The organism is Janthinobacterium paucivorans (genome assembly GCF_051380805.1).
Taxonomy (GTDB): Bacteria; Pseudomonadota; Gammaproteobacteria; order Burkholderiales; family Burkholderiaceae_D; genus Janthinobacterium; species Janthinobacterium lividum_D.
Genome location: NZ_JBNYXR010000006.1, coordinates 1 through 110,296, shown reverse-complemented (window position 1 = coordinate 110,296; position 110,296 = coordinate 1). Strand labels below are relative to the sequence as shown.

Below are 110,296 nucleotides of genomic sequence, written 5' to 3'. Positions count from 1 at the left end.
AGCTGGTGGTCTGCGCGCCATGCTACTGGGCGCCATCGACGTCAAGCATCACGGGAGGCATCGTTGCGCCCATCACCCACAGCCGGACGGCGCCGCCAGCATTCAGCACGGCCAGTTCCTCAACGCTCGGGCGCCAGTACGACACCACTGCAGGTAGATCGCCGACGTGCGTGCGCGTGATAGGCAGCGCGCCACATGGCAGTTCGCCTTGGTCCCAGCCCGCTGGCGCGCCAAGCACGCCGTTGTTTGATGGGTGTTGAATTTTCTGCATGACTGCCTTCGTTATGTCACCGCCCGCGCGAGCCGGGCCGCGATGCTTTGCGGAGGAGGCGGCTAGCCTTGGTTCGTCGGTGAGCTGCGCCCGTTTTTTGAGCCTGCCACTGGAGAGCGCTGGCAGTCGCAAGTGTCAGGTGTATGGGATGCCGCCACGCCGGGCGTGCTTCATCATGGCCTGGTGCGCGGCCTCGGTGCGTTCACACATCCAGGCATCGAAGCCGATCGCTTCCGCGCAAAGCCAAGATCCATTCTTCACGATCCGTACTGCGCCCTTGAGCACTTCGGCGGCAATCCCATCGCCAGCCAGATAAATATTGCCCAACTCGTTCAGCCTGGCGCGCGTTACCTCGCCCGCAATGTCATCAGCAGCGATGACGCGACCAACGAGCACGCCATCCAGGTAGATGTTGGCGCCCATGTAGTCAGAGCGGTAGTCGGGGCTGGTCTTGTTAGCGGAGATTCGCATATCGTTTCCTTTAGGCGGTGAATGCGTGCAGCGCTGGCTTAGCCATTGCCCACAGCCACGGCCAAGCCAGCAGCACGAGCGCGACGATGGCGCCGCCAATCAAGGCGCCTGCCAAGACCATGGCGATAATAATCCTGCGGAAGTCGATATCTGGAAGCATCAGTGCACCTGTGAAGGGTTGCCATCGAATGCCAGGGTCGCCTGGACCTTGGCCTTGATTGCGGCGTCCTCAAGCTCCAGCGCCGCGATCTCTGTCTTGCGCCGCTGTAGTTCGGCGCCATGGTACGAGCCAGCCTCGATTGATTCGCGGTTCTTAATGTCGAACTGTGCGATCAGGCGGTTGTTTTCGTCTCGCTCGCGCATCTGCTCAGCCAGCCAATTGAACGCCGCAATGAAGCGCAGCTGCCATGCCAGCGCAGCAGCGCCGTCAAAGCGCATGGCCAACAGTGCGAAGCCATCCTTACTGATGGTGAACTGTCGGCGGGCGCGGCCACGACGGTCAGTCTCGTGGAATTCCCGGAACATCTCACCGCTAAAGCAAAATTCCTGGGAATTCATCGCCGCGATGATGCGGTCGATAGAGGCAAGCACGTTGCTGTGCGTGCGGCCGAAGCGCTCGGCAATCCGGCGCGACGTGGTGCAACCCTCGCCGCCGTCAAGCATGACCAGCTCGCGGTACAGCGCGATTGCGCCTGTCGATGTATTTGTTTGCATGATGCCGCCCTTCGTCAGTGGTCGTCGTTGAAATGGGTGCGCAGAAGCAGGGACGAGCTGCTTTCGGCTTGCAAACCTATCTGCGCATGGAAAAGAAAAGCCGCCAGCGCAGTGATGCGGCAGGCGGCGAAACCCGGCGTACCGGGCAAGGAGAACTGGAGCGGGTGACGGGAATCGAACCCGCGTGGAAAGCTTGGAAGGCTTCCGCTCTACCATTGAGCTACGCCTGCGAAATCTGGTTGCCAGTTGCAGCGTCTGGCGTCGGTTTGGCGCGCAGCCAAACGGCGGCGCCCGACTGATTGCCCTGATTGTTTGCTGGATGGCTACTTCACTGGGCACCTCCTTTTCAGGCCTGCGGCGGCATGATCGCGCGCGCATCCAGCCATTTCAGTTTCGTTCTTCGCTCTCAGCCTGGATCTGGCGCTCAGCAGCGATCAAGTTCCAGCCCAACTCCCTGCGAATTTCGTCAGGCGTAGGCGGCGGGTCTTCGGAGTGCGTGCGCCGCTCCAGGTACTCGCGTACCTTTTGTGGCGATGGATGTGTGGTATCGGTCACGGCGTCCTCGAAAAGTGAATCGCCAATGCAAAAAGCCACCGCGAGGGTGGCTTTCATTTGCTCCCGCGCTATCTGCGTGGTGAGCTATCTACGAATTTCAGGGCGAGCAGGTCCGGCGCTGGGTCCGGGTACTGTCGCGAGTTCCAGCTATCGGTGGCGCGATGCGCACATTACGATTTCCGGAAGAATTTTCTTGAAACTGTACGCACATTATACAGCCCAAATACTGTTTGTAAACACAGTCCGCAAAATTTTTACATCGTGACGCAGAGCTTGATGGCCTGATCTTCAGTAAAGCCCTCACGCAACAAGGCAAGATACTTCGCGCGCGACTCCTTCGCCTTCCAAGCAATAATCTCGATTTGCATCGGCCAGTTGTCGAGCAAATCGGCAAGTGACCGCCGCATTGCGCGCGCCACCTCCACGCGCTTCCTTTCGGCCTGATCGTCCTGGGCGCTCATAACTCACCGCCACGCAACAACCCGCCCGCCCGGCCTGAATGGCTGTCGTAAATGGCAGTCAGCTCGCTCACCATATCCTTGACCCGCTCCAGCTCCAGACCTGCCGCGCCGTGGATCGAAGCTGCACCAGATCCATTGCAACTCGCGCAGATGCCATGGCCCAGCAGCGCCTTGACGCCAGTACCGCTACACACCTTGCACTTGCTGTCGAGCCAGTAAGCCAGCGACTTCTCAGCCACGCGCCGGTAAAGCACCTGCGCCGCATCCGCATCCCATGCCGTGTTCACAGGCAGCCAACGGCGCGACTGTCCGCGCTTGATGACCTCGGCCGTCCAGATGCGTAGCAGTTGCGCCAGGTTCTGGTGATTGCCCTCGAACATGCGGTTGAGCGTGCCGTCAGCGTACTTCACGCGGCACAGTAAGGCCCCGATATCGCCAGCCAAAGCCGCAGCGGCCAGTGGGTCCGTCTGATGATGCAGGGCATCATCAAGCAGGTTGGTCGATCCGATTGAAGCGATGTAGCGGTCAGCAAAGCCCATGTATGCCTTTCAGTTGTTGGCCAATGTTAACACCCATTTTTAGTTTCAAATAGCCCTGTCCTGGATGATTTCTCATACCCTCAATACCCCTGTTTTATTGAACTCGCGGATCGCCGCCAGTGAAGCCTTGGAAATGTCGTAATTCGACACGCTGCGCAGGAAAACCATCGTTTTGCCGATGCCGTCACGCAGCACGCGCATTTCGTCGCCGTTGACGCCGAAGGTGCCGGTGCGTTGGGCGCGCGCCTGGATCTCGGCAACCGCTTCGACCATTGCCTGTGCCACCGGCAGGATGGCGTGGCCATCTGGCGCAATGCGGCGGGCCATGTCGGCGTTGCTCAGGAGGTCGTAGACGTGTCGCTCTTGGAAGTGGCCCTTGCCCATCGCTTCGCTGGCCTGGAATCCGGGCATTTCGAAGGCAATGTCTTTACGCAGGCCTGGCGGCAGCACGGCTGGCTTCGGGGTGTAGCGCTTGCGGGGCTTTTTGTTGGCGCTCATGCGGCACCGCCGATCTCGATGCGCACCGCGCCAGGCTTGGCGCCATACTCGCGCCGCAGCGTGACCGGATCGAACCGGACATCGTTGACGCCCAGGGCGTCGGCCACGCCGTCCAGCGATGGCTTCAGCGCCGCCAGCAGGTTATCGCGGTCGCGCGCACGGCGGTCCGGCTGGATGAACGTGATGGTCAGGGTGATGGCGCCGTCGCTGACTGTCTGGCCTTGCATCGCGTTTTTAGTGAGCAGCGCGGCACCGTCGCGCGCCTGCTTGCGCAGCGCCGATGTCGCGGCCCAGTGCAGGCCCTTGCTGCGGTTCGGATTCAGCTTGGCGCTTGGCCATGGCAAGGTGACTGCGATCATTGGCAAGCCTCCAGCGCACTGATAATTGCTCGCACGATGGCGACACGCGCCGCCGCATCGGCTGTCGCGTGGCCGGCGATCGCCTCAAATGCCGCGCCCTTTTCGTAATCGCGTGCCGTCGCCACCGCGTCAATCCCAGTGAAGCCGACGCTCATCTTGAACTGCCCGATCATCGGGCCGGCCGCCGCCCAGTCGCCCAGCCAGTCCGGTACCAGCGCCTGGCCGCGACTTGCGGCGGCGCCGGCCGGCGGCGTGCCGACCAGAGCGCCACCCACCTCGACAATGTTGGTCCAGCCAAGCAACTCGGCCAGGCGTTTGTTTGCTGCGATTATGTTTTCTTGGTTTTTCATTTAAAGCCTTTTAAGCCGTTTTTTTTGATGGGTACGTCACTTCGTAGCGGCCATGGCCCTTGCGCAGTGCGGCGGTGCCTCTGGCAAATCCTGAGCGGCATTCGCAGCCTGGACGCTCGGGCGTTTCCCCCTGTGCGACTCCCAATCGAAGACCACCAGCCTGCCGCCGCCCTCGCGCAATCGGTCGAATGCGCGCGCTCCCAGGAACTGCTCCAGGCCGGCCGCGTCGAGGTTGCTGATGACGATGGTCGGGCGCGCTGCCTCGTAGCGTCCGTTGATGATCTCGAACAGGATCAGCTTTTCCGTGTCGCTGCCGTGCTGCACGCCCACCTCGTCGAGGATCAGCAGATCAGGGTCGACCAGGTCGCGAATGGCCTGGGCCTCGGTGCGCCCGGCGCCTTTGCCGTAGGTTTCCTTGACGGAGCGCACCGCGCGCATCACCGACGTGAAGACCGCCTGGCGCCCTTGCGCCATGATGTGGTGGGCAATGCCCACGGCCAGGTGGGTCTTGCCGGTGCCGACATCGCCAGCGAAGATCAGGCATGCGCCAGTGGCCCGGGCGTCTTCGAAGTTCTCGGCGTACCGGGTGGCCACGGCCAGCGCACGCTCGGCGCCAGGGCAATCCGGCCGGTACGATTCGAGGCGGCGATCAGTGAAGCGCTCGGGAATGGCGGCACGGCCGAGCTTGGCGCTCCATTCGCGCGCCTTGAGCTCCTGGCGCCATTCGGCGCGCTGCTCGGCCTCGCGTACCTGGTCCTCGACGTTCATGCAATCCGGGCACGCGGACCAGGCGCCGCGAATCAGCATTGCCGTGTACTCGCCGTGCATCGGGCACCGCTCGATCTGCGCGCTGGCGTAGCGCTTCTTGCCTTCAAAAGGTGCCATCTGCCCCAACGCCCTTGTGGTAATCCTGCTTGCCAAAGTTTCCATGCTGTGCCGTCTTTCCGCCCAAAGGCGTTCGTTTCATCGTCAGTTGATCCCACTTCTCGCGCAACTTTGCCGGCGAGAGGATGTTCGAGCACCAGAACGCGTCTCCCTGGGCCCATTGGAAAAGTTCGCAGATTTCCGCGTGGGTGCGCTTGTCCCGCTCGCGCAGCAGACGCACATCATCGGCCCAGCCCTCGAAGTTCGGCTGCTTTGCAGCGGCATTGTTCGCCAGCACCCGGCCGAACAGCCAACGGGCGCACTTCTCGTCGTCAGCGCTGTGCTTGCGCTTCTCCCTGACTTCCTTGATATCGACCACAGGCACCGTTGGAATCGCCGCGTCGGGGATTTTCTCCGACAAGGTTTTATATATTGGTGATTGGGTATTGGGTATTGGTGTTTGGGTAGCCGTTGCAGGCGTTGCAGGTGCCGTTACAGGTGGCGTTTCAGGTTTCGAGCTTTTCGGGGACTGCAACGCACCCGCCATCGCTCGGAGTTCCTTGATTCCGATATTCCAGGCAGCGTGCTGCCCAGCTGCCGTAAGCTGCGCAAACAGGGCTGCACGCTCGTCTCTATGCCGCCTCATGCGTGTTTCCTCGTTCGCTTTCTTTGCTTCTCGCTCTGGCTCGCCGGCCTGGAATGCGAAGATAATTTCGTCGCAGGTTTTGTGGTGCCAGCCATCGGCAGCGAGAGAAAAAAACTCTTTGAGAACGACGTCAACCGCTTTTTTTTCTTCGCGGCTGCGTGCGCGGACGACACGTTTTATTTCCTCAGCGTCCGGATCGAGTGGCAATTCCTTGTCGAGGTAGCGTCGAATCATGCGGCAATAGATCCCGTCCTCGCAGGCGGATAGGTGCGAGGTATTCTTGTCGTAGTCGCCAATATGGTGCTCGAAGTAGTTCAAGGTCGGGCCTCCATAAACAGTGATTCTTGAATCGGTGCCGTCTTGCGGTTCCAGAAAGTGAGCGCCTGGTGCGACTCGATCCGCTCGCGCATGATTGCCGCCCTCGCCTCCTTGGTTGGCGGCGTGTAGGTGCCGCGCCAGGCCGAATCGATACCCACGTTTTGCCCGATGTTCGTGCTGTCGGCACTGGCGAACGGGAAGCGCGAGAAGATAGCTGGGTCGAGCATACGCAGGCCGTGCAGCTTGCAGGCAGGCCTGCCAGATTTATCGCAGATGACATCCATAGCCTGCGCCATGCGCGTCCACCAAGCCGGTGTACCGATCTGCGCAAACTCGCCCGAACTGCCAAGGCAGATGCGCGGCCATTCGTTGACGAGGCAGTCCAGGCGGCCCAGCGATTCGTGCAAGTGCCATACCGGCGCGCCGACATGCGGCGCCGACGTGCGCCATGGCCACTCGGCCAGCAGCGCGTCGTTGGCCGCCTCGTCGCCGTCGATGACGTCCGGAATTACCGCGAAATCGAAATTCGGGTAGCGGTGCAACTCGCCCACCCATTCGTAGAATAACGACCAGTCAGTGATGGGCTGGCCGCTGCGCCAGGCCGAGAACGCCCCGTTGTCGACGGCGAACGACTGCGCCACTTCCAGGGCGATGGTCAGTTGGTCTGGATGGCGGAAGGAAACGAAGGCATGCCCGCCGCTGACGGCGCGCACGGCGGCCGTGGCCGGTGTAATTGGTAGCCCGTGATAATGGATCATGGGCGAGCCTCCTGCGCACGCGCGCCGAACAGCGCAGCCACCAACGGATCGCCGACGGCGCCCGCCTTGCGGATCCAGTACTTGCTGCGCCAGCGCGCCTTCATCGAGTCCCAGCGGCCGTCCTGCTTGGCCTTGGCCTCGAAGCGCAGGCGAACCTGGCGCTTGGTCAGGTGCTGCAGTTTGCATGGCGCGTCCGGCAGATCACCCACGGCATACACCGCCATAGCGGCGCCGGCGCGCGGGTGCGGTTTCCAGCTGACGATGTAAATTTTGCGCCCGGCGTGCAGCAGGCGAACCCACCGCAACACGGCTGCCTGGCTGACTCCTGACTTGATAACGATCTCGGCCTTGGTGCCGGGCATGGCGCCAAGCACGAATTCACTGAAATTTGCGCGCGTCACTTTGCATTCTCCTCGTCCATCAGTTCCATATCGAACAACGTGGGCATGCTGACTTCGCGCTCCATGGCTTGGCAGTAGTGCACCTGGTCGGTGAAATATGCCGGGTTCAGTTCGCTGCCGGCGCCGCGGCGGCCCAGCTTCATCGCGCGCACGGGCACGGTACCCAGACCACAGAACGGGTCGTAGATCACCTCGCCCGGGTTGCTGTAGCGGCCGATCAGCCGGTCAACGATATCGATCTGGAACGGGCAAACATGCTTTTCGACCGCGCGCGCCGACTGCTCGCCGTTCAGGGTGCGCATACGCACGATGTCGTGCCACACGGCCGGGTCGGCGCTGCCAGGCGCCAGGCTGAGGTAATCAGCAGGCAGTGCCTTGCCGGCCAGCAGCGCCTCGCCGACCGCGACGTGGTACTCGTAGTTATAGACGTTGTCCAACGACATGCTGGTGAACAGCTTCGCCAACTTGCCCGGGCCGAAGCTGGCCAGCTCGGCCGCACCCAGCAGGCGGTCGCCGCTCGAGCGCCAGAACGCATGCGCGTCGACCTGCCAGCGTGCCACGCTGTAACCGGTACCGGGAATCGGTGCAGCCTTGCGGTCGAAGGGGATGCGATCGCCTGCATCGTCCTGGCACATCGGCTTGGCCTTGGTGACTGGCGTGTCGGCATAGCCGCGTGAGCGGTCCGTCTGTGGCTTGTGGAACAGCAAAATGTATTCAGGCGAGCCGACGCCCATCTTCGTGCCGTCCTTACACACCTCGGAATAGCCCAGGCGGTAGGTCTGGTTGTTTTCGCGCACGACGTCAGTCACGACCGTGATCATGCCCATGTAGTCGAAGCCATGCTTGATGCCGTGGAACAGCGCCTCGGCATGAAACGGGCTGACGGTGGGCACGCCGGCGCCGGTCACGTTGCCGAAATTAATGCGGTCTTTGACGTGGCAAGCGTAGATGCGGCCCGGCTGCAGGATGCGCAACAATTCAGGCGTCAGGAAATCCATCTGCGCCCAGAAGTGGTCATTGTCCTGGGTATGGCCGAAATCGTTATAGCTAGGCGTGTATTCGTAATGGTTGGCGAACGGGACGCTGGTGATGATCATGCCGACCGAGTTTTCCGGCTGCTGCATGGCTTCGAGCACGCAATCGTTATTTGCCACCGAAAAGCGCTCACCGGCTACCACGGCGCGCTCGACGCCAATGGTGCGCGCCAGCGAATCCTGCATCGACAGCTGGTCCAGGCCGTAGGCGCGGATGATTTGCCCCATCTTGGCCTGCATTTCGTCGTGGCGGCGCCATTTCTCCATAAGGTCGGCCAGCACTTTGCGCTCGACTTCCGTGTGGATGATGTCGATCCGGACCGCGTGCGGCTGCTGGAAGCGCTGGACCCGGTGAATAGCCTGGATGAAATCGTTAAATTTGAAGCCAATGCCGGCGAAAATCTCACGGTGGCAATGCACCTGGAAGTTGCAGCCGCTGCCGGCAATGATCGGCTTGGTCGACAGGTCCTTGATCTTGCCGTCGCTGAAATCAGCGATGCGCTGTTCGCGCTGGTCCAGGTCCTGCGTGCCCCACACGCTCACCACGCCCGGCATAGCTGCCTGAATGGCATGGCGCTCGTCCTCGAGGTCGTGCCAGATCAGGAAGTGATCTTCAGGATCTGCAGCCATGATCTCGGCAACCTTGGCGACGCGCGCGGCCATGCTATCGCGCTTCTCGCCTGCGGCGGCCGACAGCCCCATGGCTACGTTCGGGATCAGCAGGCCCTGGCCGTTCTTTTCGGCGCCGGCCGTGCTGTAATTGCTTGGCACCTCGTGAAAGCGCACGTCCAACGCGGGCAGATCATAGCCCTCGTCCGAGTGGCCCAGGTCGCTCGGGCGCTGGATGAAAACAGCCCAGCTGGCCACCCACAGCCAGAATTCCTGCTCTTTATGCGGATAAAGGGTTAGATTGCCGGCCTTCTCGCTGTCGCGCTGGAAGAAGCGCGTCAGGGCCTGGCCCGTATCCATCACGCCCAGGTAGCCGGCATAGTGGATCAGCTCCTTAAAGCGGTTCGGGCTCGGCGTGGCCGTGTAGACAAATTTAAACTCGACGCCATCGAACATCGGCAAGAATTCCTGGTACGTCTTGCTGCCGTAGCTGCGCAGTACGCTGGCCTCGTCCAGTCCGGACGCCTGCCACTTCGTCACGTCGACCTTGGCTTCACGGACCGATTCGTAGTTCGTCATGTAGATCGTGGCCGGATCATCGATTTCCGCATCGGTGCGAATGAAGCGCAGGTCGACCGCCTGATCGCCAGTGAAGCGCTTCGCCACCTCGCGCGAGAACTCCTGACGCACGCCCAGCGGCGCGACGATGCCGCGAATGCCGCCCGGCCGGTGGATGCCGATCTGGCGCATCACTTCCAGGTTGGTACTGGTCTTGTGCAGGCCGAACGAGGCGAAGATGGCGCGCTGGCCGCCGGCGAGCGCCCAACGCACGATGTCACGGGTATGCGGCTTCAGTCCAGGATGGATATCGGCCAGCGGCACGTCGAAGCCCTTGCGCTGGGCCAGCTTGATCTTTGCGTGCAGGAATTCGCTGTACGCAACTTCTTTCAGGTGTTTTTGCTCTTGTGGGCTAAATGCGCTCATGCTTTCTCCGTAATATTTTGCGTGGTGGCCGCCGCCGCAGCGGCTGGCCGTTTTTTGTTCAAGGCATGCGCGCACACCGCCATCAGCTCCGCCTGGGTGCCGTAGCGCCGCTCAAAGCGAGCCTTCCAGGGGTGAATGGCCAGCATCGTCTTGTCTTCTCCGGTGCCATCCTGGTGGTGACCGGCGCAAAGTGGCAACACGAGCTGGTGGCAGCCAGGCTTCGTACGGCCATCGACGTGGTGGATGCTGACGTGCGGATTGAAGTTGCCATCCTTCATGCAGGCGATGCAGCCAAGCGCCGCCAGGCGAGTCCACATCAGCTTTTCGGCGGCGGTGACGGCGAGTTCCTTTGATTTCAGCTTCGCCTTCTTTGCCGGCGCCGTGCGCTGGTGCGACTGCACGGAGAGCATGCCGGTGCTGGCTGCTGGTGATTGGCGCTTGAATGGCGTGCGCGCCAGGGGCTTGCCGGGCTTCATGGGGGTGCGCTTCATACGATCGCCCCCTCGCCTGCCATCACGCCAGTGATTTGCTCAAGCGTCTGCCTGCCATGTTTTTTGCTTGGCATCATCATCACTTGGCCGGTGCTGCGCTCTAGTTCGATATACCGCCGATAAAGGTCAGGGTTCAGGCGCGCAGCCGTCGTCAAGTCAGCCTTGTTACTCATGATGCAAAAACAACACGAGAAGCGCGACATGCCTGCGGCATAAACCCAGTGCGGCGACTGGCCGGCGGCCGCGATGTGGGCAAATACATCGCCAGTGGTCCAGTCGTGGATCGGCAGCCAGTCGTACCACTCGCGGCCAGCCTTGCTATTGCCCTCGTGCCGCTTGAATGGCGTCAATTTGGAGCGCCCCGGCGATTCCTCGGCGCGCATGCCCATGCAGTTGACGACCAAGCCCCACGCTTCGATGCCGTCCGCCTTGCGTTCGCGCGTGACGGCGCGAACGGTGCGCTCGATCGGCCCGCGCTTCAGGTCGCTCGTGCACTGGCGCTGCGATGGCGATGGGAACATGCCACGTTCCTCGATCATCTGCAGCAGGCCTCGCCGGGAACTGCAGACGTGCAGTGGCTCGCCGGCGGTCGTCGCCTTGATGTGATCAACCGCGCCTGGCCATTCGACTTCACCCAGATCGGCGTGCACGATGACGCGCTGCGCAGCCGGCACCAGGTCGCGCAGCATCAGGTACATGGCCTGGCTATCCTTGCCACCACTGTGATTAATCACGAAGACTGCGCCGCGTGCGATTAAGTTGATGATTTGCTCGGGCAGCTGCGCGATGCCGGCCGCGAATAATTCGGACTGGTTCATTGTCAATCCTCCATCGCGCGCTTGATGCCAGCACTATCGAGACCGGCAGCCTTGCAGCCCAGGCGGGTGGCGTGGAAGTAGGCCTGCGTTTCGCTTTCGTGGCCGACAATGGCCAGGCCGGCATCGACCAGGCGCTGCATCGCTTCCCGCGCAGTACCAGAAATGTTGGCGCAGTAGTAATTACGCAAACCCCAGTGATATTTCCGGCGTTCCGGCACGGCGCCCAGCATGTGCTGCAGCTTGGCGAAGTCGCCAGGCGTGATGGCGTCACGGATGGCGGCCAGCGCGCAGGCGGCGCATTTGCCGTGCTGGTCCAGCTGCTTGGCGGTACTGGCCTTGCCGCAGGCGCAGCGCTTGCGGATTAGCGAAAAGTCTGGCGCGACCTGGTTGGCCAGGTGCTGGCGTTCCACGCGGGAGAGGTCGTACATCATGCGAACCTCGCAATCTCACGCTCATGCGCGAAGTTGGCGACAATCAGCGCTTTAGCCATGGGCGGGCACACCGAATTGCCGCACATGCGCACCTGAGCGCTCTTCGTCAGTTTCAGGCCCTGCGCTGGGTCGTCGCCGATGATGTAGTCGTCAGGGAAGCCCTGGGCCCGGAATAGTTCGCGCGGCTGCAGCATGCGCAGGCCGATATCCACGATCTGGTAATCCTGGCCGTGGATCGTCACCAGGCCGAAGCGGTCACGGCTCGTGACGGTGGCCAGGGGCCCGTTGATCTCGGGCGCTTGGTCCGTGCCGTAGTAGCTCAGCAGGAACGCACGCACCTCGGCGTGGTGCTGGCCGCCGGCGCTGACCGTGCCCAGCGGCTCGTCGGTACCAGCCGCCGTGCTGGTGCCGCGCAGCTTGATCATGTTGCTCGTAACCAGCGCGGACTTGCCGCCCCCTCCAGCCGTGACCGTGCCTAGCGGCGCATCAGCGGCGTGGCCGACGCTGGCGCCCATGTCACGCTGGATATGCGCCGACACCACGCTGAAGTGCCCGCCCTTGACCTGGGCGCAGATGGTGCGCAGCGGCTCGTCGGCCGGCATCACGCGCTGATTGCTCGCGTTGGCGTGCTCGGTTAAGAATGCCGTTACTAGGCTGTGGTGATCGCATGCGGTGACCGTGCCGATAGGATCGGCTAGGTCGGACCCCACGACGCCCGTGTAATGTTTGGCCAGGAACGCTGTGGCCACCGCCTTGTTGCCGCTGGCCGTCACGGTACCCAGTGGGGCCTCGACGTCATGCGCCCCGGTGCCCCAGCGCTTTACACCGCCGGGCGATACCTCACCATGGGCGGCATCGACCAGCACGGCAGATACCAGCGCATGCTTGCTCTCGCCGACGACTGTGCCCAGCGGCTTTTCAATATCAAGCGCACGCGGCTCCTGCGCCGCGCGCACCAGCATGACGTTTTCCTCCTCCCCGCAGCGCGGGCATTCGGCGGGCGCCAATCCGCCGACGCAGGTAGCGTGCTGGTCGTGAAATTTGTCACCACAAGCCTTGCAGTGGTACAGCGCCGGCCGCTCGCCATATCCAGTCTGCACCAGCGTGGCCACGCCCAGCGCCTTCTCGCCGCGGTGCGCGCCGGTGATAGTGCGGAACGGCTCACCTATCGATTCCGTGCGGTCGCCGCCCTGGTGCGTTACCGGGACGATGGTCGGCGCGCAGAAATAGCTGTCGTTGCACGCCAGCAGCGTGCCGAACGGCCTGGCAGTTGGGCGCGGCTCGTCAGCGCGTGCTGGGCCGCCGGCGCCGACGATGAACGGATCGTCCGCGTCGACGACGTAGCGCATGATGCCCTTGGCGATGCGGCGCAGCGTGGCCGGTGCCAGCGGCTTGTCGCGCTCGAAGATCGACGGGCAAGGCAGGCTGAAGTCGATACACTCGGCCGCCGTGCGGTACGGCAGCAGCTTGCCGGCGCGCACACCGATGCTGCCAGGCGCACCATGCGTAGGCTCTGGCCATTTGATGGCAATACCGTCACGGCGCGCCACTAGGAAGAAACGCTTGCGAATGGTGGGCGTGTTGTGGTCGCAGCCGCGCATTTCGCGGAACTCGACCGCATAGCCCTGCGCACGCAGTTGGCGAATGAAGCTATCGAAGGTCTTGCCCTTCTTGGCCGGGTCCGGTTTGGCGCTGCCGTCGGCTTCGACCAGCAGCGGTCCCCACGTTTTGAATTCCTCGACGTTTTCTAGCATGATCACGCGCGGCTTGCACTTGGCTGCCCAGCGCAGCGCCACCCAGGCCAGGCCACGGATGCGTTTTTCGACCGGCTTGCCACCCTTGGCCTTGCTGAAATGCTTACAGTCAGGCGACAACCAGACCAGGCCCACTGGTCGGTTTCCCGTCACCTTGATCGGGTCGACGTCCCACACGCTCTCGCACAGGTGCGTGGTGTGCGGATGGTTCGCCGCGTGCATGGCCAGAGCTTCGGGGTCATGGTTGATGGCGATGTCGACCGGACGACCGAATGCCTGCTCCAGGCCGGTGCTGGTCCCGCCGCCGCCGGCGAAGTTGTCGATGATGAGCTCATTGCCCAAGTCGAGGGATAATGTGAAGGAATCGCGCTTCATGGACGCACCTCCGCGCCAGCTGGGCCGAAAAACGCCGCTACCAGTGGATCGCGCGTCGGCGTCCCGCACCAGGCGCGCACCGAGTAAGGCACATCGTCACCCATGATGTGCAAGTGGCGGCCGGGCACCTCCGGCTTGCGGTCCTTGACCGCTGGCGGTACGGTGCTGCGCTGCGCCGCAACTCTCGGCTCCGACAGTGTGGCGATGAAAGCGTCCACGACGCCCTGGTCGTCGCTCAGTTGGAATGACGGCTTGCCGATGTAGCTCGCTGTGCCGCCGATGTAGCGCGCCAGCTCGATCACGCCGGCGTTGCGCAGGGTCTTGACGTACTTGCGCGCACCGGAATGTGAGAATCCGAGGAAGAAGCAGACCTCATCCACTATCATTTCTCGCGTCGCGAACTCAGCGATCAGTGCTTTCGTCTGCTTGACGCGGCGCTCGGTAGCTGTGGTGCGCCGCTTAGCCGGGGCTGGCGCGACTGGGCGCGACTGGGGGATTGCGGCCAGGATTTCGGCGGCCAAGTCGGCTTTGGCGGAATTGCGGATGGCGCTCATTGGCTCACCGCCTTCCGGCAAGCATTGTCCAGGCGGCGCTTGATGTTGTAGGCAGCGCGCTTTGCGGCTAGGTAGGCGGCGTATTCGATGGCGGTTGCGGCCTTTAATTCCTCGCCATCCGGGCCATTGATGTTGATATGACCCTCGCCGCACTCGTAGTCGCGGATCGCGTCATGGTATTGATGCTTAGCCATATCGACGGCATTGATGGCTCGGCTGTGATCGATCGCAAGCTGGCCGATGGCGAGCAGCGCTACGAGGGCTTGCACGTCTACCGACGAAGCAGGTGCTTTTGAATTTGGACGGACATTCATGATTCAGCACCCCCGATTTTTGCATACTTCCGTACCAGGAAGACCTGGCCAGCGCCGGTCACCATGGCGGTGAACGTCGGATGCTCGACGCCCTTGCTATCCTTGTACGGGCTTCCCTCGATGACGGTGAAATAGCCCTTGTCGATGTATTTCTGATACGGCATGCGGCTGCCCTCGATCAGAATATGATCCTCGCGCAGGCGCCTGAAAAGCTTGGTGCGCCCGATGCCGATCATCTTGCCTACCTTGTCGATGTGGCACACGCCATCGATGGCGCGGATTGTTTCAGCAAACAAAACCTTCGGCGCGTCACCGGCGATTTTGGCTGCTTGTTCTTCGATGATTTCGGCCTGCTCTGCGGCCAAACGTAGCGCGGCGCTGAAAGTTGTAGGCGTTTTGATGGCTGGCACCGCGATGACCGCTTCCAGCTCCATCCAGCGATCAACGATGCGGCCAGTGAACTCGGGCGACAGGCGCGCAACCAGGACGAGGGAATCGCGCTTGGTCAGCTGGTGCATTGGATACTCGCGGCCGCCAATTGTTGCGCGGTACTGGCATTCCACAGATTGTGTTATGCCCTGCGCGGCCAAGTCGCGGGCCGTGCGCAGCACCTGGTCATGACGTTTGCTGGTCAGCGCCGCAATTTCGACGCTGGTCATCAGCAAACCGCCTGGTGGTATAATCATTTCCATCGTGTTTCCTCACGTAAAGTTTTACAGAAGCCAGCCTGCCAGCTGGCTTTTTTCATTTCTGGCCTTGCAGTTCCTGCAGCATCGAGCTGTAGTGCGTCAGCGCGCGGACGTGGCCGGGGTCCGGGTCGTGCGGTCGGACGTAGTTCGGGTCCGGATCGAACTGCTTGTGCACTTGGCCGGCCTGATTGGCCTGCGCCAGCACGCCGCCTTCCGCCTGCATCGTCGTCCGGGTCAAACTGCCACCTCTGGCGCGGCTGGCATGGCGATAGCCTTGAGCTCGCGGATTGCGATATCGCTGACTTCATGCGCGCGGATCAGCATCGTGGCGCCGATATCCAGGCGGCCGTGGCGAATCTTGCTGATGACCGGCGGCGCGACTTCGAGCGCGCGCGACAGCGCCGCATCAGTCTTCAGGCCCAGCTTCGCCATGACGGCGTTGAGCAGTTTGTTGTTGCCGCTGGCGTTATCGAGCGAGCGATTTGTTTGGCTCATGTCATATTCCTAATTGATGGTGATTAAAATGGCCGTTTCCGGCCGTGCGATGCTGTAGCTGTCGAGTGCCGGTTCGTTATGGCGGCTTGAGAGTCTTTTCAATCGCTTCGCTCAACTCGTTGCCTGCTACCCAGTGCGCCCTGTCCAGCTGCGCTTTCTCTTGCGGCGACGATCCATTCCTTGCCGCAAGAGCCTTCGCCTTTCTTGTTTCATCCCACCGCCGCGCCCGCTGGATGATCTTTTCCTCATCTGCGGTCACGGTCATGGGTCACTTCCGTGTTGTGGCTGCATCAGCCCTCCTGCGTTTTCAGGTTTAGTCGACCATGCCGGTCGGCTTCGAGCGCACCACGCGAAACCCTTTAAAACAACGCCGATCGGTGCGGCGACACGCCGTGATTAATCTGCGGGCCCGGAAAGTGGGTCTTGCGCGGGCCCTTGACGGGTCTTTGAATAATCACGATGGGCCGTATATCCTTTGTCTTATCGATGCCAGGCCACGGGATAGCAAGATCGCGCAGCACCTTGCTTTGCGGGATATCGGCGGCCAGGCACTTGGCGGCAAACGAAACGTATTCATCGGCGTTGAAGCGGGTTTTCACTACGATATCGCGGGTAGTTTTCATAATTTTTCCTATTGGTCGGGTTACAGGACTTCGGTGGTGTGGGTGCTACAACAAAATGGCGAGAGATTCCAGCATGTTAAATTGTCAATTCCACTCAACAACTTACGAAGAAATCCCCCATGGACGAAAATCAATACGCAGCTTCTTTATTTATCGAGAACAAAAAATCAATCCCTTGGCCGCCCGGCGTCCCGCTTCCGGTAGTTGGCGACTTGGTGCTGATCGAGCACGATGGCGAGACGTATTCACTGAAAGTGGAATCTCGGCTCTTTGCCGTGGTGCCGGACGAAGATGGCGAAATGAAGGCGCTCATCACGATCAGGGCAATATCTCAACCAGTGGCGCGACCTGGACGTGCTTCGGTCCATCCACTGAAAATTTGATTGCAGGCGAGCGCGGGCCGACGGCGTTGACCAGGTATGCGCAAGCGCCAGGGCGAAGTGAAATGGTGGCGATGAGCTTGCCGTCTTTTTCTTCGCACTCGAAAACTGGATCGAATGGGCTGGAATCTGCCGGCGTGGCGGGCGCAATGCGTATCGGCGCAGCATCACAGTACGCGGCGGCGCTTACCCAGGCGGTATCGCCCTGCTTGCCCAGCACTTCGAGCAACGCCGTGTGCTTGCGCAGCTCGGCCAGGATCAGGGCTGGCGTGTCGTCGGCGACCAGGGTGCTGGCGACGAATTCAGCGCAGGAACTTCCGCCGCCCGTCAGCGGCCCAGCGTCAGGCAATGCGCTCACGGCATTGGCAGCGGTGTTGTGCAGTTCCAGCAGCGCCGGAAGGTCAGTCGTTGCGCAGCGCGTCATGGCGGCAGCAGTAAGTGCGCTCAGTGCGGTGGAAATTGCTTGTTTGTTATTCATTTTTACGCTTTCAAAGGGTTGACATGGGCTTGCGAGACAAAATCGCTTTGCTGCTTTGGCGGGATGTAGACGGCTACCAACCGGAACTGGGTTGCCAGGGTAATCACCGCAACGTCTCCCTGCTCACGCGCTTTCGCTATGCGCGAAGCTGGTTTGCCGAGGGCTGGATCGCCAACTGGAAGTGGTGGATCACGACGATCCTCGCCACTTGCGCCGTTGCCGCCGCCATCGTGCCGCTGTACTTGAACGTCACCAAATCCGGTGAGCAAGTGGATGGTCGTGGCGGGGAACTGCTGCTTAAGTGCGTCGAGGAGCGCAAATGCATCGTCCGAATCGAGCCGATCCCGCAGCGAAACGACAAGATCATCCCCAGCGCAGACGGCAATGGGCGCGATCACCAGCGGGCGCCGGAACAATGAGGGCAGCCAGCTCATGCCTTCCCCTGCGCGTCGATGCCGACAGCAGCGTGATCTGGCACGGTGTCAAAGATGCGGTTCGTCGCGGGAGGCTGGCGGCTGGCACGGCCTTCTTCGGGGGTGAGGTTGGCGGCGCGGCGTGTATTTGCGCGGGAAGGCGATTCGTCCTTAGATTTCGATTTTCGGATCGCATCAAGCGAGGCGAATACTTTAGGGCGCGCCAGCCGCAAGAACATCAAGCGTGATTTAGGAATCCCGCCATCCGCAGTTCTCCACTGCGAAACCGCAGCGTCGCTTACGTCGCACAGTTCAGCAACTACCGATGTCCCGCCTATGGCATCAATGATCTCGTCAGGCGTAAGTTGTTTTTCCATTTCCCTATTTTAAGCGCGCTTAAATTTAAGCGCAAGCAAAATTTTCACGCTTAACATGATCTGTATTAAGGTTGCTTAATGAACTGGAATAGAAGACTGACGCAGGCTCGTACTGCAAAAAATATTAAGAAAAGTGACTTTGCGAAGATGGTCGGCGTGTCTGCGCCCACAATTACCCAATGGGAATCGGGCGCAACACAAGAAATCAAGGGCGACAACCTGGTCAAGGTGTGCGCGATTTTGGATGTCGCCCCCGGATGGATACTGTACGGGAAGGGCGAAATGAGCGCCCATGGCAGCGGAGATATATCGACCGTGACAGCTTTCCATCCAGACGACCCCCAGGGCGATGACGTGGTTCTAATCCCGGAATCGCGGATCGAATTTGCCGCAGGCAATGGCCGCACGGCCATGTATGAGTTGATCGAAGATCAGGAGCCGGCCAGCTACCGCCTCTCCTGGTTTCAAAAGTATGGCATCAGACCCGATCGCGTGCGCCGCTTCCGCGTTTCCGGCGAAAGCATGGAGCCGATGCTATTTGACCGCGATACCATCCTTGTCAATACGGATGAGACGACCATCATAGACGGAAAAATGTACGCCATTCGATATGGCGACGAGTTGCGCGTGAAGTATCTTTTCCGAAAACTAGATGGCACGCTGACACTGCGCAGCGTCAACCCACTATTCAAGGATGAGGAAGTGCCGCCACAGCTAGTGCATGAGCACATTGCAGTGATTGGCCGGGTGCGCGACCGCAGCGGAACAGGTGGCCTGTGATCGAGTGGTGACTATTCGTTAGATTTCATGTTGGCAATATTGCTACAATGGCGTGGCGCAACGGCACGCATCCTTGCCGATATCTCAGGCTACAAAAAATGAAAAAACTTATCGCGCTTTGCGCAACATCGGCATTGGTGGCCGGATGCGGTGGTGGCGGATCATCACCCGAACCCGCTCCAGCTCCAGCTCCAGCTCCAGCTCCAGCGCAGCTAGCAGCATACGTCGGGGTGTGGCAATCTGGCTGCGATGTTCGTGAGCGCGAAACGGCGACATTCACGCTCGGCACAAATGGATCGCTGGAGATATCAACGAAGACCGAGTATTTCTCATTGGCTGGCTGCACGGGAACCATCCTTGGTACCGAGACATTGAGTGCGAATTTCACCGCATCGCACGCAGGCACGGTAGATGCATCAGTTCAACTGTCCGCAAACAGCGCGCCAACCACAATTAAGGTTGACAAGGTAAATTCTTCGGCGCCTTCCCTCTCGATGCAGATCGTTGGGCCCGGCGTCGTGCGCACAATAAAAGACGGCAAGCCTCAGTGGTGCATAGATTTTGGTGGCGGTTCCAGCACTTGCATTATGGATAGCGGTACGCAGCCTGCAAAAACCGCATCTGGCGGGTTGTACCTCCAAGGGAATCAGCTTTTTTCACTGGACCCGAGTGGATCGTCATTTGCTGTAGATCGAATTTACACGAAAAAATAGCATCAAAGGCATGCATTGCTTGCCCCGCTCGACAGCGCCCAGGCGTCTGCGGAATCCTGCTCCCACTGCAAAGGCAAGCTAATGGGGATTGCGTCGCCGACGTCGGGCGTGCGGCTGGTGAGGTAGTCATCCCGTTGGATGTCCGCGACACAAGCCCCTCTTTTTTTGGTGAATGCGCATTTTTTCATAAGGGATCGAAATGACAGACAATTCGGACGGTAAAGGCGTTGCACGGGCGGCAATTGAAGAAATGCGTCGCATGCTATCTGGTGACGTAAGCTCAACCCCAAAACCCGCCGATGAAGATGACTGCGATCCACGCGCAGACCAAGAGCAAGTAATGGCTATGGAGAAAACCTCCGAATCAGTCGAGGATCTTCTTTCCGCTCTTGAGAGCGCAGCCCTTCGACTTGACGACGGTACCGAATATTGGAGCGCTCGCCAACTTCAGTCGCTGCTTGGTTACGGCAGCTCGTGGCAAAATTTCCAGAAGGTTATCGACAAGGCCCAGATTGCATGCCACCAAAGCGATCATATAATCCGCGACCATTTTAATGACGTCATTAAAATGGTCGACATTGGCTCAGGGGCAGAGCGCACTACGAAAGATGTCCAGGTCACGAGGTATGGCGCATACCTAATAGCCCAAAATGGAGACTCAAGAAAGCGGCCGGTCGCGTTTGCGCAAACATATTTTGCCACTCAGGCGCGCCGTCAAGAATTGCAGGATGAGGGTAATGCCTACTGCGCGGAGGTTGCGGAAGATCAAAAACGTCTAATGTTGCGCGATGAAATGCGCGAGCACAACAAGCAATTAGCTGATGCAGCAAAAGATGCTGGCGTTGAAAAGCCGATCGAATATGCTATTTTTCAAAACCACGGGTACCAGGGACTTTATGGCGGCCTTGATAGAGCCGGCATCCAGAAGAAAAAGGGGCTAGAAGGTTCTGCCAATATTCTCGACCATATGGGCAGCACAGAGCTAGCCGCTAATCTATTCCGAGCAACGCAAACAGAAGACAAGCTCCGCAGGGAAAGTATAAAAGGAAAAAATAATGCCAACAGCGTTCACTTCGAAGTTGGGCAGAAAGTTCGTAAAACAATTGCTGAAATTGGCGGAGTCATGCCCGAGCACTTAGAGGCTGCAGAAGATCTTGTGAAGGTTGGGCGCCGACTGGAGAGTGCGTCCGCCACTGGAAACAAAATCAAAAAAATTAAGTAGACTCACCCGCCCCGAGCGGGCTTTTTTACGCCTGGCACTAGGTGCGCCCCGTTTTTGCGCACAGCCCGGCCAGCGTCGCCAAATCGGCCAGGCAGTAATTTACGTGAGAATGCTCACGCCTAGGTCGCTGAAGCCGAGTTCCAGCTGGGTATCGCCGGACAACTCTCGCTTGCTTACGTGTAGTCGCTCCCAGTCTTCCTGCGTGTCGGTTCCGGTATTGATGCGCAGCGCCTGCGGCAGTACGCGCGCGGCCTGCCCTTTTTTCATCGAACGGTAGTTTGCCGATCCGGCCGCCGCATTGATCGCGGCGTAGGTTTGTGGATAGAAAATACCGGTGCGGGTGAAAACATGATGAGCCACCTCCAGCAGGGGCAGGCGATCACGCACAGTGGTCAGCTCCTCTGCGCTACCCTCATCTAGTGGCTCGCCGCGCAGCAAGCGATCGATCTGCTCGTCGCACCAGATGGCAAAATCCATGTCCAGCCATTGGGAGAAGCGCACGGCGAGCTTTGGGTGCAGCCACGTACCAGCAATGCCGGATTTTCTGGTATTGCCGCCGCGACTCGTCTTTACAAACCGGGATTCTCCCGGTTTGTAGTGGCGCTCCAGCGCAGCCAGGTAACGCATCGTCTCTGGAAGGCGCAACCACTCGTAGCATTCCCGGTCATAGCACTTCGCGGCAGCGGTGGCGTTAAACCAACCATCATCTTGAAAAGTAAATTCGACGCCGTTGTAATCTGCTGTGACAACGGCGGTGACGCCACTGATGCGCGCCGCGTGGCACCCTGCCGCCTCAGCAAGCAGTTCTTCGGATACACGATCATTCATCTTATCTCCTTGGTGGGTATGTGCGACCCTCTTAAAGAAGGTCGCAAATCTTTGAGGGCCAGCCCCGATACCTTGTAGGGCTCACACGCTCGCCGAAGAAATATACAACATCCCGGTGCGGCGCTGCACTCGCTTACAATTTAGCGGTACGGCAATGCAAGGTTGCGCGCTCCTACTCCCATGGTGGCCGGCCAGCAGGCCCAGGCGCCGCACGATCCGCCGCAGTCGCAGTCGCGCGCCCATCTCGCAGCCTGAAGCCAGGGAACGCCAGCGTCGATACCGGGCGCGGCGCTGGCGCAACCACCTCGACCGCCTTCGCCGCCCTGGTGCGCACCACTGACCCGGCCACGCCAGTCCCAGCATCCAGCCCACGCAGCGCACGCGCGGCCGCCGCCGAACTGCCGCCAGCATTGGCGCGCAGCTGCTTGATCATCGCGGGCGTGATTTCCGTCTGGCCGTAGTGCCTCGGCCAGCCAGCCGTCAGTGGATACGGCACGCCGAACGCCTCAGCCTCGATCCGTGTCAGCGCCTTGCAGTTGCCGCGGGCGGCCAAGTATTCGGATAACTTCATTTTCATCCTGATAGATTTGGCTATATTTCAACCTGTTAATTTTTATACAATGAAGCGCGCACTGTTGCTTCCCGGCTCCGGGCGCGCCCATTAACTAAAAAAGGAAATTTCATGGCCATTGACCGCGTATTGCAAAATGAACTACTAACATACCTATCAGAGACGTACCCGAAGATGACGATCATGGGCGAATGGGTCGGAAGGAACCCGGACGCCTCGCCAAATCTGCATTACCTGTATGAGCACGGATTAATCGATGGGTCCTACTCCCAGGAAATAGGTGGATCAAAAACTTTCTTTCAGGCCAAAATCACATCGGCAGGATTGGATTTTCTTGCCGATGACGGTGGACTGACCGCAATCCTGGGCGTGGTGACGGTCAAGCTTCACGATGAGACGATCCGCGACTTGATTGCGACGCGAATTCAGGATTCAAACTTGCCGCCAGAAGAAAAGACTGGATTGTTGCATCAGCTTCGAGAGCTGCGCGGCGAATCCATAAAACACCTGACAATGAAACTATTGGATGTGGGCGCGGAGAATCTGCCGAAATTAATTCAGATAATTCAAACGTCCCTGTAGTCACGTCCAGGATCGTCTCGTCAGCCCCTGTGCAGCGCACATACCGCGCGTAACCAATCGGATCTGCGGCACCTTGGTGGCCCAATGCGAGCCAGAACTCGATCAGATCGGTTTGCATCAGCAGATACGATTCGGTCGAGCCAGGGAATGCACGGCTGGACATCGCCACCAGCCCAATCGGCCGCATTGCGGGCGCAAGATTTGCCGCATTGCCATCCCCGCCAGCCGGCGATTTTTTTTGCCCCAGCGGGGTCGATTTATTTTCCACTATGTTTTCCTCTATAAAAGGTACTCAAAAATCATTATCTTGCTCTTGAAGTAAGCTTTTGATCTGACCTTAAAGCTACTGTTTTGAAGTACATGCCCTTAGAGACTCGGTTCCTGAGCGGCACTCTCCCAGTAGCCAAGCGATAAAGCCTGGCTTCCGTGAAAGTGCAACATGCCCCTCTTCGACTTCGGACACTTACACGTAGGACAGACTTTGACCGTTTCCGGTCCCCAGCTCGGCTCTCTCCACTATCACTCACCGTGCCGCCTGCTGCCTTCTTGCGGCCCTTCCACTACGCCCGTTTCGCGTTGATACCCTGGGTACTGCGTAGCGTTCGCCGGCTCCATCTGATCTGGACTTGCGCAACCCGGCGAGATTTGGTCCGGGCATCCGGTCGCTTTTGAGGCGACGAAAGAATTGTAGCACTATTTTTTAAGCGCACTTAAAAAAGTTCTTGCGCTTAAATTTAAGTTGGCTTAATATAACTCCATCGAAAGCAAACACAGGAGTACGACATGTCCCCAGCAGAGCTCGCAGCACTAGAAGCGGTCCTGATCGCCGCTGGCGAACAGATCCCGGCAATCACAGTCCCAGCGCGCGGCTGATCGCAGTCCCATCCACTCACCAGGAAACGCAAATGTCCAATACCAAATTCGAGCTGCTGAAAAACGACACCAAGAACCATTTCGGCCGCACGCTGTACCGCATCAAGGCGCTCGTCGCTATCGGCTCGCTGGTTGCTGCTGGCGACCTGGGCGGCTACGTTGAAGTCGAGGCCAATGTGTCGGTCTCCGGCGATGCGTGGGTCCACGGCAATGCGCGGGTCTCCGGCAATGCGCGGGTCCACGGCAATGCGCAGGTCCACGGCAATGCGCGGGTCTCCGGCGATGCGCAGGTCTACGGCAATGCGCAGGTCTACGGCAATGCGCAGGTCCACGGCAATGCGCGGGTCTCCGGCAATGCGCAGGTCTACGGCAATGCGCAGGTCCACGGCAATGCGCAGGTCCACGGCAATGCGCGGGTCTCCGGCAATGCGCAGGTCTACGGCGATGCTGCGCTGGTCTGGTTCTCTCGCGTCGGCAGTGAACGCGGCACTCTGACCGTCTGCCGCGCCAAAACTGGCCTATTCGTGTCTCGCGGTTGTTTTTCCGGTACGGATATCGAATTCATCCAGGCTGTCGATGCGCACCATGGCGCCGACTCCAAAATCGGCCGCGAATATCGCCTGCTGATCGAGGTGGCGCGTTCACGCATTGATGTGGATGCTGAAATAGCCGAGCCTGAGCCTGTCGCGGAAGCAGTCTGAGCCATGAACATCACCCCACAAGTCCGCGCCCTGCTGCCGCTGCACTGCGCCAACCATCGTTACATCGCCAGCACGGATGACGCCACGGTCGCGGAAATCCACTCAGGCTCCATCGGCAACAGCGCTGCGAGCGAACTGGAGGTACTGATCGTCACCGCAGTGAATTCGCATGAGGCGCTAGTAGCGGCACTGTCAACCATGGTCGCAGCGAACGCAACGGGCGAAGAGGTTTCGCTTGACGAGTTCCGTGCCGCTACCGAAGCGCTAGCACTGGCAGCACGGCCATGAGCGCCCGTGACCACGACGCCGCCGAGCTGCGCGAAGAAATGATCCTCAGGCTGGCGGCCGAGAAATACGAAGCCGCTCGCAACATCGTGCTGACTGGCAGCACTGGCGCCAACGGCATCGCAAACACGTTGCTCGAACGACTGGCAGCACCTGGCGCCATGAATTTTCTGGCGCGCACCGCCCTGGCCTGTGATTCAGCCACTGCTGGCAACACGCTACGGGAATTTGTCGCCGGCACGATCTACGCCGATGCGCTGGTCATTGCTGCACGGGAAATCGACGTCGCTGCAAGGTTGGTGCAAGACGATCCTGAGAACTGCCAGGCCAAGACCCGCGCGCAAGCCGTGGCGCTGGAGAAATTGCAAGTTTGAGCGGTTGCCCGCGCCGTAGTTCAAGGCGGGACGGGGCTGGCAGCCAGAAAAACTGCCCGATGGCACAGAGTGGCCCGATTGATCTTCGTGAGGATCTGGAAGCCGGGGAAGACCGGCACCAACAAAGCAATGGCCGGAACTGGCCGAGTTCGATTCTCGGCAGGGGCGCCAGATCATAACCAGAGGAGCAGGACATGAGCTACACCATCACCATCCGCACCGCCAGCACGGTGCACAGCTTCACCGCCATCGGCAACCTCGCTGCGCTGATTGATGCCGCCTACGACGACGGCGCCCTGGGCGTTACGGCAATGGTGTCGCCATGATCGCCCTCTTCCACCGCCTGCTGGCCGCCCACAACCACTACCAGGCGCAGCACCAGCACCGCATGAACCAGATGCGCCTGGCCGGCGTGCGCCGCGAGCTGGCCGGCCTCGAAGAAATGCACAAGGAACTGCTTTATGCGGAGATTGATGCGCAGTTCGATCTGGCCGAATCCAGTGAGCGCGTGAAGCAACTGGGCCTCGCCCACCAGGAGGCGCAGTGGGCGTCATCAGTCAAGCCGTGATGGACGTAGCCAGCCAGGTTTTACGCAACTAGTATGCCGGCCACACCATCGTCTACGCCGTCCGCCTGGCGCTGTTGAAGGCGGAAATTTTGAAGTTGCACAACGCTGTATCGAAGTCGGCATAGTCCCGGCAGAAAGGTATCAAATGAACGCAGTCACCACCACCATCGAGGCGCATCAACTGCAATCGACCGCAGGCAAGCCGTCATTTTCTCTCGCGCCGCAGGACTTGGCGCAGGCAATCCAATTCGCCGACATGATGTCAAAGTCCAGCATCATCCCGAAAGATTTCATCGGCAACCCGGGCAATATCCTTGTTGCCGTGCAATGGGGCATGGAGTTGGGATTGCAGCCAATGCAGGCCATGCAGAACATCGCCGTCATCAACGGGCGCCCTTCGCTGTGGGGGGACGCCGTGATCGGCTTGGTGCGCTCTTCGCCGCTGTGCGAATACGTACTCGAAGAAACGATTGACGATAAGGCGGTATGCCGCGTCAAGCGCCGTGGCGAGGACGAGCAGATTCGCATCTTCACCATCGATGACGCCAAGAAGGCCGGGCTGCACGGCAAGTCTGGACCATGGACGCAGTATCCAAAGCGAATGATGCAGATGCGCGCGCGCTCGTGGGCGCTGCGTGACGTGTTCCCTGATGTACTGCGTGGCATGCCGATTGCTGAAGAGATGATGGACGTGGAGGCGCGCGACATCAACCCGGCTCCGATGCGCCCTGTCCGCCAGAGCGCCGCGCAGATTGCGCAAAAGGCGATGGCGCCGGCCAGTGTGATGAGTGACGACGAAATGGCCGGCATGCTGGCCGATCTGGAATGCACTGCCGATAGTGGTCGCGAAGCGCTGGAGAAAGCTTGGCACGGCATGAGCGACGATGTTCGCCGCCAAATCAAGCCGCACATGACGGCACTCGGCAAGCGCGCTGACGCCCTCGCCTCAAAAAAGGAGGCTGACCATGCTTGATCGTCAATCAGACCAAGGTAGCGCCGAATGGCTGCGCCAGCGCGCCGGATGCGCAACAGCGTCTTGCTTTGCTGACATTCTGGCCGTCAGCAAGAAGGATGGCAAGCCACTTAAAGCGCGCGAAGATTATTTGATGCGCCTCGTGGTCGAGCGAATTACTGGCGAGCCGGTCGAGAGCGCAAGCAGCTTTGCCATGTCGTGGGGTACTGACGCTGAGCCATATGCGCGTGCCGAATATGAAATCGTCACCGGGAATATCGTCACCGAGGTCGGTTTCGCACTTCATCCAAAGCATAACTGGATCGGTGCGTCATCGGATGGCTTGGCCGGCGTGCGCGGCGGAGTTGAAATCAAATGCCCGCACAACAGCGCGATCCACCTGCAAACGTGGGCTGAGGGCATGCCAGACCACCATATAGCCCAGGTTCAGGGCCAAATGTGGGTGCTGGATCTTGATTGGATTGATTTTTGCAGCTACGACCCACGCATGCAAAACGGTGGCGAGCACCTGAAGCTGTACTGCAAGCGGATTATGCGCGACCAGACCTATATCGATGACCTCGAAAAAAAGGTGCTGGCATTCCTCGCGGAAGTGCAGGTCAAAGTAAATGAATTTTTTGCCATGAAGGGGGTCGCATAACATGAACGCCACAAGTAAAAACGAAGTCGCCATGCTGGCGCAAATGTCCAGCCTGCCGCCAGCGCAGCGCGCGGCGATTGTCCTGTCCAGCGACAAGAGCCGCGTCGAACTGGCTGCATTGGTACGAAAATCGGCCAGCATCCTCACTGTAACGAACATCGACGGCCGCAAGGAAGCGCACGCCGCTGTCATGTTGCTCACGAATACCCGCACGACAATCCGCGCTACCGGCAAGACTGCCCGCGAAGATTCCACTGCGTTCAGCAAGGCAGTCATCGCTGAAGAGGATGTTCTGGTTGCCATAATCGAACCAGAAGAGGCACGTCTACGCAATCTGCGCGACGGATTCGACGCCATCGAAAAGGCCCGCAAGGCTGCCGAGTTGGCGGCGGAAATGGCGCGCACGACCAAGATCACGGATGCGCTGGAGGCTATCCGCGAGTACGGCGCCGACGCGGCATTCATCGACAAAACGGCGGCAGCCACGCAGGCGTCGATCAACAGTCTCGAAGCGATGCAAATCACCGACACCATTTACCAGGAGCGACTGGCCGAAGCAGTCGAACTGAAAGCCATCACGCTGGCGCAGATGCTCGACATTCTGTCCGTTCGCGTCGCCGCAGAAGCCGCCGAAGTCCAGCGCCTAGCCGACATTGCCGCCGCCGACAAGCTCCGCACCGCGCAGGCCGAGGAAAACGCCCGTGTCGCTGCCGAGAACCAGCGTATCGCTGCCGAGAACGAGGTCGCCGCCCAGAAACTGGCCGCACAGCAAGTAGCACTGGAGCTGGCTGCGCGCCAACAGCGCGAACAGGCAGAGGCTGCAGCGAAGGCCGAGGAAGCGCGCCGTGCCGAAGTCGCCCGCCTAGAGCAGGTCGAGCGTGACCGCACCGCCGCCGAGGCCCAGGTCAAGATCGACGCGGAACTGGCCAAGCTCGAAGCCGCTCGCAAGGCCCTGACAGACGAGCAGGCTGCCGCCGAACAGCGCAAAGCCGATGCGCTGGCTGCCGAGCAGATGGCTGCCCGCGTGCTGGCCGACTATGCCGAAGCGCTGCTGATCGATCAAGAGTTTGATGTGTATGCCGAGGCGGCGCGCGCAGTAGAAGTTTCACCTGCGCCAAGCCGCCCAGTGCTAGCGCCAGACCTGCTCGATGCAGACGATGAACTGTATCCATCGGACGGCGACATCCTCGATGTGCTGTTGGAACAGTTCGGCCTGACGGCAGCCGAGGCCATCGAACGCCTGGCCAAGTTCGACTTTGCCGCTGAGTACGCTGCCCTGATCACCAAAGCAGCATAAACACCACCTCGCCCACCACCAGGAGAAACCAATGAATACAGCAGTCGCAGCACCACAAATCACCCTGCAAGCCATTCAATCCTCGCAGATTGCCGCCATCGGCCACTGCCCGGCGACCGAGACCCTGGCGGTGCAGTTCTTCCGCAAAGGCGCACCGGCCGACGTTTATCACTACGCCAACGTCACGGCCGCCGAGTATGCAGCCTTCGCCGGCGCCGAGTCCATCAGCAAGCACTTTTACGCGCACATCAAGCCGCATACCGACAAGCACCCGTACACGAACAAGGGCACGCCGGCCGTCGAGCTGGCGCCGGTCAAGCTGAGCAAGGAACTGCTGGCCGGCCTGCTGACGGGCCGCGAATACGGCCGCGAAATGGTCAAGGAAGAAGAGCAGCAGGCCAAGGCCGCCGGCCTGATCGTGATCTTTGGCGCCAGCGACGACCTGATGGAGTTCCGTGGCTTCGTGAACGACGAGCGCGAAGCCCCGACCATCGCGCTGATCGACGCCAAGGGCTTGCTGCCGCTCCGCGAGGATATCCAGCACGACGACGATGCACTCAAGGATTATTTCGCCCGGGCGCCGCAGGTGCGCGCCGTGGATGCCCTGTGGGCCAAGGAAGACGGCTACAGCTGGACTTACCGCACCGACGTGCCGCACGCCACGTTCGAAATCGTAGAAGACGGCGAGCCGTATTGCCGCGGCATCGTAATCGACGTGGCTGACCTGGGCGTGGCGCCATGAGCCTTACCATTGGGCGTATCAACCGGGCCGGCACCATCACCTTCGGCGATGCCACCTTGAGCATCTACGAGGAAGGGATTTCCGCAGCGCGCGCCGCTGGCGGCTACGCTGCTGAGAAAGCCTGGTGCCGCCAGTTCAAACGCGAGGTGTTCGCCCGCGTCTTGCAGACGTTGAACCGCCTGGGCTGGTCCTGCACTATGCCGGAAATCAGCGAGCGCGATATCAAGCACTACGGCGGCAACGTCGCACGCTGGTCCGCTGAGTCGAAGCGCTTGTGCCAGAAGGGGGAACTGTACGCTGATCTCGACGTTTCTGGCCGCTGCATCGGTTTGAAATTTTTCCAGAGCGTGAACGCACCCGATAGGCCGGACAATGGCGGTCGCTACCAAGGCGACAAGGAAAAGCACATGCCGTACGTGATGCGCCTTGAAATGGAGCGCGCGCGCCGTCGCATCCGCGACTACCTGCTGAACGTCTTTACCGGCTATGTGTTCAAACCATCGGACCCGAAGATCGGCATCAATGGCGCAACCGCGCTGGAGTACGCCAAGCATAGCCAACGCTCGAGCGGTCACTACGTCGAGCACCTTGGGCGCGCCTCGTTCAACAGCCCTGACAACGGCTTTACACGCGACGGCGTTGCCATCCTGGATGGGGCCAAGGTCTATGCGATCACCAGTGCTGGCCGCGTGATCTACGGGGCCGCGTACTACAGCCTGAATGGCCGCTGGATGGTCATTACCGGCACGCATGGCATTGAGTGGGCAGATCACCTGGATTTGTATGCCGCATGCCCGGGCGACCCACGCGTCAAGCGCAACGCATGGCAGCGGCGTAATCGCCTGGAAGGTGAACTGGCGAAGGCGATCAAGGCGATGAACTTTGAGCGGGCGGCCGTGCTGCGCGACATTCTGTTCCCAGGAAGGCCCGCCATATTCGCCATCTGGAACGCGCAGCACAGCCTGTATCACCGCGCCGGCACACGGGGCTACACCAGCGACCTTTCGGAGGCCGGCAAGTTCACGGTGGACGAAGTGCGCGGATGGGACTGCGCGCCGAACAAAGTGATTGCTCTCAGTGTCGAGGCGGTGCCGACATGAAGGCGCGCCGCGCTACCGGGGCACCGCCATGACGCGCCCAAAGTTCGAGCAACGCAAGTTGCTGCTGCGTGGCCAAGAGCAGGTCGACCGCGCAATCGCCCTGCTCCGCAACATCCCGCTCGACGCGGAGAAGCCGCTGGAGGTGCTGGTGCGCGAGGAAGTGAAGGCACGGAAGCCCGACCAGAACGCCCGCATGTGGGCCGGGCCGCTCAAGGACGTCGCCGAGCAATGCTGGAGCGACCAGCGCCAGTACAGCGTCGAAATCTGGCATGAGTACTTCAAGCAGCAGTTCCTGCCGGACGAATACGACCCGGAACTGTGCAAGGACGAAGCCTACCGTAAGTGGGACTTCGACCCGGGTGGCCAGCCGGTCCTGGTGGGCAGCAGCGCCGATCTCACGGTCAAGGGCTTTGCCCAGTACATGGAAAAAATACACGCGTTCGGCGGCCAGATGGGCGTCGAATTCCACGAAGCGCCGCAGCGCGGCTGAATTACAAGGATAACCATGTTCAAGAATTTACAGATTTATCGCCTCAACGACTTCGTCATGACTGCCGCCGCACTCGAACAAGCACTGGCGCCACAGAAGTTCGTTAGCACCACCAAAATGGATCTTCTCAGCCAAGGCTGGGACGCGCCACGCCAGAACGGCGGCCTCGTGCACGCCGTCGGCGGCCAGTTCCTGCTGCAGCTGAAAACCGAGAAAAAGCTGTTGCCATCGACCGTAATCAATCAGGTGGCCGCCGACCGGGCACTGGAAATGGAAGAAGTTCAAGGCTTCAAGCCCGGCAAGAAGGCCATGAAGGAGCTGAAGGAGCGCGTCACCGACGAGCTTCTGCCCCGCGCCTTCGCCATTCTCAGCACCACGGCCGTGTGGATCGACCCGATCAACGGCTGGCTGGTAGTGGACGCGGCCAGCCCGAGCAAGGCCGATGCCGTGGTCAAGATGCTGCTGAAATCAGTTGATAGGCTGCCGCTGGAAAGCCTGCGCGTGCAGCGATCACCGGTCGGCGCCATGACGGAATGGCTGCAAACGGACGAATCCCCGGCAGGCTTCACGGTCGACATGGACGCCGAATTGCGCGCCACGGGCGAGAGCAAGGCCGCCGTGCGCTATGTGCGCCACACTCTGGAGGTGGACGACGTGCGCCGCCACATCGCAGCCGGAAAGCAGTGCACGCGCCTGGCCATGACCTGGGGCGACAGGATCAGCTTCGTGCTGGACGAGTCGCTGGCCATCAAGTCGGTCAAGCCGCTGGATGTGATCGTAGAGCGAGAATCGGCCACCCAGAACGCCGACGAGCGCCTCGACAGCGATTTCGCGCTGATGACGGGCGAGCTGGCCAAGATGATGGCGGATCTGGTCGAAGTGCTGGGCGGCGAGGCCGAAACCGATGCGCGGCCGTCGATCCCTGCCGATGCAGCGCCGGCCAAAGGCAACGAGCCAGTGCGCGAGCAGCGCGTGGTAGTGGAATTGAACGGCCAAGCTCCCGGCACGGTGCCACCTGGCGACGGCAGCGCGAGCGATCCGCTGTACGAGCAGGCCGTCGAGGTCGTGCGCGCCCAGCAGCGGGCATCAATATCGCTGGTGCAGCGCCTCCTGCGCGTCGGCTACAACCGGGCGGCCGGGCTGATTGAGGCGATGGCGGCTGCCGGTGTGGTCAAGGGCACGCAGGGCATCTATACGGTTGCGGCTGTGGCAGGAGCGGCATCATGACCGACGACGACGAAGTACCGAACAGCGAGCGCAGCCCTGGCGCTGCACGCATAGCTGCCGCCCTGATCCTGATTTACGTGATCGCCAGCGTGGTTGGCGCCTGGTGGGCGGCATGAGTGGCCGCAAAACGGCGACGGCCGACACGCCGCGCGAGCTGGACCGGGCCATGTTACGCGTGATCGCCGAATTGGCAAAGCAATAACTAATGGCCCGCGCTTCGGGCCGCACATAGGAGAAGAGAATGGACCCAAGTAAAGAAATTGATATCATTACACGCGCCGCAGCGGCATTTGAGCGTGTTGGCAATGCAAGTGTTGCGCGTGAGTTGCGCAGCCTTCACGCCGCCGCGCCCCAAGTGGTAGAGGATGAACAGGCAGCATTTGAGTCGTATATTACTGACAACGGCGCGTGGCTTCGTGCTGCCGAGCGATCTGCCGACGGTAAGTACCGGCTAATGGCAACTGCTGTAGCGTGGAATACCTGGCGCGCTGCGACTGATTCTTTTGCCGCCCGAGCAGCCGTCCCGATGCAGGTGCAAGAGCTAGTTGCAGGAAAGCCATGCCCATATTGCGGAAGCACGGACGGCGCACACGACAAAGCCTACCCGCACCCCCGCGTCCCGGTTCAGCCCGTGGCCGTGCCTGACCCGCTGTATCAGGCAATGCACGATTTCCGCGACGACGTGTTGAGCGGCATCGACGGGCTGGACAACGACCAGATCAATGCCGTTCTGGGAACGTTCGACAACTACATGCTGGACGAACCCGCCGCCCCAGCAGCGCAGGGCGATGCCAAGGACGGAATCATCCGCGACCTGAATTCGATAGGCATGAAGTTTGCCGCTGCGCTTGTGGCCCTCCCGACCTTAACAAGCAAAAATATCGACTGGATCGACCGTGAAAATGTAATGCGCGAAGTCAACGATTGGCGAACTGAATGGGACAAGGTATCCGCCCGTCGCGCCGCTATTGCTGCCAAGGCGGCATCATGATGGATGTCCTGGCAATGCGTATCGGCTACACGGTCATGGCAATCTCAGGAATAACGGTTACGACGCTTGGTTTAATGGGTGCGGTTTACATCCTGAACAAGATGGGCTGGCGCGCCTGGGATCGCATGGCAAGCCTATACCGCGTCGAAAGCATGTCGTACTGGTTTCGTCGCATGCAGAAGGATGGCACTCATTCCTTGCGCAAGGCATACGAGGACAAATCAACCCCAGCGACCATGGGCGATAACAAGGAATGATATGGATGATACTGAATTGATCGGTGGCCAAGCGCCGTCGAGACACAACGCCATCGCCCCGCCAGTAGCTGCGGGGAGCGTGGATACATGCTCAGAAATGCGCGCCCTTTGCAGTGCCTGCGGTGGAACTGGCGATGTGCACAGCATAGACGGCGAGTGGCGCGGGCAATGCACTTGCGTCCATGCCTGGGAAATGCGCGCCGAGAAAGCCGAAGCCCGCGTGAAGGAACTGGAGGTGCGAATGCTGAGCTCCGCAAGCGGCCGTCAGACCATGCCGACCTGATCAAAACATTGAAATCAACTGAAAGCGAAAAATGAGCGATATGAGCGAAGTGAAAAAATTCATGCGGTTTGATGCCGTCAGTGAGACCGTCGGACTGAAACGGTCAGCGATCTATTCCCGCATCCGTGAAAAAACTTTCCCGGCGCCGATCAAGCTGGGGCCGCAAGTATCGGTCTGGGATTCAACAGAAATTGCGAAATGGCAAGAAAAATGCATCACAGATGCAGCAGCGGCGACATGCTCGACAGCAAAAAGGTGACGTGGGTAGAAGTGTGGGTAGGAAATGAAAAAATCCCCTAAGTCGTTGATTACTTAGGGGATTTTTATAAATACTGGCGGAAGCGGTGAGATTCGAACTCACGAACAGTTTAACCCGTCGCTAGTTTTCAAGACTAGTGCCTTCAACCACTCGGCCACGCTTCCAGTAGGCGCATTATACATAAAGGTCGGCGGCTTACCAATGGTTAGTGGCGGCGGCGGCCGATTTATACGAGCGGCAAGGGGCGGGGTCTGTGTATGCGCTGGCATCATGAACGGAAGCGCTACAAGCCCCAGTTTTCCCGCAGCGCTCTTTCAAACGCCAGCGCAGGTAGCGGACGCGAGAACAGATAGCCTTGCACTTCGTCGCAACCCGCACTCTTCAGGAAGGCCAGTTGTTCGGCCGTTTCCACGCCTTCTGCGATCACTTTGTGGTGCAGCTGCTGGGCGATGCTGATGATGGTGCTGGCGATGGCGCAGTCGCTGGCGTCGGTGGGGATGCCGGTGGTAAATGAGCGGTCGATCTTGAGCGTGTCGATGGGGAAGCGTTTCAAATAGGACAGGCTTGAGTAACCGGTGCCGAAGTCGTCCAGCGACAAGGCCACGCCCAGCGCCGTGATGCGGTCCATGATGCCGATTACGCGCTCGATGTTGTGCATCAGCGTGCTTTCCGTGATTTCCAGTTCCAGCCAGGCCGCCTCCAGGCCGTAGCGGGCCAGGGTGGCCGCTACTCTGGCGGGCAGCGCTGACGTGAATTCGCGTGCGGAGACGTTGACGGCCAGGCGGATCGGCGGCAGGCCCGCCAGTTTCCACGCTTGCGCCTGGGCGCAGGCCGCCTCCAGCACCCATTCACCCACCTGCACTACCAGGCCCGTCGATTCGGCCAGGGGAATAAACTCGGCGGGCGGGATCATGCCGTGCTGCGGGTGGAGCCAGCGCACCAGCGCTTCGGCGCCGATGATGCGACCGCTCGCCAGCGCGTATTTCGGCTGATAGTGCAGCAACAATTGCTGTTCTAATAAAGCCTGGCGCAAGCCTGTTTCCAGGCGCATGCGTGCCTGCATGCCCACATTCATGTCATGGCTGTAGAAGGCCACGCTTTCCGCTTCGCCGCCGCTGTCCTGCTTGGCGCGGTACATAGCGATGTCGGCCAGGCGCAGCAGGGTTTCCGCGTCTTGCCCGTCTTGCGGATACACGCTGATGCCGATGCTGGCGCCCACGCGCAAGTCGTGGCCTTCGATCAGGAACGCTTGCACCAGGGAAGCGAGCAGCTTTTGCGCCACCATGCTGGCTTCGAAATGCTGGCCGATGTCGAACAGGCCAACAGCGAACTCGTCTCCGCCCAGGCGCGCCACCAGGTCTTGCTCGCGCAACACCGTGCGGAAACGCACGGAGACCTGACGCAGCAGTTCATCGCCGATACGCCGGCCCAGGGTGTCGTTGATCAGCTTAAAGCGGTTCAAGTCGATGAACAGCACGCAGCCGAGCATCTTGCTGCGCTGCGCCACGGAGAGGGCCTGGTCGACCAGCTTGGCCAGCAAGGTGCGGTTGGGCAGGCTCGTCAGCGGGTCGTAGTAGGCCAGGTGATGCAGGCGCTCTTCAGCCAGTTTGCGTTCCGTGATGTCCGTCAGGTAGGCGATGAGTCCGATCGGCTTGTCGTCCATATCCTGCAATGGCGACAAGGACAGGCTGGCCCAGAAGATCTCGCCTGATTTTTTTCGGCGGCGCACCTCCATCAGGCGCCCGCCCTGCTCCAGGAAGGCGTCGTGGAACGCCGTATCTTCGTCGTCGTACAGGAACAAAATATTACGCCCCACGGCTTCCACCGAGGTGTAGCCAAACAGGCGTTCGGCGCCCTTGTTCCAGCTGGTGATGTAGCCGGTCAAGTCCATCGTCAGCACCGATTCGTGCAACTGGTCGAGGATTTGCGTCTGCTGCGCCAGCAAGGCTTCAACCTGCGCAAAGGCATGGGTCGAGCGTTGCGCCAGCGAATGCACCTGCAGCACGCCGGCCGTCAGCGAGGCCAGGCTGGCCAGTTGGCGCCGGTCAGCGTCGCCGTACAGGCTGCGTCCCGCAACGCGGTAATGGCCGAAGCAATGGCCATCGAAACTGATTTCCTGCAGCAAGGCCGGTGTATCGCACGAAGAAAGCGCGGGCAGTGCAGCGGCGTCCACGCTGGCCGCAGGCAGGAACTGTCCATGCGGGCTGGCCATCACGACGCTGGCGATACGCCCCAGCTCATCGACCAGCGCAGGGCCGCGCAAACGCATGACGGCATCGCACAGGGCGGCGCTGTCACCGAGGTAATCCGACACCGGCAGCAAGGTCATGCTAGAGGTTCCGGCTAACCTGGATGGCCCACTGGTAGGCCTGTAACAGGCTGCACCAATAGCTTGCTCCATCGATGTCGGCGCGGCGCAAGGCTTCGGGCGACGGCGTGGCGCTTTCAACCAGCGCCAGCAAGTTGCCCAGTTCGCCGTTGCGTTCCAGCAAGGCGGCGCTCACTTCAGGCGCCAGGTTCAGGCTCGGGATGATGGCTTGCATGGGCATGCCCAGCAAGACGTCGAGCAGGGAAAACACGCCTGCCATGAAGGCCAGGTCTTGCGCGTCGCGGTCACCGCCGCGCACTTGGCACAGCGCTTCCATCTGCGCCGCGCGCACGGCCGCCAGCGGCAGTAGCGCGTGGATCTTGCCATCGTCTTGCTGGCGCGCATACAACAGCAGTTGCAGCCAGCGCTGCAACTGGCGCCGGCCCAGCAAGCTGATAGCCTGGCTAAAGCTGGAAATCGGCGCCGTGAAACCGAAGGCGGCTGAATTAACCAGTTTCAATAAATGATAGCTGAGCGATGGGTCCTGCTTGAGCGGCACTTCCAGTTCGTGCGCGTCGGCATCGCGGGCCAGCAGGCCCAGCAGCGCCAGCACACGGCGTCGCGACGTCGCATCTTCCGGCGTGCTTTTCTGGCGCGCATGCTGCAAGGCATAGTCGCCGGCGAACCAGCTCACGCCGATTTCTTGCAACTCGGCAAGCTGTTCGGCGTCGACGATGTTGTAGGCCAGATGCGGTCCCGGCAGGGGCAGCAGCTGATGCAGGGCCGGACGGACGCCGGCCGCGTCAAAGCTCAGCGCGCGCGCGTCGATCTGCGCCGCCGCCACGGGACCGGCATCGGCGCCATCGAGAATGATGCGATAGCCAGCGTCGCGCCATTGCTGGCATTTTTTCTGGATCTGCTTGTCGCCGGCAAGATGCACTGGCAAGCGGAAAATGGTGCGTTGCGGCGCCAGTTGCGCCAGCACGGCCTCGTCCACGCCATGCGGGTCGAGCAAGGGAATGATGCAGTCGAGCGGTGCCAGGAAGGCATACGCATCAGCAGCGCCTAGCGCCGCCAGCAGTGGTGCCATCGAGGCCTGCGGTACATGCAAGGTGACAGCGACCCACTCGTTATGAGCATTGGACACTGCTTGCAATCCCACCAACGGAAACAGGTTTGATTCAGACGCTGACATCGGTATCTCAGTGTGGGTAGGGCGCCATAGTAAGTAAACTGAACAGCATAGGCATCCCTGGCCCGACAGGGGTGCCATTTCAACAGCGAGGGTCATTCTATCCGAATCTCACTCAAGAAACAGTTTAATTTTAGCAATATATATTCAAAAAAAACAGTTCGCCGGGAGACTAATCCTTGCAAGTCAAGCAATTCTCAGCTTGTCAGCCTGTCTTCTGCGTCATGCAGTTGTAACGTTGCGTGACACAGACCCGGCACCGCGCGCACCTTCTCAGGCACTGCCACCATGTGCATGCTCGACCGCATACTTGATCAATTCAGCCTGCCCCTCGATCCCCAGCTTGCGCTTGATATTGAGGCGGTGCGTCTCCACCGTGCGCACGCTCAAGTCCAGGTCGCGCGCGATCTGCTTGTTCGACTGGCCCGCCGCGATGTGCTGCAGCACTTGCTGTTCGCGCGTGGTGAGAAAGGAATCGTGCACTTGCGGGCGCGACAATTGCCGCGCCAGGCCAGCGCTGTAATAAATACCGCCGGACATCACCGTCTCGATGGCGAAGACGATATCTTTCCCTGGAGCATCTTTAAGCACATAGCCGCGCGCGCCGGCGGCGATGGCTTGCGACACATATTCGAGCTTGTCGTGCATGGACAAGATGAGCACGGCAATCTGCGGAAACGCCTGCTTGAACAGGGCGGTTGCTTCAATCCCATTCGTGCCGCGCATATTAATATCCATTAACACGAGGTCCACCTGATGCATGCGCGCCTGACTTAAGGCTTCGTCGGCGCCACCCGCTTCGGCCACCACGTCGAAATGCGCTACCGCCTCCAGGCGCGCGCGCAAGCCGTCGCGCACGAGGGGATGGTCGTCCACCAGCAGGATGTTGATCGTCTTGGTCATGATTGCGTATCTATCAGTGTGTGGATGGAAGACCGAGCCGCGCCAGCACCAGAGTGCCGGCCGGTGAAGAAGTGATGTGCAGGCTGCCGCCGATGGCTTCCATGCGTTCCGTCATGTTGCGCAGGCCGATGCCGCGCTGCGGGTGCAGGGCGATGCCATCGAAATCGAAGCCGCCGCCGTTATCCTCGATGCGCAACTCGACCGCCCTGCCCGCCTCGTGCAGGCTCACTTCCACGCCGCTGGCGTGGGCGTGGCGCTCACAATTCGTCAACGCTTCCTGGGCGATGCGGAACAACACGGTGTTGACCATGTCGGGCAAGCCCTCGCCCGCCGCCGCCGGACTGGCCGTGAAACTGGCTCGCACGCTGCTGCTGTCATTAAATTCATGCGCCAGGTGGTCGAGCGCGGCGGCCAGGCCCAGGTCGTCAAGAATGGCCGGGCGCAGGTTGTGCGAAATGCGCCGCACCTCGCCGAGCACCTTGTTCAGTTGATCGGCGGCCCGCTCGAAAGTGGCAGGCGCCTTTTCTTTCTGTTCAGCATTGCCGGCCAGGCGCGCGATGCCCGCCTCGATCTGTAGTTTGATGGACACCAGCCACTGGCTGATGCCGTCATGCAAGTCGCGCGACAGTCGCGCCCGCTCCTCCTCCTGGGACTCGACCACGCGCTGCGCCAGCACTTTCAGCTTCGCATCGGCCACGCGCAATTCGCGCAAATTGAGTACCAGACCGCAGGCGGCCACCACCAGTGAACCGAGGATGGCGATGGCGGCGATCAATTCCATGGTCGAGCGGATATTGCGCGACTGCTGGGCGTCGACCTTGGCCAGCGCCTGGTCCACGTCATCCATGTAGATGCCGGTACCCATCATCCAGCCCCATTCCGGCATCAATATCACATAGCCAAGCTTGGGCGCGGACTTGTTGGTCGACGGCTTGATCCAGTTGTAGCGCTCGAGGCCGCCGCCGCTGCGCGCCCGCCGCATCAGGCGCTGGATGGTCAGATTGCCGTCGGCGTCGCGCAATCGCCACAAATTTTGCCCCACCAGTTCGGGCTGACGCGGATGCATCAGCGAATTACCCTGCAAATCGTAGATGAAAAAATAACCATCGTCGCCATAGCTGAGGGCCGACAGGATGCGCTTGGCTTGCTCTTGCGTGGCGCCATCCTTGCGTCCCGACTCGACTAGCTGCGCGATGGAGTGACTGGCCAGGGTGACGTAATGCTTGAGTTCGGCTTCCTTGCTGGCCAGATAGGCCTGCTGGATGGTGGCGCGCTGCTGCTCGGCCAGGCTGATCGCCTGGTGTCGCACGGCAAACGCGATGGCACACAGCGCAAGAATGAGCGGCGTGATGGCCAGGAAGATGACTTTCTGTCTGAGTTTCATGGCCTTGCGCGCTCCGGCGGCGTGGATACGGGTGGGAATGTGTGATTTTACGTCGCCGGGCCGCGACCACCCTACGTAGTAATACTGAGCGCTACTGCGTAGTGGTGCGCTTGCGGCAATTATACGATTCCTGAATACTCGCCATAAGCTGTAAATACACCAAAAGTAACATCAAACTGGCGACGACCAGGAGCAGTACACCATCATCGCACGGCATAGCGCCCGTCAAATCTCTGGAGGAAGCATGAACCGCATTTTCAAACAGCTCGGCTGGGCAGCGCTTGCGCTAGCCGGCGCCGGGTCCCTGGGCGTCGTCGCCCTGCAACGTGGCGAGCCGATCAGCGCGATCTGGATCGTCATCGCCGCCGTCTGCGTCTACCTGATCGCCTATCGTTTCTACAGCCTGTTCATCGCCGACAAGGTGCTGGGGCTAGACGCGCGCCGCATGACGCCCGCTTTCAAGCACAACGATGGCCTCGACCATGTACCGACGAATAAATATGTGCTGTTCGGCCACCACTTCGCCGCGATTGCCGGCGCCGGCCCCCTGGTCGGCCCCGTGCTGGCAGCACAGATGGGCTATCTGCCTGGCATGCTGTGGATACTGGCCGGTGTCGTGTTTGCCGGCGCGGTACAGGATTTCATCGTGCTGTTCATTTCCATGCGCCGCGATGGCCGCTCGCTGGGCGACCTGATCAAGGCTGAACTGGGCGAAATTCCCGGCATGATCGCCTTGCTCGGCTGCTTCATGATCATGGTCATCATCCTGGCCGTGCTGGCCTTGATCGTGGTCAAGGCACTGACCGGCTCCCCATGGGGCAGCTTTACCGTGATGGCGACGATCCCCATAGCCCTGTTCATGGGCGTGTACTCGCGCTTCATCCGCGTGGGTCGCATCGGCGAAATTTCCATCATCGGCTTCGTGCTGCTGATGCTGGCCATCATCGGTGGCCAATATGTACAGGAACACGCCGTTCTCGGCCCGATGTTCACCTTCACGGGCACGGAACTGACGTGGATGCTGATCGGCTACGGCTTCATCGCTTCGGTGCTGCCCGTGTGGCTGCTGCTGGCGCCGCGCGACTACCTGTCGACGTTCCTGAAAATCGGCACGATTCTGGGCCTGGCCATCGGCATCATCGTCGTCGCGCCCTACCTGAAAATGCCGGCCATGACCAAGTTCATCGACGGTTCCGGCCCGGTCTGGTCAGGCAATCTGTTCCCCTTCCTGTTCATCACGATTGCCTGCGGTGCCGTTTCCGGCTTCCACGCGCTGATTTCCTCGGGCACCACGCCGAAGATGATTGAAAACGAAAGCCACGCCCGCTTCATCGGCTATGGCGCCATGCTGATGGAATCGTTCGTTGCCATCATGGCCCTGGTGGCCGCCTCGACCATTGAGCCGGGCATCTATTTCGCCATGAACAGCCCGGCCGCCCTGATCGGCACCACGGCCGAGTCCGCCGCACAGGCGATCTCGCAATGGGGCTTCTATGTGACGCCGGAAATGCTGACGCAAACGGCCAAGGACGTTGGCGAGCACAGCATCATTTCGCGCGCAGGCGGCGCACCGACCCTGGCGGTCGGCATGGCGCAAATCCTCTCGGGCGCCATCGGCGGCCAGGCCATGATGGCCTTCTGGTACCACTTCGCCATCCTGTTCGAGGCGCTGTTCATCCTGACGGCCGTCGATGCAGGCACGCGTGCGGGCCGCTTCATGCTGCAAGACTTGCTGGGCAGCTTCGTGCCAGCGCTGAAACAGACGGAAAACGTCATCGCCAACCTGCTGGCCACGGGCCTGTGCGTGGCGGCCTGGGGCTACTTCCTGTACCAGGGCGTGGTCGATCCATTGGGTGGCATCAACACCTTGTGGCCATTGTTCGGCATCGCCAACCAGATGCTGGCGGCCATCGCGCTGATCCTCGGCACCTGCGTGTTGTTCAAGATGAAAAAGGGCCAGTACGCCTGGGTGACCATCACGCCGACCATCTGGCTGCTGCTGTGCACGCTGACGGCAGGCTGGCACAAGATTTTCGACGCCAATCCGCGCGTGGGCTTCCTGGCGCATGCGAAGAAGTACTCGGCCGCGCTCGACCAAGGCACCTTGCTGGCGCCAGCCAAGTCGGTAGCGCAGATGCAGCAGATCATCTTCAACGATTACCTGGACGCCGGCCTGGCCGCCTTCTTCGTCATCGTCGTGATCAGCGTGCTGTTCTTCGGTATCCGCACCGTCATGAAGGCACGCGCCGACAGCAAGCCAAGCACCAGGGAAACACCGTTCCAGGCCATGCCCACGGTGCAATAATGATCGATGAGATCATCAAGGCTGGACGGTATCTGGGGCAAAGCATGCGGCTGATGTGCGGCTTGCCCGAGTACGACACCTACGTGGCGCACCGGGAAGTGACCCATCCCGGCGAGCCGATGATGACGTATGAAGAGTTCTTCCGCGAACGCCAGGAGGCGCGCTATGGCGGCGCCGGCAAACGCGGCGGTTGTTGTTAATACCGGGGTCAGACCCTTTGGGTCTGACCCCAGCTTTTCTCAGGGTTTGCCTGTAGCTTGGCGACAGGTTTGATTTCATACCCCAAAGCAGATACTGGGGTCAGACCCGAAGGGTCCGACCCCGACTATATTTAGTTCCCCTCCCCCCTCTTCCCTTAGACCCACATCAACATCGGGACATGTCTTCACGTCTATATTTTTCCAATAGGCATTAAAAAACAGTCAACAGGTCGACCGGAGAAGCGCCGCCACCATGTTCAATTTCCAACGCTCCAGCATCAGTCAGAAGCTGACCATGATCTCGGTGCTGTCGTCGGGCTGCGCGCTGCTGCTCGTGTTCGTGGCGTTTGCGCTGACGTCCGTACTCAGCCACAAGGACGATGAAGGCCAGCAGTTGCTGTCGCTGGCGCAGGTGATCGGTGCGGCCGGCGCGGCGCCATTGCTGGCGGGAACATCGGCGCAGCCACAGGCGCAACAAGTGCTGGCGGCGCTGGCGGCGCGCGAGGAAATTACCCAGGCGGCCCTGTTCGACCGGGACGGACGGCTATTCGCCTTGTACCGCTCGGCGCAGCATGAAAAGGAGCGGGGGGCACTGGCCATGGCGGAAGACCTGGACCCGGCACTGCTGGCCGACATCGCCGCGCAGACGGTCAAGCAGCCGGTCAAGCAGACGATCACGCAGGGCGGCGGCCCGACGCTGACCTCCGCCATGCGTCTGTACCGTCCCATCTACTGGCCAGGCGAGGCGCAACAGCTGATCGGCGCCGTGCTGATCGAGGCGGACTTGAAGCACATGTGGCGTAACATCGGGCGCCACGTGGGCGCCCTGGTCGGCGCCACCGTATTTGCCTTTTTGGTGGCCGTGTTCCTGGCGCGGCGCTTCAAGAGCGTGATTGCCGAGCCGATCACCAAGCTCATTGATACGGCGCAAAAAGTGTCGCGCAGCCAGACCTATAGCCACCGTATCGCGCACCAGCGCAGCGACGAGCTGGGCGTGCTGATCGACAGTTTCAACGATATGCTGGCGCAGATCGATAGCCGCGACAGCACCCTGGCCAATTATCGCGACCAGCTCGAGCGCCAGGTAAGCGTGCGCACGGCGCAGCTGGAAAAGGCCAAGGATGCGGCGGAGGCTGCCAGCCAGGCAAAAAGCGCCTTCCTCGCCACCATGAGCCATGAAATCCGCACGCCCATGAATGGCGTGCTGGGCATGACGGAACTGCTGCTGGCCAGCGCTTTGAGCCCGCAGCAGCGCCACTACACGAGCATGGTACAGCGCTCGGGGCAAAATTTGCTGGTGATCATCAACGACATCCTCGACTTTTCCAAGATCGAGGCGGGCAAGCTCAGCGTGGAGTACATCCGCTTCAATTTTCGCGAATTGCTCGATGACATAGAACACGTGTTCACACCGCAAGCGGAAGCGAAAAATATCAGCCTGGAATTCGATATCGCGTTTGATATCCCCATCGCCATTTGCGGCGACCCATACCGTTTGCGCCAAATCATTGTCAACCTGCTCGGTAACGCCATCAAGTTTACGGAAACGGGCAAGGTCACCGTGAAAGTGGCCGTATGCAGCGAAGATGCGCCTGGCGTGGGCTTGCGCTTCGAAGTGCACGACACGGGTATCGGCGTATCGAACGAGGCGCAGGCGCGCATCTTCGAATCGTTCTCGCAGGCGGACGGCTCGACCACGCGCAAGCACGGCGGCACGGGCCTGGGATTGACGATCTCGAAACAGCTGGTGGAACTGATGGGCGGCACTATCGGCGTTGATAATGCTTTAACGCAAGGATCAATCTTCTGGTTCGAAGTAAATTTCGATAAGCGGCGGGTCGACAGCGACGACCCGTCCTTTAACCTGAAAACCACGCGAGGATTACGCGCCTTGATCGTCGACCATACACCCGCCACGCGCGCCGTGCTGGAGCGGCAACTGGCCAGCTGGCACATCGTCAGCGACAGCGCCGACACGGCCAGCGACTGCCTGCGCAAGCTGCGCGCGGCAGCGCAGGCCGGCACGCCGTATGCCGTGGCCCTGCTCGACATGGAATTGCCGCGCACCAGCGGCCTGGCCCTAGCCGCCACCATCAAGAGCGACCCGCTGCTGGCCGAGCTCAAGCTTTTGCTGCTCAGCACGCAGCGCACGGCGGCCGATCCGGTGCAGCGGCGCGAGGCGGGCGTGGCTTTCCAGCTGATCAAGCCAGCCCGCGAATGCGACCTGTTCGACTGCATCGTCACGCCGCCGCGCGCCGGCGATAGCCTGCGCTTGGTGGCACCGCACGCAGCGCGCCCTGCAGTACGCCATCCCGGCCGGCGCCAGCGCCGCCGCGTACTGCTGGCCGAGGACAATCACGTCAACGTGGAAGTGGCGCTGGCCATGCTCGACAGCTTGGGTCTGGACGTGGTGTGCGCGCGTAACGGCGAAGAAGCCTTGCAGGCGGCGCAGGCCGAGGATTTCGATTTGATACTGATGGATTGCCAGATGCCCGTGATGGACGGCTTTGCCGCCACGGCGGAAATTCGCCGCCACGAACAGCAGTGCGGCCACGCGCGCGTGCTGCCCATCGTCGCCATCACGGCCAATGCACTGCAGGGCGACCGCGAAGCGTGCCTGGCGGCCGGCATGGACGATTACCTGAGCAAGCCTTTCACGCAGCAGGACCTGGGCCACACGATCGCCCGCTGGATCACCCTACCGCGCGCAGCCACCGTGCACCACAGCGAAGTGCCGCAGCCGCAAACGCCGCCAGTAGTGCCACCCGAGGTGACGCCGCCGGCCTCCCCGCCAGCGGGCCAGGCACTGAACCGGCAGGCGCTCGACAACATCCGCGCCCTGTCGCGCACCGATGGCGATGCCCTGCTTGAGCGGGTCATCCAGGCCTTCGTCGGCGAGACGCCGCGCCAATTGCACGCCATGCGCGCAGCGATTGCCGGCGCGGACGCGCAGGCGCTGCGCAAGGTGGCGCACAGCCTCAAGTCGGGCAGCGCCAACGTGGGCGCCGATGGCCTGTCGCAGTTGTGCAAGGAGATGGAAAAACTGGGCCACGCCGGCAGTACCGAGGGCGCGGCTATCCTGCTGCAGCAGATGCAGCAAGCCTTCCTGGCCGTCAGCGAATCGCTAAGCGCCATCCTCGTGAAGGAACACTGACATGACAGCGCACCTCTCCCACCCACGCGGCCTGGTGCTGGTCGCCGACGACGATCCCGTGATGCGATTGCTGATGCGCCAAATGCTCACGCAGGTGGGCCTGGACGTGATCGAGGCCGAAGACGGCGTGCAAGCCTTGGCCAGCTACAAACACAACGAGCCGGACCTGGTCATGCTCGACGTCGACATGCCGTGCCTCGATGGCTTTGCCGTGTGCCGCCAAATCCGGCTCCAGGCAGTCGGGGGTACGGTGCCCATCATCATGGTCACCGGCGGCGACGAACTGGAAGCGGTCACGCACGCCTATGAAGTGGGTGCCACGGATTTCATTTCCAAGCCCATCAACTGGCCCATTCTCGGACACCGCGTGCTATACGTGCTGCGCGCCAGCGACGCCATCGCCCGGCTGCGCATCGCCGACGCGCACAACCGCGCGGTGCTCGCTGCCATTCCCGACACCTTCTTTCGCCTGAACCGCGAAGGCTATTATCTCGACTATGAACAGGGCCACGAGGCCAGCGCGGGCTTTTCCATCAGTGACTGCGTGGGCAGCCATATCGGCGACGTGCTGCCGCCCGAAATTGCCGCGCGCCTGCTCGACCAGGCGCACGCCGTGCTGGCCACGCAGCACATCGGCTCGGTCGACTACACACTCACGCACGAAGACAGCACGCGCCATTTTGAAGCGCGCCTGGTCGCGACGGGGACCGACGAGGTGCTGGGCCTGGTGCGCGACATCAGCGAGCGCAAGCGCACCGAAGAGCAGATCCGTCGCCTCGCCTATTGCGACAGCCTGACGGGCATCCCCAACCGCCAAGCGTTCCTGGAAACGCTGGAACACGAGCTGCAGCGCTCGAAAGAGCACGACAAGAAATTCGCCGTCCTGTTCATGGACCTCGATGCCTTCAAGCGCATCAACGATACCCTGGGGCATGACGTGGGCGACCATTTGCTCAAGGTGGTGTCGGAGCGCCTGCATGAAACCATCCGCCCCAGCGATCTGGTGCTGCACGCCGAACACGAGTGTGTAGCCACCTTCGGCGCCAGCAACTTGGCGCGCCTGGGCGGCGACGAATTCACGATCTTGATTCCCGACCTCGAGCGGGTGGAAGATGCGCTGAACGTGGCGCACCGGGTCAAGGAAGCCATGCGCCGACCATTCATGATCGAGGGGCACGAGATTTTCGTCACGGCCAGCATCGGCATTTCGCTCTATCCGGAAGATGGCGAGGACTGCAACTCGCTGCTCAAATATGCGGACACGGCCATGTACCACGCGAAGAACTGCGGCAAGAACAATGCCAAGCTCTACAGCTCTTCACTGACGATGGAAATCATGAGCCACGTCAAGATGGAAGTCGGTTTGCGCAAGGCATTGCAAAACAACGAGCTGTATTTGCTGTACCAGCCGCAGATCGACGTGCCCAGCACGCAAATCGTCGGCGTGGAAGCACTGGTGCGCTGGCGCCATCCCGAACGGGGCATCATTTCACCCACGGAATTTATTCCGCTGGCCGAAGAGACAGGACTGATCGTCCCCATCGGCGAATGGGTGCTGCGCACGGCGTGCAACCAGGCCAAGGCCTGGCAAGGCGATGGCGGACGGGCCATCCGCATGGCCGTCAACCTGTCGGCAAAGCAATTCAAGGATGAGAACCTGATGCAGATTGTGCTCTCGGTCCTGGCCGACACGGGCCTGGACGCGCGCCTGCTGGAGCTGGAGCTGACGGAGGGCACCTTGATGGACGATGCGCGCGCCACCATGGCGACTCTGGAGCAGTTGCGCGGCATCGGCGTGTACCTGTCGATCGACGACTTCGGCACCGGCTACTCATCGATGAATTACCTGAAACGCTTCGACGTGCGAGCCTTAAAAATCGACAAGAGTTTTATCGCCGGCTTGCCGCAAGACACAGAAAACGCGGCCATCACGCGCGCCATCATCGCCATGGCGCATGGCTTGAAAATGGTGGTCGTGGCCGAAGGCGTGGAGACGGACGAACAACTGCTGATGCTCGAAGAGTACGGCTGCGACATGGCGCAAGGCTATTTCCTGGGCCATCCCTTGCCGCACGACACGATCACGGCCATGCTGGCCCGACAGACGGGCCAGTTGCTCAGCGACAAAACTAGAGTACTTCGAAGGCAAGGATTTGCGTGACTTGCTGCGCGTTAAAATTATCGTCAGAAATCATTATCAGACTGCGGTGGCCATTTTCCAGGCGCGGGCCCCAGCTGATGCCTTCGATATTGTCGATTTTCGCCAGGCCGATCTTTTCCAGGTCCAGCAGCAATCGTTTGCGCACCGGTACATACGTGGCACCCGCCAACGCCGGCATGGCCTCAATATCGGTGGCGCCCTGCGTTTCCATCGCGTAGATACGCACATGATTGGCATACACGCCCTCGGCGTTTTCCACGCCGGCCCGTTCCACCACCAGCAACTGATGGTCATTGACGGCAAGGATTTCCGACACGCCATTGTCCGCCTCGCGCCCCGGTGCGGGCCGCGAAGCGACCGGCTCAATCGGATACGCATACTGGGCCAGCACCTTGCCAGTGCGGTCCAGGCGCGTGATGCGCGTCACGGAACCGTGTTCGGGCGTGGCCGGCGGGCCATCCTGGTACAGGGCCGCTTCCATGCCCAGCCACAGGCTCTTGCCATCGGCGGAAAACGACAGCGCTTCAAAGCTCAGGTTGTTGCGCGATCCCGTTTTTTCCTTCGACACCTTGAACATGGCGGGCGTGGGCAAGGTGGCCAGATAACGCCCTTCGCTATCGGCATGGCGCACGAACGGGTGCAAGCCTACCTTGCGGTTGCCTTCGCTGGCGTACCACAGGCTGCCGTCCTGCGGATCGACGCGAATGCTTTCGATATCGGGCACCTGGTCGCCACTGTCGAGCTTGGCATGCGCCAGGTTCGGATAGCGACTGCCGTCGGGCTGCGTGAAGAAATGCACGCTGGCCAGGCTCACGCCGGTAAACGCCTTGCTGTCATAGGCCAGGGTGGCGCGGTAAAAGCGGGCGGGATTGATTTCCGAACGGTCATCGCTTTCTATCACCCAGTTATTCTTCACCGCATCATAATCGATGCCGGACAAGCCGCCCACCGTGGTGCCCTGGAATGCCTGTTTCAAGTCGATGCGCTGCTCGCCGATCAGGCGCAGGCCGGCAATCGGCGCCTCATGCGGGAAGCTGGCACAGGCGCTGAGAAGGATGGATACGGCTAGCGCGGGGATCAGGCGCGCGCGCAGGGCGAGGAGGGACGACTGCTTCACTAAATTCCTTTATTAAAACCAAAGGGCACAATCTGGGGTCGGACCCTTAGGGTCCGACCCCAGTCCTTGCGTGGGATCAAAATGATTTGCCAAGCTAAACCTACACCACCCCATCGGCCTTCAATCGCGCGATGGCGGCCGCGTCATAGCCGAGCGAGGCCAGCACTTCATCGTTGTGCTGGCCCAGGGTCGGCCCCAGCCATTGGGTCTTGCCCGGCGTGGCGGATAATTTCGGGCTGATGGCAGGCAGTTTGACGGGCGTGCCATCGGCAAAATGGTGTTGCTCGAACATATTGCGAGCGATAAATTGCGGATCGCTCAGCATATCGCGCACCGAGTAAATTTTACCCGATGGTACGTCTGCCGCCTTCAACACGGCCAGTGCGCTATCGATCGTGTGTGTGGCGCACCAGGCGCCGATGGCATCGTCGATCTCCTGCGTGCGCGCCACGCGGCCATCATTGCGCGCCAGTTGCGGGTCGCCCGCCATGTCGATGCGCCCCATGGCCAGCATCAAACGCTTGAAGATGGCGTCGCCATTGCCGGCAATCACAATGTTTTCGCCGTCGCCCGTCGTATAGGTATTCGAAGGCACGATGCCAGGCAAGGAACCACCGGTGCGCTCGCGCACCACGCCCGCCTGGTCGTATTCGGGCACCAGCGACTCCATCAGGTTGAACACCGATTCATACAGGGCCACGTCGACCATCTGTCCTTCGCCGTGCTCGCGTCCACCCGTCACATCGCGGTGGCGCAGCGCCATCATGGCGCCGATCACGCCGTGCAGGGCTGCCACCGAGTCGCCGATGGACACGCCGACGCGCACGGGCGGGCGGTCGGCAAAGCCGGACACATAGCGCAAGCCGCCCATGGATTCGCCGATGGCGCCGAAACCGGGCAAGTCCTTCATCGGTCCCGTCTGGCCAAAGCCGGACAGGCGCACCATGATCAGGGACGGTTTAACTTGCTTGAGCTGCGCATAGCCGAGATCCCACTTTTCGAGCACGCCGGGGCGGTAATTCTCGATGATGATGTCCGCTTCCAGGGCCAGCTGGCGGGCAATCGCGCGCCCTTGCGGCGTTTTCAGGTTCAGGGTCAGGCTTTTCTTGTTACGCGCTTGCACCGACCACCACAGCGAAGTGCCATCTTTCAGCACGCGCCAGGTACGGATGGGATCGCCACCATCGGGCGACTCGATCTTGATCACGTCGGCGCCGAATTCAGCGAGCATGCGGGCGCAGAAAGGCCCCGCGATCAGGGTGCCCAGTTCCAGCACTTTAATGCCCGCCAAAGGACCAGCCGACGTTTTCTCTTGCATGATTTAGGTTGCCCTGCGGTCAAGCATCGCGCGGGCAATCGTGCCCGCGTCAACGTATTCGAGTTCGCCGCCCACGGGCACGCCACGGGCCAAACGGCTCACGCGCAAGCCCCGCGCCTTGAGCATTTCGCTGATGTAGTGAGCCGTCGCTTCGCCTTCATTCGTGAAATTGGTGGCCAGCACCACTTCACCGACCACGCCATCGTTGGCGCGGCCCAGTAATTTTTCCAGGTGGATATCTTTCGGACCGATGCCGTCGAGTGGAGAGAGTCGCCCCATGAGGACGAAATACAAGCCCTTGTAGGTCAGTGTTTGCTCGATCATCAACTGGTCGGCAGGCGTTTCCACCACGCACAGCAAGCGCTTGTCGCGCTCTTCGTCGAGACAAGTCTCACACACTGCATGTTCGGTAAAGGTATTACACAGGCCACAGTGATGCACGGCATCGACGGCCTGGAACAGGGCGCGCGACAGCATGGCCGCGCCTTCCCTATCGTGCTGCAACAAATGAAATGCCATCCGCTGCGCCGACTTTGGGCCGACGCCGGGAAGGCGCCGCAGCGCCTCGGTCAAAAATTCAAGCGACTTGGACATGGATCAACCCTGCCCCGTGCCACAGATCGTGCGCATGCGGCGTGGCATCAGAATGGCATTTTGAAGCCGGCTGGCAAGTTCATGCCGCCAGTCAAGCCTGCCATTTTTTCCGCCGATGTCGCTTCTGCCTTGCGCACGGCGTCATTGAAGGCGGCAGCCACCAGGTCTTCCAGCATGTCCTTGTCGTCGGCCAGCAGCGACGGGTCGATGGAAACGCGCTTGACGTCGTTCTTGCACGTCATGACGATTTTCACGAGGCCGGCGCCGGACTGGCCTTCCACTTCCACCAGCGCCAGTTGATCCTGGGCCTTTTTCATGTTGTCTTGCATTGCTTGCGCCTGCTTCATCAGGCCAGCCAGTTGATTTTTCATCATAAGAATGCTCCGTTCAATTCAGTTTAGTAATAATCAATGCAGGGTCGGCGCGGCAGAGCCGGCCGGTGCAGGGGTAATCGTCCCCGGCACGACAAAAGCGTCGAATGCACGCTGCATGTCGAGCACGAAGGGGTCGCTCGCGATGGTTGCTTCCGCTTGCAGCTGGCACGCTTCGCGGTGGGCCTGCGCTTGCGCGCTGGCCGTGTACCAGACGGCGCCCAGTTCCGTATCGACGTTGACCTTGCGGTCAAAGCGCTCGCTCAGGGCTGCGGCCAGTTTTTCCACGTTGGCCTGACTGCGCCACGTGTCGATGGGCACGCGCAGACGGAACGTGGTGCTATGGCCATCGTGCAGGCACTCGATCAGCTCGGCTTGCACAGCCAGCTGCTGAGCCACGCCGCGCAGCGGCAGGACGGCGGCGACGGCGGGCCAGTTGCCGTCCCAGTCCAGCCCCGGCACGGGCGTAATCACATATGGCCCGCTGGGCGCAGCTTGCTTGGCAGCACGTTGCGGCATGACGACGGCGGGCTGCTCGGTGCTCTGCGCGGCTGGCGCCGAGACGGCGATAGAGGCGCTGTCGTCAGAAAATTCGGTAACCCACGGCGGCAAGTCGTCGTCGTCCGGCGCCGGGGCCTGCTGTGGCAGCGCAGCCTGGCGTGCCGACGGCGCAGAGGCAGGCGCGATCGCGCCAACTTGCACCACGACCACGGCTGGCGCATCGTCCCACGGCGCCAGCGCTTTCGCGGCGGCGGGCGGTGGCGGCGCTGCCTGGACCGGCGCGGCCGGAGCTGGCGTCAGTACCGTAGCCGCAGCGGCAGCGGCGACTTCGGGCGCCGCCGGCTTGGATACCGACGATGGCGCCGCTGGCGCGCTGCCCGGACGGCCTTTCGAGGCGGCACGCGCCGCTTCCAGCGCCGCATTGATGGCGGCACGCGCGGAACTGATAGGTGCGCCCGATGCAGCCGGTGCAGCCGCAGCCGAGGCTGCTGGCAGCGGCGCGGCCGGCACTGGCGACGGCGTGGCTAGGGGTGCCGGCGCAGGAGCACGTGCAGCAGCAGAGGCAACCACGCGTGGTGGCGGCGCTTCGCTGCGCGCCATGCTGGCGGCAGCGGCGGCGGCGACGGCGGGCGGTGTCACGGCAGCATGGCTGGCCACGCTGTTCATGGCGGCGCGGGCAGCGGGTGCAGAAGCTCCTGCTGCGGCGCGCGCGGCAGCGACGGCAGCGGGACGGTTGCCCGGCGCTGCCACAGGCGCTGCCGCCGGTACGCCATCGGCACCGCCTACGCCAGGCCGAAAGGCCAGCATGCGCAGCAAGGTCATGGTAAAGCCCGCGTATTCGTCAGGCGCCAAGCCCAGTTCATTGCGGCCATGCACGGCAATCTGGTAAAACAGTTGCACTTCTTCGGCGTCAAAAGCAGATGCCAGGCGCACGATGTCAGCGTATTCGGGCAAATCCTGCGGCAAGGCGGCGGGCACAGTTTGCGCCAGCGCAATGCGATGCAGCAAGGTGCCCAAATCTTGCAGGGCACCGTTGTAAGACAGGCTGCGCGCCGCCATCTCGTCGGCCACGGCCAGCAGGTCGGCGCCATCTTGCTGCGCCAGAGCGTCGAGCAAGCGCACCAGGTAGGACTGGTCGAGCGCGCCGAGCATGCCTTGCACGGCATCGAGCGTTACTGCGCCGGCCGCATAGGCGATAGCCTGGTCCGTCAGCGACAAGGCATCGCGCATGGAACCGTGTGCGCCCTGAGCCAGCAGGCGCAAGGCCGGCTGCTCGAAGGCGATGCCTTCCTGCCCCAGGATATTGTCCAGGTGGCTGATGATGTGGCCAGGCGGCATCTGCTTGAGGTTGAACTGCAGGCAGCGCGACAGCACGGTCACGGGAATTTTTTGCGGATCCGTCGTAGCCAGGATGAACTTGACGTGCTCGGGCGGCTCTTCCAGGGTTTTCAGCATGGAATTGAACGCATGGTTGGTCAGCATGTGCACCTCATCGATCATGTAGACCTTGAAGCGCGCATTGCTTGGCGCGTAGACCGCTTGTTCCAGCAGCTGCGCCATTTCGTCAACGCCGCGGTTGGACGCCGCATCCATCTCTATATAGTCGACAAAGCGTCCCGCATCAATTGCCGTGCACGCTACACACACGCCGCAAGGCTGGGCAGTGATGCCACCGCTACCATCGGGACCGATGCAATTGAGCGACTTGGCCAGGATGCGCGACAGGGTCGTCTTGCCGACGCCGCGCGTGCCCGTGAACAGGTAGGCATGGTGCAGGCGACCGCTGTGCAAGGCATGCGTGAGCGCGCGCACGACATGCTCCTGGCCGACGAGCGTCTCGAAATTCTTGGGGCGGTATTTACGGGCGAGGACTTGATAGGACATGCTGAGATTTTACCATGCGATTTTGCGGGTGATCCTGCGCGACGGGCGCAAGCCTCATGGCCGGGCCATACACTATGGCAAACGCGGCAAAGCAGCAATTGTATAACATGGCCCGTGAGAGACAGGGAAAACACGGCACGCTCGGCAATGCTGCGGCACTAGGGAAAAATGTCGCCGTAAAAACAAAAAAGCTGCCCATGGCAGCTAGCTTGATGATCTTCATACAACATTCCCGAAGGAGGCGAGCCTGATCTGCGGCACTCATGGTTAATAGCCGTGGCTGCTTCGTTCCCGACCTGACCAGGTTAGCCATGCCACGATGCGCAGGGGCCCGCCGGGGATAATTATAACCGACCTGCGCAAGATTGGGGAAGTCACACAAAACCAGCGTACCCCAAAAGGCAAAATCTGGGGTCGTACCCTGAGGGTACGACCCCAGCATCTGCTCTTGGGTTGGCTCTACAAGCCCAGCTCTTGCCAGATGCCATCCACCCTGGCCTTCACTTCCGGCGTCATGGCGATGGTCGTACCCCACTCGCGCGTCGTTTCGCCCGGCCATTTATTCGTCGCATCGATACCCATCTTGCTGCCCAGGCCGCTGACCGGCGAGGCAAAGTCCAGGTAATCGATGGGCGTATTATCGACCAGCGTCGTGTCGCGGATCGGGTCGACGCGCGTGGTGATGGCCCAGATGACCTCTTTCCAGTCGCGGATATTCACGTCTTCGTCGACCACCACGATGAACTTGGTATACATGAACTGGCGCAAGAAGCTCCACACGCCGAACATCACGCGCTTGGCGTGGCCCGCGTACTGCTTCTTGATCTGCACCACGGCCATGCGGTAGCTGCAGCCTTCGGGCGGCAGATAAAAGTCGGTGATTTCGCCAAACTGCTTTTGCAGCAGCGGCACGAATACTTCATTCAGGGCCAGGCCCAGTATGGCCGGCTCGTCCGGCGGCTTGCCCGTGTACGTGGAATGGTAAATCGGATCGCGGCGCATGGTGATGCGGTCGATGGTAAATACCGGGAAACTGTCCTGCTCATTATAGTAGCCGGTATGGTCGCCATACGGCCCTTCCAGCGCATGTTCATAGCCGCTCGGATGGTTTTCATCGGGATAGATGTGACCTTCGAGCACGATTTCGGCCGAAGCGGGCACACGCAATTCGCTGCCGATGGCTTTCACCAGCTCCGTACGGCTGCCGCGCAGCAAGCCGGCGAACTGGTATTCGGACAGGCTATCGGGCACCGGCGTCACGGCGCCTAATATAGTAGCGGGATCGGCACCGAGCGCGACAGCGATCGGATACGGCTTGCCCTTGTTTTGAATCGCATGCTCGCGGAAGTCCAGCGCCCCGCCGCGGTGCGCCAGCCAGCGCATGATGACCTTATTGCGTCCCAGCACTTGCTGGCGATAAATACCCAGGTTTTGCCGCTTCTTGTTCGGGCCCTTGGTGATCACCAGGCCCCAGGTGATCAGGGGAGCGATATCGCCAGGCCAGCAGTGCTGAATGGGCAGGCGCGCCAGGTCGACGTCATTGCCTTCCCAGACGATTTCCTGGCACTTCGCGCCGCGCAACTCTTTGGGCGACATATCCCACACGGATTTCACCAGCGAACCGAGGCCCAGCAAATCCTTGAAACCCTTCGGCGGTTCCGGCTCCTTCAGGCGCGCCAGCACATGGCCGATCTTGCGCAACTCGCTGACATCTTGCGCCCCCATGCCCAACGCCACGCGGCGGGTGGTGCCGAACAGATTGCCCAGCACCGGCATCGTGTGTCCCGTGGGATTATTGAACAGCAAGGCCGGTCCGCCCGCACGCAAGGTGCGGTCACACACCTCGGTCATCTCCAAAATCGGTGAAATAGGGGTCGAAATGGGCTTAAGCTCACCCATTTGTTGCAGCTGGGAAATAAAATCCCGCAAATCTGAATATTTCATGTGTTTTTAAATTTTTTTGACGTCGGACGCCGTTGCTGAAGGATAGATGCCAAGTAATTGATTTTATTGGCTTTTGGCACAATGCAAGACAATAAGTTAGACATAAAAGTAATAAAGAATCGATTCGTTAGTATTGACTTGATATAAAACGGCTTCTACAATTCGCCCAACTTGAAAGAGCACGCCGGCCCAGAGCTTGATTTTAGCGTTTCTCTTTCATTCACGGAGTCGGGGCTCCACATGACATTTTAAGGAGTGTTTTCAAAAGGCGTCTGCCTTACCCCCGGTAAAAGTTGTATTGCGACTGATCCAATACCAAGATGGGACGGATCAGCTCAAGCAAGCAATGACGGCGTTTCTCGCACGCATCCATACGCGGCGGTAACGATGTGATATTTCTGATGCACGGCATTGGCAGCACCCACGACACCGCGACCCTGCGGAGGGACTGCCTGTTGACGCGACATTTCGGGGAACTCTATGACTCATCGTAGCACTGAAGCAGCCTTGTCTGCTTCAACCATGGCTGGACAGCCAGCGTTGGCGCGTTTGCGCGCCCGCGCACAAGCCATTTCGGCACGCGGCGTATTAGCAACGGCGCAACACACACTGACAGTGTTCGGCATTTCCGCCCTGGCGCTGATCGCCCTGCTGATGTTCCGCCCCGACCTGGGCAAGCAACTGACGCACAGCCTGTTCCCGCTGCCGATGGCAGAAGCACAAGCTGTTGAAGCACCGGCGCTGTCGGCACTGATGGAAGCGCCTGCTTCCGTGCAAACGGCCGCCGCCAACGAGGCACCTTTGACCAAGGAAGAAAAAGCCTTGCTGGGCACGCAAAAGCAGCAGCAATGGGTTACCACCTGGCTTGCCAAGCGTTACCGCGTAGCCAACGATGCGACCAATATGCTCGTTTCGACGGCCTATCTGACGGCACGTGAAATCAAGCTCGACCCGTTGCTGATCCTGGCCGTGATGGCCGTCGAATCGGGCTTGAACCCATTCGCCGAAAGCCCCGTGGGCGCACAAGGCTTGATGCAAGTCATGTCAAAAGTACACCATGAACGCTTCCAGGAAATGGGTGGCGTGCAAGCAGCGCTGAATCCGGTCGCCAACATCCGCGTCGGCTCCTTGATCCTGAAAGACTACGTCACGCGTGGCGGCTCCGTCGAAGCGGGCTTAAAAACCTACGTGGGCGCCGCCAACTTCGCCACCGACTCGGGCTACGGCTCGCGCGTGCTGGCCGAATACCGTCGTCTGAAGCAAGTATCGAACGGCCAGCGCGTGCCGACCACCACGCCAGTGATGGCATCGAACACGCCAGCGCCAGCCAAGGCCACGCTGGCCGAAAGCGGCAGCATCAGCCTCAAGATGGCAACGCACAACGAGATCGCCGGCCTGTGACCCTTTAGAAGCCCTCACAGGGCTAGCAAAAATAGTCTCCAATAAAAAAGCCACCGCACGCAAAGTGCCGGTGGCTTTTTTATTGGCTGCGGCTATCACCGCAGAATCTGTGTCTCTATTACTTGCGCTTGTTGGCGTTGACTTCGTCCTCGCGCAATTTCACTGCCAGCTTGTCGAGCACGCCGTTCACATATTTGTGGCCGTCGATGCCGCCAAACGACTTGGCCAGCTCGACCGCTTCGTTGATGACGACGCGGTACGGGATTTCCATGTTGTTCTTCAGCTCGAAAGCGCCGATCAGCAAGATGCCGTGTTCGATGGGCGACAGTTCGGCGATATTGCGGTCGATCAAAGGAGCCATGCTGTCGCGCAGCGCCAGCGAATCCTTGATGGCGCCGTACAGCAGCACCGTGAAATGATCGCCATCGGCCTTGTCGAAGCCGTGCGCGGCGCGAATATTGTTGACGACGGTGGTCGCGTCTTCATTGTTCAGCAGCCACTGATACAAGCCCTGCAGCGCAAACTCGCGCGCGCGGTGACGCGGCGTGCGGTTTTTGCTGGGATTGGCGAGCAAATTTTTCTCAGTCATGATTGTTACCTGTTCTTAAGTACGTGTTCACTACAAATTCCGGCGAGACATTGCGGCGTGCTTTTAGGCAGCGCAGCCGCAATTAAAGCGTGCGTGAGAAGGATGTCAGGGCAAGGCGCGAAACCGAAGACAGTACGCAAGTACGGCGAGGCCTTGCAACGCAGCCATGGCATTCTTGTCACCCGCGCTTAATCTTCGTCGGATTCTTGCAACTCTTCTAGCGCTTGCGCCAAATTAGCCATTTCCACTGCCACGCGTGCCGCTTCGGCTCCCTTGACCAGCATGCGCACTTCCGCCTGCTCGTCGTTTTCGGTCGTCAACACTGCGTTGGCGATAGGAATGCCGTAATCGAGACCGATGCGCGTGATGCCCGCGCCCGATTCGTTCGATACCAGCTCGAAGTGATAGGTTTCACCGCGAATCACGGCGCCCAATGCGATCAGGGCATCGAATTGCTCGGTTTCTGCCATTTTTTGCAGAATCAGTGGGATTTCCAGGGCGCCCGGCACGGTCACGTGCAGGATATCTTCATCGGCCACGCCCAGCTTGCTCAACTCTTCCAGGCATGCCGACAGCAAGCCACCACCGACGATTTCATTGAATCGTGCCTGGACGATACCGACGCGCAAACCTTCGCCGGCAAAATTGGTTTCATAGGTTCCTACGGTCATCATATGCCTCTTTATAAGTGTTCAGCGGCGGCGCCGCGCGCCGGGCCGCTGAAGATTGTGTATCAATTACTTCTGCTCGCCAGGGCACTGAAAACCCGTCACTTCCAGGTCGAAACCGACCATCGACGGCATTTTGCGCGGGCTCGCCAGCAATTTCATCTTGCTCACGCCCAGGTCGCGCAAGATTTGCGCGCCGATGCCGTAGCTGCGCAAGTCCATGCTGGCGGCACGGCCTTTCGGCTTGGCTTGCGGCGTGTCGAGTGCAGCGAACTGCGCAAACAGTTCACTCGAGGTCTCGCCACAGTTCAGCAAGACCATCACGCCCCGCTCGGACTGCTTGATGGCAGCCATCGAGGCGGCCACCGTCCACGAGTGGGTGGTCGCTTCGTTTTCCAGCACATCGAGCAGCGAGACAGGCTGGTGCACGCGCACCAGCGCTTCCTGGTCGGATACCAGATCACCGTGCACGAGGGCCAGGTGGGCCGACGAGCTGGGCTTGTCACGGAAGGCGATCAAACGGAAATCGCCGTGCGCCGTGCGCAAGGTGCGCTCGGCAACGCGCTCGACCAGCGATTCCGTCTGGCTGCGGTAATGGATCAAGTCGGCAATCGTGCCGATTTTCAAGCCGTGCTGCTCGGCAAACACCAGCAAGTCTGGCAGGCGCGCCATGGTGCCGTCGTCCTTCATGATTTCGCAAATCACGGACGCGGGCGTCAGGCCGGCCATGGCAGTGAGGTCGCAACCGGCTTCCGTGTGGCCTGCGCGCATCAGCACGCCGCCTTTTTGGGCTTTCAGCGGGAAGATATGGCCAGGCTGGACGATATCGCTGGGCTGCGTGCCCTTGGCAACAGCCACCTCGATGGTCTTGGCGCGGTCGGCAGCGGAGATACCCGTCGTCACGCCTTCGGCCGCTTCGATCGAGACGGTAAAGTTGGTGCCATAGGCGGTGCCGTTGCGCGACGTCATCATCGACAGGTTCAGCTCGTCGCAACGCTCTTCCGTCAGGGTCAGGCACACCAGGCCACGCGCATGCGTGATCATGAAATTGATGGCTTCAGGCGTCACGAAATCGGCGGCAAGCACCAGATCGCCTTCATTTTCCCGGTCTTCTTCATCGACCAGTATCACCATGCGGCCCGCGCGCAATTCAGCGACGATCTCTTCGGTGCTGGAAATAGACATTATTCATCCTCTTAGGACGCCTGTCAAAACCTGCTGCGCGTGAGTACGGGCGGCCTGCGACGGGCAAAGTACCTTGGTACGCTTGCGCTTCTCAGCCACCTCTCCCTTGCGCTCGCCACGATTTTGCCTAGCGTTGTTAATGAAACTAAAAACTGCAACATGGAGCGCGAAGATTCCGCGAATTTGCAGGAATTTTCTTATAGTCTGCTATTTTAAAGGATTTAGCGCTTGCAGGCCTGAAATAAGACAGCTTTGCGGCATGCGCGCCGCAGCCTGCCCCACAAAGCGCCGATTGCCCGACCCGGCGCAGACAAAGGCGGCAAAACGCGCGCCGCCGGCCTTGCAAAGGACCCGGCATATTCGACTCAGCACATTCGGCTCGGCACATTGACTGCCGCTTCGCACCCCGTAGTTTGCGCCGCAGCAGGCGCTCCTTGCTCCTTTTTGCACCCCTTAGTTTGCATCGTAGCAGGCGCTCCTTATTACCGTGGAAGCAAGCCTGCTGCCCTAGATTTTAGGGACGGGCTTGACGGCTTCCACGGGGGCCACCGGGGCCACCAGCGGCAGGCGCGAGTCGCTGGCCGGCATTGGCCCATGCATCAAGCCAGGATTGAGGGCGGCATGGTTCACATGATACGCGGCGATGGCCGCAGCCACGGACGGGTCTTGCGCTGACGGCGGCGGCATGGCCATGCCCGCATTTTGCGCGGCCAGCTCTTGCGCTTGCGCATTTTTCTGGGCCAACTGCGCTTGCGCCGTCGCCTGGCCTGCATCGGCCTGCACTTGCGCTGCGCCTGCCAGCGCCGGGGCAGCACGCGCGACCTCCTCTTGCTGCGTCGGCAGCGCGACAAGCGTCAGATCGGCCTCGACATTGGTCGCCAGTAAAGCGCCCTGCTGCCGGGCCAGCGCGGCACCGGCCTGTGCCAGCACGTCCGTTCCCTGTTGCAGGGCGTCCAGCGTGGCATTGCTGTCGGCCGCATACGCGGCCTGCAACGTTGCTGCATTCACCTCTCCATTGCGCAAATCGATGCCGATGCGGGCCAAGCCCGCCTGCGCCAGCGCAGCCGTCGCATTCATCGTGCCATCGCCTGACAGCACATCGTAGCGCTGCGCCAGGCTGCCCGCCGTGTCGCCGGCCGTCGCCAGTTGGCTGGCATTGATCGTGCTCGTTTGCAGTTGGCTCAACGATGCCGTCAACTGCCGCGCCAGCGCCAGCAAGTCGTCATTGACATTGACGCGGGCATTGGCTGCCATGGCCTCGTCCGTGACGCCCTGCAAGGCCAGCAGTTGCCGGCGCGACAAGGCCACGCCGGACAGAAACTGGCCCAGCGCAGAGAGCTCGACCTGGGTCGATGGCAGCACGGCAAGCGTTGCTGGCGCGCCAGACCACGGCACAGGCGATGCTGGCGCCAGCGCCGCCGCCTCGCCCACGCGGGGCGTCGCCGGTATGGCATTAGGCACGCTTGCGCGCGAAATCGGGTCCATGCCTGGCCTCCACTACCCAAAGCTACATAGTATGCGCGTAGTGACGACAAGCGGCACACGCTAGGCCAGGCACCGCTGTATTGCTACACTCGATAGCTTCGCTGCATCACTACGCTTGGTAGCTGTGTTCGGTGCCGTGTTCAGCGCCAGCCTTGTCCAGCGACAGCATGCGCTCGACATAGCGGGCGATCAAGTCGATTTCCAGGTTGACCTTGCCACCGACCGTCATGTGTTTCAGGGTCGTCATGGCGATCGTGTGCGGAATCAGGTTGATCGAGAAGCGGCAGCCGTTGACGGCACCCGCGCCCAGGTCTTCCACGCGATTGACGGTCAGGGACACGCCATTGACGACGACAGAACCTTTGATGGCCAGGTATTTCGCCAAGGTGTGCGGCGCTTCGATGACCAGTTCCCACGATTCGCCCACGGCTTCAAATTTGCGCACGATGCCCAAGCCGTCGACGTGGCCCGATACCAGGTGGCCGCCCAGGCGCTCGGCCAGGGTCAGGGCTTTTTCCAGGTTCACTTCCGTGGCGGTATCGAGGCCCGCGGTGCAATTGAGGCTTTCACGCGAGACATCGACGGCAAAGCCCGTATCCGTTTTTTCCACCACCGTCATGCAAGCGCCATTGATGGCGATCGAATCGCCCAGGGCCACGTCGGCCAGCGGCAAGCCGCCCGCATGGATGCTCAAGCGCACGCCTGCATCGAGGCCGCCGTCGAGCGCTTGCACGGTTTCAATCTTGCCGATGGCGGCAACAATTCCTGTAAACATGGAGCTAACCTTAAAAAAGTATAAAAAAAATATCAATTGCGCTAGGCGAATCTAGCAAGGATACGCAAATCTTCGCCCACTTGCTGAACCTGGTGAAATTGCAAAGTACGTTGCTGTTTGAGATCCGTCAATGCGGGCAAGGCAAACATGCCTTGCGCATCGCCCAGCAAGGTGGGCGCCAGGTAGACCAGCAGTTCGTCCACGCAGCCTTCGCGGATCAGCGAGCCGTTCAGCCTGGCGCCGGCCTCGACGTGGACTTCATTGATTTGCCGGCGGCCCAGTTCCTGCATCAACGCGGCCAGGTCTACCTTGCCAGCCGCGTTCGGCAACAGAATGACTTCCGCGCCCAAGGCGCGCAGCTGCGCTTGCTTCTCGGGATGGGCGACAGCGGCCACGATCCACGTGCCGCCGCCGGCAAGGATGCGTGCATCAAGGCTGATGTCGAGCCGGCTGTCGACGACGATGCGGCGCGGCTGGCGCGGCGTTTCGACGGCGCGCACGTTCAATTGCGGATCGTCCGTCTTGAGCGTGCCGATGCCCGTCAGGATCGCGCAGGCGCGCGCACGCCACGCATGGCCGTCGGCGCGCGCTGCCGCCCCCGTGATCCACTGGCTTTGCCCATTGTGCAAGGCTGTCATGCCATCGAGGCTGGCCGCCGTTTTCATGCGCACCCACGGCTTGCCGCGCTGCATGCGCGAAAAGAAGCCGATGTTCATTTCATGTGCCTGCTCCGCCAGCACCCCGGTGGTGACGGCGATGCCGGCCGCTTCCAGCTTGGCCAGCCCCTGCCCCGCCACCAGCGGGTTCGGGTCCGTCATGGCGGCCACGACGCGCCCCAGCCCGGCGCGCACAAGCGCATCGGAACAAGGCGGCGTACGGCCATGGTGGTTGCACGGTTCCAGCGTGACATAGGCGGTGGCGCCGCGCACGTCGTTGCCGCGCGCCGCCGCATTGGCCAGCGCTTGCACCTCGGCATGATCGTGCCCGGCCGCCTGCGTCACGCCGGCACCGATCACCTGGCCATCCTTGACGATCACGCAGCCGATGCGGGGATTCGGCGAGGTCGTGTATAAACCGCGCGCCGCCCATTCCAGCGCCAGACGCATGCCATCGATATCGTTCAGTATTTCCACGGGCTTCTTTAATAGTGAGTAATGGGTAAGCAACAGGTATTTCGGGTGATCCAGGTGTTTCAGGTGATCCAGATGAGCCGGCTCAGGAACTGTCGGCCACGCCGCTGCAATTGACCGTTTGCTGCTGCGGGTCGCACACACGCACCCTGCCCAGCATATTGATTTTAATATGCCGCACCTGCTTTCCCAAAGTCAGGGTCAAGGTACCCCAGCGCGCTGCCAGGCTATTGCTCGCGCTGCAACTGCGCCCTGCGCCATTGTAGGCGATATAAAACGGCGCCGTGGCCGACGAAAACGCGAACTGGGCCGTGATGCCTGACGGCAACGGCCCCTGGCGCAACAGCAATTCGTCAGCACCGTCGAACACCAGATTGGCATTCTGGTCGACAAAGATCAGCCAGCCAGCGCCCCAGTCCGTGCCGCCGGCTCCGGCCGGCATCAACAGCACGCGCTGTCCGCGCGCCATCGCCTGCGCCCGCGTCAATTCGATAGCCGAGAACAAGTCCATGGCTGCCGCGCGCATTTGCTGGCGCGCCAGCAAATGCGGCAAGGCGGGCATGGCAGCGGCCGCCAACAACGCGGCAATCACCAGCACGGCCAGTAATTCGAGCAAGGTATGCCCGTTCCAGCGTGGCCGCCGCTGCGCGAGCATGAGCTAGGGCCAGCAATGGCTGGCGGGACCGCTGCTGCTGCGCTGACCCGTGCTGCGCAAGGAGAGGACGCCGCAATCGGCATCCTGAAACTGCGCATCGACCTTGACGGTGCCGGGCAGGGCCCGCAACAACACGCATTGCTTGATTGTTAAGCCGGGACAGGCAAGCGCCTCGATTTCATACGCGCTGCCAGCGGCGCCCCCTTCGCCGGACCACCATGGAAACGCTTGCACCTGCGGCGCCGGCAAGGCCGATGAAAAGGCCAGATAGTGATTATTTTGCGAATAATAACGTTCCTGCTGCTGCATCAGCCGCAGCAGGGCCGCCTGCCCCTGCACCCGCTTGGCGCGTACGACATGGCCGTGATAAGCGGGCACGGCCAGCGCCAGCAGCAGGCTCGTGATCGCCAGCGCGGCCAGCAGTTCGATCAGGCTAAAGCCGCAGATGCTGCCGCTATTTGCAACGGGCCTGTACCACCTTGCAAGCGCAGCCATGCGCCCTCCTCTCTCGCAAAAACGCCAGCCGCTGCGCTGGCGTCGCCCTCTGCGTCCGCTTTCAGCTCGTCAACGTCGACATGCCAAGCATGCCGGCCCTATTTTTTCTTCGCCGCCTGGTGCAATTCGCGCCAGTTCGCCACTTCTCGCCAGCTGAGGCGCCGCGCCGGCAACGGTGCGCTGAGGACCTTGATGCCCACCGCGCTGGCGGCAGCGGACAAGCCGGGCTGCAACACAAGCAGTTGCTTGCGTCCCTCGGCACGCCCTGCCGCCGTCACGGCGCCCACCGTGCTGCTCAGTTCCAATGCCAGCGGCGGCGCGCGCGCCAGGCCATCGAACAAACGCCCGGTCTGCGCGCCCGCCTGCACGATACCGGCGCTATCGGCGGCAAAGCCGCTCAGTACATCGAGCACATACAGGCGCGTGGCGGGCTTGGCACAAGGGTCGCGCCCAGGCAGGACGGTGTTGAACATCACCTTGCCGGCAGCGAGCACGGCACTGCTGATGCTGCGTTCGCCCGTCTGCGCAGGATTGAGAAAATCGAGGTACCAGCCGCGCATGGCGGCGCTGCCCGTATAACGGAGCTCGGCGCCGTCGATACGCACGCCGCCCACCGCCTCGCCCAAGCTGCGCGGCTCCAGGTCAGCCCGGCTGCGCGTAGGAGAAGCGGCCTGCAAATCATCGTGCACGGCATAAAACGACTGTGGCAAAAAAGCGGCCGGCCAGGTATCGGCCGCTTCGACCAGCTTGCCCGTGCCGAACAACAGCAGATAGCCGCCACCGGGCGCATAAGCCACATTCAACTGCTGCGTCACGGGCTGGCGCCGGCCCTGCGCATCGCGCGCCACAAACACCAGCTTGCGCCCCTGGCCATCCTTCCACGGCGGCCCGCCAGCCATGTCAAGGCGCCAGATATTGCCCTGCAAATCGCCCGCATACACATGGGCCAGCGCGCCGTCGCTGCCCGCCACCACGGCGGCGGGCGGACCCAGCGCCTGGGGCAAGGCGTCCGCGTCTGCGTCCGCATTCGGGTTTGCGTGTGCGTCCGCACCACTGTCATGGCCGCCATCGCCGCCGCTGGCCACGGGCACCTTGAGCCGGAAGTAATTGCTTCCCAACACCCAGGGTGTGCCGGGCGACTTGTCCAACGCCAGCAGGAAAATGGCAGCGGCCGATGCGGGCGCCGTCGTATTCTTGCCATCGCTCACATAGTTGTTGTAAGCGCTGGCGACGACGGCGAAATCGCGGTAGGCCAGCGCGCCTTCTTTGCCGCCCATGTTGATGCGGGCAAAGGCGGGCGGCGCGCGCACATTGCCCATCAGCTTGTCATCGCGGTCCGTGAATTCCCACAGCGCCCCGTCCTGCGCGAAGCGCGCCGGGTCGGTGATATCGAGCGCAAACACGCCCTGCGCGCCGCCGCCCATGCCCGACACCAGCACCGTTTTCCAGCGTCCCGATGCCTGCACTTGCGCCGTTGCCGCCGCGCCGTCGAGCAGGGGTGCCGCACTGTAGTGAGTGCTCGCAGCGGCTGGCGCAAGGTGCAGCAGGGCTTGCGGCAGATAGGCAAACAATTCCCTGCCCGTGCGCGCATCGAATGCATGCAGCAAGCCATCGTTGGCGCCCAGGTACAGCATTTTCCGGCGCTGCAGCAACGCCTTGCGGTGCAAGCCATAAGCGGTGCCCGGCATGCCCAGACCCGGCGCGCCCACATACAGTAAATTGCCGTGCGGCGCCGCGCCCAGGCTGCCGGTGCGGCGCCGCAGGAAGCCGCCTGGCTGGCCCACTTCGTGCGTGCGCTCGCCCAGCAGATATGCGAGGCGCGCCTCCGCATGGCCCGCCTGGCCATCGCCACCCTCGAATGTGCTGCGCTGCTGTGCATCGAGCCGCTTCCATTCCAGCGGCATCAAGCTGCCCTGGGCGTCAAGCGTATAGACGGGACGCAAGACTGCTGGCGCAGCATCGGGCAGCAACTTTTCCTGCCCGCCAACGCGCCACAATGACTTGCCGGGAAGCAATGCAGCATCGGCAGCCACGGCAAACGCGGTGCGCGACAAGCTCATGGCGCCATCGGCCAGGCGCATCTGCGTCTGGAACCAATATGCCTCTTCAGCGCCGCTGGCCAGCGCCAGCAGGGCCGGCCCCGCCAGCGTCGCGGGCAAGCTACCCTTGTCGGCGGCCACAAAAGCGGCGCGCAAGCCCGCGATCAGGGCGGCCGGATCACTGCCCGGCAGGTAATGGGTGGGCCAGCGGCCATCCACGCTCCACTCCTCCAGCGCATTGCCCGACGCGCTACTGTAGGGGTTGGCGTCGCCGTTCGTATCGAGAAAACCGCCATATTTGGCCGCCAGAAATAAGGGAGTAGCATCGGGCACGCCCGCCGGGTCGCCCTGGCGCAAGTCGCCCGCATAGTGATCAATGCGGGCCATGCCGTCGTTCTTGGCGCCAGGGCGCAGTGCCTGCACATGCGACCAGTAGGCCAGGCCCGCCGCATGGTAGCTGGCGCCGCGCACTCCGTGGGCCAGCAATTCCAGTGCTGCCAGCTCGGGCCGTGGTGCAGGATTACCTTGCGCAGCGCCACTTTCCAGGCTACCGACCGCATGCGTCCAGGCCATCGCATCGAACGGCGGCGACGCAAAGCCATCGGCGGCGCGCGCGCGGTCGCCGTTTGACGGGGGCGTCGCCGCAATATTGCCGGGTACGTAACGGTCGCCTGCCATGCCCGCATCGCCGAGGCTGACGACGCTATGGCGCTGACAGCTGACGCTGCGCGGGTCGCGCCAAACCGTCACGACCGGCAAGCCGTCGTCGATGGCGGGTGGCACCGTGGCGGGCGGCAGTACGGCGCTCGCTTGGCGTCCCTGCAGGTAGCGCAGTGATTCGTACAGCAATTCGGCCAGCGGAGCCGCGCTGGCGTAGGCACCGGGACGCTCCGCATTACTGCGGCCCAGGCCATTGATGTAAGCGCCCACCGCGCCGCCTGATTTGGCAGCTGGCGCCACATACACGCCACTGACGGGATTCCACTCGGCATCGGGATTGTCTTGCGGCAAGAAATCGGGCGCCGTCCAACGCTGCGGTCCCACGTGGGCCAGCGGCGCGCGCAACACGCCGCCATACACGGGACCTAGGCTGGCGGGCAAGCCGTTCAAGTGGCCAAACACGCCCACGCGCACCCTGCCGCCATGGCGCTGCACGGCGCCCACCGGCTTGTAGTTTTTGCCATACGCCAAGCACAAGTCGTCGCGCAACGGCCCCTCATCGGCGTCGCAGACGCGCACGCGCGCCAGGAACACGCCGTGCGTGGCAGCGCTGCCGGGCGCGTCGCAACTGCCGCCCACAGGCTGGCCGAGGCTGGCGTCGCTGAACAGCAGGCGGTTGCGGCAGGAAACGATGGCCAGTCGCGCCAGCGCAAACGGTGTCGCCGCCGCCACGCCTTCCTGCAAGACCTTGCGCGGAAAAAAGAGAGGATGGGCAAAAAAGTCGATGGGACCGTCGGCATTGGGCAGATACGCGCGCTGCAGCACCGTCTTGCGCACTTCATCGATGACGCGGTCGCCGCCCGTCAAGGCATAGCGCACGATGTCGAGCATGCTGGCACTGGCCCAGTTAAGAAAGTTGCCACTAAAACTATCGCCGCCGCAGCCGTGCAGCGCATCGGCCGGTTTCAGCGCGGAAAAGTAAGCGGTCGCTACGCGCAAGTCCGGCAACATGGCGCCATCCTTGATGCGGTACGGATAGCCATAGCACATGCGCGCATGAAAATAGCCGGCGTACTCGCGCTGCGGCGCATAGTCGCCGCCGTGCGCGGCAGCGGCTGCAGCATGCGTCAACGATAGATTGAGCAGCAGATTGGGCGGCACGCGGGCAGCGTGCAAGCCAGCGTCGGCCCGCACCAGCGCCACCGGGGGAACGGCGGCAAAGGCGCCGCCGCCAGCCAGGACAGCGAGCAGCAGCGAGCAGACGCGGCCAGCGCGCCGCGAGGCGGACAAGCAATATGACAAGCGAGCGAACGAGCAAGCGGACAAGCGAGCGAACAAGCAAGCGGACAATACAGCGAACGACGCAGCCCTCATGGTCCGCCTCCCGCCGCCTCTTTGCGGTAGTAACTTTGCAGCACAACTTGTGTGCTTTCCTGCGCGCCAAACCCGATGGCAGTGATGCGATACACATAACTTTCCGTGGCCAGGCCGCCGGCTATTGCCGCTGCCTGCGCGCCGGGCCGGTGAAATGGCAGCAGTTCGATCAGGTAGCGGGGCCGGCGCGACGGCAGGAAACCCTGCCCCGTCTGCATGACGGTGCCCGTAAATTGGCCAAACGGCACCGTACGGCTGCCCGCTTCGGCGCCAGCCAAGTCCATGCTCAGCCAGAGCGCCGGCGCCTCCGGGGGCGCAGGCAGGCACAGGCCGAGTGCACCGCCTTCGCCGCAGCCGGCCGCGAAGCCTGCCGCACTGCCCGGCGCGAAGAGACTGCTGCGCCCGGGCACGCCGGGCAAGCCTTCGATATCGTTCTGCGCATCCATCAATGCCTCCTCCGCCGCCTGAAACGCGATCTGCCGGTCGCGCTCGCCGCGCGCCGCCTTTTCACCCTGCAAAGCCATCTGCGCCGCCGATATGCCCAGCAGCAAGATGATCACGAGCAGACACAGCACATACACCAAGGTCGCGCCACGCCAGCGTGCGCCAGCAGCGCCTCTGGCGACGCCAGCGCAGGCGCCCATGCCGGCCATCATGGCGCTGGCCTATGCTGGCCCATTGCGCAGCATAATGCTGGTCTGCACCAGTTGCCGTAGCCGCGAGCGCGTGGCTGCGGGCAAGGCCGCGCGCGCGATGCGCACGCCCGTGTCGCTGGCGCCGTGCGCCTCGGCGTATGCTTTGCCGAACAGGTCGAACTGCGACGGTCCCAGTTGCGCCATTTTGTCCACCTGCCCCACCTCGCCATGCAACAGCAGCGCCACGCGCACGCCAGACACGCGCTTCCAATGCGTGCGGCGATGAAAATCGCGCTGACGCTCGGCCGCATCGGCCCCCTCCAGCACCAGCGCGGCATCGCGGGCGTCGAGCACGCTGGCGTTGACATACCGGTTCGCCACGCCATCGGGCGGCGTATCCGTGTCGAGCCCATACAGTACCTGGAAAGTATCGACGCCACGGATGATGGCGTCCGCGCCCCAGCCGTTCGCGCCACGGTATTTACAGCGCAGTTCGCCCACGCCATCAGCGCCCTGCGCGACATAGAAAATGCTCCAGCCGCGCTGTGTCTCGGCTTTCGCGGCGCCCACGCCGAAACCGGCGCAATTGAGCACGGAACCGTCGCCGCCCTCTTCCTTGCCGGCGCCAAAAAAACGCAAGGCCAGCACATCGCTGCCATGCAAGGCGCCGGGCAACGCGCCGCTGATGCCCTCACTGTTCTTGACCAGGCTGCGCGCGTCGAGGCCGGCGATATTGGCGCTATCGTCATCGGCATGGGCCACGGGCGCGGCGCTGCTGTCCCAGTTCACATACGCGCTCTGGCGCACGGCGCGGGCGATGCTATCGAGCGCATAGCGGCCGTTGTCATCGAGGCGCACGCTGGCGGACTGCTCGCCATAACTGCCGCTGGCGGCCAGCAGTACGCTACTGGCCGCCAGCATCAACAGCGCCCCCAGCGACAGGGCCACCAGCAATTCGACCAGGCTCATGCCGTGGTGCCCGCGCAAGACAGTGTTCATGCGCCACCTCCGCCGAGCTGGAATGCCAACCGGGGCAGCGACTCGCCAGCCCCATTTACGGCCGGTGATCGGTCGGGCTGGCGGCCACGCCAACCGAGCTTGATGACGATGGGCGCGCCCTTGCCGCCGCTGCACGCCCAGTGCAAGCCCTGGGCGGCGCCATCCCAAGCGGGAGCATCGCGGCAGACACGCAGGCGCGCGCCGGGCAAGGCCGCTTGCAACTGCTGCTTCCACTCGGCGATATCGAATTGCGCCAATTCGGCCGCGCTGCAGGCAGCAGGTCCGAAGCAATCGGGTGCGCCGCCAGCAGGCTCGGCGTCGTCCGCTGCCGCGTAGCTGACGTTCAGGTAGGCATTGCCCGCATCGGGGCCATACATGAGCACACTGTTCGCGCGCATGCGTTCAGCCATGCCGGCAGCCAGTTGCACGCCCGCCGACAACAGCGCCGATTCATGGCGCGCGCGCAGCGAGCTCAGTTGCAAGATGCTGGCGCCCAGCAAACCCAGCGCCAACAGCAGCAGCGACACCAGCACCTCGACAAGGCTGCTGCCATCCATGGGACCACGCGCGCCGCTGTGCATGAGCTTCTCCTGCAGCAAGACTGGAGCCGCACGGACGTCCGGCCCAGTTACACGATAGGCGTGCGCAAAGACGCGGGCATGAGGCAGCGCAAACGTCGCCAATATAGTGAGGGAAGAAGGAAAAACGGCCGCAGAAAAAAGCGCCTCAATTGATCAGACCACTTGCCAGTCGAGCGCTGGCGTGGTGCGCGTGGGAGGCTGCCTCAGCGGCATCTGATATAGCTGATGTCGCTGATGTCGCTGCTGTCGCTGATGCAGCTGATGCACGGCATGTCGAAACAGCGTCAGGGCTTGCTGCGCGCCTGTCCCACTTCGGCAATCGCATCCTGGAACTCGGCCACGTCTTCGAAATTCTTGTACACGGAGGCGTAGCGGATATAAGCGATCTTGTCGAGGCGCTTGAGTTCTTGCATCACCAATTCGCCGATATAGCCGGAATCGACTTCGCGCAAGCCGCTGGTCAGCAATTTTTCCTGGATGGAAGCGATGGCCGCATCCAAGGAGGCTGCCGCGACGGGTCGCTTGCGCAAGGCCAGCATCAAGCTGCCGCGCAACTTATCCGCAGCGAAGTCCGTCCGGCTGCCATTCTTTTTGACGACGGCCGGCATGATAAGTTCAATCCGCTCGTAGGTCGTGAAGCGCTTGTCGCATTTGCCGCAACGGCGGCGGCGCCGAATGGCATCCCCGTCCTCCGATACGCGCGTATCGAGAACTTGGGTATCGCCGTGCTGGCAAAATGGACATTTCATGGGCTGGCTACAACTTTATAGTAATAATTACGGGAAATCGCCGCCCTGAAATACAAGGGCGCCCCAATCACTGCGGGCGCCCTTGGGCACGGCTGGAATGGGTCAGACAGAATCTTACTCCGTATGACACATTCTGGACAAATAATTATGCCGCGTATACAGGATGTGCATCGGCCAGCACTTTCACGGCCGCTTTCACGCGCTCGATGGTGGCGGCGTCATGCGGATTGTCCAGCACGTCGGCGATCAGGTTGCCCACTTCTTCCGCTTGCGCTTCCTTGAAACCACGCGTCGTCATCGCCGGGCTGCCCAGGCGGATGCCCGAGGTGACGAAGGGCTTTTGCGGGTCATTCGGGATGCCGTTCTTGTTGCAGGTGATGTGCGCGGAACCGAGGATGGCTTCGGCTTCCTTGCCCGTCAGGTTCTTGGCGCGCAGGTCGACCAGCATGACGTGCGATTCGGTGCCGCCGGAAACAATGCGCAGGCCACGCTTGATCAAGGTTTTCGCCAGCACGTCGGCGTTCTTGATCACTTGTTTCTGGTATTCGACGAATGCCGGGCTCAGCGCTTCTTTGAAGGCGACCGCCTTAGCGGCGATCACGTGCATCAGCGGGCCACCCTGGATGCCAGGGAAGATGGCCGAGTTGATGGCTTTTTCGTGTTCCGCCTTCATCAGGATGATGCCGCCGCGCGGGCCGCGCAAGGACTTGTGCGTGGTCGAGGTGACGAAGTCGGCGAACGGCACCGGATTCGGGTACAGGCCAGCGGCGATCAGGCCTGCGTAGTGGGCCATGTCGACCAGGAAGTAGGCGCCCACTTCCTTGGCGATCTTGCCGAAACGCTCGAAGTCGATCTTTTTCGAGAAGGCCGACGCGCCAGCGATGATCAGCTTTGGCTTGCGTTCGCGAGCCAGGCGCTCCATCGCCTCGTAATCGATGTCTTCTTCCGCCGTCAAGCCATACGAGACGACGTCGAACCACTTGCCGGACATATTGAGCGGCATGCCGTGGGTCAGGTGACCGCCTTCGGCCAGCGACATACCCATGATCAGGTCGCCCGGTTTCAGCACGGCAAAGAACACGCCCTGGTTCGCCTGCGAACCAGAGTTCGGCTGTACGTTCGCGCATTCGGCGCCGAACAATTGCTTGACACGCTCGATGGCGAGCTGCTCGGCCACGTCGACGTATTCGCAGCCACCGTAGTAGCGCTTGCCTGGATAGCCTTCGGCATACTTGTTCGTCAGCTGCGAGCCTTGCGCTTCCATTACGGCTGGCGACGTATAGTTTTCCGACGCGATCAGTTCGATATGATCGTGCTGGCGCACGTTTTCTTTTTGAATAACGGCGAACAATTCAGGATCGACGTTGGCGAGGGTGTGATCTTTTGCAAACATGTAAAAACTCCAAGTATGAGGGTGCTTGTACTGGCAGATTGGATCGAATGAGGGGAGCCGGCGTTAATTGAATAACAACATTGGATAGGCAGCCTCTTCGTACTGTTCCATAGTGGCCACCCAGGCGAACGGCTGATGAAAAATCTCACGTTTCCCGGTGGGTGCCCACCTTTCGCCGGATTGCCGACCGCCACATTATGGGGATCGCTCCGACTTTTCGCCAGTCACGTGAGACGTAATGGAAATGAAATTGTAAGTCAAGTGCCCAAATTGAGCAAGGAATGCAACCATGCCACCGTGCGCCAAGGCGGTGTGCCAAGGTGAAGCGGACAAGGCCGCAGCCCGCAGCGGCGACTGCGACGCTTAAGCTGTGCTTAAACCTGGCGGCGGTATGTAAGCGTATGTTACGGGACTTGTCATTATGCACTCCGCATTTACAATGCCGCGGTGCAACTTGTATGCCGCTTTTAGGCCACTTTTATGCGGTTTTTGCATGGCTTTCCAGCAAAAGCCCACAGTCACAAGAAGAAAAATCGCGTAAAATGTTGCTCAATCTCACTACTGGCACAATAAACATGCCTTCAGTCTTTACCTGGAACGTACGTGTCTACTATGAAGACACCGACGCCGGCGGCATCGTCTATTACGCAAATTACCTGAAATTTTTCGAGCGCGCGCGTACCGAATGGCTACGCGCCATCGATGTAAGCCAGCAAGCATTGCTGCAGCAGCACGACGCCATGTTCGTTGTCAAAAGCGTCAACGCCGACTATCATGCGCCAGCCAGACTCGATGACACGGTAAGATTGACATTAAGCATAGAAAAAATGGGACGCGCCTCCATTGTTTTTCTGCAACAAGCCTGGTGCGGCGAGCGCCTGCTGAACACGGCCCGCGTCAAGATTGGCTGCGTCGACTCGGCATTGCGCCCGCGCGCCGTGCCTGATGCAGTGGCGGCCCGCATGCGCGCCGCCTGAGCCCTACCCGCCACCCCCGGACAATTCACCCAACAGACTGCCAGCCAATGAACGTTACACAAGATCTTTCTTTCCTCGCGCTCATCAGCAATGCCCATTTGATCGTGCAACTGATCATGGCCCTGCTGCTGCTCATTTCCCTGACCAGCTGGACCTACATTTTCCGCAAGATGTTTGCCGTGCGCCAGGCGCGCAAGCAAACGATCGAATTTGAACGCAGCTTCTGGGCTGGCGGCAACTTGCATGCGCTGCACCAAAATGCCAGCGGCAACCGCGACCAGAGCGGCGCGCTGGCGCGCATCTTCGATGCCGGCATGGGCGAATTCATCAAGGGCAAGGCTTCCTACGGTGCGCGCGAAGCGCTGGACGTAGGTGCCGTGCTCGACGGCGCCCGCCGCGCCATGCGCGCCGCTTTCCAGCGCGAGATGGACGTGCTCGAATCGCACCTGGCCTTCCTCGCATCGGTCGGCTCCGTCTCGCCCTACATCGGCTTGCTCGGTACCGTCTGGGGCATCATGAACGCTTTCCGCGGCCTGGCCAACGTGCAGCAAGCCACCCTGGCCGCCGTCGCGCCCGGCATTGCCGAAGCCTTGATCGCCACCGCCATCGGTCTGTTCGCAGCCATTCCGGCGGTCGTCGCCTACAACCGCTTTTCGCATGATATCGACCGCCTGGCGATCCGTTTCGAGAGCTTCGTCGAAGAGTTCTCCAACATCTTGCAGCGCCAGTCGCGCTAAAAGGGAGCAGCGTCCATGGGTTCCTCATTCAACAGCGGCGGCATGCGCGGCGGCCGCGGCCGCAAGTTCAAGTCCGAAATCAACGTCGTGCCATATATCGACGTGATGCTGGTGCTGCTGATCATTTTCATGGTGATGCCATCGTCGAACAATCCCAGCGTGGTGAACTTGCCCAATGCGGAAAGGTCGGCGAAACCGCCCGATGACTATATCCAGATCGTGCTCAAGCCGAATGGTTCGCTATCGATCGGCGTCATCGGCAAGGAACAACTGGCGCCGGAAACGGAACCGAACCGCGACGCCCTGCTGCGCAAGCTGCGCGGCTTGCACGAGAGCAATCCCGACTTTCCCGTAATGATTGCGGGCGACAAGGAAAGCAAGTACGACGACGTGATCCAGCTCATTTCGGAAGCGAAAAAGATGGGCATTACCCGCGTCGGCCTGGCCACCAAGTAAGCACCGCAGCGTATTTCCAGACTTGACCGTTTTTAGATAGACTAGACTTTGCAGACCAAACAAATCGACCATGTACTCGGCAAGCCCTATCGCGTGCCGCGCGAACGCAGCCGCTGGCCCTCGCTGGGCCTGGCGCTGGCGATGCACCTTGGCCTGCTGTTTTTTCTGTGGGTGGGCGTACACTGGCAAAATACGGAACCCGTCGCCGTCGAAGCAGAAGTATGGGATATGACGGTGCAGACGGCCGCGCCGCCGCCCGAAGTGGCCACGCAGCCGGAGCCGACACCGGCGCCGCCGCCGGAACCGCCAGTGGAACAGCCGGCCCCGCCGCCACCGCCGCCGGTGGCAGCCCCCGAGCCGAAGGTCGACCTGCGCGAGGCGGAAATCGCCCTTGAGCGCAAGAAAGCCAAACTGAAAGAAGAGAAAGCGGCAGCGGAAGAACGCCGCAAGCAAGAATTGAAAGAACGCGAGGAAGAAAAGCGCGCACTGGAAAAACAGCAGCAAAAAGAAAAAGACAAGGCTGAGAAGCTGGAAAAAGAAAAAGCAGAAAAAGCAGAGAAGGCCGACAAGCTGGAGAAAGCCAAGCTGGAGAAAGACAAGCTGGCCAAAGAGAAAGCGGCGGAAGAAAAAGCCGAGAAAGAACTGTCCGAGAAAAAAGCGGCGGCCGAGAAAGCGGCCAAGGCCAAGAAAGCGGCGGCTGAAAAAGCCGCAGCCGACAAATTGCATGCCGATGCCATGAAACAGCTGATGGCTCAGGCAGGCAATGGCACAACGGGCACGGCCGCGAAAGCGACCGCGCCACGCAAGGACAGCGGCTATGTCGCTGCCCTGACGAGCAAGATCAAGAGCAATATCGCGTACAGCGGCAGCACGGACGTGCCGGGCAACCCGCGCGCCGTGTTCAAGATCGAGCAACTGCCAACTGGGGAAATTATTTCGGTCCGAAAGATTAAAAGTAGCGGCCTGCCGGCGTATGACAGCTCGGTGGAAAACGCCATTAATAAATCGTCGCCACTGCCAAAGAAAAAAGATGGCACTGTGGAACGCGAGATTGAACTCATATTCGAGATGAAGGATTTGCCTAAATGATGACCATGAAAAAAATGAGCTATGTCGTGCTCTGCGCGGGCCTGATGCTGGGGGCGTCCGGCGCCCAGGCGCAGCTGCGCGTGGAGATTACCGGGATCGGCAGCAACCAGATCCCGGTGGCTGTCGCCAGCTTTGTCAATGAATCGGCGGCGCCGCAATCGCTGTCTGGCATCATCAAGGCCGACCTGGCGCGCAGCGGCGTGTTCAAGCTGATCGACGCCGATGCGCCCGTCTCGGAGACGGCACCGGTCAGCTTTGAACTATGGAAGTCGCGCGGCGCCGACGCGCTGGCGGCCGGCACCGTGCAAAGCATGGCCGATGGCCGCCTGGACGTGCGCTACAAGCTGTTCGACACCATCAAGGGCGCGCAGCTGTCGGGCATGAACAATGCGGCTGCGCCGCAGTTCAACCGCCTGCTGGCGCATAAAATTGCCGATGACATCTATGAAAAACTGACGGGCGTCAAAGGCGCGTTCGCCACGCGCATCGCCTACGTCACGCAATCGGGCCGCGAATACCGGCTGGAAGTGGCCGACGCCGATGGCGAAGGCATCCAGGTTGCCCTGCGCTCGAACGAACCGATCATTTCGCCGTCATGGTCGCCGGACGGCACCAAGGTGGCGTATGTCTCGTTTGAAAAGAAAAAGCCCATCGTCTACGTGCAAAACCTGGTGACGCGCGAGCGCACCATCGTGTCGAACGAAAAAGGCAGCAATTCGGCGCCAAGCTGGAGCCCGGACGGCGCGCGCTTGGCCGTGGCGCTGTCGCGCGATGGCCATACCCAGGTCTACACCGTCAATGCCGACGGCAGCGGCTTGCGCCGCGTCAGCAACAGCAGCGGCATCGATACGGAACCGCAATTTTCGGCAGACGGACAAAGCATTTACTTCACCAGCGATCGCAGCGGCGGACCACAGATCTACCGCATGTCGGTCAGCGGTGGCGAAGCCAAGCGCGTGACGTTTGGCGGCTCTTACAACATCAGCCCGCGGATTTCGTCCGACGGGAAGACTCTCGCTTATATTTCCCGTCGCGATGGCAATTTCCAGCTCTACGCGCTCGACCTGGCTAGTGGCCAGGAACTGCGCCTGTCGGACACCGCCAACGACGAATCACCGAGCTTTTCGCCGAACGGGAAATATATCATGTACGCGACCGAATCCGGACGACGCAAGTCGCTGGCAGTGGTATCGGTGGATGGCCGCGTCAAACAGCGCTTGACTACTCAAGCTGGCAATATCAAGGAGCCCACCTGGGGTCCTTTTATGAAGTAAATGCTGTACAGTTTCACCTTTAACCATGACCCGGAGAATAAAAATGAGTAACTTTAAAAGTTTGGCTTTCATCGCCGCTACCGCAGCCCTGCTGTCCGCTTGCAGCACCCCAGTCAAAGTAGCAGAAACCCCAGTCGTTGAGCGCGCTCCTGAAAAAGTCGCCGCACCAGTTGACACCCGTCAAGTTCAGCCAGTGACGACCGCTTCGGTCGATCCACTGGACGATCCAAAAGGCGTGCTGGCTAACCGCAGCATCTACTTCGACTTCGACAAATACGTCGTGCGCGAAGCGGACACCGCAGTCGTGCAAAACCACGCTGGCTACCTGGTGAAAACGCCTAGCCGCAAGATCCTGATCCAAGGTAACACCGATGAACGCGGTGGCGCTGAGTACAACCTGGCCCTGGGCCAGAAACGTGCTGAAGCCGTGCGCAAGTCGATGGCCGCCCTGGGCGTGCCAGAAGGCCAAATGGAAGCCGTATCGCTGGGCAAAGAAAAGCCTAAAGCACAAGGCAGCAACGAAGCAGCATGGGCTGAAAACCGCCGCGCTGACATCGTTTATTGATGTTGACGGGTAAGCGCTGCAGCATTGACGCTTACCTAACTGGCCAGTCATAGGCATAATAATGGGGCGCAGCGCGGTGATTCACCGCCCGGCGCCCCGTTTGCATGTTTTGCGTAACCTTTGAAAGCCCGACCCATGATGACATTCTCGAAAGCCGGCGTCGCCGCCGCCTTGATGGCCGCGTTTGCCTACCTGCCCCTGCACGCCAACGCCGCCCTGTTCGACGACGACGAAGCGCGCAAAGCCATCCTGGAGCTGCGCGCCAAGGTCGACGCCATGGCGCGCGACCTGAACAACCGTATCGATACCAAGGCGGACAAGACCAGCACCTTGAGCCTGCTCAACCAGCATGACCAGACCATGCAAGAGATCGCCCGCCTGCGCGGCCAGATCGAAGTGCTGGGTAACGACCTGACAAATACGCAAAAGCGTCAGAAGGATTTCTACACCGATATCGACGCGCGCCTGCGCAAGCTCGAACCGCGCCAGGTCACCATCGATGGCCAGGAAGCGGCCGTGGGCGTGTCCGAGCAAAGCACCTATGAATCGGCATTCGGCCTGTTCAAGTCGGGCGACTACAAGGGCGCCGTCACGGCACTGGACGCCTTCGTGAAACGCTACCCGGAATCGGCCTATGCGGCCAACGCGCAATACTGGCTGGGCAATGCCTATTACGCCCAGCGCGACTGCAAGAACGCCATCACGGCGCAGCAGGCAGTACTGAAGCTCTACCCGGACAGCCCGAAGGCGCCTGACGCCATGCTCAACATCGCCAGCTGCTACACGGAGCTGAAAGATAAGCCCAATACCACCAAGACCCTGAACGCCCTGATCTCGCGCTATCCAGGCTCGAGCGCAGCGCAAGCGGCCAAGGAACGGGTCGGCAAAAAGTAAAAGCGGGGAAAAAGTTGCCCCTTGGGTTTGACAGAATCCCGGGCACCCCCTATAATCTTCCTTCTTCGGGTCGTTAGCTCAGCTGGTAGAGCAGCGGACTTTTAATCCGTTGGTCGCAGGTTCGAATCCCGCACGGCCTACCACGAATACGCAGTACTGATCTGCTTGCAATATTTTACGGCAAGCATTTTTTACGGCACAGTGTTACCGAAGTTGTTGTACAGTTTTTGGGTCGTTAGCTCAGCTGGTAGAGCAGCGGACTTTTAATCCGTTGGTCGCAGGTTCGAATCCCGCACGGCCTACCAAATACTATGAAGAAGCCAACCGTTCGCGGTTGGCTTTTTTGTTTTTCAGCAGCATCAGCGGCACACTAGGGCGCGATCATCACAGCCATCTCATCACGCAATCGGCCAGCAGCACTTGCGCTTGACAAGCACATCGAGGGCGCCATTTCCCGACACCCCCTTCCGCATCCGCCTCACTTCAAGCGCCAGTTTTTAACGCGATACCCACGCCTGTCGCCCAGCCAGATGCGCCACCACCTGGCCCACCACCCGCCCCAACGGCACCTCCACCCAGCGGTAAAACACCGCCCCGGCCGCCAGGCTGGCACCCCAGGCCACCAGCATGCCCAGCGCCTGCCAGCCTGGCACCAATGGGACATGGGCAACAAACCAGGCATTGACCAGCAGACAGACGGGGAAGTGAACCAAAAAGACGGCATACGAGATGCGCCCCAGAGCATTGACGACGCCCCAGGCGCGACTGCGCGAAGGCGTGCGGGCGCGGCCAAACAGGAAGAGCGCGCAGGCAACAACCAGCGCCAGGACGATGCGGCTGCGGTAGTCGATGGCCAGGGCCAGCAGCGCAGGCACGGCGGCCATCAGCATGAGCGCAGTCATGGTCGCGGGCTTGCGCGCAGGGTCGCTGGCCCACCAGGCCATGATCCCCAGGCCATAGCTGCCAAAGAAATATGGCGCCCAATTATCCCAGCCGGCGTCGAGGTTAAAATACAGCAAGGAAAAAGTGATGCCCGCGGTGATGACCAGCGGCATCAGCCAGCCCATGCGCCGCTGGCCCGCCAGGCGGCCACCCAGCCACAGCAGCGATAGCGTCAACAGGTAGAGCTGGAAATCGATGGCCACGTACCAGGCGCCGGCGGACAGCGATGCATAGCCCAGCACGCCGTGCAGCAGCAAGGCATGCGCGCTCAGCTGGCCCAGGGTGGCGGCGGCCGACATGGAGTCGTGCAGCATCCAGATGCCGGCCACAGGCGTCGCCACGGCCGCAAGCACGGTGGCGACCAGGAAAGGCGGCGCCAGCTTGGCATAACGGCGCCAGATCGCCTGTAGCGGGTTAGCAATGCCGGGACGGGCGGCGGGCGACAGCGATTTGGCGACCAGAAAGCCGCCGATGACGAGGAATACTTGTACGGCGATGCGCGCACTACCACCGAGCCAGTCCAGCAGCGCAGGCCATAGGGGCTGCACGTAGTCGGACATGGGCCCGTAAAATGCCAGGTGGTGCAAGACGATCAACTGCGCCGCACCCGCCTTTAATCCATTGATCCAGCCAAACTGCGGACGATTTGCCAGTTCCGCCTGTGATGCCACTGCTGCTGCCGTCATTCCCATCCCTTGCCATGCCAGGCAGTGTCGCCAGCCGTCGCGCAAAAGGCGCGCGGCTGAGGATTTACCGAAAGGCCGATATCATAGCCGAGCCTGGAGGGTGGCGGGGCACGACAGGCGGCTACACGCCCTATATGCTCGCCTACGCTGCCTACAGCGCCGCTGGTGCCGAGGGTACTATTGTCTGCTGCGCCAGGATGGCATCGAGCAAGCCGGGGAAACGGCGCTCGATGTCGGCGCGGCGCAGGGTATTCATGTGCGTCGTGCCGGCGTTTTCCGTATGGACCAGGCCCGCTTCGCGCAAAACCTTGAAATGGTGGGAAACGGTCGACTTCGGCCGACCGCCGTCCAGGTCGCCGCAAGCGGCCGCGTCCACTCTGGCCAAGTGGCGCACAATGTCGAGGCGTATGGAATCGCTCAAGGCGTAGAGCACGCGTTCGAGGACGAATTCACTGGCAGAAGGATGTTTGTGTGGACGCATGAGCACAATCATACAGCATGCGCTATACTAATTCCATTATTCGAAAATTTACGAACTACCGAATTGATATTCATAAATTGGCACTGCCAAATTAACATCCCAAAATTAGTATTCCGAAATTTTCCGTCAACAAACACAAAGGCCACCATGTCCGCCCTCTTCCAGCCCTACACCCTCAAAGATATTACCCTGCGTAACCGCATCGCCGTACCGCCCATGTGCCAGTACCTGGCCGTCGATGGCCAGGTCAACGACTGGCACCTGTCGCACTACGCGGGCATGGCGCGCGGCGGCGCGGGCCTGGTCATCGTCGAAGCGACGGCCGTGGCACCCGAAGGCCGCATCACGCCAGGTTGCGCTGGCATCTGGAATGACGATCTGGCGCAAGCGTTCGTACCCATCGTGAAAGCCATCAAGGCGGCCGGCTCCGTACCCGGCATCCAGATCGCCCACGCGGGCCGCAAGGCCAGCGCCAACCGGCCATGGGAAGGCGATGACCATATCGCTGAAGACGATGCGCGCGGCTGGCAAACCATCGCGCCATCGGCCATCGCCTTTGGCCGCGGCCTGGCCAAAGTGCCGCGCGCCATGGACCTTGACGATATCGCCCGCGTGCAACAAAACTTCGTCGATGCCGCCGTGCGCGCCCTCGAAGTGGGCTTCGAATGGCTGGAATTGCACTTCGCCCACGGTTACCTGGCGCAAAGCTTCTTTTCCGCGCACTCGAACCAGCGCGACGACATCTATGGCGGCAGCGTGGAAAACCGCAGCCGCTTCCTGCTCAACACCTTGAAGGCCGTGCGCGCAGTGTGGCCTGAACACCTGCCGCTGACGATCCGCTTTGGCGTGCTGGAATTTGACGGCCGCGACGAGCAAACCTTGCTCGAATCGATAGCCCTGGTACGCCAATTCAAGGATGCCGGCATGGATATGCTCAGCGTCAGCGTAGGCTTCACCATTCCCGACACCACTATCCCTTGGGGTCCCGCCTTCATGGGCCCGATTGCCGAGCGCGTCCGCCGTGAAGCGGGCGTGCCCGTCTCGTCCGCCTGGGGCTTCGGCACGCCGGCCATCGCCGAGCGCGTCGTCAAGGAAGAACAGCTCGACCTGGTGATGGTGGGCAAGGCGCACCTGGCCAATCCACACTGGGCATACTTTGCCGCCAAGGAACTCGGCGTGGAGCGCGCTTCGTGGGTGATGCCAGCGCCGTACGCGCACTGGCTTGAGCGCTACTGATCGTCGTTCAGCGTTGCCGGATGCCCCTGCAGGGGCAGTTCCGGCAGGAATGACAAAAAAACCAGCCGCACTGACAGCAGCACTACCGGCACGGCACCGCACGCCTTGATGGCTAGCAAGCCCCACGGCCGCTGCGTGCGGGCTTGCTAGCCACATCAGACGACACGCGCGCACCGCGCGAGGCTTTTTTCTGCCCCTGGCCCATCAGGCCCTTCCCAAAACCGGCTTTGGCCGTCATAATAGCCGCCCTTGGGTCGTTAGCTCAGCTGGTAGAGCAGCGGACTTTTAATCCGTTGGTCGCAGGTTCGAATCCCGCACGGCCTACCAAGATTTAGCCCTCATCGTGTGTTTGCGCCTTGCTATGGCAAACATATCGATGCGGCACAGCGTTACCGCAGTTGTTGTACAGTTTTTGGGTCGTTAGCTCAGCTGGTAGAGCAGCGGACTTTTAATCCGTTGGTCGCAGGTTCGAATCCCGCACGGCCTACCAAATACGTCAGACAAGCCAACCGTTCGCGGTTGGCTTTTTTGTTTTGGCCTTTTTGTTTCTGTCGCTCTCTGCTCTCGGTGAAAACTGCTACGCAAGCTCTGCCCTCCGCTGCATTCGAATAGAAATGCAGGAAGTTTGAGCAAGCCCAGCCGCTGGCAGCAGCGTGGGCCAACACGCACTGATCCGCAATGGCGCGTCACCTCTGGCAACGCGACGTCAATAGCGCGAACCTCATCGCCTTGCTGCCTGCCCCGTCGTAAGCGCAGTGCGGCTCCTCCCTGTCATTTGGCTTGCGGCATATGCAGCATGTGCAGCATATGTGGCAACGCTGACAAGTGCCATGATCAGCACGGCCGCAATTGATGGGACGCTCATCAGATAGACCAGGACTGCGCTCTGTTCCTTGCGATAATCGACCATCGACAGGACTAGACCAATAGCGCCAGCGCCGCAGGCAAGCGCGATCTTCAGCGATGCCGTCAGTGTCCCGTATGCGAGCGCCACCGAAACGCGATGTTGATCCGCCGCCATGCCGGCAAAGGCGGCCCACAGTGTCATGCCCATGCCACTGCTGCCGGCGCCTATGCAGAAGGCGGCGCTGATGGCGAGTACGGGATGCGCGGCGCCCACACAGAACGCTGTTGCCGCCATGGCCAGCATGCAAGCGGCCACGCCCAGCAGCCAGTTTGTGCTGATGCGGGTGGCTAGCGAGGCCCAGACAGCTTGCGACAAGGCCGCGCCTAGCGAGGCAGCAGGTAGCACGTAGCTGCCCCACTGCACTGCGGACAAAAAATAAGCGTTATAAAACGGCGCCACCTTGCCGAAGCACGATACCGTCATGGTGACCAGAAAGCCGATTGCTATATTGCGCCACATCGGCGCGGACAGCCGCAGGCCCAAGCGGCCCTCCGCTACCACGCTTGCCGAAGCCGGCGAAGTTGCCGGAGTTGCCGGAGTCGCGCGTATGGCGCGTATGGTGCGTATGTCGCGTATGCTGTGCGCGCGAGTCGCAAGCGCTTTCTTCAGCGCCGATGCACTGAGCACGGCCAATATTGCCAGCAGCATTGCCAACAGGATAAAGCGGGCGGCCACTGGCAGCGTCGCCTGTCGCGACATCAGCGGCAGCAGCGATGCGCTTATCAGCAAGGCTGCGACGGAACTACAGAACGTGCGCATGGAGGCCAGGCGTGCACGGCTCGATGCATCTGTCGTGGCGATGCTCATCAATACATTCTGCGGCAAGTCCAGCACTACATAGCTGAGCCTAAATGCGGCAGCGAACACCAGGCCGTAGGCCAATTGCCAGGCGGCTGGCACGCTGGCGCCCAGGAACAAGGCCAGTAGCGCGATCGAACTACTCACCGCCCCCAGCAGTTGCAAATCGATTGCGCGCGCCACCTGATGCAGTCGCTCGTGCAAGGCACGCGCCACCAGCAAGTCAGCGGCAGCACTGAGCACAAAGCTGGCAGCCAGGATCAGCCCCATCTGCGAGGGAGGCAAGCCACACACTTCACTCAGATAATAGGCAAACAAGATTTCACTGGCGTACCAGAGTGAAATCTTGCCGAAATGCGCGCAACCATATGCGACAGTCACTCTATCAAAGCGCCTTCCAAGCACGTCTCGTCTCCTTCTGTGGCGGCCCAGGCGGCCGGGCAGGCTATAGCGTTGCAGCGCGGCGGTGACAAGCGCCGCGCCTCAAAGGTTTCAGTGTTTGGCCGGCATACAAGGCACTTTCAAGTGTGGCCGGCAACGCGCCGCCGCGCCACCCGGAAGTCGTACCACGTAACTTGTTCCATAGGCATTGCCAGGCATTTCGAAATCAGTAGAAACCACTTGCGCGCCACTGGCAAAAGCAGCGTTCGCGCGTTCCAGGCTATTCGTCTTGGCTTCATGGGTTTCAATGTCGGAACGGGTGCGCACCAGATATCCTTGCTGCACGTATTGCCTGATTTCTTGCGCACGCACCAGCGCATTATCGAACATCAGGAAAGCCGCGTGGTCTTCGCCCGGTTGCGCGCGCAGAAAGGCCATGCGGCCACGCAAGGACGGATGGTCCTTGAGGTAGTCCGCCGTGGCCCCCGGGCCATTGGCCGTCAGCATCAGCAGTACCACCTTGCCGCGCGCTGCGTCGAGCGTCGGCCATTGCCCCGCGCGGATGGCCTCGTTGAGCGTCGCGTAAGTGCCTCTGACATCATCGGGCGTGATGATGCGGTCGCGGCCCAGCACGGACATGAGTTCGTGGTCCAGGTCATCAAACAGGCCCGGCGAAAACGGGACTGTCTGTGTGGCGCCAGGGAGAATGGGCACATCCTGGTTTTTTGCCTCGATCAGCAGAAATAGCGGGATATGGCCCGCGTTGGCATCCGACCAAGTGCGCACCTGTTGCAAACATTGCCGCAACGTAGGACAACTGCTGCGAAAATCGATATCCGGAATATGCAGCACTTTGAAGCCCGGCTCGCGCAAGCCGGTGTCATCGAAGGGCAGCAAGTCGGTGACGCCCTGTTCGCGCAACATGCGGTAGCTGACCGGCCGTACAAACTGTCCGCCCGCGGGATCGGGATTGACATCGATCTCAAGACTGCGCACGCCCAGGTCCAGTTGCGCCGTCAGGCCGGGATGGGCGTATTTCAGCATTTCGCTAGGCAGCATCAAATTGGGATGCTCTTCCTGGAACAGGGCGCGCGCAGGGGCCGGCATGCGTTCGATGTAATTGCCGACACTCTTGGTCATCGCCTGCTCAAACAGCGCCGATACGCGCGGATCAAGGCCCTGCGCATAGCTGTTATGGGTGCCGAGCACCTGGATTTCGTTCATACGCAGGCTACCCGGCAAGTGGGGCGCTTCCATCGGCGCTGCAAGGGCTGCAGTGCAGAACAGAGAGGCAGCGATCGTGAGCGATAACGTCATCTTCATCATGGGGCTTTCTTAAAAATTGTATTTTGCAAACATGCCGACGCTACGATAGGCGTTCGGTGTGGTGTATTGCAGCAAACCCAATGGACCATATTGCTGGTAGCCAGTGGAGTAGTAGCGATTGAACAGATTACGCGCGTAAATCCCATACTCGAAGGCGCTGTCGTTCGGCGACAGCGTGACGCGGGCATTGACCAGTGCGTAACCGGGCACCTGCGAATAGGCCGGTTGTCCGACCACGGTCCACAGCTTGCTACGGAAAGAGACGTCCATATGCGCCTTGATGACCATGTTCGCTCCTGCAGCCGTCTGGTAATCGAGGCCCATGGTGCCGGCCCAGCGCGGCGCATTGCTCAAGCGGCTGCCCGTGTAATTAGTCTTGCTGTCGTAGACGTAATTGGTGTACTTGGCATCGGTGTAGGTCAGTGAACTATTCAAGGTCAGCGCCGGCGCCGCGCGCCAGGTAAGCCCGACTTCCGCGCCCATGCTGCGCAAGCCGCCTGCGTTGCCAATGACGGCCTGTAAGGTCTGGCTGCCGGGAATCGTCGTCAAGATGGTGGTCTGGAAATCCTTGAATTTCCCCATGAACACGTCAGCATTGAGGCGCAAGGTACGGCCCAGCAATTCCGATTTGACGCCCAGCTCAACACTCTTGACCGTCTCTTCCCGATAGGGATCGTACTTGTTGCCGACGAAAGCGATGCCACCGGGCTTGTAGCCGGTGGTGTAGTTCGCGTACACCATCACATCCTTCGATAACTTGTACTGTGGTGAAATACGGTAAGAGAAATTGTGGCCATTGACCGTGCCTTCCGGATACAGCGGTGGGGCACTGGTGGCGACAAAGGTATTGTTGATGCCGGTGATAGGCTCGCTCGGTACGTCGATATAGCTGAGCGACTGACCATTGCGGTCGCGCGTGTAGCGCCCGCCGATGGCAACGCTGGCCTGCGGCGTAAAATTGAACTTCAACTGGCCGAACGCCGCGGTCGTCACATTTTCCGCATCGAATAGCGAAGTATTACCGCTTTTGCCGATAGCGCCGGTCAAGGCATACAACTGCCTGAGCGGCACACCGTTGGGAGAAACTAACGGCGCGCCCTGCGTGCCCCATTGCAACTGCGTCTGCTTGGCATTGAGTTTGTTGTAAAACAGGCCGCCCACATATTCCATGAACTGATCGGAGCCCGACGCCAGCCGGATTTCCTGGCTGTACTTGGAGGTTTCCAACTCGCCTTTATTGAAAGGAATGAAGGCGTAGATATTGTGCGGCACAAGGTTGGCCGGGGTATCGTTGTCAAAAGTTGAGCCGCGATACGCCGTGATGGCCGTCAAGGTGGCATCGCCCACTTTATAACGCACGCGCAGCGAGCTTCCCCATTCTTCGGTCGTAGTCTGGCCAAATGCGGAGTCGGCGTTGTCGGCATTGCGTGGTCCGGGTACCACGCCAGCGTCCAGTTGCGCCTTGACCAGTTTGGCTGGTGCGCCAGAAACAGCAGTACGAATGTTGCTGTCCCAGTGCTGCTGATAGTCATTAGACACGATGACTTCGAGGTCGCGGCTGGGATTGAACAGCAGCCGGGCACGGTAACCATGCTCCTTGACCTCGCCCAGCTTGCGCCCCAGTGTCGTGTAACGGCCATAGCCATCCTGGCCCTGCTCGAAGGCCGAGATGCGCAAGGCGCTACTGTCTCCCAGTGGCGCGTTCACGGTTGCGTTGTACTGGCGGTCGCTGCGCTGGCCATAGCTGGCGCCAGCCCGGACGGACCACTGTTTGAGTTCAGGTTTCTCTGTCGTCACCGACATCACTCCAGAGGTGGCATTCTTGCCAAACAGGGTGCCCTGCGGCCCCATCAGCACATCGACGCGCTCAATGTCGATCAAGCCGATCAAGCCATTTGCGCGCTGCGCATCCATGACGACATCATCGACCACCACGCTCACGGACTTGGCATTGGAAAAGTCAAACGACTGGCTGCCAACGCCGCGTATCTGGAACGCGGCGCCCTTGGTCGGATCGTACTGCAGACCGGGCACCAGATATTGCAAGTCGGTGATGGATTGATAGCCGGAGTCCTCCAGCGCTTTGCCGCTGACCGCGGTGACGGCGATTGGCACGGTTTGCAAGTTTTCGCTGCGGCGCTGGGCGGTAACGATGACGGGCGCCAACTGCACTGATGGCGCTGTGTCGATAGTGTCGACGGGCGCCGCAAATGCAGCGTTGCAGGCAGCGGCGCAGACAAGCATTGCGCCGTGAAAAGAGAAGGGGGTAGACATGCGTTCCTGAATGAGAAGTGTGTGAAAGACACGACTCTACCAGTCAAATGTTACCTGCAAATTACAGATGTACGAATAAACAAAGCCTAAAAACAACACTATTGAATCAAACAATGACGACTGGTCGAAATCATCTAAGCCCGAAAATACGCCAAAAGACTTTCGTACGCAGCAGCAAGACGGCTCTGTTGCGCCTCTGGCAAGGTGTTGGCCAAACCAATCAAGCCGATGGCGGCGATCTGGGCGCCCAGCATATCCACGTCCGGTATGGGGGGAGAAATACGGCGCAGGATTTTCAGCAGATTGACGCCCCGGCTGCGGCGCATGTCGGCCGCGCTGGGAACGAGCTGGGGCATGCGAGCAGCGGCGACGGCAAGCGCAAACGTCGCGCGACCAACATCAAGTCCTGGCTTGTCGGCAGCGCAAGCTTGCCCGGAAGATCGCGGCGCCGCGTCCGCTTGTGCGTCGGCATCGACTGCGCGCAGCAGATGGGAAATGATGTATTCGAGTCCGGCAACCACCAGATCTTGCTGGGTACTGTAGCGGTAGCTCAAGGTCGTGTGCGGTACGCCTGCTTCTGCTGCGATCGCTCGATGAGTGAGCGCGCTGACGCCTCGCTCGGTGAGCGTCAGCGCGCAGGCGCGTGCTGCACGCCCAGGCCAGTCCGTGGCAAAATCGACGCCATGGATAACGCTGACTTCATCAGCACGGTACGCCAAAGCATCAAACAGGGTTTGAAACAGCAAGGCATCGCCGTCGCTCCCCGACGCTGATAGCACGCCGGAAAACAGGCGACGCAGGCACTGGCGGCGCAACATGCGATAGGCAGGAAGGTGATTGAGGCTGATGCTATAAGCCAATTCGTCGATGGCGTAGCCGCCCAACCATCCACTGCCGGTCAGTGTCGCCGGCATGCCGGCCTGCATCCCTAGCTGCGCCCAGAACCGCATATGCTCGTCCAGCCATGGGGCCGATGCCAGATGCAGCGCTGCATCGCATCTGCTGGCTTGGAGGACCTCCATGAATAGCAGTGAAAAATCACGTGCGTGCGTGGCAAGTTCTTCCAGTATGGTATCGCTGAGATCGGCTGCGGTGGATGCGCTCAGGCGCCCCAGAGGCAGCAAGAATTGGCGCCAGTTTGCCAATAACTGTAACTGCTCAGTGTGGGCAGCGTTGCAGATAGCGGCGATGACGTCGGCGCGCGTGCCGTAATGATTGCTCAACACAGTGACGGAGACCTGCAGGTGTTGTGCGAGCGGGCGCAGCGTCAATCCAGCCCAACCATCGCTGGCAACGATACGACAGGCAGCGAGCAGTAAATCGCGCGCCTCCGGCGCCTTGCCTCGCCGACTGGCTAGCGCCGCTGTCAAAGCGCGCTCCGCTGAGCCAGCTGGATCGACATGGAATGGGAAAATGCGGTTTCGCTGTTCATCTTCAGGCCGGTAAAGTAAGTGCCCGGCATCCTACCACGCGCACCATGCCCGGCCCAGGCCTCGGGCGAGGTTCTTGGTATTGCACTGCATGGCCGAACGCCACCTCCCGGACGCCTTGCCCACGCTGCGCGCACTGCGACTATTCGACATCCTGCAAGCACCCAACGCAGCTGCGCTGGAGACCATCTGCACCACTTGAACCGGCACTGACTCGTCCCAGACGTGCATTTCCTCTATCATGCTGCTTTGCCCGCCACTCCACCCGCCATGCCGTATACCATTGCCACCCCTGTCCACAGCGAACTGATCATCAAGAAAAGCCGCTTCATCGGCTGCGTGCAGCCGATGACGGACCGCGCCAGCGCGCAGCAGGTGGTGCATGACTTGAAGGCGCAGCATCCGGGTGCCTGCCACGTGTGCTGGGCGCTGCTGGCGGGCGGGCAGTCGGCAGCTGTCGATGATGGCGAGCCGAGCGGCACGGCCGGGCGGCCCATGCTCGACGTGCTGCGCCACCAGGACCTGGAAGGCGTGCTGGCAACCGTCGTGCGCTACTTTGGCGGGATCAAGCTGGGCACGGGCGGCCTGGTGCGCGCTTATACGGATAGCGTGGCGCAAGCGTTGCTGCAGGCAGAAAAGACGGCCATCGTGCGCCAGCGCAGCCTGCGCTGCACGCTGCCGTATGCGATGGAAGGCATGTTGCGCCGCGAGCTCGATGGCGCCGGCGCCACCTTGCTGAGCGTGACGCATGGCCAGGCCGTGCTGTTCGATTTCAGCCTGCCTGAAACGGCCGCCACCGCCCTGCTGGCGCATCTGCATGAGGCAGCTCATGGACGCATCGCCTGGCTGAAGGACGCGGCGGAAGAGGAGCAATAAAACTTACAGGTCGCGCGGACGCTTGATCTGCAGCACAATGAAATGCGTCCACGCCAACGCCGGCAACACCATCAACAGCAGCATCAGTCCGGCCGGCATGTCTGGCACGAAGCGCACGAAGCAGGCAAAAAAACTGGCGATGGCGAGCCAGAAGCGCGCATTGAACGCATACGCCTTGCGCGCCACTGTGGCCAGGACGATGCGCCAGAATTCCAGCAAGGCCCACAGGCCGCCCGTCAGTAGCATTGCTGTCAGGGCATGGTCGCCGGGAGTGTCGGCATAGGTGCGCACCAGCTGGTACAGCAGCACCGGATAGCCGGCAGTGATGGCCAGGGTAGCGGGACCGGCGGCGATGACAGCTTCAAACAACTGCCCTTTGGAACGATGATCCACGCCCCCCCCTATGCCACGACGCCGGAATGGGCGGCGATCACTTGCAGCACACCGGCCGCGTCCTGCGCCCAGACGCGCGTAAAGCGGAAGTCGCCACGCGTTTCCACGTCGTGATAACTACCGGTCAGTTGCATGCGCATGGAAACCACGGCCACGTGGCCGTTGATGCGCACATGGCACTCGGAGGCGCGCAGATCGGTGATGGTCAGCAAGCGCTGCTCATGCGCTGCCAGGTCTGCCTGCTTGCTCAGCAAGTGGCCCAGGTGGTTCGTAAACAGCAATTGATCGGCCAACAATATATTCAGTGCGGCGACGTCGGAGGCCAGCATGGCCAGGCGCAAGCGCTCTTCCGCATCGAGCACTTGCGCTTGCGTTAAAGCATGTATTGGCACTTCCGTTATAGCATTCATCTTTTTCCTTAAAAAATACTGCGCCAGATTGGCAAACTAAGCAACATGCTGGCATGGATTGTTCCTTTTCACAATCCGCCGCACGGGTTATACCTGTGCTTATGCCTGTGCTTATGTCTGCGCAGCATATTCATATAGCGTAATATTCGCAGCAGCATTGTGCAAAACACCAGCATAGTACTGTACAGTGTTTGCCCTTTCTCCCCGGGCTGGGTCAGCAATGACTTGCAATATCGTTTTCATGCTCTCCGCAGTGTCGAATAAAACCAAGATAAGGCCCCTTCATGGCAATTAACATCATTTTGAACCTGCTCGTAGCGTTGATCGTCTTCGCCTTCATGTTCCACCAGCAACGCAAACACGCGACGTTTACCGTACGTGTCTTCACGGGCCTGGGTCTGGGCGTGTTGCTGGGTGCGACGGCGCAAGCGCTGTATGGCGCCGGCTCGCCCATCATCGCGGGCACCAATGAATACATCGACATCGTCGGCAGCGGCTATGTAAAACTGCTGCAAATGATCATCATGCCGTTGATCATGGTCTCCATCATTTCCGCCATTTTAAAACTCAAGGACGCCAGTTCATTGGGCAAGATCAGCGCGCTGACCATCGGCACCCTCTTGGTCACCACTACGATCGCCGCCGCGCTGGGCATTTTAATGGCCAAGCTGTTCGGCCTGACGGCTGTCGGCCTGACCTCGAGCGCGGCCGAAGTGGCGCGCGGCGTGCAGTTGCAAGGCTCGCTGGAAACGGCGAAGGCTCTGTCCTTGCCGAAACTGCTGGTCAGCTTCGTGCCGACCAATCCCTTCCTCGACATGACGGGCGCGCGCAAGACGTCGACCATCGCCGTAGTGGTGTTCTCGATCTTCATCGGCATCTCGGCCACGGGCATCGCGACAAAAAAGCCGGAAATCTTCGCTTCCTTCGACAACTTCATGAAAGTGGCGCACGCCATCGTCATGCGCATGGTCACCCTGGTGCTGCGCCTGACGCCGTACGGCGTATTCGCGCTGATGTTTGCAGTGGTAGCCTCGTCGAGCTACACCGACATCTTGAAATTGATCAACTTCGTCGTTGCCTCCTACAGCGCGCTGATCTTGATGTTCCTGGTGCACCTGGCCATCATCGCCGGCGTCGGCCTGAACCCGCTGCGCTTCGTGAAAAAAGTCTTCCCCGTGCTGGCTTTCGCGTTCACCTCGCGCACCAGCGCCGGTTCGATCCCGATGAGCGTGCAGACGCAAACCCAGCGCCTGGGCACACCGGAAGGCATCGCCAATTTTGCCGCCTCGTTCGGCTCGACCATCGGCCAAAATGGCTGCGCCGGCATCTACCCGGCCATGTTGGCCGTGATGATCGCCCCCACCGTCGGCGTCGATCCGTTCACCGTCAGCTTCCTGCTGCCCTTGCTGGCCATCATCACCATCGGTTCCGTCGGCGTGGCCGGCGTGGGCGGCGGCGCCACGTTTGCCGCGCTGATAGTGCTGTCAGCCATGGACTTGCCCGTCGCCCTGGCCGGCTTGCTGATCTCCGTCGAGCCGCTGATCGACATGGGCCGCACGGCCCTGAACGTGAGCGGCTCGATCACGGCCGGCACCGTCACCAGCCGCGTCATGGGGCAAACCGACCTGGCCGTCTACAACAGCGACGACGCGCCCGACCTGGACGAAGCCGAACACGCCGCCTGAAATCACGGCTGCGGCCAAATCCTGTCCTGACGACGGCCAGGATTTGGCGCCATCGACATCACGCCGTCCTTGCCGCGCCAGCTTGCGGCATATTCACAACAGCATAAGCATATCGAGAAAGAATCGTTAGCGTAGGCCCGGCGCCTCCCTTAAGCTCATGGTAACTGTTTCCATACCGACACTACTTAAGCCCAAAGGACACCGCCGTGCATCCGCGCCACTTCTATCCCGAATCTGCCACTCCCGCCACGCCGCTGCGCGCCATCGTACTGGCCTGCGCCATGCTGGGCGCACCGTCCGCCTGGGCGCAGGACACGCCAGCGAGCACTGGTGCGGGCACTAGCGCTGTAACGGCCACCGCCAGCATCGACCAGGTCACTGTCGTCGGCTCGCGCGCGCGCAACCGCACGGTGTTCGACAGCAGCGTGCCCATCGACCGCTTCGGCGTGCGCGAAATAAGCAATGCGCTATCGACGGGCGACGTCGGCGCGGCCCTGCAAAACCTCTCGCCCTCGATCAACTTCCCGCGCATCGAATCGAGTGGCGCGTCGGACTCCGTACGCGGCATCCAGTTGCGGGGACTGGCGCCCGACCAGGTGTTGGTGCTGATCAACGGCAAGCGCCGCCACACGAGCGCCGTGCTCGACACGGAAAGCAGCTTTGCCGGCACCGTGCCGGTCGACATCAACGCCATTCCACCGAATGCTATCGACCACATCGAAATCCTGCGCGACGGCGCCGGTGCCCAGTACGGTAGCGACGCCGTCGCGGGCGTGATCAACATCGTGCTGAAAAAGGCGCGCACGGGCGGCGCCGCCTCCGTCAGCTATGGCGCCAACCACACGCATTTCGAGCCCACCGACCAAACCCTGACGGATGGCCAGAGCGTTATCGTCAACGCAGACTATGGCGTGCCGCTGGGCGAGGCAGGCTACTTCCGCTTCGGTGCGGAAACGCGGCGCCGCTCTCCCACGGAACGGGCCGGTCCCAGCGACGCGGGCTGGACTTCCTACAACTCCACGCCAGCCGACCAAGCGCTCGATGGCAAGGTAGTGTTCAAGTCGGGTGACTCGCGCCAGCGCAACAACTACTTGTTCTACAACACCCAGCTCAGCCTGGACAATGGCCTCGACCTATACTCATTTGCCACCTTGAACGAGCGCAGGTCGGACGGCAGCGCCTACTTCCGCTATCCGGGCGACCCATCGAACGTGCCGGCCCTGTATCCGAACGGCTACCGCCCCGTCACCAACGGCGACAAGCGCGACCTCAGCATCGTGGCCGGCGTGCGTGGCAGCTGGGGCGAGTGGAACTGGGATGCCAGCGCGCGCCATGGCAGCGACCGCTTTGACTATGCTGTCAGCGACTCCGTCAACGCCTCGCTGGGCGCGGCCAGCCCCACGCGTTTCAAGCTGGCCGGCTTCGACTTCCGCCAGAACGCCTTGAACCTCGATGCCACGCGCTCCATCGACGTCGGCTTGCGCGCCCCGTTGAGCCTGGCAGTGGGCGCAGAATGGATGCGCGAAACCTATCAAAGCACGGCCGGTGACGCCGCGTCGTATGCGGCCGGCAATGTCACCGCTGCCCCGCCAGGCGCCCAGGCGGGGCCGGGCTTGCGCCCGTCCGACGCCTACGACGGCAGCCGACAAGTACGCTCCGTGTATGCAGACGTGGAAAACGATCTCACGCCGCGCCTGCTGGTGGGCGCCGCCGCGCGCTATTCCGACTACAGCGACTTCGGCAGCGCCAGCACGGGCAAGCTGTCGACGCGCTATAAAGTGACGCAACATTTTCTTCTGCGCGGTTCGCTGTCGAACAGCTTTCGCGCACCGGCTCTCGTGCAGACGGGTTTCCGCTTTGCTACGTTAAATTTCAACGCCGATGGCACGGCCCTGCAAACATCGGCCCTGCTACCGGCCAGCGACCCACTGGCGCGCAGCTTCGGCGCGCAGCAGCTGAAAGCGGAAAAATCGACCAACCTGTCCCTGGGCCTGGCCTGGAAACCGGCGGCCGCCACCAGCGTGACGGTGGACGCCTACGTGATCCGCATCCGCGACCGCATCACGCGCTCAAGCGACTTGCAAAGCGAGGCCGTCACCGCCTACCTGGCCAGGAATGGCCACAGCGACATCCAGTCCGTGGCCTACCTGGCCAACCTGCTCGACACGCGCACAAAAGGCCTGGACGTGGTGCTCAATCACGACCTGGCCTTCACTGCAGGCAAGCTGAACCTGAACGCGGCGCTGAACTTGAACAAAACCAGTCTCGACAAGGTACGCCAGAGTTCCGCTGCGCTGAGTAACATCGATCCCGGCTTGGCCTTGCTGACGCAGACGAGTTTGTTCCGCATCCAACATGCCTCCCCCACCAGCAAATTGATCCTGGGTGCCGACTGGCAGGCAGCCGGCTGGGGCGTGCAGGCGCGCGCCACACGCTTTGGCGAACTGAAAGATTTTTCGTACGACAGCGATGCGCCCTTGATCGATGGCATCCCCGCGCAGCGCTTCGGCGCCGTCTGGTCGCTGGACCTGGAAGGCCAATTGAAACTGAGCCAGCAGCTGACCCTGAGCGTAGGTGGCAACAATATCCTCGATCGCTATCCGCAGCGCGTGCGTCAGACGAATAACGCCACCTATGGCGGCGCCCTGCCCTACAATTTCATCAACCCCATCGGCGTCAATGGCGCGTATTTCTACGCCAAGCTCAGCTACACGTTCTAACACACATAAGGATAAATCATGCGCATCAAACGCCTCTCCCACCTCGTCGCCGGCGCCTGCCTGAGCGCCGTTCTGCTGTCCAGCGCCCAGGCTGCAGCACCGCTGGTGCTGATGACGGACTTCGGCACGGCCGACGGCGCCGTGTCCGCCATGCATGGCGTAGCCTATGGCGTCGATCCGCAACTCACCATCTCGGATCTGACGCACCAGATTCCCGATTACGATATCTGGCTGGGCGCCTACCGCCTGTACCAGACAGCCAATTACTGGCCGCAAGGCACGGTGTTTGTTTCCGTCATCGACCCGGGCGTGGGCACCAACCGCAAGTCGGTGGTATTGAAAACCAAGGGTGGCCGCTACTTCGTGGGGCCGGACAATGGTTTGTTCACCCTGATCGCCGAGCGCGACGGCGTGGCCGAATTGCGCGAAATCGATGAAAAGCTCAACCGCCTGGCCGGATCAAGTGAGTCCTACACCTTCCATGGCCGCGACGTGTACGCCTACGTCGGTGCACGCCTGGCCTCGGGCGCCATCAGCTATGAGCAAGTGGGTCCGCAATTGCCGAGCACATCCGTGGTCAAGATCGCGTATCAAAAGCCTGTGCGCGAGGGCAATACCATTCGCGGCATCGTGCCCGTGCTCGACGTCAAGTATGGCAATGTGTGGACAAATATCCCAAAATCCCTGCTCGATGAATTGCAGGTAAAACTGCACGATCCGCTGCAAGTGCGCATTTTGCACAAGGGTAAGCAAGTGGCCAAGGTCACGGCGCCGTTCGAGCACACCTTTGGCGGCGTCGCCAAGGGCAAGCCCCTGGTCTACCTGAACAGCCTGCTCGACGTGGCCGTGGCCATCAGCCAGGGTGACTTTGCCGCCAAATACCACGTCGCCTCAGGCGTAGATTGGGAAGTGGAAGTGAGCAAGGTGTCGTCGTCGAAATAAACCTCGCTGCGGCCGGGACATCCTGTCCTGGCCCGTCTGGCACTATCCGCAACAGGTTTGTACCACGTCAAAGCCAACACTTATCCGCATCGCAACAACGCTACACCCTTGTAACGACGGTGCGCCTGCGCACCATGTTGCAAGCGCTACCTGCCTCGCTCCAGATGCGCCATCTGGCGAGGCAAAAAAAGAGCCTTCCGATGGAAGGCTCTTGCAACACCCAGGCGCAGCGCAAGCTGGCCCTGGCCCGGTCTTACTTTTGCAGGCTGACCGACGCCACTTTCGGCGTGCGGCGTCGCATCAGGAACCGCACAACCTTTTTCAGCATGCGGTAGACGAAGCGCAGCAACAGCAAGGTCAGCAAGCACTCGAGCAAGGTCAGCAGCATGGCCACGGCCACGGGCATGCGCGCGGCGCGGCGGTGGAACTTGGCGACTGCACTGTCGCGGGCGATTTCGATGCTGTCATAGAAGGTCGGTACGACCAGCAAGGTCAAAATCGTCGAAGTGATGGTACCGCCGATAATGGCGATCGCCAATGGACGGTAGAACTCGCCCCCCTCTCCCAGGCCCAGCGCCACTGGGAACATGCCGGCGATCAGCGCAAACGTCGTCATCAGAATCGGGCGCAGACGCATGCGCCCCGCATACATCAGCGCCTCCTCGCGGCCATGGCCCTCTTCCTCACGCTTGCGCGCCGCATCGAGCAGCAAGATGGCGTTCTTGGCGACCAGCCCCATCAGCATGATGATGCCGATAAAGCTCATCAGGTTGAGAGTATTGTTGGTGATCACCAGCGCCACCACCACGCCGATCAAACTGAGCGGCAAGGACATCATCACCGCCACCGGCGCCGTGAAGGAACCAAACTGCATCACCAGGATCAAATACATCAGGCCGATACCCATCACCAGCGCGATCAGCATTTCCGTGAACAGCTCTTGCTGGTCCTGGCCAGCGCCACCGAGCGCCAGGCCGTAGCCGGGCGGGAAGTCGATCGAGTTGGCCAGCTTCATGGCGTCGCTCGTCACTTCGCCGTTCGAGCGGCCCTGCGCGTTGGCCGACACCGTGATCGTGCGCTTGCCATTCTTGTGCTCGATACCGGACGGGCCCTTGCCCATGGTAATGGTGGCGATCTGGTCGAGCGGCACCATTTGCGAGGTGCCCGTCACACTGATCGGCAGGCGCTCGATGTTTTCCGATGCCACGCGGTCATCGGGATGCAGGCGCACGGCCACGTCGCGCGTTTCGCCCGTCGGATCGACCCAGTCGCCCACTTCCACGCCGGCAAACGCCACGCGCAACGATTGCGCCGCATCATTGACGGAAATGCCCATCGAGTTGGCCAGGCCACGGTTGAGCTCAATTTGCAGCTCGTTCTTCGGATCTTGCTCGGACAGGCCGACGTCGACGGCGCCGGGAATCAGGCGCAGCTTGTCCATGTAGGCATTCGTGATGGCCATCAGCTTGCGCGAGTCGGGCCCCGTAAATTCCACCTGTATGGGTTTTTGCGAACCGTTGCTCAAGTCGTCCTGCACCACGTATTCGGCGCCCACCAGGCGCGCCATCTTTTCGCGCAGTTCGACCGCGATTTCCTTGGCCGAGCGCTTGCGGGTGTTGCGCTTGCCGATGTCCACATAGACTCGTCCACCGCCCGCATTGATGGAGCTGTTGGTGTCCTTGGTTTCCGGCAAGGTACGCGCCAGCACAGCCGCCGCTTCCAGTTTCAGGCGCGCATACTCGATGCTGCTCGACGACGGCGTGCGCACATTGATCATCAGATTGCCCGAATCGGAAGCTGGCAAGAAACTCGTACCGCCATGCGTTACATGCAGGGCGATGGCGCCCACCAGGCTGCCTAAGGCGATCACGGCCATCCAGCGGCGGTGATGCAGGGCCCACGCAATCACGCGGCCGTAACGGTCGGCCTGGTGGTCGAACCAGTGGTTGAATTTCTCCAGCACGCGGCCGATACCCTTTTTCGGCGCCGCGTCTTCCTCGAGCGGGTCGCCCCAGTAGGCCGACAGCATCGGGTCGAGCGTAAACGAGATACCCAAGCTGACCAGCACCGAGCATGTCACCGTCAAGGCAAACGGACGGAACCATTCGCCGGAAATGCCGGGCATGAAGGCCACGGGAATGAAGACGGCGATGATGGAGAAGGTCGTGGCGGCTACGGCCATGCCGATTTCAGCCGTGCCTTCCAGCGCGGCCGTGCGGCGGTCCTTGCCCATCTGCATGTGGCGCACGATGTTTTCGCGCACCACGATGGCATCGTCGATCAGCACGCCGATGGCCAGCGACAGGCCCAGCAAGGTCATGAAGTTCAGGGTGAAGCCGCACAACCACACGGCAATGAAGGCGGCAATCACGGACGTGGGCAGGCTCAGCGCCGTGATCAGGGTCGAACGCCAGGAATTGAGGAAGGCGTAGACGACGAAAATTGTCAGCACGGCGCCCAGCACCAGCGATTCGATCACATTGTTCAAGCTGCGCTGGGCGTTTTCGCCGCCGTCGCGCGTCACTTGCAGCAGCGTACCTTTCGGCAAGGTCTTGTTGATCTCCGCTACCATGTCACGGATCTTGTTGGCCACGCTGACGGTGGAAGCGTCGCGCACGCGGGTCATTGAAATGCCCACGTTGGGCTTGCCGCTACGCATGCTCAGGCTGTTGACTTCGGCAAAGCCATCCCTGATGGTGGCCACTTGCGCCAGGCGCACGATTTCTTCGCCGCGACGCTTGATCACCACTTTCTCGAAGTCGCTGGGCGACTCGATGCGGCCCACCAGGCGGATGCTTTTCTCGTCCAGCGTGCCGCGCACCTTGCCTACCGGCGCATTCGTGTTCTGGTTGCGCAATGCGGTGACCACGTCGCTGACGGACACATTGTATTCACGCAATTTTTCCGCCCGCAGCAGCACGGATAGTTCGCGCTTGAGCGAACCGCCCACGTTGACCAGCGCTACGCCATCGACGGTGCGAAAGCGGTCCGACAGCACGTCTTCAGCCAGGCGCGAAATTTCCGCATGGCTTTGCGTACTCGACGACAGCGCCAGCTGCATGATCGGCTCGGCAGCCGGGTCGATGCGCTGCAAGATAGGCTCGCGCATTTCCGTCGGCAACTTGTAGCGCACGGCGGCAATCGCATTGCGGATATTATCGGACGCCTCGATCAAGTTGGTCTTGAAGGAAAACTTCAGGAAGATGGTAGCGGAACCTTCATTGGAGTCGCTATTGACCTCGGTGACGCCGGAAATGCTTTGCAACGACTTTTCCAGACGGTTCACCACTTCGCGCTCGACCGTATCGGGCGATGCGCCAGGGTAAGGAATGCTGACGACGATGAAAGGTACTTCGACATCGGGATTCTGGTTGACGCGCAGTTTCTTGAGCGCCAGCAAACCGACGCACATCATGGCCAGGATCAGGACGATGGTGGCGGTGGGCCGCTTGATACTGAAATCGGAAAGGAACATGGCTTAGTTTCCTTTACCGGCAACGGCGGTGCTGCTGCTGGCCATGGCGGCGGCTGGCATGGCCTTGTCGGCTGTCAATTCCACTTTCTGCCCATCTTTGAAAGTCGAGCCCGGCGTGCGCAGCACGGTGTCGCCACTGGCCAGGCCGCTTTGCACTTCCCACTGGCCCGTGCGCACGTCGCGCGCACCGATGCGCAGTGTGACTTTATGCAAGGCCTTGTCCTTGACTTTCCACGTATAGGTCAGGTCGCCCGCCTTCACCAGAGCCGAGTCGGGTATCATCAAGGCGCTGACGGTTTCCGTCTCGATGCGTCCTTCCGCATACAGGCCGGCCACGCGCGGCTGTTGCTTGTCATTAAAATCGACCAGCACGGCCACTTGGCGCGTGACAGCGTTGGCGGCAGGATCGACGCGGCGCACCTTGCCCGAGAAGTCCTGGCCTGGATAACCATTGATACGGAACAGCACGGGCTGGCCCACCTTGACGACGCCGATCTTGTCGGCCGACACCAAGCCTTCGAGGCGCATACTGGTCGGATCGATGACCTTGATCAATTCCTTGCCGATTTGCGCCGTATCGCCATTCGATACTTTGCGCTCGCTCACGATGCCGTCGAACGGCGCACGCACGAGGGTGCGCTGCAACTGCTGGCGGGCTTGGGCGGCGCGGCTCTTCGCAGCAGACAGGTCGCTTTGCGCATTGTTGCGCCGAATTTCCGCATCTTCCTGCGCCTGCGTCGAGGTCATGCCCGAGGCGCGCAAGGTTTTCATGCGCTGGAACATGCGTTCTGACTGTTCCAGCACCTGGCTGGCGGCACGGCTGGCTTCCTCGGCCGAATTGAGACTGTCGCGGATGGACGTTTCGTCCAGGCGCACCAGCACGTCGCCCCGCTTGACGACCTCGCCGTTTTCTTTCATGACCTGGATCACCACGGCCGACACCTCGGCGCGCAAGTCCGCGTTGCGCTCGGGCTGCACGGAGCCGGTAATGACGGGCCCCGACGCCAGCGCATTGCTGTGTATGGTCAGCAGGTCTTCCGGCGAGACGAGCAAATTGACGGCGGCACCCGCTTGCTCCTTGGTCCCCTTGCCAGCGCCTTTGCCAGGATCTTTGGACTCTTTGCCGCAGGCGGCCAGGGTAGAAGCGATGGCCAGAACAAACAGGGTTTTGCGCAACATGGATAATTCTCCGGATAGATAGCAGCGCTACCGTCGCGCCGGCCCGGATAGGGCCGGCAAGCGTTAGCAAGCATTTATTTTTATTAAAACCACAAGTGCCAAAGTATCCATGAGCGTATCCGGGCATGTCAATCGGCGCTTTCCTGGAATGCTTTAATCCATGGACGAAACGTAGTTTTTACGCCCTGAAACGCAAAACCCCGCCTTTGGCGGGGTTTTGCGTTTCAGGGAACAGGACGCCTAGCGGGCAAAAACAGCGTTGATCAGGAAAGCGATCGCCACGCCCGTGCACAGGCCTCCGGCGATTTCCACCAAGGTATGGCCCATGCGCTCGCGCAAGGTCTTGTGCGCGGCGCTCACCGCTTCCCCGGCCAGGCGATTGATGGCCGCCGCCTGTTTGCCCACGTGCTGGCGCAGGCTGTTGGCGTCGATGATGACGATGAACGCCAGCGTGACGGCCACGCCGAAGGCCGGATGGCCTATGCCTTCGCGCAAGGCGATCAGTGTTGCCATGCTGGAAACGACCGCGCTATGGTTGCTGGGAAAGCCGCCATTACCGACCAGGCCGAACGCCCATTGCCGCGTGCGGACACTGTTGATCAGGAATTTGATCGGTCCGACCAGGATCCAGGTGATCAGGGGCGTGACGAGGTAAGCGATATCCACGGAGTATTCCTTCTTATATGTCTGTAAAGTGTGCGGGCAGCTGCGGCCGCCAACGGCGACGCGCCGCAATTATCGCAGATCATCGACGCCAGCAGAACTGTCTGTCATCGGACTATAAAACGCCGCTCCCGGCGGCAACTACTATAAACTCATGGCATATACGACAATTAACGCATATCCACACTGGGTGCGGCGCCTACAGCGGCGCGAATAGTCAAACGTCTTTCACATTTGCAACGGGGTCCTCATGCAGCATTTCAGAATTTCTTTTTTAGTCACTTTTATCCTGATGGCGGTGTCGGGCTGGTGGGGTTACAGCCATGGCGGCATGTCCGGCCTGCTCCAGGCACTATGGATCACGGGCGTGCTGGGCATCATGGAAGTGTCGCTGTCGTTTGACAATGCTGTGGTGAATGCCTCGGTCTTGCGCCACTGGAATGCATTCTGGCAAAAACTCTTCTTGACCGTAGGTATCCTCGTGGCCGTCTTCGGCATGCGGCTGCTGTTTCCGCTGGTCATCGTTTCCGTCGCCACGGGCCTGGGCCTGCTTGACGTATGGACCATGGCGACCACCACGCCGGACGTGTATGCCAAGCACCTGACGGACAACCATGCGCAAGTGGCGGCGTTCGGCGGCGCCTTTTTGCTGCTGGTATTTCTGAACTTCCTGTTCGATGATGAGAAAGAATTGCACTGGCTGGGTTGGGCCGAGGAAAAAGTCAACGCGCTGGGCACCGAAAGCCTGGCAGTCCTGATCACCATGGGCGCCGTGGCCGCCTGCGTGGCGATGGGTCCCGCGGAAGAAAAATACAGCGTGCTCGCTTCGGGCATCGTCGGCATCGCCGTGTATATCGGCGTGAACTGGATCAGCGGCTTGCTGGAAGAAGGCGAAGCGCACGCGCAGGGCGGCGACGAAGGCGCGGGGCCGGCAAAAAGTGGCAATGGCGACCTGGTCAAAACGGTGGCGCGCGGCAGTATCGGCGGCTTCCTGTACCTGGAAGTGCTCGATGCCTCGTTCAGTTTCGACGGCGTGATCGGCGCCTTTGCCATCACCAACGATGTCGTCATCATCATGCTGGGCCTGGCCATCGGCGCCATGTTCGTGCGTTCGATGACGGTCTTCCTGGTGCACAAGGGCACGCTGGACGAATTCGTCTATCTGGAACACGGCGCCCATTACGCGATCGGCATCCTCGCCTTGATCATGCTGGCGTCCATCAAGTACCATATTCCGGAGTGGTTCACCGGCCTGTCGGGCGTGGCCTTCATCCTCGTTTCGCTGTGGTCGTCCTTGCGCTATCGCAAACGGCACGCAGCGCAAGCTTGAAATCGGCGCTTGCGTCCCCAGTTAAGAAAGTAATGGCACGAGCGCCTTGCGCTCATCCCATGAAGGCATGTTTGAGTTTAATTACTAAAAGGAGCACCACATGGCAATCAGTTTGCAAAAAGGCGGCAACGTCAACCTGAGCAAGGAAGCACCGAACCTGAAGAAGATCATCGTCGGCCTTGGCTGGGATCCCCGCTCGACCGATGGCGCTACCTTCGACCTTGACGGTAGTGCTTTCCTGCTGAAAACCGACGGCAAAGTGCGTGGCGACTCTGACTTTATCTTCTACAACAACCTGAAGTCGACCGACGGTTCCGTGCTCCACACGGGCGACAACACCACGGGCGAAGGCGAAGGCGACGATGAGCGCATCGAAATCGACCTGACGCGCGTGCCCGCTGACATCGACCGCATCAGCATCAGCGTGACCATCCATGACGCCGACGCGCGCCGCCAGAACTTCGGCATGGTCTCGAAAGCCTTCATCCGCTGCCTGAACGCGGAAGGCGAAAAAGAAATCGCCCGCTACGACCTGTCCGAAGACAGCTCGACGGAAACGGCGATGATCTTTGGCGAGATCTACCGCTACAACGGCGAATGGAAGTTCAAGGCTATCGGCCAGGGCTTCAACGGCGGCCTGGGCCCCCTCGCTCGCTCCTTCGGCGTGAATGCCTAATATACACACGCGCTAAACCTGCGGTGCCGCGCACTTCGGGCCTGATTGCTACGGTTTCGCGCGATGCATGGGGCTAATGTCATATCATTGCTGCCGCCTGAACAGTTCAGGCGGCTTTTTTTTGGAGATTTATCATGCCAGTATTTAGTGTCACCGGTGACGTCGATCCATTCCTGCACGTCAGCATGAAGCAGGGCGAAACCATCTATTGCGAATCCGATGCCATGGTGATGATGGAAACGGCGCTGGACTTGAAAGGCAAGATGACGGGAGGCTTGGGCAGCGCCATCATGCGCCGCTTCGCAAATGGCGAATCGTTCTTCCAGCAGCACATCGAAGCGGTGCGTGGCAGCGGCGACTGCCTGCTTTCGCCCACCCTGCCGGGCGCCATCGAAGTGGTCGACGTGGGCGCGCGGCAGTACCTGCTCAACGACGGCGCCTTTGTCGCCGCCACCTCGGGTACGGAAATGAAGGTACGTACGCAAAGCATCGGCAACGCGCTGTTCGCCCAGTCGGGCGGCTTCTTCGTCATGGAGACGGCAGGCACGGGGCAAGTGGTCGTATCGGGCTTCGGCTCCATGTTCCAGCTCGACGTCGAGCCGGGCAAGGATGTCGTGATCGACAATTCCCACGTAGTCTGCTGGGACAATAGCCTGAAATACGACATTTCCGTGACCACGGGCGGCGGCGCCAGCGGCGGCGGCATCGGCGGCTTCCTCGGCAATATGGTCAATAGCGTGACTAGCGGCGAAGGCATCGTGCTGCGTTTTTCCGGCTCGGGCAAGGTCTTCATCTGCTCGCGCAACCGCGACGCCTTCCTCAAGTGGACAGCCTCCGGCAAAGCCAGCTAAGAGCAACCGAGCAAACCTACTGCGCGTTGAGATAGGCGCCCTGCGATGCGCACCGGCTCGGCGCCCCCGTACTACATTACGGTTGCGCTCTTCGGCCACCTCTTCCGTGCGCTCGCTACGATTTTGTCATGCGTTGTTAGTTTGTTGTTCAACGTTGCAGTTCAAAAAATTGCTAAGGCCAAGTTAAGTCTGGCTATATAGAATTCCCGCGCGCGCACCTGCGCGCGGCTTCCCCATTTCCACCCGGTCCCCGTACATGCAAAGAGTCTGGTTCAACAAAACATTTTCCTCGGTCGGCACGGCCATGCGCCTGATCCGCGAGGCCGATATGGCCGCCACTAGCGGCCAGCCGCGCTATCACATCGTGTGCAGCAATACGAATGCGCATGCGGCGGCCTTTTTATCGGCCCACGAATATGCAGTCGAACCGTCGGGACTGACGGGCCTCAATTATGTCGAGTGGTGCCTGGAATTTTGCCGCGACCGCGCGATCACGATTTTCTGGCCCGGCAAGGAAGCAGGCCTGATCGGCAGCGCCAGCGCGCGCTTTGCCGCCCTCGGCACGCGCGTGCTTAGCGTGGCCAGTGAAGACACGCTCGCTTTGATGCACGACAAGGCGCGCTTCTGCGACGGCCTCGATCTGCCCATGGCACCCCCGGCCGACTACCGTGCCGTGACAAGTATCGAGGAATACGACGCCGCCTATGCCGAGCTGCAGCCGCTGCATCGCAAGCTGTGCATCAAGCCATCGGAATCGGTGTATGGCCTGGGCTTTGCCGTGCTCGATGAAGAGCGCACCAGCGCCCAGCTGCTGCTGGCCGGCGCCGCCTACCAGATCAATGCGCAGGAGCTGCGCAGCGGCCTGGCGCAGATGGGAACCTTCAAGACGCTACTGCTGATGGAATACCTCGATGGCCACGAATACAGCGCCGACTGCGTGGCCGACCAGGGCAAGCTCATTTGCGCCGTGCCGCGCAAGAAGCTGCACGTGGGCGGCAGCGGCCAGCTGATCGAGCTGCGCGCCGACTTGCTGGCCGCCTGCGAAAAACTGGCGCGCGACTACCGCCTCAATGGCGTCTTCAACATCCAGTTCCGAGAAGGCGCCAACGGCCTGGCGCTGCTGGAGATTAACCCGCGCATGTCGGGCGGCATCGGCATGGCGTGCGCGGCCGGACCGAACCTGCCCTACCTGGCGCTGGCCGGCTTCGACCAAGGCTACGACAAGCTCAGCGTGCCTGCCATCGGCGAGGGCATGCGCGTGGCCGAAGCCGCCTACGCCGTGGAGCTGCCATGAACATCGTCAAGAAGCAGATGCCGACGGGCGAACTGACCCTGAAGGTGGACGAGGCACGCTTTCCGCTGGACTGGCTGATCGGCTTTGCCGCGCGCGCCAACGCCAAGCGCGGCTTCCTGTTCCTGTCCAAGGTGCTGGGCAAGCACTGGCCCGTCACGCCGCGCGCCATGGAAGCCATCCACGACAACCTGGCCGCGCAGATTCCCCCCAGCCTGCCCGGCCCCGTGGTCTTCATCGCCATGGCGGAAACGGCCGTCGGCCTGGGACAGGGCGTGTTCGAAGCATGGCTGCGCGCCCATCCGAATGGCCAGGCCCTGTTCCTGCACAGCTCGCGCTACCGCGTGGGCACGGTGCCCTTCTTCGAATTCGAGGAGTCGCACAGCCACGCGCCGCGCCAGTTTTTGCACCTGTCCGACGCCGCCAGCGCCGTGTTTTCCTCGGCCCGCAGCCTGGTGCTGATCGACGATGAAGCATCGACCGGCAATACCTTCGCCAACCTGGTGCAAGTGTGCCGCGCGCGCTATCCTCAGCTGGAAAAGCTGCACCTGGGCGTGATTACCAATTTCATGGGTCAGGCCGCCAACGCCGGCCTGACCCAGCGTTTTGGTCTGCCCACCACCATAGGCGCGGCGCTGTCCGGCCATTACGCCTTCCAGGCCGGCGATGCGCCTGCGCCGATAGCGGCCAGCGCGCAGCGCTTCGAGGCCAACGCGGAACGGGGCGCCAGCCCTGCCTTTGGCCGCATTGGCGTGGGGCGCGCGCTGACGCCGCCGCAAGGCCTGGCGGTGCAACTGGCACAGGAAATCGGCGCTGGCGACTCGGTGCTGGTGCTGGGTACGGGCGAATTCATGCACCCGTCATTTCTGCTGGCGCGCGAACTCGAAGCGCTGGGCAAGAACGTCGTGGTGCAATCGACTACGCGCTCGCCCATCCTGTCGTGGGGCTCCGTTAGCCATATCCTGCGTTGCGACGATAACTACGGCGAAGGTATCGCCAATTACCTGTACAACGTGGCACCTGGCCAGTACCAGCACGTTTTCATCTGCCATGAAACGCCGGCCAGTCCGGCCCTCATGCAACTCGCCGGCCAGCTGAATGGCCGCCTGTTTCACTTTCAATCAGAGACCAAAATTGAAGAAATTCCTGTTTGTTGATCTGGACGACACACTGTTCCAGACGCCGAAAAAATGCCCGGGCCAGACCGACCTGCAGCCAGCGGCCTACCTGAAAAATGGCGATGCCTGCTCGTATACGACGGCGCGCCAGCGCGCCTTCTTTGAATTTGCGCAAAGCGGCATGACACTGATTCCCGCCACGGCGAGAAATGGCGACGCCTTCCGCCGGGTCGACCTGCCGTTTACCAGCTACAGCGTGCTCGATTACGGCGGCATCGTACTGCAGCCAGGCGGCGCGCTCGACGCGGGCTGGCTGGCACTGATGCAAAACGACATGCAGACGGCGCTGCCCGGTCTGCAAGACGCCATGCGCATCATCGACGATTTCCAGATCAAGGCGGGCATGCCTACGCGCGCGCGCCTGATCGAGGATTACAACACGCCGTTCTACATCGTCGTCAAGGACCATGAAGCGCGCGGCGAGCGCCTGGCCGACATCGAAGAGCAGGTGCTGCAACAGTGGATTGCCAAGGAAGGCAGCGACTACTTTATCCACCGCAACGGCAACAACCTGGCCGTGCTGCCGAAAACCCTGAACAAGGCGCGCGCCGTCGCCTACCTGCGCGCGGAACTGGAAGCCGAGCATGGCCCCATTCTCAGCTTCGGCATGGGCGACAGCCGCTCGGACGCCCGTTTCATGGCCGCCTGCGACTACGCCATCATCCCCAACGGCACCCAGTTGGCAGCACTCACCGTGGCGGCGCTATGACCGAAGGCGCGCAGCATTTCAGCGGCAGCTACCGCCAGGATGACGTTGAGTTCCTGCTCACGCCGATGGCGCTCGAACCCATCCTGGACCTGGCCGAAAAGGAACGTTTGATCCAGTCCGGACAGCGCCACTACAGCGAAATGCTGTCGCCGGAGTCGCTGCCCTCGCCCGCTTACCTGGCGCTATTCCAGAACGCGTTTGCGGCCAACCGCCTGCAGATGGCGCGCGACTGCCTGCGCCTGGCGGCCCTGATCGCGGCGCGCCGCACGGGCCCGATCACGCTAGTGTCGCTGGCGCGCGCCGGCACGCCCGTGGGCGTCATCCTCGGTCATTTGCTGCGCCAGGTGTTGCAGCGCGAATGCAGCCATTATTCCATTTCCATCATCCGCGACCGCGGCATCGATGCAAATGCGCTCAAACACATCCTGGCGCAGGGCCACGCCGATGCATCCATCGTCTTCGTCGATGGCTGGACAGGCAAGGGCGTGATTTCGCGCGAGCTGCGCCAGACGGTCAGTGATTTCAACGCCGCGCAGGGCACGGCCATCGACGGCGGCCTGTTCGTGCTGTCCGACCTGGCCGGCACAGCAGCCTGCGCCGCGTCCTGCGACGACTACCTGATCGCGTCGAGCATTTTGAACGCCACCGTCTCGGGCCTGGTGAGCCGCTCCGTGCTCAATGACGCCATCGGCCCCGACGACTTCCACGGCTGCGTCTACTACGCGCAGTTCGAACAACACGATCAGTCGCGCGATTTTGCCGACGGCCTGGTGGCCGATGCCGTGGCGATCGCCACCAGCAGCGGCATCCCGCTCGCTGAGGCGACCGATGCGCCAGCCATGGCGGCGCGCTCGCAAGCCTATATGGCGCAGGCGCAGCAGCAATACGGCATCAGCGACATCAATCTGATCAAGCCAGGCCTCGGCGAAGCGACGCGCGTACTGCTGCGCCGCGTCCCCGAACGCCTGATCGTACGCGACATGAATGCACCGGATGTGGCACATTTACTGCTGCTGGCGCACGAAAAAGCCATCCCCGTCAGCGTAGACCCGGCGCTGCCCTACCAGGCGGTCGCCCTTATCAGGAGCGCAGTCGATGGATAACAACTCGCTACACCCACAAAGCGAACACAAGGCAGCGCTGGGCGCCTCCATGTACGTGCCAACCACGCACAAGGACTTGCTGGCGATTGCCAATGGCGACAAATTGAGTCATTTGCGTTCGGTCATACTGTGCACCGAAGACGCCATCGCCGAGCGCGACCTCAGCTACGCACTGTTTAACCTCTCGCTGGCGCTGCAAAACATGGGTGCCGAATCGGACACGCTGCGCTTCGTGCGCGTGCGCAATCTCGATGTGCTGGCGCGCGTGCTGGGCATGCCCGGCGCCGAAAAATTGAGCGGCTTCGTGCTACCCAAGTCCACGCGCCACAACTTTGCCGCGTATTTCGAGCTGGTGCGCCACACGCATCACTTGCTGATGCCGACACTGGAAACGGTGGAAGTGTTCGACGACGAGGAAATGAAGCAGTTTCGCCTCATCCTGTCGGCACCGGAAGTGCGTCGGCGTATCCTGGCGCTGCGCATCGGCGGTAATGATCTGTTGGCCCTGCTGGGACTGCGCCGCCCTACCAGCGGCACCATTTATCAGACACCGCTGGGACAAGTCATCGGCCGCCTGATCACCATTTTCAAGCCGCACGGCTTCCAGCTGACGGCGCCCGTCTTCGAGCACCTGTCACAGGGCAACTGGCTCGATGCCGAAGTGGCGCAGGACATGGCGCACGGCATGATCGCCAAGACCGCCATCCACCCAGACCAGGTGCCGCAGATCGAGCGCCACTACCAGGTGGCGCAGTCAGACATCGAACTGGCGCTGCGCATCATCGACCCGGACAGCCCGGCCGTTTTTCGCATGCAGGAATCGATGTGCGAAGTGGCCACCCATTCAAGCTGGGCGCTGCGCATCATCGAACAGGCGCGCCTGTTCGGCATCCGCCATGCGGCCGAGGCGGCACCGGCGCACCAGGCCAACAATTCATTGACTCAACTCTCAAGCGACGAAGGGATTGCACCACCATGAACAATTTCACACGCGGACAAAAAGGCAAACTGGCAGACCTGGGCTTGAACGGTCCCTTTGCCGTCACTCTCGATATCGCTTCCGGCGCAATGGAAGTCGATGTCAGCTGCTTTGGCGTCGATGCAGCCGGCAAGCTGTCGGACGACCGTTATATGGTGTTCTACAACCAGAAAAGTACGCCGGACAACGCTGTCACGGTGGAGCTGAACGGCTCGCGCTCCACCTTCCAGGTGGACCTTGCCCGCCTGCCTGCCAGCATCGACAAGCTGGTGTTTACGGCGGCGACCGAGCAAGGCAGCATGCGCGCGCTGGGCAATTCCAGCATGACGCTGGGCCAGGCCGCCACCTTCGCCTTCACGGGCAATGACTTCCAGGAAGAAAAAGCGGTCATCATCGGCGAGTTGTATCGCCGCGACGGCAGTTGGCGCTTCGGCGCCGTGGGCCAGGGCTTTGCGGGTGGCCTGGCGGCGCTGCTGAAGCACTTTGGCGGCAGCGAAGCGGCAGCGTCTTCCCCTGCGTCCGCTCCCACTCCCGCGCCCACACCAGCGCCAGCGGCAAACAAAATTTCGCTGTCGAAAATCCGCCTAGAAAAGCGCGGCGACAAGATCTCGCTCGACAAGCGCGACAGCGGCGGTTATGGCCGCATCCGCGTCAACCTGAACTGGAACCAGAACGCTGCGCAAGGCCAGGCGCCTGCCTCCAAGCTCGACACGGGCTTCCTCGGCAAGCTATTTAACAAGCCGGCCGGCCGCGCGGGCGGCATCGACCTCGATATCGGCTGCCTGTTCGAAATGAGCAATGGCAGCAAGAGCGCCGTGCAGGCACTGGGCAACAGCTGGGGCGCTTACGACAGGGCGCCCTACATCCACCTGGAAGGCGACGATCGCACGGGCAGCGTCAGCAACGGTGAAAACATCTTCATCAACGGCACCCATTTCGAGCAAATCAAGCGCGTGCTCGTGTATGCCTTCATCTACGAAGGCGTACCTAACTGGGCCGCCACGGATGGCGTGGTGACGATCGACATTCCCGGCCAACCGAGCGTGGAGGTGCGCCTCGATACAGACAGCTCGCACGCCATGTGCGCTATCGCCATGCTGGAAAACCAGGGCGGCAACCTGCAGGTGACAAAATTGGTGGAATACTTCGGCGGCCAAGGTAAAATCACGGCGCACCAGGCCATGGACGAGCGCTACAGCTTTGGCCTGAACTGGAAAGCAGGCAGCAAAGACTGAGTGTACGTCGCCACTAGCGGAAGGCTGGGGTCAGACCCGAATGCCGTTAAGTTAGTGTTAGTGATGCTATTTTTAGCCCAAGAACAAGGACTGGGGTCGGACCCCAATCCACCCAAGTTAAGCAACAGGCTGCCATCAAGCAACCTTGTAGGCCATGTATTTATGGGGCTTGTAGGCGTTGGTTTGCCGTGACCTTGATTGTCCTGGGCGATGTTGAAA

113 protein-coding genes, 6 tRNA genes, 1 other RNA gene, 1 pseudogene and 1 riboswitch (1 of these 122 cut by a window edge) are annotated in these 110,296 nt (G+C 61.2%); of the genes and pseudogenes, 52 read left to right on the top strand and 69 right to left on the bottom strand.

What is annotated here, in order from left to right; genetic code table 11:
- The 28 genes from ACQ4V8_RS09530 to ACQ4V8_RS09395 all read right to left on the bottom strand — a co-directional run.
- Positions 1-21: the start of a putative metallopeptidase gene (locus tag ACQ4V8_RS09530; protein ID WP_436571332.1), read on the bottom strand. It extends 618 nt beyond the left edge of the window; 21 of the gene's 639 nt are visible here — the first part of the coding sequence; the start codon lies at positions 19-21; its stop codon lies off the left edge, out of view.
- Between the two features lies 1 nt (position 22).
- Positions 23-271 carry a hypothetical protein gene (locus ACQ4V8_RS09525; protein ID WP_436571331.1) on the bottom strand — a complete coding sequence of 83 codons (249 nt, stop codon included), beginning with the start codon at positions 269-271 and terminating at the stop codon, positions 23-25.
- Between the two features lie 135 nt (positions 272-406).
- Positions 407-742: a hypothetical protein gene (locus tag ACQ4V8_RS09520; RefSeq protein WP_436571330.1), complete on the bottom strand. Its 336-nt coding sequence runs from the start codon at positions 740-742 to the stop codon at positions 407-409.
- 10 nt (positions 743-752) lie between these two features.
- On the bottom strand, positions 753-902 hold the full coding sequence (locus tag ACQ4V8_RS09515; RefSeq protein ID WP_436571329.1) for a hypothetical protein: 150 nt from the start codon (positions 900-902) through the stop codon (positions 753-755).
- Entirely contained in the window at positions 902-1,456 is a 555-nt protein-coding gene (locus tag ACQ4V8_RS09510; protein WP_436571328.1) for a Rha family transcriptional regulator, read from the bottom strand. Before ACQ4V8_RS09510 ends, ACQ4V8_RS09515 begins: the two co-directional genes overlap by 1 nt.
- 156 nt (positions 1,457-1,612) lie before the next feature.
- Positions 1,613-1,686: transfer RNA gene (locus ACQ4V8_RS09505), tRNA-Gly, on the bottom strand.
- A gap of 157 nt (positions 1,687-1,843) precedes the next feature.
- Positions 1,844-2,068 (bottom strand): hypothetical protein, encoded by a 225-nt coding sequence (locus tag ACQ4V8_RS09500; protein WP_436571327.1) that lies wholly within the window; start codon positions 2,066-2,068, stop codon positions 1,844-1,846.
- A 197-nt stretch (positions 2,069-2,265) separates the two neighbouring features.
- The gene (locus ACQ4V8_RS09495) at positions 2,266-2,472 is read right to left on the bottom strand and encodes a hypothetical protein (RefSeq protein ID WP_436571326.1); all 207 of its coding nucleotides are present in this window, start codon (positions 2,470-2,472) and stop codon (positions 2,266-2,268) included.
- Positions 2,469-3,011 (bottom strand): hypothetical protein, encoded by a 543-nt coding sequence (locus ACQ4V8_RS09490; protein ID WP_436571325.1) that lies wholly within the window; start codon positions 3,009-3,011, stop codon positions 2,469-2,471. Before ACQ4V8_RS09490 ends, ACQ4V8_RS09495 begins: the two co-directional genes overlap by 4 nt.
- A 72-nt stretch (positions 3,012-3,083) precedes the next feature.
- Entirely contained in the window at positions 3,084-3,509 is a 426-nt protein-coding gene (locus ACQ4V8_RS09485; RefSeq protein WP_436571324.1) for a hypothetical protein, read from the bottom strand.
- On the bottom strand, positions 3,506-3,868 hold the full coding sequence (locus tag ACQ4V8_RS09480; protein ID WP_436571323.1) for a RusA family crossover junction endodeoxyribonuclease: 363 nt from the start codon (positions 3,866-3,868) through the stop codon (positions 3,506-3,508). The genes ACQ4V8_RS09485 and ACQ4V8_RS09480 overlap by 4 nt, the downstream gene beginning before the upstream one ends.
- The gene (locus ACQ4V8_RS09475) at positions 3,865-4,218 is read right to left on the bottom strand and encodes a hypothetical protein (RefSeq protein WP_436571322.1); all 354 of its coding nucleotides are present in this window, start codon (positions 4,216-4,218) and stop codon (positions 3,865-3,867) included. The genes ACQ4V8_RS09480 and ACQ4V8_RS09475 overlap by 4 nt, the downstream gene beginning before the upstream one ends.
- Before the next feature lie 36 nt (positions 4,219-4,254).
- The gene (locus ACQ4V8_RS09470; RefSeq protein WP_436571321.1) at positions 4,255-5,103 is read right to left on the bottom strand and encodes an ATP-binding protein; all 849 of its coding nucleotides are present in this window, start codon (positions 5,101-5,103) and stop codon (positions 4,255-4,257) included.
- Complete coding sequence (locus ACQ4V8_RS09465; protein ID WP_436571320.1) at positions 5,090-6,046, bottom strand: YdaU family protein; 957 nt, start codon at positions 6,044-6,046, stop codon at positions 5,090-5,092. Before ACQ4V8_RS09465 ends, ACQ4V8_RS09470 begins: the two co-directional genes overlap by 14 nt.
- Positions 6,043-6,804, bottom strand: a complete 762-nt coding sequence (locus ACQ4V8_RS09460; protein ID WP_436571319.1) for a hypothetical protein — start codon at positions 6,802-6,804, stop codon at positions 6,043-6,045. Before ACQ4V8_RS09460 ends, ACQ4V8_RS09465 begins: the two co-directional genes overlap by 4 nt.
- The gene (locus tag ACQ4V8_RS09455; protein ID WP_436571318.1) at positions 6,801-7,205 is read right to left on the bottom strand and encodes a hypothetical protein; all 405 of its coding nucleotides are present in this window, start codon (positions 7,203-7,205) and stop codon (positions 6,801-6,803) included. The genes ACQ4V8_RS09460 and ACQ4V8_RS09455 overlap by 4 nt, the downstream gene beginning before the upstream one ends.
- Positions 7,202-9,832: a DNA methyltransferase gene (locus tag ACQ4V8_RS09450; protein ID WP_436571317.1), complete on the bottom strand. Its 2,631-nt coding sequence runs from the start codon at positions 9,830-9,832 to the stop codon at positions 7,202-7,204. The genes ACQ4V8_RS09455 and ACQ4V8_RS09450 overlap by 4 nt, the downstream gene beginning before the upstream one ends.
- On the bottom strand, positions 9,829-10,323 hold the full coding sequence (locus ACQ4V8_RS09445; protein WP_436571316.1) for a Ref family recombination enhancement nuclease: 495 nt from the start codon (positions 10,321-10,323) through the stop codon (positions 9,829-9,831). Before ACQ4V8_RS09445 ends, ACQ4V8_RS09450 begins: the two co-directional genes overlap by 4 nt.
- Positions 10,320-11,141 (bottom strand): phosphoadenosine phosphosulfate reductase domain-containing protein, encoded by an 822-nt coding sequence (locus ACQ4V8_RS09440; protein WP_436571315.1) that lies wholly within the window; start codon positions 11,139-11,141, stop codon positions 10,320-10,322. The genes ACQ4V8_RS09445 and ACQ4V8_RS09440 overlap by 4 nt, the downstream gene beginning before the upstream one ends.
- Before the next feature lie 2 nt (positions 11,142-11,143).
- Positions 11,144-11,572, bottom strand: coding sequence for a hypothetical protein (locus tag ACQ4V8_RS09435; RefSeq protein WP_436571314.1), 429 nt, complete (start codon positions 11,570-11,572; stop codon positions 11,144-11,146).
- Positions 11,569-13,701, bottom strand: coding sequence for a DNA cytosine methyltransferase (locus ACQ4V8_RS09430; RefSeq protein ID WP_436571313.1), 2,133 nt, complete (start codon positions 13,699-13,701; stop codon positions 11,569-11,571). The genes ACQ4V8_RS09435 and ACQ4V8_RS09430 overlap by 4 nt, the downstream gene beginning before the upstream one ends.
- Positions 13,698-14,255 (bottom strand): ArsR family transcriptional regulator, encoded by a 558-nt coding sequence (locus ACQ4V8_RS09425; protein ID WP_436571312.1) that lies wholly within the window; start codon positions 14,253-14,255, stop codon positions 13,698-13,700. Before ACQ4V8_RS09425 ends, ACQ4V8_RS09430 begins: the two co-directional genes overlap by 4 nt.
- A complete protein-coding gene (locus tag ACQ4V8_RS09420) occupies positions 14,252-14,569 on the bottom strand; it encodes a hypothetical protein (RefSeq protein ID WP_436571311.1) in 318 nt (105 codons plus the stop codon). The genes ACQ4V8_RS09425 and ACQ4V8_RS09420 overlap by 4 nt, the downstream gene beginning before the upstream one ends.
- Positions 14,566-15,261 carry a phage antirepressor KilAC domain-containing protein gene (locus ACQ4V8_RS09415; protein ID WP_436571310.1) on the bottom strand — a complete coding sequence of 232 codons (696 nt, stop codon included), beginning with the start codon at positions 15,259-15,261 and terminating at the stop codon, positions 14,566-14,568. The genes ACQ4V8_RS09420 and ACQ4V8_RS09415 overlap by 4 nt, the downstream gene beginning before the upstream one ends.
- 52 nt (positions 15,262-15,313) lie before the next feature.
- Positions 15,314-15,496 carry a hypothetical protein gene (locus ACQ4V8_RS09410; RefSeq protein WP_436571309.1) on the bottom strand — a complete coding sequence of 61 codons (183 nt, stop codon included), beginning with the start codon at positions 15,494-15,496 and terminating at the stop codon, positions 15,314-15,316.
- Complete coding sequence (locus ACQ4V8_RS09405) at positions 15,493-15,753, bottom strand: hypothetical protein (protein WP_436571308.1); 261 nt, start codon at positions 15,751-15,753, stop codon at positions 15,493-15,495. Before ACQ4V8_RS09405 ends, ACQ4V8_RS09410 begins: the two co-directional genes overlap by 4 nt.
- A 76-nt stretch (positions 15,754-15,829) precedes the next feature.
- On the bottom strand, positions 15,830-16,018 hold the full coding sequence (locus ACQ4V8_RS09400) for a hypothetical protein (protein WP_436571307.1): 189 nt from the start codon (positions 16,016-16,018) through the stop codon (positions 15,830-15,832).
- Positions 16,019-16,112: 94 nt separating this feature from the next.
- The gene (locus ACQ4V8_RS09395; RefSeq protein ID WP_436571306.1) at positions 16,113-16,376 is read right to left on the bottom strand and encodes a hypothetical protein; all 264 of its coding nucleotides are present in this window, start codon (positions 16,374-16,376) and stop codon (positions 16,113-16,115) included.
- 119 nt (positions 16,377-16,495) lie between these two features.
- Here ACQ4V8_RS09395 and ACQ4V8_RS09390 point away from each other — a divergent pair, with 119 nt between their 5' ends.
- The gene (locus ACQ4V8_RS09390; protein ID WP_436571305.1) at positions 16,496-16,759 is read left to right on the top strand and encodes a hypothetical protein; all 264 of its coding nucleotides are present in this window, start codon (positions 16,496-16,498) and stop codon (positions 16,757-16,759) included.
- Here ACQ4V8_RS09390 and ACQ4V8_RS09385 read toward each other — a convergent pair.
- Positions 16,695-17,234, bottom strand: a complete 540-nt coding sequence (locus ACQ4V8_RS09385) for a hypothetical protein (RefSeq protein ID WP_436571304.1) — start codon at positions 17,232-17,234, stop codon at positions 16,695-16,697. The two genes, ACQ4V8_RS09390 and ACQ4V8_RS09385, sit on opposite strands and share 65 nt — an antisense overlap.
- Before the next feature lie 23 nt (positions 17,235-17,257).
- Here ACQ4V8_RS09385 and ACQ4V8_RS09380 point away from each other — a divergent pair, with 23 nt between their 5' ends.
- Positions 17,258-17,653 (top strand): hypothetical protein, encoded by a 396-nt coding sequence (locus tag ACQ4V8_RS09380; protein ID WP_436571303.1) that lies wholly within the window; start codon positions 17,258-17,260, stop codon positions 17,651-17,653.
- Positions 17,654-17,664: 11 nt separating this feature from the next.
- On the opposite strand, the gene ACQ4V8_RS09375 is transcribed toward ACQ4V8_RS09380, so the two are convergent.
- A complete protein-coding gene (locus ACQ4V8_RS09375) occupies positions 17,665-18,024 on the bottom strand; it encodes a helix-turn-helix domain-containing protein (protein WP_436571302.1) in 360 nt (119 codons plus the stop codon).
- A 78-nt stretch (positions 18,025-18,102) separates the two neighbouring features.
- Between ACQ4V8_RS09375 and ACQ4V8_RS09370 the strand changes: the two genes are divergently transcribed.
- The 3 genes from ACQ4V8_RS09370 to dinD all read left to right on the top strand — a co-directional run bounded on the left by ACQ4V8_RS09370 (position 18,103) and on the right by dinD (position 20,739).
- On the top strand, positions 18,103-18,804 hold the full coding sequence (locus ACQ4V8_RS09370) for a LexA family transcriptional regulator (RefSeq protein WP_436571301.1): 702 nt from the start codon (positions 18,103-18,105) through the stop codon (positions 18,802-18,804).
- A gap of 98 nt (positions 18,805-18,902) precedes the next feature.
- Entirely contained in the window at positions 18,903-19,517 is a 615-nt protein-coding gene (locus tag ACQ4V8_RS09365) for a hypothetical protein (protein WP_436571300.1), read from the top strand.
- A gap of 199 nt (positions 19,518-19,716) precedes the next feature.
- On the top strand, positions 19,717-20,739 hold the full coding sequence (gene dinD / locus ACQ4V8_RS09360; RefSeq protein WP_436571299.1) for a DNA damage-inducible protein D: 1,023 nt from the start codon (positions 19,717-19,719) through the stop codon (positions 20,737-20,739).
- 99 nt (positions 20,740-20,838) lie between these two features.
- On the opposite strand, the gene ACQ4V8_RS09355 is transcribed toward dinD, so the two are convergent.
- Together ACQ4V8_RS09355 and ACQ4V8_RS09350 are read right to left on the bottom strand one after the other, a co-directional pair.
- Complete coding sequence (locus tag ACQ4V8_RS09355) at positions 20,839-21,567, bottom strand: KilA-N domain-containing protein (RefSeq protein ID WP_436571298.1); 729 nt, start codon at positions 21,565-21,567, stop codon at positions 20,839-20,841.
- 172 nt (positions 21,568-21,739) lie between these two features.
- Positions 21,740-22,138, bottom strand: a complete 399-nt coding sequence (locus ACQ4V8_RS09350; RefSeq protein WP_436571297.1) for a hypothetical protein — start codon at positions 22,136-22,138, stop codon at positions 21,740-21,742.
- Positions 22,139-22,249: 111 nt separating this feature from the next.
- Here ACQ4V8_RS09350 and ACQ4V8_RS09345 point away from each other — a divergent pair, with 111 nt between their 5' ends.
- The 17 genes and pseudogenes from ACQ4V8_RS09345 to ACQ4V8_RS09265 all read left to right on the top strand — a co-directional run bounded on the left by ACQ4V8_RS09345 (position 22,250) and on the right by ACQ4V8_RS09265 (position 33,780).
- Complete coding sequence (locus ACQ4V8_RS09345; RefSeq protein ID WP_436571296.1) at positions 22,250-22,720, top strand: hypothetical protein; 471 nt, start codon at positions 22,250-22,252, stop codon at positions 22,718-22,720.
- Positions 22,721-23,625: 905 nt separating this feature from the next.
- On the top strand, positions 23,626-24,294 hold the full coding sequence (locus ACQ4V8_RS09340; RefSeq protein WP_436571295.1) for a bactofilin family protein: 669 nt from the start codon (positions 23,626-23,628) through the stop codon (positions 24,292-24,294).
- 3 nt (positions 24,295-24,297) lie between these two features.
- Positions 24,298-24,582, top strand: coding sequence for a hypothetical protein (locus tag ACQ4V8_RS09335; RefSeq protein ID WP_436571294.1), 285 nt, complete (start codon positions 24,298-24,300; stop codon positions 24,580-24,582).
- Positions 24,579-24,953 (top strand): hypothetical protein, encoded by a 375-nt coding sequence (locus tag ACQ4V8_RS09330; protein ID WP_436571293.1) that lies wholly within the window; start codon positions 24,579-24,581, stop codon positions 24,951-24,953. Before ACQ4V8_RS09335 ends, ACQ4V8_RS09330 begins: the two co-directional genes overlap by 4 nt.
- Before the next feature lie 194 nt (positions 24,954-25,147).
- Positions 25,148-25,279, top strand: coding sequence for a hypothetical protein (locus ACQ4V8_RS09325; protein WP_436571292.1), 132 nt, complete (start codon positions 25,148-25,150; stop codon positions 25,277-25,279).
- On the top strand, positions 25,276-25,521 hold the full coding sequence (locus ACQ4V8_RS09320; RefSeq protein WP_436571291.1) for a hypothetical protein: 246 nt from the start codon (positions 25,276-25,278) through the stop codon (positions 25,519-25,521). Before ACQ4V8_RS09325 ends, ACQ4V8_RS09320 begins: the two co-directional genes overlap by 4 nt.
- Before the next feature lie 145 nt (positions 25,522-25,666).
- Complete coding sequence (locus tag ACQ4V8_RS09315) at positions 25,667-26,494, top strand: recombinase RecT (protein WP_436571290.1); 828 nt, start codon at positions 25,667-25,669, stop codon at positions 26,492-26,494.
- Positions 26,487-27,134: a lambda exonuclease family protein gene (locus ACQ4V8_RS09310; RefSeq protein ID WP_436571289.1), complete on the top strand. Its 648-nt coding sequence runs from the start codon at positions 26,487-26,489 to the stop codon at positions 27,132-27,134. Before ACQ4V8_RS09315 ends, ACQ4V8_RS09310 begins: the two co-directional genes overlap by 8 nt.
- Before the next feature lies 1 nt (position 27,135).
- Entirely contained in the window at positions 27,136-28,431 is a 1,296-nt protein-coding gene (locus tag ACQ4V8_RS09305; protein ID WP_436571288.1) for a coiled-coil domain-containing protein, read from the top strand.
- 31 nt (positions 28,432-28,462) lie between these two features.
- Positions 28,463-29,173, top strand: a complete 711-nt coding sequence (locus tag ACQ4V8_RS09300; RefSeq protein ID WP_436571287.1) for a KTSC domain-containing protein — start codon at positions 28,463-28,465, stop codon at positions 29,171-29,173.
- A 56-nt stretch (positions 29,174-29,229) separates the two neighbouring features.
- On the top strand, positions 29,230-30,273 hold the full coding sequence (locus ACQ4V8_RS09295) for a UvrB/UvrC motif-containing protein (protein WP_436571286.1): 1,044 nt from the start codon (positions 29,230-29,232) through the stop codon (positions 30,271-30,273).
- 28 nt (positions 30,274-30,301) lie between these two features.
- Positions 30,302-30,763: a recombination protein NinB gene (locus ACQ4V8_RS09290; RefSeq protein ID WP_436571285.1), complete on the top strand. Its 462-nt coding sequence runs from the start codon at positions 30,302-30,304 to the stop codon at positions 30,761-30,763.
- 15 nt (positions 30,764-30,778) lie between these two features.
- Positions 30,779-31,663, top strand: a pseudogene (locus ACQ4V8_RS09285) (recombination-associated protein RdgC); the annotation flags it as partial.
- The gene (locus ACQ4V8_RS09280) at positions 31,643-31,990 is read left to right on the top strand and encodes a DNA translocase FtsK (protein WP_436571411.1); all 348 of its coding nucleotides are present in this window, start codon (positions 31,643-31,645) and stop codon (positions 31,988-31,990) included. The pseudogene ACQ4V8_RS09285 and the gene ACQ4V8_RS09280, both read left to right, overlap by 21 nt.
- 241 nt (positions 31,991-32,231) lie before the next feature.
- On the top strand, positions 32,232-32,981 hold the full coding sequence (locus ACQ4V8_RS09275; RefSeq protein ID WP_436571284.1) for a hypothetical protein: 750 nt from the start codon (positions 32,232-32,234) through the stop codon (positions 32,979-32,981).
- Positions 32,978-33,238 carry a hypothetical protein gene (locus ACQ4V8_RS09270; protein WP_436571283.1) on the top strand — a complete coding sequence of 87 codons (261 nt, stop codon included), beginning with the start codon at positions 32,978-32,980 and terminating at the stop codon, positions 33,236-33,238. Before ACQ4V8_RS09275 ends, ACQ4V8_RS09270 begins: the two co-directional genes overlap by 4 nt.
- A 323-nt stretch (positions 33,239-33,561) precedes the next feature.
- On the top strand, positions 33,562-33,780 hold the full coding sequence (locus tag ACQ4V8_RS09265; RefSeq protein ID WP_261980706.1) for a helix-turn-helix transcriptional regulator: 219 nt from the start codon (positions 33,562-33,564) through the stop codon (positions 33,778-33,780).
- A gap of 74 nt (positions 33,781-33,854) precedes the next feature.
- Here ACQ4V8_RS09265 and ACQ4V8_RS09260 read toward each other — a convergent pair.
- The 5 genes from ACQ4V8_RS09260 to ACQ4V8_RS09240 all read right to left on the bottom strand — a co-directional run bounded on the left by ACQ4V8_RS09260 (position 33,855) and on the right by ACQ4V8_RS09240 (position 39,567).
- Positions 33,855-33,944 (bottom strand) — tRNA-Ser (locus ACQ4V8_RS09260).
- 119 nt (positions 33,945-34,063) lie between these two features.
- Positions 34,064-36,109: a putative bifunctional diguanylate cyclase/phosphodiesterase gene (locus ACQ4V8_RS09255; RefSeq protein WP_436571282.1), complete on the bottom strand. Its 2,046-nt coding sequence runs from the start codon at positions 36,107-36,109 to the stop codon at positions 34,064-34,066.
- 1 nt (position 36,110) lies between these two features.
- A complete protein-coding gene (locus ACQ4V8_RS09250) occupies positions 36,111-37,235 on the bottom strand; it encodes an EAL and HDOD domain-containing protein (RefSeq protein WP_436571281.1) in 1,125 nt (374 codons plus the stop codon).
- Positions 37,236-37,553: 318 nt separating this feature from the next.
- On the bottom strand, positions 37,554-38,183 hold the full coding sequence (locus tag ACQ4V8_RS09245) for a response regulator transcription factor (protein ID WP_010396220.1): 630 nt from the start codon (positions 38,181-38,183) through the stop codon (positions 37,554-37,556).
- Between the two features lie 13 nt (positions 38,184-38,196).
- Positions 38,197-39,567: a cache domain-containing protein gene (locus tag ACQ4V8_RS09240; protein ID WP_436571280.1), complete on the bottom strand. Its 1,371-nt coding sequence runs from the start codon at positions 39,565-39,567 to the stop codon at positions 38,197-38,199.
- 244 nt (positions 39,568-39,811) lie between these two features.
- Between ACQ4V8_RS09240 and ACQ4V8_RS09235 the strand changes: the two genes are divergently transcribed.
- The 4 genes from ACQ4V8_RS09235 to ACQ4V8_RS09220 all read left to right on the top strand — a co-directional run bounded on the left by ACQ4V8_RS09235 (position 39,812) and on the right by ACQ4V8_RS09220 (position 47,387).
- Positions 39,812-41,872 carry a carbon starvation CstA family protein gene (locus tag ACQ4V8_RS09235; protein WP_010396216.1) on the top strand — a complete coding sequence of 687 codons (2,061 nt, stop codon included), beginning with the start codon at positions 39,812-39,814 and terminating at the stop codon, positions 41,870-41,872.
- Positions 41,872-42,072: a YbdD/YjiX family protein gene (locus tag ACQ4V8_RS09230; protein ID WP_010396213.1), complete on the top strand. Its 201-nt coding sequence runs from the start codon at positions 41,872-41,874 to the stop codon at positions 42,070-42,072. The genes ACQ4V8_RS09235 and ACQ4V8_RS09230 overlap by 1 nt, the downstream gene beginning before the upstream one ends.
- Before the next feature lie 253 nt (positions 42,073-42,325).
- Entirely contained in the window at positions 42,326-45,226 is a 2,901-nt protein-coding gene (locus ACQ4V8_RS09225) for a hybrid sensor histidine kinase/response regulator (RefSeq protein WP_070345532.1), read from the top strand.
- Between the two features lies 1 nt (position 45,227).
- Positions 45,228-47,387, top strand: coding sequence for a putative bifunctional diguanylate cyclase/phosphodiesterase (locus tag ACQ4V8_RS09220; protein WP_436571279.1), 2,160 nt, complete (start codon positions 45,228-45,230; stop codon positions 47,385-47,387).
- Here ACQ4V8_RS09220 and ACQ4V8_RS09215 read toward each other — a convergent pair.
- The 7 genes from ACQ4V8_RS09215 to ubiD form a co-directional block, all read right to left on the bottom strand.
- Entirely contained in the window at positions 47,356-48,504 is a 1,149-nt protein-coding gene (locus ACQ4V8_RS09215) for an esterase-like activity of phytase family protein (RefSeq protein ID WP_436571278.1), read from the bottom strand. The genes ACQ4V8_RS09220 and ACQ4V8_RS09215 overlap by 32 nt on opposite strands.
- A gap of 100 nt (positions 48,505-48,604) precedes the next feature.
- Positions 48,605-49,822, bottom strand: a complete 1,218-nt coding sequence (locus tag ACQ4V8_RS09210) for a CaiB/BaiF CoA transferase family protein (protein WP_436571277.1) — start codon at positions 49,820-49,822, stop codon at positions 48,605-48,607.
- A 3-nt stretch (positions 49,823-49,825) separates the two neighbouring features.
- Positions 49,826-50,416 (bottom strand): recombination mediator RecR, encoded by a 591-nt coding sequence (recR, locus tag ACQ4V8_RS09205; protein ID WP_010396203.1) that lies wholly within the window; start codon positions 50,414-50,416, stop codon positions 49,826-49,828.
- A 47-nt stretch (positions 50,417-50,463) separates the two neighbouring features.
- Positions 50,464-50,790 (bottom strand): YbaB/EbfC family nucleoid-associated protein, encoded by a 327-nt coding sequence (locus ACQ4V8_RS09200; RefSeq protein ID WP_010396201.1) that lies wholly within the window; start codon positions 50,788-50,790, stop codon positions 50,464-50,466.
- A gap of 33 nt (positions 50,791-50,823) precedes the next feature.
- The gene (gene dnaX, locus ACQ4V8_RS09195; protein WP_436571276.1) at positions 50,824-53,172 is read right to left on the bottom strand and encodes a DNA polymerase III subunit gamma/tau; all 2,349 of its coding nucleotides are present in this window, start codon (positions 53,170-53,172) and stop codon (positions 50,824-50,826) included.
- Positions 53,173-53,409: 237 nt separating this feature from the next.
- Positions 53,410-53,508: signal recognition particle sRNA small type (gene ffs, locus ACQ4V8_RS09190), an RNA gene on the bottom strand.
- A gap of 123 nt (positions 53,509-53,631) precedes the next feature.
- Entirely contained in the window at positions 53,632-55,116 is a 1,485-nt protein-coding gene (gene ubiD, locus ACQ4V8_RS09185) for a 4-hydroxy-3-polyprenylbenzoate decarboxylase (RefSeq protein WP_010396185.1), read from the bottom strand.
- Positions 55,117-55,596: 480 nt separating this feature from the next.
- Between ubiD and ACQ4V8_RS09180 the strand changes: the two genes are divergently transcribed.
- Complete coding sequence (locus ACQ4V8_RS09180) at positions 55,597-56,517, top strand: lytic transglycosylase domain-containing protein (protein WP_029496247.1); 921 nt, start codon at positions 55,597-55,599, stop codon at positions 56,515-56,517.
- Positions 56,518-56,635: 118 nt separating this feature from the next.
- Here ACQ4V8_RS09180 and nusB read toward each other — a convergent pair whose 3' ends face one another.
- The 14 genes from nusB to glyA form a co-directional block, all read right to left on the bottom strand.
- Positions 56,636-57,106 carry a transcription antitermination factor NusB gene (gene nusB, locus ACQ4V8_RS09175; RefSeq protein ID WP_010396180.1) on the bottom strand — a complete coding sequence of 157 codons (471 nt, stop codon included), beginning with the start codon at positions 57,104-57,106 and terminating at the stop codon, positions 56,636-56,638.
- A gap of 188 nt (positions 57,107-57,294) precedes the next feature.
- Positions 57,295-57,777, bottom strand: a complete 483-nt coding sequence (ribH, locus tag ACQ4V8_RS09170; protein WP_010396177.1) for a 6,7-dimethyl-8-ribityllumazine synthase — start codon at positions 57,775-57,777, stop codon at positions 57,295-57,297.
- Between the two features lie 66 nt (positions 57,778-57,843).
- On the bottom strand, positions 57,844-58,959 hold the full coding sequence (gene ribBA / locus ACQ4V8_RS09165; RefSeq protein WP_010396175.1) for a bifunctional 3,4-dihydroxy-2-butanone-4-phosphate synthase/GTP cyclohydrolase II: 1,116 nt from the start codon (positions 58,957-58,959) through the stop codon (positions 57,844-57,846).
- Positions 58,960-59,466: 507 nt separating this feature from the next.
- Complete coding sequence (locus ACQ4V8_RS09160) at positions 59,467-60,444, bottom strand: hypothetical protein (RefSeq protein ID WP_436571275.1); 978 nt, start codon at positions 60,442-60,444, stop codon at positions 59,467-59,469.
- Between the two features lie 109 nt (positions 60,445-60,553).
- Complete coding sequence (locus ACQ4V8_RS09155; protein WP_010396171.1) at positions 60,554-61,219, bottom strand: riboflavin synthase; 666 nt, start codon at positions 61,217-61,219, stop codon at positions 60,554-60,556.
- Positions 61,220-61,260: 41 nt separating this feature from the next.
- Positions 61,261-62,325: a bifunctional diaminohydroxyphosphoribosylaminopyrimidine deaminase/5-amino-6-(5-phosphoribosylamino)uracil reductase RibD gene (gene ribD / locus ACQ4V8_RS09150; RefSeq protein ID WP_436571410.1), complete on the bottom strand. Its 1,065-nt coding sequence runs from the start codon at positions 62,323-62,325 to the stop codon at positions 61,261-61,263.
- Positions 62,326-62,434: 109 nt separating this feature from the next.
- Positions 62,435-63,004, bottom strand: coding sequence for a GspH/FimT family pseudopilin (locus ACQ4V8_RS09145; RefSeq protein WP_436571274.1), 570 nt, complete (start codon positions 63,002-63,004; stop codon positions 62,435-62,437).
- 3 nt (positions 63,005-63,007) lie between these two features.
- Positions 63,008-63,499: a type IV pilin protein gene (locus tag ACQ4V8_RS09140; protein ID WP_070345538.1), complete on the bottom strand. Its 492-nt coding sequence runs from the start codon at positions 63,497-63,499 to the stop codon at positions 63,008-63,010.
- Between the two features lie 98 nt (positions 63,500-63,597).
- Positions 63,598-67,488 carry a pilus assembly protein gene (locus ACQ4V8_RS09135; RefSeq protein WP_436571273.1) on the bottom strand — a complete coding sequence of 1,297 codons (3,891 nt, stop codon included), beginning with the start codon at positions 67,486-67,488 and terminating at the stop codon, positions 63,598-63,600.
- An 80-nt stretch (positions 67,489-67,568) separates the two neighbouring features.
- Positions 67,569-68,228, bottom strand: coding sequence for a pilus assembly PilX family protein (locus tag ACQ4V8_RS09130; RefSeq protein WP_010396158.1), 660 nt, complete (start codon positions 68,226-68,228; stop codon positions 67,569-67,571).
- A 9-nt stretch (positions 68,229-68,237) separates the two neighbouring features.
- Entirely contained in the window at positions 68,238-69,206 is a 969-nt protein-coding gene (locus ACQ4V8_RS09125; protein ID WP_436571272.1) for a PilW family protein, read from the bottom strand.
- Positions 69,203-69,787, bottom strand: coding sequence for a type IV pilus modification protein PilV (pilV, locus tag ACQ4V8_RS09120; RefSeq protein ID WP_010396155.1), 585 nt, complete (start codon positions 69,785-69,787; stop codon positions 69,203-69,205). The genes ACQ4V8_RS09125 and pilV overlap by 4 nt, the downstream gene beginning before the upstream one ends.
- Positions 69,788-70,071: 284 nt before the next feature.
- The gene (nrdR, locus tag ACQ4V8_RS09115; RefSeq protein WP_010396152.1) at positions 70,072-70,536 is read right to left on the bottom strand and encodes a transcriptional regulator NrdR; all 465 of its coding nucleotides are present in this window, start codon (positions 70,534-70,536) and stop codon (positions 70,072-70,074) included.
- A 145-nt stretch (positions 70,537-70,681) separates the two neighbouring features.
- Complete coding sequence (gene glyA / locus ACQ4V8_RS09110) at positions 70,682-71,929, bottom strand: serine hydroxymethyltransferase (RefSeq protein WP_010396151.1); 1,248 nt, start codon at positions 71,927-71,929, stop codon at positions 70,682-70,684.
- 111 nt (positions 71,930-72,040) lie between these two features.
- A riboswitch (ZMP/ZTP riboswitch) is annotated at positions 72,041-72,167 on the bottom strand.
- Between the two features lie 337 nt (positions 72,168-72,504).
- Between glyA and ybgC the strand changes: the two genes are divergently transcribed.
- The 9 genes from ybgC (at position 72,505) to ACQ4V8_RS09065 (ending at position 78,226) form a co-directional block, all read left to right on the top strand.
- Complete coding sequence (gene ybgC / locus ACQ4V8_RS09105; protein ID WP_010396148.1) at positions 72,505-72,906, top strand: tol-pal system-associated acyl-CoA thioesterase; 402 nt, start codon at positions 72,505-72,507, stop codon at positions 72,904-72,906.
- A 47-nt stretch (positions 72,907-72,953) separates the two neighbouring features.
- Entirely contained in the window at positions 72,954-73,643 is a 690-nt protein-coding gene (gene tolQ / locus ACQ4V8_RS09100; protein WP_010396146.1) for a protein TolQ, read from the top strand.
- A gap of 15 nt (positions 73,644-73,658) precedes the next feature.
- On the top strand, positions 73,659-74,099 hold the full coding sequence (locus ACQ4V8_RS09095; protein ID WP_010396144.1) for an ExbD/TolR family protein: 441 nt from the start codon (positions 73,659-73,661) through the stop codon (positions 74,097-74,099).
- 48 nt (positions 74,100-74,147) lie between these two features.
- Positions 74,148-75,188, top strand: a complete 1,041-nt coding sequence (gene tolA / locus ACQ4V8_RS09090; RefSeq protein WP_436571271.1) for a cell envelope integrity protein TolA — start codon at positions 74,148-74,150, stop codon at positions 75,186-75,188.
- 5 nt (positions 75,189-75,193) lie between these two features.
- Positions 75,194-76,462, top strand: a complete 1,269-nt coding sequence (gene tolB, locus ACQ4V8_RS09085; RefSeq protein WP_436571409.1) for a Tol-Pal system beta propeller repeat protein TolB — start codon at positions 75,194-75,196, stop codon at positions 76,460-76,462.
- 43 nt (positions 76,463-76,505) lie between these two features.
- Entirely contained in the window at positions 76,506-77,027 is a 522-nt protein-coding gene (gene pal / locus ACQ4V8_RS09080) for a peptidoglycan-associated lipoprotein Pal (RefSeq protein WP_010396138.1), read from the top strand.
- Positions 77,028-77,162: 135 nt separating this feature from the next.
- A complete protein-coding gene (gene ybgF, locus ACQ4V8_RS09075) occupies positions 77,163-77,921 on the top strand; it encodes a tol-pal system protein YbgF (RefSeq protein WP_010396136.1) in 759 nt (252 codons plus the stop codon).
- 67 nt (positions 77,922-77,988) lie between these two features.
- Positions 77,989-78,064: transfer RNA gene (locus ACQ4V8_RS09070), tRNA-Lys, on the top strand.
- Positions 78,065-78,150: 86 nt separating this feature from the next.
- Positions 78,151-78,226, top strand: a tRNA-Lys gene (locus ACQ4V8_RS09065).
- A 192-nt stretch (positions 78,227-78,418) separates the two neighbouring features.
- Here the strand turns inward: ACQ4V8_RS09065 and ACQ4V8_RS09060 are convergent.
- Positions 78,419-79,549 carry an acyltransferase family protein gene (locus ACQ4V8_RS09060; protein ID WP_010396134.1) on the bottom strand — a complete coding sequence of 377 codons (1,131 nt, stop codon included), beginning with the start codon at positions 79,547-79,549 and terminating at the stop codon, positions 78,419-78,421.
- 151 nt (positions 79,550-79,700) lie between these two features.
- Positions 79,701-80,030, bottom strand: a complete 330-nt coding sequence (locus ACQ4V8_RS09055; RefSeq protein WP_436571270.1) for an ArsR/SmtB family transcription factor — start codon at positions 80,028-80,030, stop codon at positions 79,701-79,703.
- Between the two features lie 147 nt (positions 80,031-80,177).
- On the opposite strand from ACQ4V8_RS09055, the gene ACQ4V8_RS09050 reads away from it, so the two are divergent.
- From ACQ4V8_RS09050 to ACQ4V8_RS09040, 3 genes are all read left to right on the top strand, one after another.
- Complete coding sequence (locus tag ACQ4V8_RS09050) at positions 80,178-81,266, top strand: NADH:flavin oxidoreductase/NADH oxidase (RefSeq protein ID WP_436571269.1); 1,089 nt, start codon at positions 80,178-80,180, stop codon at positions 81,264-81,266.
- 251 nt (positions 81,267-81,517) lie between these two features.
- Positions 81,518-81,593, top strand: a tRNA-Lys gene (locus ACQ4V8_RS09045).
- A gap of 87 nt (positions 81,594-81,680) precedes the next feature.
- Positions 81,681-81,756: transfer RNA gene (locus ACQ4V8_RS09040), tRNA-Lys, on the top strand.
- Between the two features lie 231 nt (positions 81,757-81,987).
- Here the strand turns inward: ACQ4V8_RS09040 and ACQ4V8_RS09035 are convergent.
- From ACQ4V8_RS09035 to ACQ4V8_RS09020, 4 genes are all read right to left on the bottom strand, one after another.
- A complete protein-coding gene (locus tag ACQ4V8_RS09035; protein ID WP_436571268.1) occupies positions 81,988-83,352 on the bottom strand; it encodes an MFS transporter in 1,365 nt (454 codons plus the stop codon).
- A gap of 111 nt (positions 83,353-83,463) precedes the next feature.
- Positions 83,464-84,678 carry a Ca2+-dependent phosphoinositide-specific phospholipase C gene (locus ACQ4V8_RS09030; protein ID WP_436571267.1) on the bottom strand — a complete coding sequence of 405 codons (1,215 nt, stop codon included), beginning with the start codon at positions 84,676-84,678 and terminating at the stop codon, positions 83,464-83,466.
- 9 nt (positions 84,679-84,687) lie between these two features.
- A complete protein-coding gene (locus tag ACQ4V8_RS09025; RefSeq protein WP_436571266.1) occupies positions 84,688-86,952 on the bottom strand; it encodes a TonB-dependent receptor in 2,265 nt (754 codons plus the stop codon).
- Between the two features lie 134 nt (positions 86,953-87,086).
- On the bottom strand, positions 87,087-88,223 hold the full coding sequence (locus ACQ4V8_RS09020; protein WP_436571265.1) for a TetR family transcriptional regulator: 1,137 nt from the start codon (positions 88,221-88,223) through the stop codon (positions 87,087-87,089).
- 429 nt (positions 88,224-88,652) lie between these two features.
- On the opposite strand from ACQ4V8_RS09020, the gene ACQ4V8_RS09015 reads away from it, so the two are divergent.
- Positions 88,653-89,258, top strand: coding sequence for an IMPACT family protein (locus ACQ4V8_RS09015; RefSeq protein WP_436571264.1), 606 nt, complete (start codon positions 88,653-88,655; stop codon positions 89,256-89,258).
- A gap of 3 nt (positions 89,259-89,261) precedes the next feature.
- On the opposite strand, the gene ACQ4V8_RS09010 is transcribed toward ACQ4V8_RS09015, so the two are convergent.
- Positions 89,262-89,651, bottom strand: coding sequence for a hypothetical protein (locus ACQ4V8_RS09010; protein WP_436571263.1), 390 nt, complete (start codon positions 89,649-89,651; stop codon positions 89,262-89,264).
- Positions 89,652-89,659: 8 nt separating this feature from the next.
- A complete protein-coding gene (locus ACQ4V8_RS09005) occupies positions 89,660-90,061 on the bottom strand; it encodes a nuclear transport factor 2 family protein (RefSeq protein WP_010396113.1) in 402 nt (133 codons plus the stop codon).
- A 284-nt stretch (positions 90,062-90,345) separates the two neighbouring features.
- Here ACQ4V8_RS09005 and ACQ4V8_RS09000 point away from each other — a divergent pair, with 284 nt between their 5' ends.
- From ACQ4V8_RS09000 to ACQ4V8_RS08990, 3 genes are all read left to right on the top strand, one after another.
- The gene (locus ACQ4V8_RS09000) at positions 90,346-91,746 is read left to right on the top strand and encodes an L-cystine transporter (protein ID WP_436571262.1); all 1,401 of its coding nucleotides are present in this window, start codon (positions 90,346-90,348) and stop codon (positions 91,744-91,746) included.
- Positions 91,747-91,952: 206 nt separating this feature from the next.
- Entirely contained in the window at positions 91,953-94,466 is a 2,514-nt protein-coding gene (locus ACQ4V8_RS08995) for a TonB-dependent receptor plug domain-containing protein (RefSeq protein WP_436571261.1), read from the top strand.
- A gap of 18 nt (positions 94,467-94,484) precedes the next feature.
- Complete coding sequence (locus ACQ4V8_RS08990) at positions 94,485-95,408, top strand: SAM hydrolase/SAM-dependent halogenase family protein (protein ID WP_436571260.1); 924 nt, start codon at positions 94,485-94,487, stop codon at positions 95,406-95,408.
- A 253-nt stretch (positions 95,409-95,661) separates the two neighbouring features.
- Here ACQ4V8_RS08990 and ACQ4V8_RS08985 read toward each other — a convergent pair whose 3' ends face one another.
- The 3 genes from ACQ4V8_RS08985 to ACQ4V8_RS08975 all read right to left on the bottom strand — a co-directional run bounded on the left by ACQ4V8_RS08985 (position 95,662) and on the right by ACQ4V8_RS08975 (position 100,728).
- A complete protein-coding gene (locus tag ACQ4V8_RS08985; protein ID WP_436571259.1) occupies positions 95,662-98,883 on the bottom strand; it encodes an efflux RND transporter permease subunit in 3,222 nt (1,073 codons plus the stop codon).
- A gap of 3 nt (positions 98,884-98,886) precedes the next feature.
- Positions 98,887-100,062 carry an efflux RND transporter periplasmic adaptor subunit gene (locus tag ACQ4V8_RS08980; protein WP_010396110.1) on the bottom strand — a complete coding sequence of 392 codons (1,176 nt, stop codon included), beginning with the start codon at positions 100,060-100,062 and terminating at the stop codon, positions 98,887-98,889.
- 240 nt (positions 100,063-100,302) lie between these two features.
- A complete protein-coding gene (locus tag ACQ4V8_RS08975) occupies positions 100,303-100,728 on the bottom strand; it encodes a divergent PAP2 family protein (RefSeq protein ID WP_010396109.1) in 426 nt (141 codons plus the stop codon).
- Positions 100,729-100,975: 247 nt separating this feature from the next.
- Between ACQ4V8_RS08975 and ACQ4V8_RS08970 the strand changes: the two genes are divergently transcribed.
- From ACQ4V8_RS08970 to ACQ4V8_RS08930, 9 genes are all read left to right on the top strand, one after another.
- Positions 100,976-102,055: a DUF475 domain-containing protein gene (locus ACQ4V8_RS08970; protein ID WP_070345550.1), complete on the top strand. Its 1,080-nt coding sequence runs from the start codon at positions 100,976-100,978 to the stop codon at positions 102,053-102,055.
- Positions 102,056-102,155: 100 nt separating this feature from the next.
- A complete protein-coding gene (locus ACQ4V8_RS08965; RefSeq protein WP_010396107.1) occupies positions 102,156-102,731 on the top strand; it encodes a TerD family protein in 576 nt (191 codons plus the stop codon).
- 134 nt (positions 102,732-102,865) lie between these two features.
- Entirely contained in the window at positions 102,866-103,582 is a 717-nt protein-coding gene (locus ACQ4V8_RS08960; RefSeq protein WP_010396104.1) for a TIGR00266 family protein, read from the top strand.
- Positions 103,583-103,838: 256 nt separating this feature from the next.
- Positions 103,839-104,876: an ATP-grasp domain-containing protein gene (locus tag ACQ4V8_RS08955; protein ID WP_029496242.1), complete on the top strand. Its 1,038-nt coding sequence runs from the start codon at positions 103,839-103,841 to the stop codon at positions 104,874-104,876.
- On the top strand, positions 104,873-106,030 hold the full coding sequence (locus ACQ4V8_RS08950; protein WP_010396102.1) for a phosphoribosyltransferase domain-containing protein: 1,158 nt from the start codon (positions 104,873-104,875) through the stop codon (positions 106,028-106,030). Before ACQ4V8_RS08955 ends, ACQ4V8_RS08950 begins: the two co-directional genes overlap by 4 nt.
- Positions 106,008-106,760, top strand: a complete 753-nt coding sequence (locus tag ACQ4V8_RS08945; RefSeq protein WP_010396100.1) for an HAD family hydrolase — start codon at positions 106,008-106,010, stop codon at positions 106,758-106,760. Before ACQ4V8_RS08950 ends, ACQ4V8_RS08945 begins: the two co-directional genes overlap by 23 nt.
- On the top strand, positions 106,757-107,863 hold the full coding sequence (locus ACQ4V8_RS08940) for a cysteine protease StiP family protein (RefSeq protein ID WP_436571258.1): 1,107 nt from the start codon (positions 106,757-106,759) through the stop codon (positions 107,861-107,863). Before ACQ4V8_RS08945 ends, ACQ4V8_RS08940 begins: the two co-directional genes overlap by 4 nt.
- A complete protein-coding gene (locus tag ACQ4V8_RS08935) occupies positions 107,856-108,842 on the top strand; it encodes an HpcH/HpaI aldolase/citrate lyase family protein (RefSeq protein WP_010396096.1) in 987 nt (328 codons plus the stop codon). The genes ACQ4V8_RS08940 and ACQ4V8_RS08935 overlap by 8 nt, the downstream gene beginning before the upstream one ends.
- Positions 108,839-110,077, top strand: coding sequence for a TerD family protein (locus ACQ4V8_RS08930; protein ID WP_436571257.1), 1,239 nt, complete (start codon positions 108,839-108,841; stop codon positions 110,075-110,077). Before ACQ4V8_RS08935 ends, ACQ4V8_RS08930 begins: the two co-directional genes overlap by 4 nt.
- Positions 110,078-110,296: the final 219 nt, after the last annotated feature.

Bases quoted from the DNA above. Each gene is read 5' to 3' on its own strand.
- ACQ4V8_RS09525 (WP_436571331.1), bottom strand. From the start codon at position 271: ATGCAGAAAATTCAACACCCATCAAACAACGGCGTGCTTGGCGCGCCA.
- ACQ4V8_RS09520 (WP_436571330.1), bottom strand. From the start codon at position 742: ATGCGAATCTCCGCTAACAAGACCAGCCCCGACTACCGCTCTGACTAC.
- ACQ4V8_RS09515 (WP_436571329.1), bottom strand. From the start codon at position 902: ATGCTTCCAGATATCGACTTCCGCAGGATTATTATCGCCATGGTCTTG.
- ACQ4V8_RS09510 (WP_436571328.1), bottom strand. From the start codon at position 1,456: ATGCAAACAAATACATCGACAGGCGCAATCGCGCTGTACCGCGAGCTG.
- ACQ4V8_RS09500 (WP_436571327.1), bottom strand. From the start codon at position 2,068: ATGAAAGCCACCCTCGCGGTGGCTTTTTGCATTGGCGATTCACTTTTC.
- ACQ4V8_RS09495 (WP_436571326.1), bottom strand. From the start codon at position 2,472: ATGAGCGCCCAGGACGATCAGGCCGAAAGGAAGCGCGTGGAGGTGGCG.
- ACQ4V8_RS09490 (WP_436571325.1), bottom strand. From the start codon at position 3,011: ATGGGCTTTGCTGACCGCTACATCGCTTCAATCGGATCGACCAACCTG.
- ACQ4V8_RS09485 (WP_436571324.1), bottom strand. From the start codon at position 3,509: ATGAGCGCCAACAAAAAGCCCCGCAAGCGCTACACCCCGAAGCCAGCC.
- ACQ4V8_RS09480 (WP_436571323.1), bottom strand. From the start codon at position 3,868: ATGATCGCAGTCACCTTGCCATGGCCAAGCGCCAAGCTGAATCCGAAC.
- ACQ4V8_RS09475 (WP_436571322.1), bottom strand. From the start codon at position 4,218: ATGAAAAACCAAGAAAACATAATCGCAGCAAACAAACGCCTGGCCGAG.
- ACQ4V8_RS09470 (WP_436571321.1), bottom strand. From the start codon at position 5,103: ATGGCACCTTTTGAAGGCAAGAAGCGCTACGCCAGCGCGCAGATCGAG.
- ACQ4V8_RS09460 (WP_436571319.1), bottom strand. From the start codon at position 6,804: ATGATCCATTATCACGGGCTACCAATTACACCGGCCACGGCCGCCGTG.
- ACQ4V8_RS09450 (WP_436571317.1), bottom strand. From the start codon at position 9,832: ATGAGCGCATTTAGCCCACAAGAGCAAAAACACCTGAAAGAAGTTGCG.
- ACQ4V8_RS09445 (WP_436571316.1), bottom strand. From the start codon at position 10,323: ATGAAGCGCACCCCCATGAAGCCCGGCAAGCCCCTGGCGCGCACGCCA.
- ACQ4V8_RS09440 (WP_436571315.1), bottom strand. From the start codon at position 11,141: ATGAACCAGTCCGAATTATTCGCGGCCGGCATCGCGCAGCTGCCCGAG.
- ACQ4V8_RS09435 (WP_436571314.1), bottom strand. From the start codon at position 11,572: ATGATGTACGACCTCTCCCGCGTGGAACGCCAGCACCTGGCCAACCAG.
- ACQ4V8_RS09430 (WP_436571313.1), bottom strand. From the start codon at position 13,701: ATGAAGCGCGATTCCTTCACATTATCCCTCGACTTGGGCAATGAGCTC.
- ACQ4V8_RS09425 (WP_436571312.1), bottom strand. From the start codon at position 14,255: ATGAGCGCCATCCGCAATTCCGCCAAAGCCGACTTGGCCGCCGAAATC.
- ACQ4V8_RS09420 (WP_436571311.1), bottom strand. From the start codon at position 14,569: ATGAATGTCCGTCCAAATTCAAAAGCACCTGCTTCGTCGGTAGACGTG.
- ACQ4V8_RS09415 (WP_436571310.1), bottom strand. From the start codon at position 15,261: ATGGAAATGATTATACCACCAGGCGGTTTGCTGATGACCAGCGTCGAA.
- ACQ4V8_RS09405 (WP_436571308.1), bottom strand. From the start codon at position 15,753: ATGAGCCAAACAAATCGCTCGCTCGATAACGCCAGCGGCAACAACAAA.
- ACQ4V8_RS09400 (WP_436571307.1), bottom strand. From the start codon at position 16,018: ATGACCGTGACCGCAGATGAGGAAAAGATCATCCAGCGGGCGCGGCGG.
- ACQ4V8_RS09395 (WP_436571306.1), bottom strand. From the start codon at position 16,376: ATGAAAACTACCCGCGATATCGTAGTGAAAACCCGCTTCAACGCCGAT.
- ACQ4V8_RS09390 (WP_436571305.1), top strand. From the start codon at position 16,496: ATGGACGAAAATCAATACGCAGCTTCTTTATTTATCGAGAACAAAAAA.
- ACQ4V8_RS09385 (WP_436571304.1), bottom strand. From the start codon at position 17,234: ATGAATAACAAACAAGCAATTTCCACCGCACTGAGCGCACTTACTGCT.
- ACQ4V8_RS09380 (WP_436571303.1), top strand. From the start codon at position 17,258: ATGGGCTTGCGAGACAAAATCGCTTTGCTGCTTTGGCGGGATGTAGAC.
- ACQ4V8_RS09375 (WP_436571302.1), bottom strand. From the start codon at position 18,024: ATGGAAAAACAACTTACGCCTGACGAGATCATTGATGCCATAGGCGGG.
- ACQ4V8_RS09370 (WP_436571301.1), top strand. From the start codon at position 18,103: ATGAACTGGAATAGAAGACTGACGCAGGCTCGTACTGCAAAAAATATT.
- ACQ4V8_RS09365 (WP_436571300.1), top strand. From the start codon at position 18,903: ATGAAAAAACTTATCGCGCTTTGCGCAACATCGGCATTGGTGGCCGGA.
- dinD (WP_436571299.1), top strand. From the start codon at position 19,717: ATGACAGACAATTCGGACGGTAAAGGCGTTGCACGGGCGGCAATTGAA.
- ACQ4V8_RS09355 (WP_436571298.1), bottom strand. From the start codon at position 21,567: ATGAATGATCGTGTATCCGAAGAACTGCTTGCTGAGGCGGCAGGGTGC.
- ACQ4V8_RS09350 (WP_436571297.1), bottom strand. From the start codon at position 22,138: ATGAAGTTATCCGAATACTTGGCCGCCCGCGGCAACTGCAAGGCGCTG.
- ACQ4V8_RS09345 (WP_436571296.1), top strand. From the start codon at position 22,250: ATGGCCATTGACCGCGTATTGCAAAATGAACTACTAACATACCTATCA.
- ACQ4V8_RS09340 (WP_436571295.1), top strand. From the start codon at position 23,626: ATGTCCAATACCAAATTCGAGCTGCTGAAAAACGACACCAAGAACCAT.
- ACQ4V8_RS09335 (WP_436571294.1), top strand. From the start codon at position 24,298: ATGAACATCACCCCACAAGTCCGCGCCCTGCTGCCGCTGCACTGCGCC.
- ACQ4V8_RS09330 (WP_436571293.1), top strand. From the start codon at position 24,579: ATGAGCGCCCGTGACCACGACGCCGCCGAGCTGCGCGAAGAAATGATC.
- ACQ4V8_RS09325 (WP_436571292.1), top strand. From the start codon at position 25,148: ATGAGCTACACCATCACCATCCGCACCGCCAGCACGGTGCACAGCTTC.
- ACQ4V8_RS09320 (WP_436571291.1), top strand. From the start codon at position 25,276: ATGATCGCCCTCTTCCACCGCCTGCTGGCCGCCCACAACCACTACCAG.
- ACQ4V8_RS09315 (WP_436571290.1), top strand. From the start codon at position 25,667: ATGAACGCAGTCACCACCACCATCGAGGCGCATCAACTGCAATCGACC.
- ACQ4V8_RS09310 (WP_436571289.1), top strand. From the start codon at position 26,487: ATGCTTGATCGTCAATCAGACCAAGGTAGCGCCGAATGGCTGCGCCAG.
- ACQ4V8_RS09305 (WP_436571288.1), top strand. From the start codon at position 27,136: ATGAACGCCACAAGTAAAAACGAAGTCGCCATGCTGGCGCAAATGTCC.
- ACQ4V8_RS09300 (WP_436571287.1), top strand. From the start codon at position 28,463: ATGAATACAGCAGTCGCAGCACCACAAATCACCCTGCAAGCCATTCAA.
- ACQ4V8_RS09290 (WP_436571285.1), top strand. From the start codon at position 30,302: ATGACGCGCCCAAAGTTCGAGCAACGCAAGTTGCTGCTGCGTGGCCAA.
- ACQ4V8_RS09275 (WP_436571284.1), top strand. From the start codon at position 32,232: ATGGACCCAAGTAAAGAAATTGATATCATTACACGCGCCGCAGCGGCA.
- ACQ4V8_RS09270 (WP_436571283.1), top strand. From the start codon at position 32,978: ATGATGGATGTCCTGGCAATGCGTATCGGCTACACGGTCATGGCAATC.
- ACQ4V8_RS09265 (WP_261980706.1), top strand. From the start codon at position 33,562: ATGAGCGAAGTGAAAAAATTCATGCGGTTTGATGCCGTCAGTGAGACC.
- ACQ4V8_RS09255 (WP_436571282.1), bottom strand. From the start codon at position 36,109: ATGACCTTGCTGCCGGTGTCGGATTACCTCGGTGACAGCGCCGCCCTG.
- ACQ4V8_RS09245 (WP_010396220.1), bottom strand. From the start codon at position 38,183: ATGACCAAGACGATCAACATCCTGCTGGTGGACGACCATCCCCTCGTG.
- ACQ4V8_RS09240 (WP_436571280.1), bottom strand. From the start codon at position 39,567: ATGAAACTCAGACAGAAAGTCATCTTCCTGGCCATCACGCCGCTCATT.
- ACQ4V8_RS09235 (WP_010396216.1), top strand. From the start codon at position 39,812: ATGAACCGCATTTTCAAACAGCTCGGCTGGGCAGCGCTTGCGCTAGCC.
- ACQ4V8_RS09230 (WP_010396213.1), top strand. From the start codon at position 41,872: ATGATCGATGAGATCATCAAGGCTGGACGGTATCTGGGGCAAAGCATG.
- ACQ4V8_RS09225 (WP_070345532.1), top strand. From the start codon at position 42,326: ATGTTCAATTTCCAACGCTCCAGCATCAGTCAGAAGCTGACCATGATC.
- ACQ4V8_RS09220 (WP_436571279.1), top strand. From the start codon at position 45,228: ATGACAGCGCACCTCTCCCACCCACGCGGCCTGGTGCTGGTCGCCGAC.
- ACQ4V8_RS09210 (WP_436571277.1), bottom strand. From the start codon at position 49,822: ATGCAAGAGAAAACGTCGGCTGGTCCTTTGGCGGGCATTAAAGTGCTG.
- recR (WP_010396203.1), bottom strand. From the start codon at position 50,416: ATGTCCAAGTCGCTTGAATTTTTGACCGAGGCGCTGCGGCGCCTTCCC.
- ACQ4V8_RS09200 (WP_010396201.1), bottom strand. From the start codon at position 50,790: ATGATGAAAAATCAACTGGCTGGCCTGATGAAGCAGGCGCAAGCAATG.
- dnaX (WP_436571276.1), bottom strand. From the start codon at position 53,172: ATGTCCTATCAAGTCCTCGCCCGTAAATACCGCCCCAAGAATTTCGAG.
- ubiD (WP_010396185.1), bottom strand. From the start codon at position 55,116: ATGAAATATTCAGATTTGCGGGATTTTATTTCCCAGCTGCAACAAATG.
- ACQ4V8_RS09180 (WP_029496247.1), top strand. From the start codon at position 55,597: ATGACTCATCGTAGCACTGAAGCAGCCTTGTCTGCTTCAACCATGGCT.
- nusB (WP_010396180.1), bottom strand. From the start codon at position 57,106: ATGACTGAGAAAAATTTGCTCGCCAATCCCAGCAAAAACCGCACGCCG.
- ribH (WP_010396177.1), bottom strand. From the start codon at position 57,777: ATGACCGTAGGAACCTATGAAACCAATTTTGCCGGCGAAGGTTTGCGC.
- ribBA (WP_010396175.1), bottom strand. From the start codon at position 58,959: ATGTCTATTTCCAGCACCGAAGAGATCGTCGCTGAATTGCGCGCGGGC.
- ACQ4V8_RS09160 (WP_436571275.1), bottom strand. From the start codon at position 60,444: ATGGACCCGATTTCGCGCGCAAGCGTGCCTAATGCCATACCGGCGACG.
- ACQ4V8_RS09155 (WP_010396171.1), bottom strand. From the start codon at position 61,219: ATGTTTACAGGAATTGTTGCCGCCATCGGCAAGATTGAAACCGTGCAA.
- ribD (WP_436571410.1), bottom strand. From the start codon at position 62,325: ATGCGTCTGGCGCTGGAATGGGCGGCGCGCGGTTTATACACGACCTCG.
- ACQ4V8_RS09145 (WP_436571274.1), bottom strand. From the start codon at position 63,004: ATGCTCGCGCAGCGGCGGCCACGCTGGAACGGGCATACCTTGCTCGAA.
- ACQ4V8_RS09140 (WP_070345538.1), bottom strand. From the start codon at position 63,499: ATGGCTGCGCTTGCAAGGTGGTACAGGCCCGTTGCAAATAGCGGCAGC.
- ACQ4V8_RS09130 (WP_010396158.1), bottom strand. From the start codon at position 68,228: ATGATGGCCGGCATGGGCGCCTGCGCTGGCGTCGCCAGAGGCGCTGCT.
- ACQ4V8_RS09125 (WP_436571272.1), bottom strand. From the start codon at position 69,206: ATGAACACTGTCTTGCGCGGGCACCACGGCATGAGCCTGGTCGAATTG.
- pilV (WP_010396155.1), bottom strand. From the start codon at position 69,787: ATGCACAGCGGCGCGCGTGGTCCCATGGATGGCAGCAGCCTTGTCGAG.
- nrdR (WP_010396152.1), bottom strand. From the start codon at position 70,536: ATGAAATGTCCATTTTGCCAGCACGGCGATACCCAAGTTCTCGATACG.
- glyA (WP_010396151.1), bottom strand. From the start codon at position 71,929: ATGTTTGCAAAAGATCACACCCTCGCCAACGTCGATCCTGAATTGTTC.
- ybgC (WP_010396148.1), top strand. From the start codon at position 72,505: ATGCCTTCAGTCTTTACCTGGAACGTACGTGTCTACTATGAAGACACC.
- tolQ (WP_010396146.1), top strand. From the start codon at position 72,954: ATGAACGTTACACAAGATCTTTCTTTCCTCGCGCTCATCAGCAATGCC.
- ACQ4V8_RS09095 (WP_010396144.1), top strand. From the start codon at position 73,659: ATGGGTTCCTCATTCAACAGCGGCGGCATGCGCGGCGGCCGCGGCCGC.
- tolB (WP_436571409.1), top strand. From the start codon at position 75,194: ATGAAAAAAATGAGCTATGTCGTGCTCTGCGCGGGCCTGATGCTGGGG.
- pal (WP_010396138.1), top strand. From the start codon at position 76,506: ATGAGTAACTTTAAAAGTTTGGCTTTCATCGCCGCTACCGCAGCCCTG.
- ybgF (WP_010396136.1), top strand. From the start codon at position 77,163: ATGATGACATTCTCGAAAGCCGGCGTCGCCGCCGCCTTGATGGCCGCG.
- ACQ4V8_RS09060 (WP_010396134.1), bottom strand. From the start codon at position 79,549: ATGACGGCAGCAGCAGTGGCATCACAGGCGGAACTGGCAAATCGTCCG.
- ACQ4V8_RS09055 (WP_436571270.1), bottom strand. From the start codon at position 80,030: ATGCGTCCACACAAACATCCTTCTGCCAGTGAATTCGTCCTCGAACGC.
- ACQ4V8_RS09050 (WP_436571269.1), top strand. From the start codon at position 80,178: ATGTCCGCCCTCTTCCAGCCCTACACCCTCAAAGATATTACCCTGCGT.
- ACQ4V8_RS09030 (WP_436571267.1), bottom strand. From the start codon at position 84,678: ATGATGAAGATGACGTTATCGCTCACGATCGCTGCCTCTCTGTTCTGC.
- ACQ4V8_RS09025 (WP_436571266.1), bottom strand. From the start codon at position 86,952: ATGTCTACCCCCTTCTCTTTTCACGGCGCAATGCTTGTCTGCGCCGCT.
- ACQ4V8_RS09015 (WP_436571264.1), top strand. From the start codon at position 88,653: ATGCCGTATACCATTGCCACCCCTGTCCACAGCGAACTGATCATCAAG.
- ACQ4V8_RS09005 (WP_010396113.1), bottom strand. From the start codon at position 90,061: ATGAATGCTATAACGGAAGTGCCAATACATGCTTTAACGCAAGCGCAA.
- ACQ4V8_RS09000 (WP_436571262.1), top strand. From the start codon at position 90,346: ATGGCAATTAACATCATTTTGAACCTGCTCGTAGCGTTGATCGTCTTC.
- ACQ4V8_RS08990 (WP_436571260.1), top strand. From the start codon at position 94,485: ATGCGCATCAAACGCCTCTCCCACCTCGTCGCCGGCGCCTGCCTGAGC.
- ACQ4V8_RS08985 (WP_436571259.1), bottom strand. From the start codon at position 98,883: ATGTTCCTTTCCGATTTCAGTATCAAGCGGCCCACCGCCACCATCGTC.
- ACQ4V8_RS08980 (WP_010396110.1), bottom strand. From the start codon at position 100,062: ATGTTGCGCAAAACCCTGTTTGTTCTGGCCATCGCTTCTACCCTGGCC.
- ACQ4V8_RS08970 (WP_070345550.1), top strand. From the start codon at position 100,976: ATGCAGCATTTCAGAATTTCTTTTTTAGTCACTTTTATCCTGATGGCG.
- ACQ4V8_RS08965 (WP_010396107.1), top strand. From the start codon at position 102,156: ATGGCAATCAGTTTGCAAAAAGGCGGCAACGTCAACCTGAGCAAGGAA.
- ACQ4V8_RS08960 (WP_010396104.1), top strand. From the start codon at position 102,866: ATGCCAGTATTTAGTGTCACCGGTGACGTCGATCCATTCCTGCACGTC.
- ACQ4V8_RS08955 (WP_029496242.1), top strand. From the start codon at position 103,839: ATGCAAAGAGTCTGGTTCAACAAAACATTTTCCTCGGTCGGCACGGCC.
- ACQ4V8_RS08950 (WP_010396102.1), top strand. From the start codon at position 104,873: ATGAACATCGTCAAGAAGCAGATGCCGACGGGCGAACTGACCCTGAAG.
- ACQ4V8_RS08940 (WP_436571258.1), top strand. From the start codon at position 106,757: ATGACCGAAGGCGCGCAGCATTTCAGCGGCAGCTACCGCCAGGATGAC.
- ACQ4V8_RS08935 (WP_010396096.1), top strand. From the start codon at position 107,856: ATGGATAACAACTCGCTACACCCACAAAGCGAACACAAGGCAGCGCTG.
- ACQ4V8_RS08930 (WP_436571257.1), top strand. From the start codon at position 108,839: ATGAACAATTTCACACGCGGACAAAAAGGCAAACTGGCAGACCTGGGC.